The sequence below is a fragment of the Peribacillus sp. NPDC046944 genome, assembly GCF_050272735.1.
GTDB lineage: Bacteria > Bacillota > Bacilli > Bacillales > DSM-1321 > Peribacillus.
Window position 1 is genome coordinate 277,503 of record NZ_JBNNML010000002.1, and the last position, 115,343, is coordinate 392,845.

General features: G+C 42.9%; 104 protein-coding genes, 1 pseudogene and 3 riboswitches (1 of these 108 only partly in view). Of the genes and pseudogenes, 73 read left to right on the top strand and 32 right to left on the bottom strand.

The features are described from left to right. Positions 1 to 166: 166 nt before the first annotated feature. The 3 genes from ACQKIC_RS04335 to ACQKIC_RS04345 all read right to left on the bottom strand — a co-directional run bounded on the left by ACQKIC_RS04335 (position 167) and on the right by ACQKIC_RS04345 (position 3,163). Complete coding sequence (locus tag ACQKIC_RS04335) at positions 167 to 1,798, bottom strand: ATP-binding protein (RefSeq protein ID WP_402989307.1); 1,632 nt, start codon at positions 1,796 to 1,798, stop codon at positions 167 to 169. A 107-nt stretch (positions 1,799 to 1,905) separates the two neighbouring features. Further along, positions 1,906 to 2,565: a TVP38/TMEM64 family protein gene (locus ACQKIC_RS04340; RefSeq protein ID WP_403124368.1), complete on the bottom strand. Its 660-nt coding sequence runs from the start codon at positions 2,563 to 2,565 to the stop codon at positions 1,906 to 1,908. 112 nt (positions 2,566 to 2,677) lie between these two features. Then, entirely contained in the window at positions 2,678 to 3,163 is a 486-nt protein-coding gene (locus tag ACQKIC_RS04345; protein ID WP_402872143.1) for a QueT transporter family protein, read from the bottom strand. 6 nt (positions 3,164 to 3,169) lie between these two features. Next, a riboswitch (PreQ1 riboswitch) is annotated at positions 3,170 to 3,214 on the bottom strand. Between the two features lie 163 nt (positions 3,215 to 3,377). Between ACQKIC_RS04345 and ACQKIC_RS04350 the strand changes: the two genes are divergently transcribed. Continuing rightward, positions 3,378 to 3,887 (top strand): YbaK/EbsC family protein, encoded by a 510-nt coding sequence (locus ACQKIC_RS04350; protein WP_402958553.1) that lies wholly within the window; start codon positions 3,378 to 3,380, stop codon positions 3,885 to 3,887. A 101-nt stretch (positions 3,888 to 3,988) separates the two neighbouring features. Next, positions 3,989 to 4,801: a hypothetical protein gene (locus ACQKIC_RS04355; protein ID WP_427591643.1), complete on the top strand. Its 813-nt coding sequence runs from the start codon at positions 3,989 to 3,991 to the stop codon at positions 4,799 to 4,801. A gap of 158 nt (positions 4,802 to 4,959) precedes the next feature. Here the strand turns inward: ACQKIC_RS04355 and ACQKIC_RS04360 are convergent, their stop codons facing one another. After that, complete coding sequence (locus ACQKIC_RS04360) at positions 4,960 to 5,256, bottom strand: DUF3892 domain-containing protein (protein ID WP_402872134.1); 297 nt, start codon at positions 5,254 to 5,256, stop codon at positions 4,960 to 4,962. A gap of 274 nt (positions 5,257 to 5,530) precedes the next feature. Here ACQKIC_RS04360 and adhP point away from each other — a divergent pair, with 274 nt between their 5' ends. Then, complete coding sequence (adhP, locus tag ACQKIC_RS04365; protein ID WP_402958646.1) at positions 5,531 to 6,544, top strand: alcohol dehydrogenase AdhP; 1,014 nt, start codon at positions 5,531 to 5,533, stop codon at positions 6,542 to 6,544. A gap of 52 nt (positions 6,545 to 6,596) precedes the next feature. Here the strand turns inward: adhP and ACQKIC_RS04370 are convergent, their stop codons facing one another. The 3 genes from ACQKIC_RS04370 to ACQKIC_RS04380 are packed head-to-tail and all read right to left on the bottom strand — an operon-like array spanning position 6,597 to position 10,784. Next, entirely contained in the window at positions 6,597 to 8,027 is a 1,431-nt protein-coding gene (locus ACQKIC_RS04370; protein WP_402958551.1) for a sigma-54-dependent transcriptional regulator, read from the bottom strand. Between the two features lies 1 nt (position 8,028). Then, a complete protein-coding gene (locus tag ACQKIC_RS04375) occupies positions 8,029 to 9,624 on the bottom strand; it encodes an ATP-binding protein (RefSeq protein ID WP_427591642.1) in 1,596 nt (531 codons plus the stop codon). A gap of 11 nt (positions 9,625 to 9,635) precedes the next feature. Further along, a complete protein-coding gene (locus tag ACQKIC_RS04380) occupies positions 9,636 to 10,784 on the bottom strand; it encodes an iron-containing alcohol dehydrogenase (protein WP_427591641.1) in 1,149 nt (382 codons plus the stop codon). Positions 10,785 to 11,038: 254 nt separating this feature from the next. Between ACQKIC_RS04380 and ACQKIC_RS04385 the strand changes: the two genes are divergently transcribed. From ACQKIC_RS04385 to ACQKIC_RS04470, 18 genes are all read left to right on the top strand, one after another. Beyond that, positions 11,039 to 12,445, top strand: a complete 1,407-nt coding sequence (locus tag ACQKIC_RS04385) for a M28 family peptidase (RefSeq protein ID WP_402872122.1) — start codon at positions 11,039 to 11,041, stop codon at positions 12,443 to 12,445. 366 nt (positions 12,446 to 12,811) lie between these two features. Then, positions 12,812 to 13,099: a YwqI/YxiC family protein gene (locus ACQKIC_RS04390; RefSeq protein ID WP_403124382.1), complete on the top strand. Its 288-nt coding sequence runs from the start codon at positions 12,812 to 12,814 to the stop codon at positions 13,097 to 13,099. Then, positions 13,096 to 14,619, top strand: coding sequence for a T7SS effector LXG polymorphic toxin (locus ACQKIC_RS04395; RefSeq protein WP_427591640.1), 1,524 nt, complete (start codon positions 13,096 to 13,098; stop codon positions 14,617 to 14,619). Before ACQKIC_RS04390 ends, ACQKIC_RS04395 begins: the two co-directional genes overlap by 4 nt. 12 nt (positions 14,620 to 14,631) lie before the next feature. Next, a complete protein-coding gene (locus ACQKIC_RS04400) occupies positions 14,632 to 15,006 on the top strand; it encodes an immunity 22 family protein (RefSeq protein WP_402958541.1) in 375 nt (124 codons plus the stop codon). Between the two features lie 666 nt (positions 15,007 to 15,672). Then, entirely contained in the window at positions 15,673 to 16,347 is a 675-nt protein-coding gene (locus ACQKIC_RS04405) for a response regulator transcription factor (protein ID WP_402958539.1), read from the top strand. Then, positions 16,347 to 17,726 carry a sensor histidine kinase gene (locus ACQKIC_RS04410; RefSeq protein WP_427591639.1) on the top strand — a complete coding sequence of 460 codons (1,380 nt, stop codon included), beginning with the start codon at positions 16,347 to 16,349 and terminating at the stop codon, positions 17,724 to 17,726. The genes ACQKIC_RS04405 and ACQKIC_RS04410 overlap by 1 nt, the downstream gene beginning before the upstream one ends. A gap of 108 nt (positions 17,727 to 17,834) precedes the next feature. Further along, positions 17,835 to 18,923, top strand: coding sequence for an ABC transporter permease (locus ACQKIC_RS04415; protein WP_402958535.1), 1,089 nt, complete (start codon positions 17,835 to 17,837; stop codon positions 18,921 to 18,923). After that, on the top strand, positions 18,920 to 19,597 hold the full coding sequence (locus ACQKIC_RS04420) for an ABC transporter ATP-binding protein (protein WP_402958533.1): 678 nt from the start codon (positions 18,920 to 18,922) through the stop codon (positions 19,595 to 19,597). Before ACQKIC_RS04415 ends, ACQKIC_RS04420 begins: the two co-directional genes overlap by 4 nt. Before the next feature lie 177 nt (positions 19,598 to 19,774). Then, positions 19,775 to 20,614 carry a YitT family protein gene (locus ACQKIC_RS04425; protein ID WP_402872314.1) on the top strand — a complete coding sequence of 280 codons (840 nt, stop codon included), beginning with the start codon at positions 19,775 to 19,777 and terminating at the stop codon, positions 20,612 to 20,614. 197 nt (positions 20,615 to 20,811) lie between these two features. Next, positions 20,812 to 20,997, top strand: coding sequence for a hypothetical protein (locus tag ACQKIC_RS04430; RefSeq protein ID WP_402989277.1), 186 nt, complete (start codon positions 20,812 to 20,814; stop codon positions 20,995 to 20,997). 390 nt (positions 20,998 to 21,387) lie between these two features. Beyond that, positions 21,388 to 22,683, top strand: a complete 1,296-nt coding sequence (locus tag ACQKIC_RS04435) for an ABC transporter substrate-binding protein (RefSeq protein ID WP_402872101.1) — start codon at positions 21,388 to 21,390, stop codon at positions 22,681 to 22,683. Between the two features lie 110 nt (positions 22,684 to 22,793). Beyond that, on the top strand, positions 22,794 to 23,654 hold the full coding sequence (locus ACQKIC_RS04440) for a carbohydrate ABC transporter permease (RefSeq protein WP_402872097.1): 861 nt from the start codon (positions 22,794 to 22,796) through the stop codon (positions 23,652 to 23,654). Next, a complete protein-coding gene (locus ACQKIC_RS04445; protein WP_402872094.1) occupies positions 23,651 to 24,472 on the top strand; it encodes a carbohydrate ABC transporter permease in 822 nt (273 codons plus the stop codon). The genes ACQKIC_RS04440 and ACQKIC_RS04445 overlap by 4 nt, the downstream gene beginning before the upstream one ends. A gap of 54 nt (positions 24,473 to 24,526) precedes the next feature. After that, positions 24,527 to 25,570 (top strand): LacI family DNA-binding transcriptional regulator, encoded by a 1,044-nt coding sequence (locus ACQKIC_RS04450; protein WP_407407080.1) that lies wholly within the window; start codon positions 24,527 to 24,529, stop codon positions 25,568 to 25,570. A gap of 189 nt (positions 25,571 to 25,759) precedes the next feature. Next, positions 25,760 to 26,482: a ThuA domain-containing protein gene (locus tag ACQKIC_RS04455; protein WP_427591638.1), complete on the top strand. Its 723-nt coding sequence runs from the start codon at positions 25,760 to 25,762 to the stop codon at positions 26,480 to 26,482. 18 nt (positions 26,483 to 26,500) lie between these two features. Further along, complete coding sequence (locus ACQKIC_RS04460; protein ID WP_427591637.1) at positions 26,501 to 27,523, top strand: Gfo/Idh/MocA family protein; 1,023 nt, start codon at positions 26,501 to 26,503, stop codon at positions 27,521 to 27,523. 18 nt (positions 27,524 to 27,541) lie between these two features. Then, complete coding sequence (locus ACQKIC_RS04465; RefSeq protein WP_402872084.1) at positions 27,542 to 28,582, top strand: Gfo/Idh/MocA family protein; 1,041 nt, start codon at positions 27,542 to 27,544, stop codon at positions 28,580 to 28,582. A 21-nt stretch (positions 28,583 to 28,603) separates the two neighbouring features. Beyond that, positions 28,604 to 29,572 (top strand): sugar phosphate isomerase/epimerase family protein, encoded by a 969-nt coding sequence (locus ACQKIC_RS04470; protein ID WP_402989263.1) that lies wholly within the window; start codon positions 28,604 to 28,606, stop codon positions 29,570 to 29,572. Between the two features lie 200 nt (positions 29,573 to 29,772). Here the strand turns inward: ACQKIC_RS04470 and rluF are convergent, their stop codons facing one another. From rluF to brnQ, 4 genes are all read right to left on the bottom strand, one after another. Further along, the gene (gene rluF, locus ACQKIC_RS04475; RefSeq protein ID WP_402872080.1) at positions 29,773 to 30,480 is read right to left on the bottom strand and encodes a 23S rRNA pseudouridine(2604) synthase RluF; all 708 of its coding nucleotides are present in this window, start codon (positions 30,478 to 30,480) and stop codon (positions 29,773 to 29,775) included. Between the two features lie 87 nt (positions 30,481 to 30,567). Beyond that, complete coding sequence (locus ACQKIC_RS04480) at positions 30,568 to 31,461, bottom strand: DMT family transporter (RefSeq protein WP_427591636.1); 894 nt, start codon at positions 31,459 to 31,461, stop codon at positions 30,568 to 30,570. A gap of 202 nt (positions 31,462 to 31,663) precedes the next feature. Then, positions 31,664 to 32,596: an aldo/keto reductase gene (locus ACQKIC_RS04485; protein WP_427591635.1), complete on the bottom strand. Its 933-nt coding sequence runs from the start codon at positions 32,594 to 32,596 to the stop codon at positions 31,664 to 31,666. A 113-nt stretch (positions 32,597 to 32,709) separates the two neighbouring features. Continuing rightward, positions 32,710 to 34,035, bottom strand: a complete 1,326-nt coding sequence (brnQ, locus tag ACQKIC_RS04490; RefSeq protein ID WP_427591634.1) for a branched-chain amino acid transport system II carrier protein — start codon at positions 34,033 to 34,035, stop codon at positions 32,710 to 32,712. A 462-nt stretch (positions 34,036 to 34,497) separates the two neighbouring features. On the opposite strand from brnQ, the gene ACQKIC_RS04495 reads away from it, so the two are divergent. The 5 genes from ACQKIC_RS04495 (at position 34,498) to ACQKIC_RS04515 (ending at position 41,823) form a co-directional block, all read left to right on the top strand. Then, positions 34,498 to 34,671 (top strand): hypothetical protein, encoded by a 174-nt coding sequence (locus tag ACQKIC_RS04495; RefSeq protein WP_402872063.1) that lies wholly within the window; start codon positions 34,498 to 34,500, stop codon positions 34,669 to 34,671. Between the two features lie 400 nt (positions 34,672 to 35,071). Then, complete coding sequence (locus tag ACQKIC_RS04500; RefSeq protein ID WP_427591633.1) at positions 35,072 to 37,813, top strand: GTP-binding protein; 2,742 nt, start codon at positions 35,072 to 35,074, stop codon at positions 37,811 to 37,813. Positions 37,814 to 37,902: 89 nt separating this feature from the next. Further along, positions 37,903 to 38,009: riboswitch (SAM riboswitch) on the top strand. 113 nt (positions 38,010 to 38,122) lie between these two features. Then, positions 38,123 to 39,238: a sugar ABC transporter substrate-binding protein gene (locus ACQKIC_RS04505; RefSeq protein WP_402958517.1), complete on the top strand. Its 1,116-nt coding sequence runs from the start codon at positions 38,123 to 38,125 to the stop codon at positions 39,236 to 39,238. A gap of 67 nt (positions 39,239 to 39,305) precedes the next feature. Continuing rightward, positions 39,306 to 40,808 carry a sugar ABC transporter ATP-binding protein gene (locus ACQKIC_RS04510; RefSeq protein WP_427591632.1) on the top strand — a complete coding sequence of 501 codons (1,503 nt, stop codon included), beginning with the start codon at positions 39,306 to 39,308 and terminating at the stop codon, positions 40,806 to 40,808. 1 nt (position 40,809) lies between these two features. After that, positions 40,810 to 41,823 carry an ABC transporter permease gene (locus ACQKIC_RS04515; protein ID WP_402872050.1) on the top strand — a complete coding sequence of 338 codons (1,014 nt, stop codon included), beginning with the start codon at positions 40,810 to 40,812 and terminating at the stop codon, positions 41,821 to 41,823. A 60-nt stretch (positions 41,824 to 41,883) separates the two neighbouring features. Here ACQKIC_RS04515 and ACQKIC_RS04520 read toward each other — a convergent pair whose 3' ends face one another. Both ACQKIC_RS04520 and ACQKIC_RS04525 read right to left on the bottom strand, forming a co-directional pair. Beyond that, entirely contained in the window at positions 41,884 to 42,264 is a 381-nt protein-coding gene (locus ACQKIC_RS04520) for a hypothetical protein (RefSeq protein ID WP_427591631.1), read from the bottom strand. Positions 42,265 to 42,330: 66 nt separating this feature from the next. Further along, on the bottom strand, positions 42,331 to 42,687 hold the full coding sequence (locus ACQKIC_RS04525) for a hydrolase (protein WP_402872044.1): 357 nt from the start codon (positions 42,685 to 42,687) through the stop codon (positions 42,331 to 42,333). Between the two features lie 190 nt (positions 42,688 to 42,877). Between ACQKIC_RS04525 and ACQKIC_RS04530 the strand changes: the two genes are divergently transcribed. The 7 genes from ACQKIC_RS04530 to qoxD all read left to right on the top strand — a co-directional run bounded on the left by ACQKIC_RS04530 (position 42,878) and on the right by qoxD (position 50,038). Beyond that, a complete protein-coding gene (locus ACQKIC_RS04530) occupies positions 42,878 to 43,657 on the top strand; it encodes a hypothetical protein (RefSeq protein ID WP_403079989.1) in 780 nt (259 codons plus the stop codon). Between the two features lie 239 nt (positions 43,658 to 43,896). After that, a complete protein-coding gene (locus tag ACQKIC_RS04535; RefSeq protein WP_427591630.1) occupies positions 43,897 to 45,108 on the top strand; it encodes a S1C family serine protease in 1,212 nt (403 codons plus the stop codon). A gap of 207 nt (positions 45,109 to 45,315) precedes the next feature. Further along, positions 45,316 to 45,615 carry a hypothetical protein gene (locus ACQKIC_RS04540; protein ID WP_402872035.1) on the top strand — a complete coding sequence of 100 codons (300 nt, stop codon included), beginning with the start codon at positions 45,316 to 45,318 and terminating at the stop codon, positions 45,613 to 45,615. A 597-nt stretch (positions 45,616 to 46,212) separates the two neighbouring features. Continuing rightward, on the top strand, positions 46,213 to 47,142 hold the full coding sequence (gene qoxA / locus ACQKIC_RS04545; RefSeq protein ID WP_427591629.1) for a cytochrome aa3 quinol oxidase subunit II: 930 nt from the start codon (positions 46,213 to 46,215) through the stop codon (positions 47,140 to 47,142). A 69-nt stretch (positions 47,143 to 47,211) separates the two neighbouring features. After that, positions 47,212 to 49,158 (top strand): cytochrome aa3 quinol oxidase subunit I, encoded by a 1,947-nt coding sequence (qoxB, locus tag ACQKIC_RS04550; RefSeq protein ID WP_402872029.1) that lies wholly within the window; start codon positions 47,212 to 47,214, stop codon positions 49,156 to 49,158. Then, positions 49,158 to 49,754, top strand: coding sequence for a cytochrome aa3 quinol oxidase subunit III (gene qoxC / locus ACQKIC_RS04555; protein WP_402989229.1), 597 nt, complete (start codon positions 49,158 to 49,160; stop codon positions 49,752 to 49,754). The genes qoxB and qoxC overlap by 1 nt, the downstream gene beginning before the upstream one ends. Further along, the gene (qoxD, locus tag ACQKIC_RS04560) at positions 49,754 to 50,038 is read left to right on the top strand and encodes a cytochrome aa3 quinol oxidase subunit IV (RefSeq protein ID WP_402989226.1); all 285 of its coding nucleotides are present in this window, start codon (positions 49,754 to 49,756) and stop codon (positions 50,036 to 50,038) included. The genes qoxC and qoxD overlap by 1 nt, the downstream gene beginning before the upstream one ends. A gap of 156 nt (positions 50,039 to 50,194) precedes the next feature. Here qoxD and ACQKIC_RS04565 read toward each other — a convergent pair whose 3' ends face one another. Together ACQKIC_RS04565 and ACQKIC_RS04570 are read right to left on the bottom strand one after the other, a co-directional pair. Then, a complete protein-coding gene (locus ACQKIC_RS04565; RefSeq protein WP_402872021.1) occupies positions 50,195 to 50,329 on the bottom strand; it encodes a BA3454 family stress response protein in 135 nt (44 codons plus the stop codon). 279 nt (positions 50,330 to 50,608) lie between these two features. Beyond that, positions 50,609 to 51,466, bottom strand: a complete 858-nt coding sequence (locus tag ACQKIC_RS04570) for an EamA family transporter (protein ID WP_402872020.1) — start codon at positions 51,464 to 51,466, stop codon at positions 50,609 to 50,611. 267 nt (positions 51,467 to 51,733) lie between these two features. On the opposite strand from ACQKIC_RS04570, the gene queF reads away from it, so the two are divergent. The 7 genes from queF (at position 51,734) to ACQKIC_RS04605 (ending at position 59,220) form a co-directional block, all read left to right on the top strand. Next, positions 51,734 to 52,231, top strand: a complete 498-nt coding sequence (gene queF / locus ACQKIC_RS04575) for a preQ(1) synthase (protein WP_402872017.1) — start codon at positions 51,734 to 51,736, stop codon at positions 52,229 to 52,231. 244 nt (positions 52,232 to 52,475) lie between these two features. Further along, a complete protein-coding gene (locus tag ACQKIC_RS04580) occupies positions 52,476 to 53,822 on the top strand; it encodes an aspartate kinase (RefSeq protein ID WP_402872014.1) in 1,347 nt (448 codons plus the stop codon). A 123-nt stretch (positions 53,823 to 53,945) separates the two neighbouring features. Further along, a complete protein-coding gene (locus ACQKIC_RS04585) occupies positions 53,946 to 55,133 on the top strand; it encodes a sensor histidine kinase (RefSeq protein WP_427591628.1) in 1,188 nt (395 codons plus the stop codon). Beyond that, the gene (locus ACQKIC_RS04590) at positions 55,133 to 55,792 is read left to right on the top strand and encodes a response regulator (RefSeq protein WP_402872008.1); all 660 of its coding nucleotides are present in this window, start codon (positions 55,133 to 55,135) and stop codon (positions 55,790 to 55,792) included. The genes ACQKIC_RS04585 and ACQKIC_RS04590 overlap by 1 nt, the downstream gene beginning before the upstream one ends. 141 nt (positions 55,793 to 55,933) lie before the next feature. Next, entirely contained in the window at positions 55,934 to 56,869 is a 936-nt protein-coding gene (locus ACQKIC_RS04595; RefSeq protein ID WP_403124419.1) for an ABC transporter ATP-binding protein, read from the top strand. A gap of 12 nt (positions 56,870 to 56,881) precedes the next feature. Then, a complete protein-coding gene (locus ACQKIC_RS04600; protein WP_427591627.1) occupies positions 56,882 to 58,075 on the top strand; it encodes an ABC transporter permease in 1,194 nt (397 codons plus the stop codon). After that, positions 58,072 to 59,220 (top strand): ABC transporter permease, encoded by a 1,149-nt coding sequence (locus ACQKIC_RS04605; protein WP_427591626.1) that lies wholly within the window; start codon positions 58,072 to 58,074, stop codon positions 59,218 to 59,220. Before ACQKIC_RS04600 ends, ACQKIC_RS04605 begins: the two co-directional genes overlap by 4 nt. 34 nt (positions 59,221 to 59,254) lie before the next feature. Here the strand turns inward: ACQKIC_RS04605 and ACQKIC_RS04610 are convergent, their stop codons facing one another. Both ACQKIC_RS04610 and ACQKIC_RS04615 read right to left on the bottom strand, forming a co-directional pair. After that, positions 59,255 to 60,421 (bottom strand): ABC transporter permease, encoded by a 1,167-nt coding sequence (locus ACQKIC_RS04610; protein WP_427591625.1) that lies wholly within the window; start codon positions 60,419 to 60,421, stop codon positions 59,255 to 59,257. Beyond that, positions 60,411 to 61,163, bottom strand: a complete 753-nt coding sequence (locus ACQKIC_RS04615) for an ATP-binding cassette domain-containing protein (RefSeq protein ID WP_402958498.1) — start codon at positions 61,161 to 61,163, stop codon at positions 60,411 to 60,413. The genes ACQKIC_RS04610 and ACQKIC_RS04615 overlap by 11 nt, the downstream gene beginning before the upstream one ends. Positions 61,164 to 61,325: 162 nt before the next feature. Here ACQKIC_RS04615 and ACQKIC_RS04620 point away from each other — a divergent pair, with 162 nt between their 5' ends. From ACQKIC_RS04620 to ACQKIC_RS04635, 4 genes are read left to right on the top strand one after another with little or no spacing between them, the layout of a single operon-like run. Next, on the top strand, positions 61,326 to 62,024 hold the full coding sequence (locus tag ACQKIC_RS04620) for a LytR/AlgR family response regulator transcription factor (protein ID WP_402871991.1): 699 nt from the start codon (positions 61,326 to 61,328) through the stop codon (positions 62,022 to 62,024). Between the two features lie 12 nt (positions 62,025 to 62,036). Beyond that, the gene (locus ACQKIC_RS04625; RefSeq protein WP_402958496.1) at positions 62,037 to 63,008 is read left to right on the top strand and encodes a sensor histidine kinase; all 972 of its coding nucleotides are present in this window, start codon (positions 62,037 to 62,039) and stop codon (positions 63,006 to 63,008) included. A 28-nt stretch (positions 63,009 to 63,036) separates the two neighbouring features. Beyond that, entirely contained in the window at positions 63,037 to 63,465 is a 429-nt protein-coding gene (fosB, locus tag ACQKIC_RS04630) for a metallothiol transferase FosB (RefSeq protein WP_402958644.1), read from the top strand. A 9-nt stretch (positions 63,466 to 63,474) separates the two neighbouring features. Next, positions 63,475 to 63,630, top strand: coding sequence for a hypothetical protein (locus tag ACQKIC_RS04635; protein WP_427668534.1), 156 nt, complete (start codon positions 63,475 to 63,477; stop codon positions 63,628 to 63,630). Here ACQKIC_RS04635 and ACQKIC_RS04640 read toward each other — a convergent pair. Then, positions 63,614 to 64,327 carry a nitroreductase family protein gene (locus ACQKIC_RS04640; protein WP_427668536.1) on the bottom strand — a complete coding sequence of 238 codons (714 nt, stop codon included), beginning with the start codon at positions 64,325 to 64,327 and terminating at the stop codon, positions 63,614 to 63,616. The two genes, ACQKIC_RS04635 and ACQKIC_RS04640, sit on opposite strands and share 17 nt — an antisense overlap. Before the next feature lie 302 nt (positions 64,328 to 64,629). Here ACQKIC_RS04640 and ACQKIC_RS04645 point away from each other — a divergent pair, with 302 nt between their 5' ends. Both ACQKIC_RS04645 and ACQKIC_RS04650 read left to right on the top strand, forming a co-directional pair. After that, positions 64,630 to 66,378, top strand: a complete 1,749-nt coding sequence (locus ACQKIC_RS04645; protein ID WP_427591624.1) for an ABC transporter ATP-binding protein — start codon at positions 64,630 to 64,632, stop codon at positions 66,376 to 66,378. Beyond that, positions 66,353 to 68,134 carry an ABC transporter ATP-binding protein gene (locus ACQKIC_RS04650; protein ID WP_427591623.1) on the top strand — a complete coding sequence of 594 codons (1,782 nt, stop codon included), beginning with the start codon at positions 66,353 to 66,355 and terminating at the stop codon, positions 68,132 to 68,134. Before ACQKIC_RS04645 ends, ACQKIC_RS04650 begins: the two co-directional genes overlap by 26 nt. 56 nt (positions 68,135 to 68,190) lie before the next feature. Here ACQKIC_RS04650 and ACQKIC_RS04655 read toward each other — a convergent pair whose 3' ends face one another. After that, complete coding sequence (locus ACQKIC_RS04655) at positions 68,191 to 68,919, bottom strand: MerR family transcriptional regulator (protein WP_427591622.1); 729 nt, start codon at positions 68,917 to 68,919, stop codon at positions 68,191 to 68,193. Between the two features lie 342 nt (positions 68,920 to 69,261). Between ACQKIC_RS04655 and ACQKIC_RS04660 the strand changes: the two genes are divergently transcribed. The 8 genes from ACQKIC_RS04660 (at position 69,262) to ACQKIC_RS04695 (ending at position 77,685) form a co-directional block, all read left to right on the top strand. Beyond that, a complete protein-coding gene (locus tag ACQKIC_RS04660) occupies positions 69,262 to 71,310 on the top strand; it encodes a carbon starvation CstA family protein (protein WP_402871971.1) in 2,049 nt (682 codons plus the stop codon). A 19-nt stretch (positions 71,311 to 71,329) separates the two neighbouring features. Further along, positions 71,330 to 71,533 (top strand): YbdD/YjiX family protein, encoded by a 204-nt coding sequence (locus ACQKIC_RS04665; RefSeq protein WP_402871969.1) that lies wholly within the window; start codon positions 71,330 to 71,332, stop codon positions 71,531 to 71,533. Between the two features lie 253 nt (positions 71,534 to 71,786). Beyond that, positions 71,787 to 73,001 (top strand): ammonium transporter, encoded by a 1,215-nt coding sequence (locus tag ACQKIC_RS04670; RefSeq protein ID WP_402871966.1) that lies wholly within the window; start codon positions 71,787 to 71,789, stop codon positions 72,999 to 73,001. 14 nt (positions 73,002 to 73,015) lie between these two features. Next, positions 73,016 to 73,375 (top strand): P-II family nitrogen regulator, encoded by a 360-nt coding sequence (locus ACQKIC_RS04675; RefSeq protein WP_402871963.1) that lies wholly within the window; start codon positions 73,016 to 73,018, stop codon positions 73,373 to 73,375. A 24-nt stretch (positions 73,376 to 73,399) separates the two neighbouring features. Then, positions 73,400 to 73,576, top strand: coding sequence for a hypothetical protein (locus tag ACQKIC_RS04680; protein ID WP_402871960.1), 177 nt, complete (start codon positions 73,400 to 73,402; stop codon positions 73,574 to 73,576). A gap of 335 nt (positions 73,577 to 73,911) precedes the next feature. After that, a complete protein-coding gene (locus ACQKIC_RS04685) occupies positions 73,912 to 74,562 on the top strand; it encodes a LytTR family DNA-binding domain-containing protein (protein ID WP_402871957.1) in 651 nt (216 codons plus the stop codon). A gap of 130 nt (positions 74,563 to 74,692) precedes the next feature. Next, complete coding sequence (locus ACQKIC_RS04690; protein ID WP_402871954.1) at positions 74,693 to 76,219, top strand: acetyl-CoA hydrolase/transferase family protein; 1,527 nt, start codon at positions 74,693 to 74,695, stop codon at positions 76,217 to 76,219. 359 nt (positions 76,220 to 76,578) lie between these two features. Next, a complete protein-coding gene (locus ACQKIC_RS04695; RefSeq protein WP_402871952.1) occupies positions 76,579 to 77,685 on the top strand; it encodes an AI-2E family transporter in 1,107 nt (368 codons plus the stop codon). 56 nt (positions 77,686 to 77,741) lie between these two features. On the opposite strand, the gene ACQKIC_RS04700 is transcribed toward ACQKIC_RS04695, so the two are convergent. The 5 genes from ACQKIC_RS04700 to ACQKIC_RS04720 form a co-directional block, all read right to left on the bottom strand. Next, positions 77,742 to 79,160: an NAD-dependent succinate-semialdehyde dehydrogenase gene (locus ACQKIC_RS04700; protein WP_427591621.1), complete on the bottom strand. Its 1,419-nt coding sequence runs from the start codon at positions 79,158 to 79,160 to the stop codon at positions 77,742 to 77,744. A 284-nt stretch (positions 79,161 to 79,444) separates the two neighbouring features. Then, positions 79,445 to 80,713, bottom strand: coding sequence for a dicarboxylate/amino acid:cation symporter (locus ACQKIC_RS04705; protein WP_402871946.1), 1,269 nt, complete (start codon positions 80,711 to 80,713; stop codon positions 79,445 to 79,447). Positions 80,714 to 80,899: 186 nt separating this feature from the next. Continuing rightward, a complete protein-coding gene (locus tag ACQKIC_RS04710) occupies positions 80,900 to 81,820 on the bottom strand; it encodes a ketopantoate reductase family protein (protein ID WP_427651306.1) in 921 nt (306 codons plus the stop codon). A gap of 129 nt (positions 81,821 to 81,949) precedes the next feature. Beyond that, positions 81,950 to 82,501, bottom strand: a complete 552-nt coding sequence (locus ACQKIC_RS04715; protein ID WP_427591620.1) for a 3D domain-containing protein — start codon at positions 82,499 to 82,501, stop codon at positions 81,950 to 81,952. 429 nt (positions 82,502 to 82,930) lie between these two features. Continuing rightward, the gene (locus ACQKIC_RS04720) at positions 82,931 to 83,998 is read right to left on the bottom strand and encodes a M20 family metallopeptidase (RefSeq protein WP_402871937.1); all 1,068 of its coding nucleotides are present in this window, start codon (positions 83,996 to 83,998) and stop codon (positions 82,931 to 82,933) included. 163 nt (positions 83,999 to 84,161) lie between these two features. On the opposite strand from ACQKIC_RS04720, the gene ACQKIC_RS04725 reads away from it, so the two are divergent. Next, positions 84,162 to 84,668 carry a general stress protein gene (locus ACQKIC_RS04725; RefSeq protein ID WP_402871935.1) on the top strand — a complete coding sequence of 169 codons (507 nt, stop codon included), beginning with the start codon at positions 84,162 to 84,164 and terminating at the stop codon, positions 84,666 to 84,668. Positions 84,669 to 84,720: 52 nt separating this feature from the next. Here ACQKIC_RS04725 and ACQKIC_RS04730 read toward each other — a convergent pair whose 3' ends face one another. Continuing rightward, positions 84,721 to 86,712 carry a methyl-accepting chemotaxis protein gene (locus ACQKIC_RS04730; protein WP_427591619.1) on the bottom strand — a complete coding sequence of 664 codons (1,992 nt, stop codon included), beginning with the start codon at positions 86,710 to 86,712 and terminating at the stop codon, positions 84,721 to 84,723. A gap of 202 nt (positions 86,713 to 86,914) precedes the next feature. On the opposite strand from ACQKIC_RS04730, the gene ACQKIC_RS04735 reads away from it, so the two are divergent. Further along, on the top strand, positions 86,915 to 87,586 hold the full coding sequence (locus ACQKIC_RS04735) for an aspartate/glutamate racemase family protein (RefSeq protein ID WP_427591618.1): 672 nt from the start codon (positions 86,915 to 86,917) through the stop codon (positions 87,584 to 87,586). Positions 87,587 to 87,617: 31 nt separating this feature from the next. Here ACQKIC_RS04735 and ACQKIC_RS04740 read toward each other — a convergent pair whose 3' ends face one another. Continuing rightward, positions 87,618 to 89,078: a PH domain-containing protein gene (locus tag ACQKIC_RS04740; protein ID WP_427591617.1), complete on the bottom strand. Its 1,461-nt coding sequence runs from the start codon at positions 89,076 to 89,078 to the stop codon at positions 87,618 to 87,620. A gap of 1 nt (position 89,079) precedes the next feature. After that, positions 89,080 to 89,574, bottom strand: coding sequence for a PH domain-containing protein (locus ACQKIC_RS04745; RefSeq protein WP_402871923.1), 495 nt, complete (start codon positions 89,572 to 89,574; stop codon positions 89,080 to 89,082). Positions 89,575 to 89,786: 212 nt separating this feature from the next. Here ACQKIC_RS04745 and dacB point away from each other — a divergent pair, with 212 nt between their 5' ends. Continuing rightward, positions 89,787 to 91,232 carry a D-alanyl-D-alanine carboxypeptidase/D-alanyl-D-alanine endopeptidase gene (gene dacB / locus ACQKIC_RS04750; protein ID WP_427668562.1) on the top strand — a complete coding sequence of 482 codons (1,446 nt, stop codon included), beginning with the start codon at positions 89,787 to 89,789 and terminating at the stop codon, positions 91,230 to 91,232. On the opposite strand, the gene ACQKIC_RS04755 is transcribed toward dacB, so the two are convergent. After that, positions 91,215 to 91,895 carry an HAD hydrolase-like protein gene (locus tag ACQKIC_RS04755; protein WP_427591615.1) on the bottom strand — a complete coding sequence of 227 codons (681 nt, stop codon included), beginning with the start codon at positions 91,893 to 91,895 and terminating at the stop codon, positions 91,215 to 91,217. The two genes, dacB and ACQKIC_RS04755, sit on opposite strands and share 18 nt — an antisense overlap. An 88-nt stretch (positions 91,896 to 91,983) precedes the next feature. On the opposite strand from ACQKIC_RS04755, the gene ACQKIC_RS04760 reads away from it, so the two are divergent. From ACQKIC_RS04760 to ACQKIC_RS04775, 4 genes are all read left to right on the top strand, one after another. Then, on the top strand, positions 91,984 to 92,589 hold the full coding sequence (locus ACQKIC_RS04760) for a uridine kinase family protein (RefSeq protein ID WP_402871917.1): 606 nt from the start codon (positions 91,984 to 91,986) through the stop codon (positions 92,587 to 92,589). A gap of 208 nt (positions 92,590 to 92,797) precedes the next feature. Continuing rightward, positions 92,798 to 93,439 (top strand): 5,6-dimethylbenzimidazole synthase, encoded by a 642-nt coding sequence (gene bluB / locus ACQKIC_RS04765; protein ID WP_402871915.1) that lies wholly within the window; start codon positions 92,798 to 92,800, stop codon positions 93,437 to 93,439. A gap of 37 nt (positions 93,440 to 93,476) precedes the next feature. Then, positions 93,477 to 94,910, top strand: a complete 1,434-nt coding sequence (locus tag ACQKIC_RS04770) for an NAD(P)H-hydrate dehydratase (protein WP_427591614.1) — start codon at positions 93,477 to 93,479, stop codon at positions 94,908 to 94,910. Between the two features lie 400 nt (positions 94,911 to 95,310). Further along, positions 95,311 to 96,636, top strand: coding sequence for an aspartate aminotransferase family protein (locus ACQKIC_RS04775; RefSeq protein ID WP_427591613.1), 1,326 nt, complete (start codon positions 95,311 to 95,313; stop codon positions 96,634 to 96,636). A 179-nt stretch (positions 96,637 to 96,815) separates the two neighbouring features. Here the strand turns inward: ACQKIC_RS04775 and ACQKIC_RS04780 are convergent, their stop codons facing one another. After that, entirely contained in the window at positions 96,816 to 98,858 is a 2,043-nt protein-coding gene (locus ACQKIC_RS04780; RefSeq protein ID WP_427591612.1) for a molybdopterin oxidoreductase family protein, read from the bottom strand. Positions 98,859 to 99,033: 175 nt separating this feature from the next. On the opposite strand from ACQKIC_RS04780, the gene putP reads away from it, so the two are divergent. From putP to megL, 4 genes are all read left to right on the top strand, one after another. Beyond that, entirely contained in the window at positions 99,034 to 100,506 is a 1,473-nt protein-coding gene (gene putP, locus ACQKIC_RS04785) for a sodium/proline symporter PutP (protein WP_427591611.1), read from the top strand. Positions 100,507 to 100,660: 154 nt separating this feature from the next. Further along, on the top strand, positions 100,661 to 101,935 hold the full coding sequence (locus ACQKIC_RS04790) for an ATP-binding protein (protein WP_402871898.1): 1,275 nt from the start codon (positions 100,661 to 100,663) through the stop codon (positions 101,933 to 101,935). A gap of 51 nt (positions 101,936 to 101,986) precedes the next feature. Beyond that, positions 101,987 to 103,123 (top strand): DEAD/DEAH box helicase, encoded by a 1,137-nt coding sequence (locus ACQKIC_RS04795; protein WP_402871896.1) that lies wholly within the window; start codon positions 101,987 to 101,989, stop codon positions 103,121 to 103,123. Positions 103,124 to 103,390: 267 nt separating this feature from the next. Further along, entirely contained in the window at positions 103,391 to 104,566 is a 1,176-nt protein-coding gene (megL, locus tag ACQKIC_RS04800) for a methionine gamma-lyase (RefSeq protein WP_427591610.1), read from the top strand. A gap of 26 nt (positions 104,567 to 104,592) precedes the next feature. Here the strand turns inward: megL and ACQKIC_RS04805 are convergent, their stop codons facing one another. Together ACQKIC_RS04805 and ACQKIC_RS04810 are read right to left on the bottom strand one after the other, a co-directional pair. Then, complete coding sequence (locus ACQKIC_RS04805; protein ID WP_427591609.1) at positions 104,593 to 105,321, bottom strand: tryptophan-rich sensory protein; 729 nt, start codon at positions 105,319 to 105,321, stop codon at positions 104,593 to 104,595. 210 nt (positions 105,322 to 105,531) lie between these two features. Next, a complete protein-coding gene (locus ACQKIC_RS04810; RefSeq protein WP_427591608.1) occupies positions 105,532 to 106,134 on the bottom strand; it encodes a GNAT family N-acetyltransferase in 603 nt (200 codons plus the stop codon). 287 nt (positions 106,135 to 106,421) lie between these two features. Next, a riboswitch (FMN riboswitch) is annotated at positions 106,422 to 106,552 on the top strand. A gap of 148 nt (positions 106,553 to 106,700) precedes the next feature. On the opposite strand from ACQKIC_RS04810, the gene ribE reads away from it, so the two are divergent. The 3 genes and pseudogenes from ribE to ribH all read left to right on the top strand — a co-directional run bounded on the left by ribE (position 106,701) and on the right by ribH (position 108,494). After that, positions 106,701 to 107,339: a riboflavin synthase gene (gene ribE, locus ACQKIC_RS04815; protein WP_402989155.1), complete on the top strand. Its 639-nt coding sequence runs from the start codon at positions 106,701 to 106,703 to the stop codon at positions 107,337 to 107,339. Between the two features lie 18 nt (positions 107,340 to 107,357). Beyond that, positions 107,358 to 107,960, top strand: a pseudogene (gene ribB, locus ACQKIC_RS04820) (3,4-dihydroxy-2-butanone-4-phosphate synthase); the annotation flags it as partial. Between the two features lie 63 nt (positions 107,961 to 108,023). Next, on the top strand, positions 108,024 to 108,494 hold the full coding sequence (ribH, locus tag ACQKIC_RS04825; RefSeq protein ID WP_402871881.1) for a 6,7-dimethyl-8-ribityllumazine synthase: 471 nt from the start codon (positions 108,024 to 108,026) through the stop codon (positions 108,492 to 108,494). Between the two features lie 54 nt (positions 108,495 to 108,548). Here the strand turns inward: ribH and ACQKIC_RS04830 are convergent, their stop codons facing one another. Beyond that, the gene (locus tag ACQKIC_RS04830) at positions 108,549 to 110,054 is read right to left on the bottom strand and encodes a methyl-accepting chemotaxis protein (protein WP_403124513.1); all 1,506 of its coding nucleotides are present in this window, start codon (positions 110,052 to 110,054) and stop codon (positions 108,549 to 108,551) included. Positions 110,055 to 110,278: 224 nt separating this feature from the next. Here ACQKIC_RS04830 and ACQKIC_RS04835 point away from each other — a divergent pair, with 224 nt between their 5' ends. The 5 genes from ACQKIC_RS04835 to ACQKIC_RS04855 form a co-directional block, all read left to right on the top strand. Continuing rightward, positions 110,279 to 111,448 (top strand): DHH family phosphoesterase, encoded by a 1,170-nt coding sequence (locus tag ACQKIC_RS04835; protein WP_402871875.1) that lies wholly within the window; start codon positions 110,279 to 110,281, stop codon positions 111,446 to 111,448. Positions 111,449 to 111,639: 191 nt separating this feature from the next. Next, on the top strand, positions 111,640 to 112,428 hold the full coding sequence (locus tag ACQKIC_RS04840; protein WP_402871873.1) for an ABC transporter ATP-binding protein: 789 nt from the start codon (positions 111,640 to 111,642) through the stop codon (positions 112,426 to 112,428). Between the two features lie 2 nt (positions 112,429 to 112,430). Further along, positions 112,431 to 113,363, top strand: coding sequence for an ABC transporter substrate-binding protein (locus ACQKIC_RS04845; RefSeq protein WP_402958456.1), 933 nt, complete (start codon positions 112,431 to 112,433; stop codon positions 113,361 to 113,363). A gap of 41 nt (positions 113,364 to 113,404) precedes the next feature. Next, positions 113,405 to 114,373, top strand: a complete 969-nt coding sequence (locus ACQKIC_RS04850; protein WP_427668538.1) for a FecCD family ABC transporter permease — start codon at positions 113,405 to 113,407, stop codon at positions 114,371 to 114,373. Between the two features lie 19 nt (positions 114,374 to 114,392). After that, positions 114,393 to 115,343, top strand: the 5' portion of a protein-coding gene (locus ACQKIC_RS04855) for a FecCD family ABC transporter permease (RefSeq protein WP_402872311.1). The gene runs 24 nt beyond the window's last position; only the first 951 of its 975 coding nucleotides appear in the window; it begins with the start codon at positions 114,393 to 114,395; its stop codon lies off the right edge, out of view.

Here is a 115,343-nt window from a genome sequence, read left to right on the forward strand (position 1 = left end):
TACCATGGTACTCTGACCTTACCATATTACAGGAAATGTAGGGGGGAGTACGTTGAAAAAGATAAAAAAGGCGAGAAGGTGATTTTGGCCGGTTCAATCGTGTGTATGGGGACGTTTACTTATATCCCGAACACAACAAAATAGGACAAGTAAACAAGTACTTATCCTATTTATATATCGGCAATTCAATTTTAACTTCGGTACCATGGTTTAGTTTGCTACTAAAGTGTACTTTTCCTTGGTGCGCTTCGATAATTCGGCAACTTACGGTCAGTCCAAGCCCAGTCCCTTTTTCTTTAGATGAAAAAAAGGGCTCCCCGAGATGTTTCATGCGATCTTTCTCGATTCCACAGCCATTATCCTTGATTGTAACGGAAATGGAATGGTTAATATGCTCAATTTCTATCGAAATATGGGATGCTGTTGCTTCCAGAGCATTTTTGACCATGTTGATGAATACTTGTTTCAGCTGGTTTGCTTCGCATAAAATAAGCGGTATATCGTTTTTTACCTCGATAGAAATTTGAGCGGAAGAAGAATCGGCTTCTACAAGAAGCAAGGCTCTGACTTCATCGATCAATTCTACGATCTGATTTTGACTGAACATGATTTCCTGAGGCTTTGCTAGGACAAGCAATTCGCTAACGATTAAGTTGATTCGGTCTAATTCGCTAAGCATGATGGTGTAATATTGATCATGGGGTTGGTCGTTTTTTTTCAGGAGTTGAACGAACCCTTTTAAGGACGTTAAAGGGTTGCGCACTTCATGAGCAACACTTGCTGCAAGTTCACCGATGATCGAAAGTTTCTCGGATTTTCGTAAGCGTCTTTCTGTTTCACGAATTTGTGTTACGTCTTTTGCATACGTAATGATACCGGCTAATTCTTTGCCCACTAACATGGGAACAAAAGTACAAGAAAGTAAAATGGAATTCCCGTATTTGGTAACAAGCGCTATATCTTTTCCTTTTTTAATCCCCTTCTGATTTTCCACGACATATTGACAGGATGATTGGATGAGCTCTTTAGCTTCTGCGGAAAAATCCAAATCAATAAAAGGGTCCCCTTGAACTTCACCTTTACGGAATCCAGTGACGGTTTCAAATCTTGGATTGACGTTTGTGATGGTTCCTTTCAAATCAAGCATTAACATGGGGGAAGGGTTGTGATCAAACAAAGACTTATAACGCTGTTCACTAGCAAGCAATTGACTTTCCGCGGCAATTCTTTCTGAAATATCCCTACCTATGACTACTAACCCTTTTCGTGAACCATCTTCATGAAATAATGGGACTTTGATGGTATCGAAGGTCTTAAAATGACCGTTTGGCAGTGGAATATTCTCCTCACAACGCGTAATCTTCTTCATTGCCCATGTTTCTTGATCGGAATCTTCACAGTAAATCAATGAATCTCTGTAGAATTGGGAGTACTCGGCAAGCTCGCTATCTTTTTTTCCTTTATAGTCCACATTCTCCAATTGGAATAACTGAAGTCCAAACGTATTCGATTCTAGCCATCTACCTTCTCCATCCTTAAAATTCACAAAGTCTACCATTGAGTTAATAAGGGTACTTCGAAGTTGTTCTTCTTCTTTTAGTTGTTTGAACTCTTCTCTTTTAGATAAGTAGAGAAATAAAATCAAACCGATTAATAGGACAAAGATGAACCCTTCTGCTCGCTGGAGTTGAAGGAACGCCTCTTTAGTATTCAAGGAATTCATTAAATAGTAATTGAAAACAAGTAATGTGGTCATTCCAGAAAGAATGTAGATTACTAATATGATACGTCTCGGCATATGGGTCTCCCTGAATTCTCCGACATTTCAAAGCTGAAATACATACACATTTTAACAAACTATTGGCTGAAAATATACGATTCCACACAAAAAAACAGGCAGCAAGGTTACCTGTTTTTCTTAAAGAGTGATAGGTTCTTTTTTTTCTTGAAGCGCTTGTAGATAAGGAAAAAGGTTAAGAGCAGGAAACCGAGTACAATCAATGTATATTGATTCATCTCTACGGAAAGAAGTCCATATGGAATTAAAGAGAGAAAGAAGAAGTAGATGAGATTGCCTAATGCTGTTGCCATTAAGAAATCTTTGAAGGTGACGGAACTAACTCCAGCTGCAAGGTTTATTAAACTTGTCGGTATGAAAGGGAAAATTCTACCGGTAAAGACATACATAAACCCATGATCCTTGACGGAATCCTGCCAGTCGGTACCCATCTTTCTTAAAATCAATGACTGGAACCAGTGCCTGGCAGCATAGAAAATGGTTCCTGACGCGACCACGCTTGTTAACCAACTCCATAGATACCCGAATGCAAAGCCAAAGATCGTTACATTAATTGTTAAAAGTAAAATCAGGGGGATGACAGTAAAGGAGTTCTGAATGATCATCAAAACGAACGTCACTACAAAGGTAAGAAGGAGATTTTCTGTCAATATGGCTATCACGGATTCCAAGTCGCTATTCCAAATCATCGTGAATAATTCTGAATTTAGCCCGATGAATGTTACTACAATCAGAAGGACGAGTAACATCAGTATTTTTTTCTGCAAAAAGTCACCACCATTTATCAATTTTTTTGAGTATGGTTGAAAAAAAGAGCCGCTGCATGTAGCAGACAGCTCTTTGGATATAGAATGTTCTTTTACTTTATGCACAGTGAGTTCAAAGCAACTTTCCAAATTGAATTCTTTTATTCATCATATAAATGATGGGTGCCCCGATCAGTAGGACGAGGAATTCCCCGGCTGCTGTTGTTGCCCAACTTATTAAGAATGGCAATCCTAAGACTAGATTCAATTCTATGGCTATTAGGAACATCGTAACCGTGAATATGATGATGGTCATGGCCATTCGACCCTTAATGCCCGTTATGAAACGGGAAGAAAAGATGACAAGCAATAAGGCTATCAGAGATTGCCCGACCCCAAAAATCAAGTCATATGCCCCTAACTGTGAAAAGAAAAGGTTCGATATGAACACACCGACGACTATGCCGGATATATATTTCTTATTAAATACAATAAGATGATTCAACATTTCGGGAATGCGGAATTGAAGCACCCCAAACATAATCGGCTGAAGCACGAATGAGACAGCGATATAGATGGCAGCCAATAGACCATTTATCGCGAGCGTACGAATATTCATATTTTTCTCTCCCTAGTTTTTTATCGTGGGATGGTTACGAACCACGTTAGGCTTTTGCCCGAAGTTTAATAGTATCGTATTTTGGCCTCTTTCGTCAATTTCAAGATTTTATGCGAAATATTGAATATTTAGAATAAAGGAAAGAGATTTTGCTTTACTATAGTGAAGAATGGTACGATTCATAAAAAGAGTTAAAGGAAAGGGATGAAAGTAAATGTCAATCGAGAGTGTTAGGGCCCACTTTAAACAATGGAACAGGGAACATGATGTGATGGAATTCAAAACATCTAGTGCCACAGTAAACCAAGCTGCGGAGACAATCGGGGTTATACCCGCGCGCATTGCCAAAACGTTGTCATTTAGGGGAGAAGGAGACCAAGCAATTTTGGTCGTGGCCGCTGGAGATGCGAAAGTCGATAATAAGAAATTCCGGAAAATGTTTGGGTTCAAGGCAAGGATGTTATCTCCAGAAGAAGTTCTTGAACAGACCGGACATGCAATCGGGGGTGTCTGCCCATTTGGATTGGCAAATGAACTGGATGTTTACTTGGATGTTTCGATGAAACGGTTTGAGACAGTTTTCCCGGCTTGCGGGAGCGCGAACTCAGCCATTGAACTTTCACTCGGGGATTTATTTCAATTCTCAAAAGCAAAGGACTGGGTAGATGTTTGCAAGGACTGGGAACAAGAAGTGAATGAAGATATGCAGAAACATATCATTTGAATGAAGGAATAAAGTCCACTTCATGTGGACTTATTTCTGATAGTGGGGAGTTATTAGGTTCTAATGAATTAGGATAGAATGCTAATGATGGAGGGTCATGGATGTCCAATGTAGAGTACAAAAACAACAATAGTAGTTATCACAGTCTTAAAAATCTATATGAGGAAAATATCACGGTCAGAAGCATAGCCCAAGAGTTTGAGTTTTGTGGAAAAGATGAATCGGCCATTGATATCAAAAATGTAATGGAGGAAAAACACTTTGATACATTGGCCGTGAAAGACCAGGGGGAAATCGTTGGTTATATCGATAGACATGAACTTGGCGAAGGGAACATTTCGGATTATATGAAGCTCTTTTCCCCAAGGGAACTTGTATCGGATTCAACGCCCTTGATCCAATTGTTAGGCATTTTTAAGAAGAAAACGAGGGTATTCGTGTTAGAGAATAATTCAATCAAAAAGTTAATCACGCATGCCGACCTCCAAAAACCACCAATCAGGATGCTGATTTTTGGCTATATCACTTTATTGGAAATGAGACTTAGTGATATTATCATGCATCGATTCGGGGGTGAAAGCTGGTATCCGATGATTAGTGAGGATCGTCTACATAAGGCAAGTGAATTATATGAAAGGAGAATGGAGAAAAATGAGGAGATTAATTTAATTGAATGTCTACAAATTAGCGATAAATTCGACATTATTCATAAAGATAAAGAGTTGAGAACATTTTTTCAAATCCCATCCAAAAGTAAGGGGAAGAAAGATGCCAATGCCATCAGGAAGTTACGGGATAAGATTTCGCATGCTAATGAACTTGGGATGGATATGTCTTGGATTGAAATCATAGAAGTGGTCGAAATCTGTGGCCGCTTGCTGGAAATATCTGAGTTCTATCATTATGAATGGTAAACAGATAGAAGGATTGGAGAAAAAGGGAGAGTGCTGGTTGCTCCATTTTCAATATCCCGGAAAACCTTGAGGAAGTCGTTAGGAGAACCTGTTAGTATGCGGTTCTTTTTTTGTTGCGGAAAAAAGCTGCCTGAATGGAAGGCAGCTTTTCTCGGTCTTTAAAATTCAGGCAGTTCATCCAGATTATTTTCTTTAATGCCATCAGGCTCACTCCGCAAAATGTCCCGACCATATTTATGAAAGACATCTACGTTTGCGAGTGCACCAGCCTTGGCTTCTGAAAGAGCGGTGGGATAGTCCAGTTCCCTTCCGGTATTTGTCTTGATGGCGATGATATTATCCTCTTCATTCTTCCGTACGGCGACAATTTCTTCTTTGTCGTTCCCACCTTGTTGGTTTGCTTGTGGCGTTCCTTGTTGTTTGTAGGATTCATAGGCTTCTTCAAATGTGTCCATTGTACACCTCCTCTTTATAGGGTGAACCATTTTTCCAGCAATATACGAACTGGTTTTCGTCATCATTGAGCCGGATTTCTGTCATAATGGGCCGAATTTTCGGCTAGGATTTACGTTTGAACCTAACTTGATTGGACTTTTCTGTTTGGCATGGCACTTGCATTATAAATAAGTGGAAGTGAGAAAAACACGGACCTAAGGGAGGAATAGAATCATGAATGTAAATCAGGGGACAAGTACGGTGGAATCGAAAACATTGAAGGATGTTAAAACAATGAAGGCAGCGGTCGTCAATGAATTTAAACAAGAGCTTGAAATAAAGGATGTACCGATTCCGGATTTAGAGTATGGTGAGATTCTAGTTAAAATTAAGGCATGTGGCGTATGTCACACGGATTTACATGCAGCACATGGCGACTGGCCGGTGAAGCCAAAGCTCCCGCTTATTCCTGGACATGAAGGAGTAGGGATTATCGAGAAGGTAGCAGAGGGCGTCACAACATTGAAAGTCGGTGACCGAGTAGGGATTCCATGGCTTTATTCAGCATGTGGAGACTGTGAATACTGTTTGACGGGCCGTGAAACGCTCTGCTTGGATCAACTCAATGCAGGATATTCGGTGGACGGAGGATATGCGGAATATTGTAAGGCACCGGCAAAATATGTTGTCAAGGTTCCGGAAGGGCTAGATTTTGCCGAGGTCTCCCCAATTTTCTGTGCAGGTGTGACGACGTATAAAGCGCTTAAGGTTTCAGAAGCAAAACCAGGGGACTGGGTCGCAATCTATGGTATTGGCGGACTTGGGCATGTTGCGCTTCAATATGCGAAGGCGATGGGATTCAATGTCATTGCCGTCGATATTCAAGATGATAAGCTTGAGCTGGCAAAAGAACTAGGAGCGGATTATACAGTGAATGGGTTGAAGAATGATCCCGTTCAAGCAATTAAGGATAAAGTTGGTGGCGTACAAGCAGCTATTTCTGTTGCCGTAACGAAAAAAGCATTTGAACAGGCTTACAGTTCAGTCAAAAGAGGCGGAACACTCGTCGTGGTCGGATTGCCGAATGATGAACTTCCTATCCCTATTTTTGATACGGTATTAAATGGGGTAACTGTGCGAGGTTCAATCGTTGGTACAAGAAAAGATTTACAAGAATCTCTTCAATTTGCGGCAGATGGAAAAGTACGGACGAATATTGAAACAAGACCGCTTGATGAAATCAATGATGTGTTTAAAATGATGGAAAAGGGTGAAATTAACGGTCGTATCGTTTTAACAATGGAATAGAAAAAAATGAAAGGGTGTCCTATTAATGGGGGCACCCTTGTTCATATAAGAGTCAGGTATGTTTTTTTTCATTTAGTATATAACGTAATTTCCTCATTGAAATCTGTAGGCGCTTGGCGGCTTCATTCCGGTTTCCATACGTTTTTTGAAGGGTTTGCAGGACGAGCTCTTTTTCGATGGTAGATTCGAACTGTTTGATTTCCAAGAGTATGTTTTCAAGCGTCAGCTCATCTTTTTCATTAAAATCGGCTACAAGTTTCTTCCGCCATTCTTCGAGAGGGTTTTCAGGAGAGTGAAGATCCATTGTAGCTTGTTTCTTGGGTGAAATGACCTGATGGGTAGGGAGAACGATATCGTCCGCAGTGATATCCTGTCCATGATCTGCGAGGGTTAAGGTTCTCATCACGGTATTAGATAGCTCACGTATATTTCCGGGCCAGTCGTATAGCTGTAATTTTTCGATAGCCTCTTGTGAAAAGGATACATCTGCCTGACCATTCCTTTCGACCAGATGCTCGACAAGGAGAGGGATATCCTCTTTTCTATGACGTAATGCTGGTATTTCAAGAGTGACAACATTCAGGCGGTAAAATAGATCCTCCCGAAATTTATTGTTTTCTACTGCTTGCTGAAGATTTTCATTAGTGGCAGCTACCAATCGTGCGTTGGTCCGTAATGTCCCACTGCTTCCGACCCGCATAAATTCCCTAGTTTCCAAGACCCGCAGAAGCTTGACTTGGATGGCTGGACTGGCATCAGCAATTTCATCAAGGAAAAGGGTTCCATTTCCGGCTATTTCAAAAAAGCCTTTTCGTTGTTGGGTTGCACCGGTGAATGCGCCTTTTTCATGGCCGAATAATTCACTTTCAAGCAGGGATTCTGAAATGGCTCCACAATTAATCGCGATAAAGGGCTCGTGGTTACGCGGGCTTGCTGAGTGAATGAAGCGGGAGAGCACCTCTTTACCCGTTCCCGTTTCCCCTTCTATTAAGACATTAACCGATTTTTGAGCGACTTTGAACGCCATTTCTGTCAGTTCTTTCATTATGACACTTTCACCGACGATGAGACCGGAGTCCCTGGCCAGTTTCTGAAAGAAATGCTGATTCACATCCGTGTTTTCATTCAGGAGGTTTTCAATCTGCTTTTCTAATATCTCAATATCGGCAAAGGGTTTTTCCATATAATCACTTGCGCCAAGTTTCATTGCGCGGACGGCGGTCTTGACTGTGCTGTAACCAGTCATGATGAGTGCCTTGCAACGAGGTTGTTTTTGTTTGAGATGTTGTAAAAGGGAAAGGCCGTCACAATCGGGAAGCTTCAAATCAATCATCGCAGCATCATAATGCTCCTGATTAAAATCGATTGCATAAAAGTCCTTTCCACTATGTATGACGTGTACGTTGTATCCTTTCATCGTAAAAAGCCGGGATAAAAAGGTACCCACCTCTTTTTCATCGTCCACTACAAGTAAATGAATCATGTTATTCACTCCTCTCATCTTCTGTCGGTAGGGGGATCTTCAGTGAAAATATACTTCCTTGGCCTGGCGTACTCCATACGTCAATTTTGCCGCCATGATCTTTCGCGATGCCAAGACTAACAGACAACCCCAGTCCAGTCCCCTTGTCGCGGTCTTTTGTCGTATGAAAAGGGTGGAAAATAAGAGGGAGGCGCTCGGCTTCAATTCCTGTCCCATTATCAGCCACCTGGACGATCATATATTCCTCTTCTAAAAAGGTCTGGATGGTGATTGTTTTTGGGGCTGATTCATCAAGATCACTCAAGGCATCCTTGGCATTCAATAACAAGTTGATGATAATCTGTTCAATCTGCTGTTGGCTGCCCTTGATGTACGGCAGGTCTTCCTGTAGGGAAAGGTGAATGAATATTTGTTTCTTCTCGAGTTGGAACTTCAGCAAGTTCAAAACTTGGTGGATGGCTTCGTTCATAGAATAATAGTGGAACTTGTATTCATCCTGCCGTGAAAAGGTAAGCAGACTTTTTACGATTTGCCTGCATCGGTCGCCGCAATTTTGGATATCGGTTAGCAGGTTGTAATCATGGTGTTCCGGAAGTGTGCTTCTCAATAAAAGCTGAGAGTTACCAATGATGGCGGTTAATGGACTATTCAATTCATGGGCTATTCCCGCTGCCATTTCACCGATGGCCCCTAGCTTGTCGGCATGAAGTAATTGAGCTTCCATTTTTCTTCTTTCGGTAACATTTTTATAATAAGCGATAACACCGTATACTTGCTGTTCCTTGTTTTGAATGGGGTAGGCGTGCATTTCCATTATGGCTCCTTGCTGAAGAAGGAGTTCCTGAAAACCTGGCTTATCAAGTGAGAAGGTTTCTTGAATGAGAGCTTGAGAGGCCTTTTTCAAAGGTTCTAATTCAAAAAAATCCTTGGCTGCATCATTGGATTTGTAGACCCCACCCTCCCGGTCAAAGACGACAATCATATCTTCTACCGCCTTAAAGGTATCCTCCCATTCCTGCTTAGAATGAAGTACTTCCATATAGAGCAGAGCATTTTCGAAAGTTAGCGCTAGCTGATTGGATAGTTGCTTTAGAAAATCTAACTCCTCTTTGAGCCATGCTGTGTTATTCTTCCTGCCGAAGGTTAAAATCCCGATTTCTTCATTTTTTCCGTACACAGGAATCAAGAGGAGCGTTTCTATCTGAAGGGACAGAAGTTGTTCTTTTTCTGGAAAAGCAGGGAGGATCTCGACGTTTATCTGGATCGGTTCCTTTATCGAATGTAATTGGTCTTTGGATTCAATGTTAAGCTCGCATGGTCCATTAGGGCATATATGGAGTAGAGTCGGATCTTCTTCATATAAAATAATGAAATGACAGTCATCAAATGAGATCAGTCGTTTTAGTTTATCGACTACATTTCGAAGAATAAGATGAATATCCAAGTCTCCGTTCATGTTCTTGGTAATATCATTCATGATTTCAAGTTGTAGATTCTTCTTTTTTAACTCATCGACGGTCTTCTTTAGTTCAGTGTAGTATGTTTTTTTCGAAGACCGTACACCGGTCATTAAATCTATCATTTCATTTTTGTTCATGGTTGCACCTCCTATAGGGCTGTAAGGAGCAATTGTTTAATCTGTTCTATGGACATATCACGAGGATTTGTAATCATGCAGGCATCATCAATAGCGGTCATGCCTATTAGTTCAATCATATCCGTAGTAATGCCGACATCCCCTAAACTTAGAGGCACGCCTATATCTTGGGATAACTCCCGAACGAAGGCAACAGCGGCGGCGCCTGATTGTTGCTCTGTTAAGGTCCGTGTGTCGATTCCCATGATTTCCGCAATATCGCTGAATCGCCTAGGGGAAGCAATTCGGTTGAAATCCATGACATGGGGGAGAAGGATTGCATTGATTTCCCCATGTGGAAGCAGGTACTTTCCGCCGATGGCATGGGAAATCGCATGGGCGGCTCCTAAAATGGCGTTGGAAAAGGCAAGTCCGGCTTGCAGGCTAGCCATGGCCATCGCCTCTTTTGCTTCTTCATTATTTTTAGATGCAACAGAAGGGCGTATGTAACGGGAGACGATGGAGAGGGCGTTCTGTGCTTGAACATCAGTAAGTGGTGTTGCTGCGATAGAAACATAGGCTTCAATGGCGTGAGTCAAAACGTCCATACCCGTTGCCGCAGTCAAGTCTGGATCCAAAGTTGTCAACGTAGCCGGATCGATGATGGCAATATCGGGTACGAGCGACTTTGAGATGATCGTCATTTTCTTCTCGCGGAACGAATCGACAATCACCGAAAATTGGGAGACTTCCGAGCCGGATCCAGCCGTGGTCATGATCATCACCATGGGTGGAAGAGGCGAATGGACTTTATCGACCCCTTCATAATCACTGGTGACTCCGCCGTTTGATGCCAATAAAGCGACCCCTTTGGCGACATCCAGCGCACTTCCTCCGCCAACCCCTATGATGGCATCACACTCATGATTATGAAACGTCAAACAGCCGGCTTCTATTTCACGGTCTTTAGGATTTGTCGTTGCATCGATAAAGGAAGCGTAGGCAAGTCCTGCATCTTGACAGGATTTTACGACGATATCCAGCCAGCCGGCATTGGCTACACCAGGGTCACTTACAATCAGCACCTTTTTGGCCCCTAAACGTAGGCATGCCTCTCCCGCTTGCTCTATCGAACCTTTTCCAAAAATCACTTCAGGCATCACGAATTTAGTAATGGACATTCTCGCCCCTTCTTCCCTGATTAAAGTCGTATTCTCTTTGTACTACTTTCCAGAAAAAAAGCTAAATTCCTGTACGTTCGAAAGAATTTTTATATAGGATGACAAAAAAATAAATCGTATCCCAGCGTAAACGCTTATAAAAGGTATTATAGACTAGCGGGGAAATGGGATAATTAGGATGAATATACCTATTTTAAATATTCTGAATAATTTACAATGGATTATAAGAATCTATTGAAATTAGGAGGAAATCTATGAAAAAACCATTTCTATCTCTTACATTAGCTACTACGTTAGCGTTGGGAGGCGTTAGTAGTACCACTGCATTGGCGGCACCTGCTCATTCATCTCCGAGTGAAAAAGCCCCCTCCACAGATAAGCAAATTGTTAAGAGAATCAATGTCGACAAAATCTACAAGAATATTGAATACCTCTCTCAAACACCTCGCGTGGCTGGGACAGAATCGGAGTATAAAGCGGTCCAGTTCATCAAAAAGCAGTTTAAGTCATATGGCTACAAAGCGGATATTGAAGAGTTTCAATTCTTATCCTACACAGATCCTGACAAGGTGGAACTGGCTTTCGACGGATATGATGGGGAAGTTCAACCAAAACATTTAACCTATTCCGTAAATGGGGACGTTTCAGGTGATGTGGTATACGCTGGATTAGGAACGTTGGAGGAGCTTGAACAAGCCAATGTTGCCGGAAAGATTGCTCTCATACAACGAGGAAGCCTTTCTTTTGCTGAGAAAGTAGTGAATGCAGCTCAAAAAGGGGCTGTGGGAGTCATCATTTACAATAATGCAGAGGGAGATTTAAACGGGACACTCGGAGGAGTCAATGACCAATATGCACCGTCTGTCACAATTACGAAAACGGCAGGTGAAGCAGTCGTAGCAAAATTGGAAAATGGAGAAAAGGTGAAGGCCTCCTTGAAAATCGAGGGTGCTTCTTCGGGAGAAAAAACGTCCTATAATGTAGTGGCAACGAAAAAAGCAACCAAGAATATAAAGGCGAAGAAGAGTGACATCATATATGTAACCGGACATCATGATTCAGTAGCTGGGGCACCAGGTGCAAATGATGATGCATCAGGGACTTCTGTCACGCTTGAGCTTGCCCGTGTTCTGAAGGATCTGCCTACAGACACGGAAATTCGCTTCATCACCTTTGGAGCAGAGGAAAATGGATTGCTAGGTTCGCAGGATTATGTGGACAATCTATCAGAAGATGAAATCAACAGAAGTATTGCAAACTTCAATCTGGATATGGTCGGTAGTAAGGATGCTGGGGACTTGATTCTCTTGACGAACGATGGAGAACCGAATCTAGTAACGGATCTTGCACAGGCTTCTAGCAAGAGACTGAACGGTGTAGCTACCCCTTATGGAGAGGGAGGTCGAAGTGACCATGTATCCTTCTCTGAAGCAGGTATCCCTGCTGCCTTGTTCATACACAATCCATCAGAGCCTTGGTATCATTCCCCAGATGATACGATTGATAAAATCTCAAAAGAAAAGCTTCAAGATGTAGCACGAATTGCGGGGACAGCGGTCTATGACCAAGCAAAAGTGCAAGAGAAAAAACCGAAACCGAAACATAAAAAAGGTAAGAAACAAAGAATGCCTCATTTACACTTCAAACAGGATATTAGATAAACAATGAAAGCCAAGAGGATGCAGATTGCATCCTTTTTTTGATTTATTTTAAAAAAAGGAGGTAAAAAGACTTAATGCTATATCGAGATTGTTGTGAGGAAATTCCTGTTGAACTATCAAAGTAGCGTATTTATCCCTATTTATCTCTCGGACTTTAATCCTTATAATAAAAAATATGTAAAATATGACATTTGTTTATTCGAGGAATTATTTATGAGGTGATTCTTTTGGGATATGTACAAGGACGGAGTGACGCTCACTCTACGTTTTTCTTTAGTGAAATGGATAGTATGAATGGGAGGAATACCCGATTAGAACAGAAGGATACATATAGAATTATCCGAATTCAAGAAGTTGGTGTTGTAAATGACGACGATTAAACTGAATCATTCCGCCGTGACCAAGCAAGTCGGCCAGGTGAAAACGGCCGTGGATGGGACGACAATCGGAGCACTGCCGGTCGATCAGCTCGGCAATAACGATCTGAGCTTCACATCGAAATGGGAGGAAAGGGAAACCAATCTGGAAAAGACCTTCAATCAATATCTGACGATCGTCAAAAAGAATCTGGAAGACACCCGGGCCAACGTGGATTTACTGAAAGAGCAGGATGAAGCCATCACCCATACTGCACAGGGGTATCAGCCATTATGACGATATTCGAAGCTAAGCCTTTGAAGTCGGCCGTCAAGTCACGGGCCAAGCAATATGAGGACCTCAAGGGACAGGTCGAAACGCTTAAAAAGGAATTCCAGGGAATCGTCGACCTTGATGAAGAATTGGCCGGAGCCGGGGCGACGGCCATCAAGAACTTTTACCGGGCGCAGGTCACCGTGGCGAATGCCTGGATCGAATTATTCTCCACACAAATCAGTTTCCTAAAAGGCATTCCGGCCATATTGGAAGAAGCGGACCTATCCGGTGAGACCGTGGTCGAGGTGCCCTTTTTAGAGGGAGAAGTGGCCCATGGTCTTACCAATGCCAAGTCGATGGTGAACCAGCAGTCTACCGATCTCCAAAAGATTTTCCAAAACATTGAAGATATCCTTCAGCTTAGCGTATTCAAACAAGATGATTTCCATGAGAAAATGGAGAGTGCTGAAAAAGAAAAGAATACGACCATCAAGAAAGTGAAGGATGTAGACAGTAAACTGGTCGAGGAATATGAAGTGAGCGAGGACCAGGAAAAAGTGGCCATTGGACTTGTGCAGGCTCTCATTGAAGCCACCAGTCAGGACGGTACCATTTCCCCGATGAACTTCAACCAAAGCGCCTTTCAAGTGAGTGCAGCCTATCAAGTGAAGGATGAAGTGGCCGAGAACATGAAAGGCTACCGGGAGTTTAAGAAACAAGAGGCCGAAGCCCGGAAGCTCGAAAAGGAAATGGAAGCAATCTATGCAGGGCTGGCCAAACAGAATATTAAAAGCAATCGAAGCGATGATTCAATAATGGATTCAAATACTGGGGACTATGCTTTAACATTTGAAGGGAAAAGGAAGGTACTTGGTGGTAACGGTTCAGGAACTCCGGATGGCCTAGCCCCATATGCCATAGCGGCAACTGATTTCCTTCTAGGCGATATAGCTACTATGATTGGTCCCGGTTCCACTACAAATGAAAGAATAACAGCTGCAGCGTTCACTTTCATTAAACCCATAAAAGTCTTAGATAAGGGTCATGATGTGCTAAAAGGTGTTAAGATTAAGGATGCTGGTAAGGGTATAGATAATGCTAAAGATATAAACAAATTAACTGTTGATGATATACCAACTGCAAAGAGTGGGAATTTTAATAAATTCTTCAATTCCCTTACAAGTAATGAACTAGACGAACTTTGGAAAGATAAAAAGATTAGAAAGAAAATTGAACGTCAGCTTAGAGAACCTGGAGGTTTACATGAATGGCACTTAGTTTCAAGAGCTCCGCAATTTAAGTGTTGGAATATTGGTGCTGAAGAGATTAAAGACTTAAGAACAGCTATATCCGATGTCAAATTTGTCAATCCAAAGGGTGTTCACGGAGGATTAGGCTCAACTAAAGCACATAATGAATTGTTAGCAATAATAGATACTTCTAGCGACTATAATACATTTGTTAGACGGCTTAATAATTGGGCTAATTATAGATTAGAGGGTGGAGTTTCGTCTTTACCACAAGGTCTAAGATTAAAGTAGGAGGGTACTATAATGGAAAAACAAGGATGGGTTTCAATTTGGTTAGGGAATATTAACGATGAGGACCCAATAGGAGAGTATGTTGATTTAACGTATGATGAGGATGGCGAGTCTGTCCCTTCCCAATTCTTTATCGATTTTAATATTGATATGGATGAAACTGATGAGGATACAATAGAAAAAGCAGTCTATAAGAATAGTAGTAGTGATATATCAGCATTATTAGATGGGTGTTCGTATGAAGAAATTGTCATCCCAAAAATCCAGAAAAGTATAAACCTAAAGAAATCATATAATGCAGTAATTTTAATATATAATTTTGAATATAACAATGAAATTAGTTCAACTGGTGCTTTTGATTTTATTGCTACTACTAATTATGAATAAGAGAACTCTTAAAGGTTCTAATTAGTAAGTCTCCAGGCAAAGAGATTGATATACCTGAGATAATGTAATTTATGTGAAACCTTGATTGGCAAAGTTTGAAGAGATACCTAGTGACGAATGAACTATTTATTACTTACAGAATAGAGATAACCCTTGCAATCCCAAATTTGATGTTTTTACAAATTATATAGTACGTACAACACCTTTTAAACGTATGCCCAATTTACTCTTAATTTTGTTAAGTAAATAACCATAATATCATCAGTTACCACCATTTTATTCTCCAAAGCTATACCTAAGGGACAACTGATTTAGAGGATAATTTTCTAACTAAATATGATGAGGGATGTTTGGTTATCCGCAGACTTTTTAGTTTATCTTACTTGTGGACATTGAATAAATACGAAGGTAAGTAAAACATATTTGGAAGGAATAATTTTAATAGGCAAAACATAAAACCTAGACGAATAAGTGGTCTAGGTTTATATGTGTTTAATATACACTTCAAGGTTTTTAGCTTCAGAAGGATATATCACTTCTTTATAGGTTTTGATGAAGGGATAAAAACCCTCTACCTGTTTTATTTTAAATAGGCTTGGGTTGTTTTAAGAGCTCGAATATTGCTATTGTAGGGATATTCATATTAAGAAGCGGAGATGTGTTTCTTTGATACATATATTAATTGCAGATGATGATCGGCATATTCGAGAGTTACTGAAATTTCACTTAGAAAAAGAAGGATACATGGTGTTCGAAGCGAAGGATGGGAATGTGGCTTCCTTATTATTAGAGAAAGAACGGATTCATCTGGCTGTTGTGGATATCATGATGCCTTATAAAAACGGACTGGATCTTTGTAAGGAGATACGCGATCAATATGATTTACCGGTTATTTTACTTACGGCTAAGGATCAGCTCATTGATAAAGAAAAGGGATACTATGCCGGGACGGATGATTATCTCGTTAAACCCTTCGAGCCACAAGAGCTTTTATTTAGAATAAAAGCGCTTTTGCGACGGTACCGTATGGTGAATGCTGAGTTAATAACATTAAATCAAACCATCATCGACCGAAGAAGTTATGAAGTCCGAATTCAGGGAAATACATTGCTTCTTCCGCTTAAGGAGTTTGAACTGCTTGCTCAATTAGGGAGTTTTCCCGATCAGGTTTTTACGCGGGAGCAACTTATCGAACTTGTGTGGGGAGCAGATTTTGAAGGGGATGACCGGACGGTGGATGTTCATATCAAACGGTTACGTGAACGATTCACAGGACGTACGGATGATTTTGTCATCACGACTGTCAGGGGATTGGGATACAAGCTGGGGGTCAAAAAATAGTGAAAACACTCTATTTTCGAATCGTTGTCCAAACGATCTTAATCATGGTGCTTGCTAGCGTCATTGCTTTTTTACTTTCTAATGTGTATTACCATCAAGTTCTTAAACCCTACAATGGAGAGAAAATCAGCAAGGTCGCAAGGGAGATCGTTTCTTTGTATGAGGAAAATCCTGATCAGGATATTGATGCTTATTTAAACCATGTATCAGGATTGCATTACCAGCTGTACTTAATCAATGAACAGGGTAAGGCTACTTCTTATGGCAAATCGTTTCATCAAACGGATTTGGATGGGGATACGGTTTCTGATGTCTTGAACGGGAAAGTCTATGAAGGGATTGAAACCTATAATAACGGGCTGTTCATTACCGGTTTTTTTGAAGATGCATTAGAAAATAGTATTGGGGTTCCGCTGAACGTGGATGGCGAAAAATACGCCTTGTTCGTTAGGCCTGATATTGAAAAGCAGTTTGGGGAAATTCGCTTTTTCCTGGCCGTTTTGCTCGTTCTTATGATCTTACTTAGTTTCTTTTTCATTATTTTTAACACACGTTTTCTAGTTAAGCCCATTACCAAATTAACGGAAGCGACAAAAAGGATTGCTGATGGGGATTATAGTGGTGAATTGAACGTTACCCGTGGTGATGAAATTGGGGATTTGGCGAAACATTTTTCGAAAATGACTCAGAGCATCCAACGATTGGAAGACATGAGACAGGAATTCGTTTCCAATGTTTCACATGAAATTCAATCTCCGCTCGCCTCGATCCAGGGCTTCTCCCAAACCCTGCAATCGGAAGAGTTAACGAAGGAAAAACGAAAGGAGTACTTGTCCATTATTGAAAAGGAGAGTCGGCGTATGTCGGCAATGAGTAAGCAGCTTCTGATTCTCGCTTCATTGGATAAAGGAGACGATCCCCTACAGCGTACAAGCTTTGATTTAGCTCAGCAAATAAGGCAAGTGCTGTTCATGCTGGAATGGAGTTGGCGGGAAAAAGACATGGTGATTGAAATGGATCTACCATCCACCATGATTTCTGCAGACGAGAAGCTGTTAATTCAAGTATGGACAAACCTGATAACGAATAGCATTAAGTACTCTGAAAGTGGGGGTTCAATCATTATACGCATCAAAAAAATTGGCCGGATGGTCGAAGTGATCATTAAAGACACCGGTATGGGGATAGCTGATGAAGAGCTTCCTCATATTTTTGAACGGTTTTATAAAGTTGATAAAATGCGTAATCGCAGTGAGAACGGGAGCGGCATAGGTCTTTCCATTACGAAAAAGACGGTGGAACTTCACGGTGGAACGATTGCGGTTCAGAGTGAACTTGGGGAAGGGTCTACTTTTTATGTTCGTTTGCCGCTTATGTAATCAATTGTTCATCTTCCATTCATAATGATTCATTACAATCGATGTATACCACATGAACATAAGGGATTGGATGTTCAAACGGTAACAAAAGAATTGGGAGATGAAAAAATGTTTTTAGCAATACGTGAGCTGAAACATTCAAAGGTGCGTTACTTACTGATCGGGTTGATCATGGTTTTGGTCGCATGGCTGGTCTTTATCATTTCTGGATTGGCTAATGGACTTTCAGCTGAAAATGCTTCATCGATACAAGGCATGGATGCTGACTATTTCATGATGGAGTCTAACGTGGAGCATAAACTAAACCGATCTACTATTCCGCTGGATACATTAAGTGAGGTTCGTTCTTCAACGGGTGTTGAAGGAGCGGAGGCCCTGGGTCAAATGATGTTGACCTTCAATAAAGAAGGTACATCGAAAAAGACGGATGTCACGATTTTTGCAACGGATGCCAATGGGTTCCTTGCACCCAAAATCGTGGAAGGGAAAAGCTATGATAATAAGAAGAAAGGCGATATAGTAGCCAATGATTCTTTAAAAGAGGACGGCTATAAGGTAGGGGATACGGTAGTAGATGAATTATCCGGTAACAAATTCACTATCGTAGGATTCACCGAAAATCAATCCTACAGCCATACACCTGTTGTATACATGAACGTTAAGGGATGGCAGGGGATTAATCCTCGGTTGAAAAACACGGACGCAATTAGCACAATTGCGGTTCAAATGGATCAAGTAGGTCCGTTGAAGTCTGTGTCTGATGTGGATCTCATTACGAAGGATGAGATGCTTCAAAGTATCCCGGGATTTAAAGAAGAACAAGGTACATTGGCGATGATGATAGCCTTTCTGTTTGTGATTGCTGCATTTGTTCTTGCTGTGTTCTTCTATGTCATCACTTTACAGAAGACGAATCAATTTGGAGTCATGAAAGCACTCGGAGCAAGTACTGGCTACCTTGCAAAAAGTATCGTGGGCCAAGTGTTCATGCTTGCGGTGGTATGTATAGCAAGTAGTGTTGCACTAACATACGGGGTCACTTTCATCATGCCAGAAGGAATGCCTTTTGAATTAAGTACTTCTTTGGTCATTCAATATTCGATTCTTTTATTGATTGTTTCGGTATTGGGTTCCTTGTTATCACTATATCGAGTGTCAAAAATTGATGCCATTGAAGCCATTGGGAGGGTAGCATGATGAATCATAAACTATCATTCGATCACGTCAGCAAAATTTACGGTGAAGGTGAGAATATCGTGAGGGCTCTTGACGATGTTACCTTTCAAGTGAAAGCTGGGGAATTTGTGGCCGTTGTTGGTCCATCAGGTTCGGGGAAAAGTACTTTCCTCTCTATAGCAGGTGCTTTACTTTCCCCAAGTAAAGGTAGTTTGCTTTTAAATAATGAGGATATAACATCATTTTCTCCGAAGAAATTAACACGTGTCCGTCTAGAGAAAATTGGCTTTGTTTTTCAATCATCCAATCTTGTTCCGTACCTTACCGTACGTGACCAGCTTCTGCTTATTTCAGAACTGATTGGGCAACGTGACAAGAAAGCTGTGAAAAAAGCTGATGAATTACTTAGTCATCTCGGACTTAGTCATCGGTGCAATCATTTGCCAGAAGAGCTTTCAGGCGGTGAACGTCAACGGGTAGCAATTGCGCGGTCGTTGATGAATAATCCAGACATCATTTTAGCAGATGAACCCACTGCAAGCCTTGATTCAAAGCGGGGGCGAGAGGTAGTGGAAATGCTTGCGACCGAGGTGAAGTTAAGAAACAAGGCAGCCATCATGGTGACGCATGATGAGAGAATGTTAGATTTGTGTGACCGTGTCGTCAACATTACGGATGGCAAGATTCTTCTATAAAAGAGGTAGTATGCAGGCTACTGTATTCCGGTTTAGCGGGAGTACAGTGGCCTTTTACCATTCCTGATTTAAGAGATGAATTATTTTAACAGATTAAGAAAATCAATGAAGGAATCAAGAAATTACGTGTTACTATATAGCAAGGAAATTGTTTATATAAAGGCGGGTAAGTTACATATGAAAAAGACTTCTTTAGATGTTCTCATTATAATAATAGGTGCGTTCATTTTTGCGTTGGCAATCAATCTTTTCGTTATTCCCAATGATCTCGGTGAAGGTGGAGTAACGGGGATTACCATCATTTTATTCTATTTATTCCAGTGGTCACCGGGCCTGGTAAGTTTCATTATGAATGCATTCCTTCTGATTGTCGGATATAAATTTTTATCGAGGATTACAACCATTTATACGATTATTGCCGTCACCTTCCATTCTCTTTTTCTACATTTAACGGAGAATTGGAACGTTTCTTCGGATGAAATCGTAATCAATGCCATATTTGGCGGTGTGTTTGCTGGTGTAGGAATTGGTTTGATCATTCGGGTGGGCGGTACGACGGCAGGTTCTACCATTCTTGCTCGGATCACAAATAAATATTTAGGCTGGAGCATAAGTTATGGGTTATTGTTCTTTGATATAATCGTGGCCGTCTCATCCTATTTCATTATCGGTGCGGAAGGTCTCATGCTAACCATCCTTATGCTATATATTGGAACGAAAGTAATGGAGTTCATCATTGAGGGTGTAAACCCGAAAAAGGCAATCACCATCATCTCGAAAGAAGCAGATCTCATTGCGAAACAAGTAACGGTTAAAATGGATAGAGGGGTCACAGTTTTTGATGGACATGGCTACTATACGAAAGATGCGAAGGAAATTCTATATATTGTCATTAGTAAACAAGAGGTCGTCAAGTTAAAGAGAATTGTTCAGTCTACCGATAGCCAAGCTTTTATCGCGATACATGATGTAAGGGATGTATTTGGTGAGGGGTTCGTGGATATTTCGAAGTCATAAAATCATTTTGGGAGCCGGATTGGGCTCCTTTTTTTATATGGATAAACGGACTTTATTTCAAGGGGCCTAGGCAGGTCTTTTTTTATTTCCCTGAAAATGACAAAAAAATCTGTGAATTTTGAATAAATTGTTATATTATGTAAGTAAGAATCCAACCATCATGAGGAATACAGCCATTATATATGGAGGTGTTTAGCATGATTCTTTTAAAAGTGGATGACAGAAAGTTTGGGAAGAGCAATATTAAGTACAGCATAGTGGATAAGGAAACGGATGAATTACTTATTAGTGGTGTGTTCGAGGAATTTGGACAAGCAAGTGATAAATATTACGAATTGAAGGAAGAGTATGGGTCTTCCAACGTGAAAATGGTTTTGAAGTGAATGGAAGGGAAGCCTTTTGGTTTCCCATTTCTCTAATGAAATACAGCTTGCATTCTGAATGGTTGAAAAAGATGAAGAAATACCCAGAATGGATATCCGTTCAAATTATATAATCAGGAGAAGGAATAATTCTTGGGTATTCAATCATATAATTTAGAAGAAGAAACGTAATATATTCGTAGACTTATACATTTAATTGTAAGTAATGTCATTAAGTGGTAATATAAAGAAAAAGAAATGTAACCGATTACAATTAGGTTTGTAAGGTGGTGGTTTATCTTTCAATAGAATAGTGAAATGACAGTTTATAAGATATCTACTTTTCATACTTTATGCAAACGTTTTCTTAAAAGGTATAGGAATTTACGGAAAAAGGGAGAGTTGATAGGCATGAAGCGTAAAAAATGGTATGGGGGAATCTTTTCTATTTTATTGATATTTAGTGTGGTCTTGGCAGGTTGCTCTTCTTCTACTGGCGGGGACAGTGATTCCGATAATAAAGATAAAGTGACGCTGGATATTTTCCAATTTAAAGTAGAGTTTAAGCCGCAATTTGAGACTCTGGCCAAGCAGTATGAAAAAGAGAACCCAAATGTGAAAATCAAAGTATCGACAGTTGGCGGCGGGAATGATTATAAATCAGCCATTACCGCAAAATTTGCTTCCGGTGAGGAACCAGCGGTGTTTAATATTGGCGGACCGATCGATGTGGAACAATATAAAGATAGATTATCAGATTTGAAGGATACGAAAGCTGCAGAGGCAGCACTGGATGGGACGTTGGATGGCGTTGAAGAGGACGGGCAGATTCTTGGGCTTCCATTCAATCAGGAAGGGTATGGCCTGATTTATAACAAAAGGGTCTTTAAAGAAGCCGGAATCAAGGCGGAAGAACTTACAAGCTATACAGCTCTAGAGGATGCAGTGAAGAAGCTGGATTCACAGAAAGGCAAATTGAAGCTTGATGCAGTATTCGCGTATCCGGTCAAAGAGAAATGGGTAACGGGAAACCATTTATCCAATGTCTTTTTAGCACCGGAGTTTGATGGAAACGTGTTGACGGCAAGCAAGGCGGAAACCGTCAAGTTCTCGGATGGAGACAAGTTCAAACAACTGGTCGATATTCAAAATAAATATTCTGTTCAGCCAACGGCAAGCCTTGATTACTCCCAACAAGTAGAAGAGTTATTCTCCCTTGAAAAGGTTGCAATCATCCAGCAAGGGAACTGGGTGTATAACACAGTGTATGACATGGATCCCGAATTAGCTGAAAATGGCATAGGCATCATCCCTATTCCGAATGGGGACACGGCAGCCATGCCGGTCGGGGTACCGAACTATTGGGCAGTAAATAAGAAATCGGATGAGAAAGTTCAGGAAGAAGCGAGGAAATTCCTAGACTGGATGTATACATCCGATGCAGGTAAAAAAGCTGTATTAGAAGATTTTAAATTCATTCCAGCCTATGAAGGGTATGACGTTGAAAAAATTGCCGATCCGTTATCAAAAGAAATTTATAAGTATTCACAAGAGGGAAATACCATTGGATGGGTGTTCAATGGATATCCAGTCGGGTGGAACGATGATCTGGGTGCAAGTGTCCAAAAATATGTAACCGGTAAAATGACATGGGATGAACTCGTCAAACAAAACATTGAAAACTGGGAGAAAATCCACAGTAAATAGGCATTCCGTTAAATAGGGAAACAACCAATCGAGCCTAACTTGTGTCGATTGGTTGTTTGTTCTATAAATATATCCGCTACTTACACACTATATTAGGAGGTCGGTTTCAAATGCGAAATCGAGATGCTGCATATTGGCTGTTCTTGACACCTGTTCTAGCCGCGCTCATTTTGGTCGTGATCGTGCCGCTCATTTACGGGTTTTATTATTCATTTACGAATTGGAACGGTTTGGGTACGCCCGATTTCACGGGTCTCAAAAATTATATAAACCTATTCTCGGACAAGGGCTTCCTGGATACATTTTGGTTCACCATCAAATTTTCTGTAACAGCGATTGTGGTCATAAACGTTCTTGGTTTGAGCTTGGCACTTATCGTGACTTCAAAACTGAAATCGAGCAACCTTCTTCGGACCATTTTCTTTATGCCGAACTTAATCGGTGGATTGATTCTTGGTTTCATTTGGCAGTTCATCTTCATCAAAGTCTTTGGTGCCATTGGCGATGTAACCGGCATAGAGGCATTTAATGGTTGGCTTTCCACAACCGAGACTGGATTTTGGGGATTGATCATTTTAACGTCCTGGCAGATGGCGGGATATATCATGATCATTTATATCGCTTATTTACAGGCAGTTCCTGAAGACCTGATTGAAGCGGCTAAAATCGATGGGGCCAATAGCTTCCAACGTTTTCGCCATATAACTTTTCCGCTTGTGGCACCAGCCTTCACGGTTAGTTTGTTCCTGACGCTTTCACACTCTTTCAAAATATATGATCAAAACCTTTCTTTGACGAACGGTGCGCCATACAATTCAACAGAAATGGTCGCAATGAACATTGTTAAATCCGCGTTTACCGAAAATGATATGGCTTATGCACAGGCCAAGGCCGTGATCTTTTTCGTGATTGTGGCAGCCGTTTCCTTGACACAGGTATATATCAATAAGAAAAGGGAGGTTGAGCTATGATGAGAAAGAATTGGAAGCTTTGGCTGGTCGGATTGATCGGGTTTGTATTGGCCTTGTTATGGCTCACCCCTTTTTATTTAATGATCGTAAATGCTTTTAAAATGAAACGCGAGATTTTCTCTGACACATTGGGCTTGCCGGATACCTGGACACTAGAAAATTTCACTCAGGCCTTCGAACAATTGGATTTTCTTCGGACTTTATTCAATTCCATCTTTATATCGGTTGTCAGTGTCGTGATAATTATTATCTTTTCAGCAATGGCCGCATACGCGCTATCACGAAATAAAAGTAAATTTAGTTCTTTGCTGTTCTTCGTGTTTGTGGCAGCCATGCTTATTCCATTCCAATCGGTGATGATCCCGCTTGTAGCCCAATTTGGTCAGATGGGTATGTTGAATCGCACCGGATTGATCATCATGTACTTAGGGTTTGGATGCAGTCTCTCCATATTCCTATATCATGGTACTTTAAAAGGGATCCCCATCACGCTGGATGAAGCGGCTAAAATCGATGGAGCCAACCGTTTTCAAGTATTCTGGTATATCATTTTTCCATTATTGAAACCGATGTCAATCACGGTCGGGATCTTGAATGTCATCTGGATTTGGAATGATTACCTTTTGCCATCGCTTGTTATCGGGGGTGCGGGATCTGAGACCATTCCACTTAAATTATTCTTCTTTTTCGGTCAATATACGAAACAATGGCATCTTGCCTTGGCAGGACTTACCTTGTCAATCATTCCAGTTATCATTGCGTACTTTTTTGCCCAAAGACAAATTATTAAAGGAATTGCTGACGGTGCGGTTAAATAACTATTTAGATATAGGGAATAATAAGCCCTGTGCGATGAACGGGAGTAGATGAAAATGTCTGTAACGATCAAAGACGTTGCCAAGAAAGCGAATGTCGCTCCATCCACGGTATCGCGTGTTATTCATAACAGTCCTACCATTAGTGAAAAGACAAAGCGTAAAGTACGGAAGGTATTGAAGGAAATGGGCTATCATATGAATGAAAATGCCCGGAATTTGGTTACAAAATCCACGAAGACCATTGGAATCGTAATGAAAAATTCGGCTAGGGAATCCCTGTACAATCCATTCTTTCCAGAAGTGATCCGAGGCATTGGCGACTTTTGTAATAAAGAGGGGTATAGCCTTTCGCTAACGACTGGGGAAACCGAGGATGCCATTTTTGAAGATGTCGTTAAAATGGTTCAAGGTAGACGCGTGGATGGCATGATTGTTTTGTATTCGAAGCAGGATGATAAAGTGGTGCCCTATCTAGTGAAACAAAGCTTCCCATTTGTCTTGGTAGGGAAGCCAAGGACGGATATGAGTGGCATCACTTTCATTGATAACGACAATGTTCAAGCGGCTAAGGAATTATCGGAGTTCGTCATCAATCTTGGTCATCAACGAATTGCCTTTTTAGGGGGCAGTCCTGAATTCGAAGTGATCCAGGCGCGTTTAAGCGGATTCCGACAAGCAATGGAACAGGCAAGGTTAAGCGTGCCAAAGGAAAGTATTAAACTGATTCCATTGAATCGCGCCGATGGCATAAAAGCCATCGAGGAACTGCTGAATTTACCTGAATCACCAACGGCATTTATAGTCATGGACCTATTATTGGGTGTGCTGTTATTGGGCGTGTTAGCGGAAAAGAAGTTGAAAGTTCCGGAACAAATAAGTGTCGTCTGCTTTAATCACTCGGAGTTTATCGAATTCTTAAGTACACCACTAACCACGGTCGATATTCATACGTACCAACTGGGCTATGAAGCAGCAAAGTGCGTATTTGATTTAATAGCCGATCCTAAAATGATGGAAAAGAGTATCCGGGTTCCTACCAAAATCGTACAGCGTGAGTCACATTCCGCTATTGAAAAAGAAATTACAGAGAAATTGTAGAATTGTTTTAGCAATTAAAGCTTGATTTTTCCTAACATAAATTTACAATATAGATTACCAATGTATTTAATCTTATTATTCAAAATTATTTTTTTATTGTTTCTAACGCAAACGTTTGCGTAACAAAATAAGAGGTATTAGTTAAACATGCAGGGGAAGTCGCCGAAAAAACATATGGAGGAGATTCTGATGAAGGTTTTGGTATGGAACGAGTATCGCCATGAACAAACGAAGCCAGAGGTAGCAGAGATTTATCCAAATGGGATCCATGGCGCGATTGCCGAGTTCTTACAAGAAGATCAGATTGAGGTTAACACGGCTACGCTTGACGAAAAAGAGCATGGTCTGACGGAAGAGGTACTGAAGGAAACGGATGTACTCCTCTGGTGGGGGCATATTGCACATGATGAAGTGCAGGATGAAATCGTCCAACGTGTTCATAAGCGGGTGCTCGAAGGGATGGGCCTTATCGTCCTCCATTCAGGACACTTTTCGAAAATCTTCAAACAATTAATGGGAACGACCTGCGATCTGAAATGGCGCGTAGCGGATGAAAGGGAACGGCTCTGGGTCGTGGATCCCGCTCACCCCATTGTTGAAGGAATCGGTGAATATATTGAGCTTGAGAAGGAAGAAATGTACGGGGAGCATTTCGATATACCCGCACCAGATCAATTGCTCTTAATGAGCTGGTTTGAAGGCGGCGAAGTTTTCCGAAGCGGATGCACGTACCAGCGTGGAAAAGGAAGGATATTCTATTTCCGGCCTGGCCATGAAACGTATCCGACCTACTATAACCCAGAGATACAGCAGGTGATAAAGAATGCGGTCAAGTGGGTCAAGCCACGTTCTCACAACAATGTGGTTTATGGAAAAGCGGTACCATTGGAGAATATCTCATCCAAGAGATGAAGTGAAGGAGAGAGCAGAATGGTCAAAGTACAAGTGGGAGTCATTGGTTGTGGGAGCATTGCGAAAAATAGGCATTTTCCGGAATATGAAGCGCATCAGGAAACCGATATTGTAGCCGTTTGTGATATTGCGCAAGACAGGGCGAATGCAGCGGCACAAAGGTATGACGCAAAAGCATATACTGATTATATAGAACTCTTAAAGAATAAGGATATTGACGTGGTTAGTGTATGTACACCGAATTACCTGCATGCCCCCATCACGATCGCTGCTCTTGAAGCTGGAAAGCATGTTCTTTGTGAAAAGCCCATGGCGACCTCTTTAGAAGATGCGGAAAAAATGAATGAAGCAGCTATAAAAAGCGGCAAGATATTAATGATTGGTCATAATCAGCGGTTTGTCCCTTCACATCAAAAAGCCAAAAAGCTAATTGAGAGTGGGGAATTAGGAAAGATTTACAGCTTCAGGACAGCTTTTGGACATTCAGGGCCTGAAACTTGGAGTGTCGATGGGGAGAACAGCTGGTTTTTTAAAAAAGATCAAGCGGTCATCGGGGCGATGGGGGACTTAGGTGTTCATAAAGCCGATTTACTGCGATATGTGTTAGGCGAGGAATTTGTGGAAGTCGGAGCTTTTGTGGAAACGAGTGCAAAGCAACAGGCGGATGTTGATGATAGCGCTGCCTGCATCCTGCGAACGGGAAGCGGTATTATTGGTACCCTGACGGCAAGCTGGTCGTACGCAAAAGAAGACAACGCAACGGTCATTTATGCGGAAAAAGCCGTATTGCGTCTAGAAGACGACCCTAAATATTCACTGATTATCCATCATAAGAATGGGAAGACCGAAACCTTCGAATTAGGGGGCATCCAGACAAATGACTCTGGCGGACAGCATGATACTGGAGTAATCAGCCACTTTATAAAAAGTGTGGTAAACAATGAAGAGCCTCTTGTCACAGGAATTGAAGGATTACAATCACTAAAAGTCATTCTCGGCGCAATGGAATCAAATGCATCCAGACAAATCGTCCGCTTATAAAGGGGTTTAATAGTCATCATGTACAAATTGAAAATGGGTATTATCGGTGCTGGGGGGATTGCCCAAAAAAGGCATATCCCAGCCTTCCAAACATTACAGGATAAAGTGGTTTTATATGCAATTCAGGATATTGATGAATTGAAGGCGAGAGATGTCGCCAGGCAACATCATATTGAAAAAGTTTTTACCAATTATGAAGATATGTTTGCCGAAGTGGATGCGGTCACGATAGCCACACCGAACAAGTTTCATGCCGAGATTTCCATCGCGGCATTGCAGGCTGGTGTACATGTTTTATGTGAAAAGCCGATGGCCATCACGACTGAGGAATGTAAGGCAATAACCGATGCGGCAAACTTATCTGGAAAAGTGCTCTCCATTGCGTATCATTACAGGTTCATGAAGGAAGCCCAGGCTGCCAAAAAAATGATTCGAGCAGGTGAAATTGGAGAGCCATACGTGGCACGAGTTCAGGCCATTCGACGAAGGAAAGTCCCCGGTTGGGGCGTATTTACGAGCAAGGAATTGCAAGGCGGAGGCAGTGTGATCGATTATGGCTGTCACTTGCTTGACTTGGCTTTATGGCTGATGGATGACCCAGAACCAATCGAAATTGTAGGTTCGACATATAATTATGTCAGTAAGGGTGTCGATCAAGTTAATCTATGGGGCAACTTCGATGCTTCCGTTTTTGAAGTGGATGATCATGCAACGGCTTATATCAAATTTGCAAATGGAGCTTCTTTGTTATTTGAAACGTCATGGGCCGCGAATATCCGTGAAGAAGCGACAGTCTTGAGTTTATCCGGAACACAGGGCGGTCTAGATGTGTTCCCGCTCATATTGAATCAGGCGAAACACGGGATGCTTTTGAATAGTGAAGCGGTTTGGATGCCAGGTGAGGACACACCGGATCTTCAACAGGCGGCGAACTTTATCGATAGTTGCCTTGGTTTTGCCGAACCACTGGTAAAACCGGCGGAAGCCATGAAAGTATCGAAAATCATTGAAGCTATTTACCAAAGTTCCGCAAGCGGAAAAGTCATGAGCATCAATTAATGCAAAGGTGAGGTGAGGCGAGTGAAACTAGGCGTTTTTACAGTACTATTCGGACAAAAAACATTTGAGGAAATGCTTGATTATGTGGCAGCCTCTGGATTGAAAACAGTGGAAATCGGTACAGGCGGGTACCCAGGTAATGCCCATTGTCCACTGGATGAGCTATTGGAGAGTGAAGAAAAGCGGCAGGACTACATGGAAGCCATCCAATCAAGGGGGCTAGCCATCAGTGCGTTCAGCTGTCACGGCAACCCTATTTCCCCAGATGAAAGCTGGGCTAGGGAAAGTGATGAAAATCTAGTAAAGTCCATTAAGTTAGCTGCCTTGATGAATGTACCTGTCGTCAATACCTTTTCCGGTACCGCAGGTGATCACGAAGGTGCTAAATATCCGAATTGGCCGGTTGCTCCATGGCCGAACGAATATGCGGACGTCTTGAAATGGCAATGGGAAGAAAAACTGATTCCTTATTGGAAAAAAATCGCTGCGCTTGCTGATGAACATCATATTAAAATTGGACTCGAACTGCATGGAGGTTTTCTCGTCCACACACCATACACCTTGTTGAAGCTACGGGAAGCCACATCGAACGCAATCGGTGCCAACCTTGACCCAAGCCATCTCTGGTGGCAGGGAATCGAACCTGTCGGCGCCATTAAAATTCTTGGAAAAGCTGGAGCCATTTATCATTTCCATGCTAAAGACACCTATCTGGACCAAGATAATATCAATATGTACGGTCTCACCGACATGCAACCGTACGGCAACATCCAGACACGTGCCTGGAACTTCCGCTCAGTTGGTTGCGGCCATAGCCTTCAAGAATGGTCCGACATGATGAGTGCCCTTCGTACTTATGGGTATGATTACGTCGTCAGCATCGAACACGAAGATCCGCTCATGTCGATCGAAGAAGGTTTCCAACGAGCCGTGACGAACTTGAAAACCGTCCTGATCAACGAAAGTCCAACCGATCTATGGTGGGTATAACCGATAATGAGCAGCCTAATGGTTGCTTTTTATTTTGGAGTCGAATTGGACTTTGACCGAAAAAAAGCTGGATTAGACCGATATATCTTCAACTAGACCGATAAAATGTTGAAATTGACTGATATATTACGCAGTTTGACCGATAAAAGGAATGCAGCTGCTAAAAAAGATGCTCCCAAATCTGGGGGCATCCTCTTCACTCATCTTTTTCTTGGTGTGTAATTCAATTCTGCAAATAGTTCGTTTAATTCTTCTTTTGTCAGGTCGCGCCATTGACCGAGGGGTAACCTGTCCAAGTGGATGTTCATGATGCGAACGCGCTGCAGTTCACGGACTTCATAACCCAGTGCCGTACACATGCGGCGGATTTGCCGGTTCAACCCTTGCATTAAGGTAATGTTGAATGTATGGCGTGAAAGCGGCTTGACTTCACATGGAAGTGTTTTCGTATCCAAAATTTCTACGCCTGATGACATCTCTTGTAGGAAGGAATCCGTAAGTGGCTTATCAACAGTGACAATATACTCTTTCTCATGCTTGTTCTCTGCCCGGAGGATTTCATTTACGATATCTCCGTCATTTGTAAGCAGAATCAAACCGCTTGAGTCTTTATCAAGACGACCAACATGGAAAATGCGTAGCGGATGATTAACAAAATCAACAATGTTTCCTTTGATATGTTTTTCAGTCGTGCTTGTGATGCCTGTGGGTTTATTCAGTGCAATATATACATACTGCTGCTCTACTTTTATCGGTTTGCCATCGACACAAACATCATCGCCCGGTTCAGCTTGGCTGCCAAGTTCGGCCACAGCTCCGTTTATGGTCACTCGACCTTCAGCAATCCATTTATCGGCGCCTCGTCTCGAAGTAATCCCTGATTCACTAATATATTTATTGATTCTCAACTAAAGCACACCTTTACATTCAGATTTTCTTCTATAAAGATAACGTAAATCATGCTAGATAAACAAGGGGAAAGCTAAAATGTCTACTTAAGCAGAAGCCACAGCTTTTTTATCCTTCTTCTTTTTAGTGGCTAAGTAGACACCGGAGAAGACAAGAAGGCCGCCAAGAATCTGGACTATTGTGATGTTTTGCCCCAACATCAAGCTTAGAATCGCAGTGAAGACGACAATGAGATTAAGGTAAACGCCAGCTTGGCTTGCATCAATATGACGCAGTGAAATGTTCCAGAAAATGAAGGAACCAACGGATGGAAAGATTCCAATATATAAAATGCCTACCATCGCTTGAGTACTTACATCAAGGTTCAGCCCCGAACTAAAGGCGAACGGAGCAGCCAGAATCAGTCCAAGTAAAACGGATACGGCGGTGGCTGATATGGCCGGGATATTTTTTATCTTTTTGGCGATGAGTGAATAGAAGGTCCAGACAAGTATCGCCAGAATCATCAACAGATCTCCTTTATTGAAGGTAAGATGGAAAATGGTCTGAAGATGTCCATTCGTTAAGACCAATAATACTCCGAATAAGGATAGAATAAGGCCAATCACATGTAGGAATGAAATGTTCTCTTTTAATAGTAAGACGGAAAACAGGACGATGACCGCAGGGGTAATCGAATTAACGAGAGCGGCATTCATGGAAGTCGTATAGGTCAAAGCCCAATACAGGAAAAAATTATAGCCGATGATGCCGAGCAAGCCCATCAGTAATAGTACTTTCCATGCTTTCCATACACTTTTCCAATCGGGTTTTTCAATCCAATGAGCAAGAGGAAATAATAAGATAACAGCAATTAGCCAGCGTGAAAACGTGAGTTGAATCGGCGAAAGTTCAGCAACGACGTATTTGCCGAAAATATAATTACCTGCCCAGAATAAATTAGCCAAGATAAGAAATAAAAGAATATAAGATTTTTTCATGGGGTAGGCCTCTTTCTTTAGTGATTGAATATTCAATAAATATACCAATGTAGAAAAAGGGAAGCAATATAAATAGTGAATATTACGTTGAGGGATTATTCTTGTCCAGGAAGGGATGCTATTCATTCATTGCGGGAGACCATGAATATGAAATAAAGAAAAAAGCTGTTCAATCGAAATTGAACAGCTTCTCTCTTATCTTTTAAGCGAAAATCGCGCTGATTTCAGCAATATCATCGATGGTTAATTCAACGTCCAATGCTTTTAAATTACGCAAGACTTGCTCAGGCTTTTTGGACCCGGGTATCAAGACATCTATGGAATGACGTGTTAAATACCAGGCAAGGGCGACGTCCGCAACCTCTGCGTTTTTTCGGTTGGCGATTTCACGAAGCTCCTCGACTTTTTGCAAGTTGCTGGAATAGGCTTGTCCTTGGAAAAGGGGATCTTTAGCTCGCAGGTCGTCAAACTTCGATTCTTCATTATATTTGCCACCAAGCAGGCCGGATGCAAGCGGAAAATAAGGGACAAAGGAAATTTGATTTTCAGCTGTATATGGAAGCAAGTCTTGCTCGGCTCCCCGTTTAAACAGGTTATATTCGGATTGTAAGACGTCGACATAGCCGTCTTTATTGGCTTCTTTTAATTGCTCGAACGAAAAATTCGAGACGCCAATCGCCTTGATTTTTCCGGCATCTTTCAATTCTTTTAAAGCCCCGACAGCCTCATCCTTTGGTGTAGCTTCATCAGGGAAATGAATGTAAAATAAATCAATATAATCAGTCTGGAGCCGCTTTAAACTGGATTCTACAGACTCTCTAAGGAAAGCGGGAGAGTTGTCAATGACCATTTTACCATCCACGAATTTATGGGCACCTTTCGTAGCGAGTACCACTTCCTCGCGTTTACCGGTATCCTTCAGCACTTCGCCAATCAGTTCCTCCGAGCGTCCGGGCCCGTAAATGTAGGCTGTATCCCAAAAGTTGATGCCCTCTTCAAGAGCTGTCCGCAGGACCTCTCTTCCGGTATCTTCATTCAGGTTAGGGAATAGGTTATGTCCACCAATTGCATTCGTACCGAGACCAATCTGATTCACATACAAATTCGTTTTACCAATACGTGTTTGCTTTGACATTTATTGATCATCTCCTCTATCCTTATCATACCAAATATAGGGTGTGCATTTCCAAAAATAAGCAATAGAAGGCGAGAAAAAAGCAGATGAATCAACGGACTCATCTGCTCCACTTATTTGGTTTCCATGTCTTCGGTGGGTGATGCTTTCCCTGCTTGGCTTAGAATAATGCCAATGACCGTGCCAACCAAGGCTGGTAGGACCCATTCCATTCCATGTTCAGAAAACGGAAGGGCTTCGGTGAATGTTTCCACGAGTCCTAATGGTACATCAAAAGCGCTCAGTCCATCGATCAGGGCAAAGATACCGGTGAAAATCATAGCGGTCCGGTATACTTTTTTTGGATTCTTAAAGTGACGGCTGAAGAACGTCAAAGCGACCAGGACGATTGTTAAAGGGTAGGCCATCACTAGGAAAGGTACGGATACTTTTAAGATTTGATTCAATCCTAGATTGGATAGAGTGAACCCGATTAGCGTGATGAGCAGGACGACCGTTTTGTAGCTGGCCTTAGGAATGAGATTGGAAAAATAATGTCCACAGGCTGTTGTTAATCCTACTACGGATGCGATACAGGCCAATAGGAAGATGATCCCCAAAAGGGTTTTCCCGCCTGTCCCAAGTAATAGGGTAGAAGCGGCGGTCAAGATATCGGTTCCATTTTCATAAGAACCGTTCGCAGCCATGCGTGCTCCCATGAAACCTAAGGATGTATACACAAGAGATAGGAAGATTGCTGTGACCATTCCAGCCTTTATGGTGTACTTAGTCAGCTGCTTACGGTCCGATACCCCTCTCTTTTGGATGGAGGTCAGGATGACAATCCCGAAGGCCAGGGCGGCTAAAGCATCCATCGTGTTATAACCTTCAATGAACCCTTTTGAAAAAGCACCTGTTACGTACGCCTCTGTTGGTGCCTGGAAGGGTGCATCCAGTTTTATAAAGCCAACGATACAAAGGATGACAATAGACCCTAATAGAGTGGGCGTGCTCCAACGGCTCATGATGGTCTCCATTTTTTCAGGATTCATCGATATGGCATAAACGATCAAGAAGAATGCAATCGTGAATAGGAATAAAAAGAGCGATTGGCCTATCGTGTCGCCAAGATAGGGTTTGAATCCCATTTCATAGGCGACGTTAGCATTTCTGGGTATGGCAAGGAAAGGTCCGATGCTTAAATAGATGACGATCATGAAAATCTTGCTGAAAGTTGGGTGCACACGCGACCCAATCGTTTCTGCCCCGCCTTTGACGAGGGAAACGGCGACCAGAACTAGAATCGGGAGTCCGACGCCTGTGACGATAAATCCTGCGATGGCCGGCCAGAAGGAAGTCCCTGATGAGGCTCCCAAAAATGGAGGAAAAATCAGGTTGCCCGCCCCGAAGAACATGGAGAAAAGCATAAGCCCGATAAATAATACGTCTGTTTTTTTCATGATGATGTCTCCTTTTTACGATCTAGTGAAAAACTCGCCGAATGGACTAACGGGATCATGTGAAAGTATTACTAAGAAAATAAAAAAACGCCCCTACTTAGAGGGACGAGTTGTGTGCTCGCTTTACCACCCATATCCGCGCTTTTTTAAAAGCCACGGCAATCAGTCAACGTACGGTCCATACGGAGCCAATATTATTAAGCTTTGCATGTTGGTTTTTTTGATTCCCATCAAAACCTAGGTTTCATCGTACGGAGCTATTATAATCTAAAGATAATTTAGCAAATTCAGTATACTAAGTCAATAGGATGAAGTCTTCTTTAGGACAGGATATTAGTCCTAGAGAATCTGCTATGGTTTAAAACGGTTTATGATCAATCGAAAGAATCGTAAAAACTCCCTATTATCTTTCTACCTTCATCTATATTATAATAGAAGTAGAACACTAAAGGAGACAATATGATGTCTGAAAATAAAAAGTTGAGCCTGGCGGATGCTGTCAAGCAGAAATTGGCGCAAAAGCAAGCTGAAACAAGTAAAGATAAACTTGAAACCGGTGTTGTGAAAAAAACAAAACCGCTTAAAAGCCAATTAACTAAAAAGCCCAATAATCAACGTAAGCGCACAGGGGTATAATCCCAATTTGTCAAAGGACAATTACTGTTCAATGCTTATCAGAGAGCAGTATCCTTCATGATCAAAGGTGCTGCTTTTTTTATATTATTTTATTTTTACCATTTTAAGGTAGTGTGTGAACGGGGATTCTGGTAATTTAATGGTATAGGAGAAATCCCTCGCATTGCTTCATATCCTGGTGAAATCCATGAAAGCATATTTTAAGGGAGAGAGTCGATTTGTTAAAAACATTACAAGCCCGGCGGTTTCTGTTTTAAACTTGTAAGAGTTATGACATGTTGTTACCATATTGTTTTGTTAAAATAATAATTTGGAGCTTTGACAGATCATTTTCTTATCTAAAGGAACCTATTGATTTGATCCTTTACTTGAAAATATGAAATATATCGGGGGAATTACGATGGAAGAACAGCTGATTGGCAAAAAGTTCTATGAAACGATGATTGATGACATAAATAAGCATCCGATTCAAGCCTTGGGAGAAATGTTTCTCGTGGAACAAAAAAAGGAAAGATCGGATTTAACCACAATCAGGTTTGCCCAGGGGGAAGTGTACTTCCTGCATCATGACTTTGAGGCGGCCATATTTAAATGGGAGAATATAGAGGGCAATCTTGCTGAATGGGCTAAGAAGAATATTGCTGATGCCTACTTTGAGCTAGAGATGTATTCGACGGCAGAAGATATTTATAAAGCCATTAATACGAGCGAACCTGTATTAAAGACGGAAGTCCTTCTGCAAATGTTTTCACTATACATAGTAGAAACAAGAAATGATCTGGCATCCAAAGTGGTGAAGGAAGCAGTCGATTTCCAACCGGATTATCCAAATGTCACGGAAATTGCGCGCTCCTTCTTTGAAGCGCAAAAGGATTGGAATAGCGCGATAGTTTTAGCGGCCAACGAAAGTATCCGTACGGAGTCAATGACTTGGTTCGATGTTTTGAAAACATACATCCAGCAGGGCGTTGCACAATCGACGGCTCCAGATTATTTCGCGAACGTGCTTAGATCCTTATATAATCTTGACCAAGATCGTTTTGAGAAAATGACGGTAGCCCTTTGGAAGAACTATAAATATACGGATTCTTACTTTGAATGGCTTAAGGTCATCAATAAATTGATCGATGAAATCGAATTGAACAACGGGGATGTTTGGGATGAGCTTTCCGTCTATTATCGCGATGCCTATGCAGGATTACTAGAAGGTACGCATTTAGTCAAAGAGTTAAGTCCTGTCGTACCAAGACTGTTGGAAAATTGGTTGAAAATCTCTGAAGGGGAGATTTCGTTATTTGCAGCGGCATCTGTCCTTTCCTGGAATGAGATTTTCCCAGATACAGTGAGCGCACTTGTTGTTCAAGATGCAGAAAGTCTGTTAGCGAAATCCCCTAGATTGGGAGGCGGTCTCGAAGCAGGCGAAAAACTGATTCACTCCATCATTCAATGGGCAGAGAGCAATGATCTATCAGTCGGCAATAAGCTGAAATGGATGGTTGAGGGAATTAAGGATATGAGCAATTTCAATCTGCTTCTTGTTGGAAGTGCAGGAAATGGCAAGACATCCTTCATTCAATCGATAGCGGGTGAAAGCATTGCAGCGGAAGACCATTCATCTCTTGTGAGCGTTAAAGATGGCGATGACCTGGAAATCTATGAAATTACCGATACAGATCGTAAAATGGTCGAAGAGTTAACGGAGTTGGATGAAACGCGTCGTCAACGCGGAACGATTGTCGATGTGACACTCATCAGTGATTATTTGAGAAATAATCGCCTGCGTCTACTGGATACTCCAGGATTTAATGGAGAGAAAAGCGTAGACCCTGACTTCCAAAATTACTTACTGGAGAGCGATGGAGTGATGTTCGTTCTGGATGCACGGGCACCTTTCACGGGCAGTGAACGTGATTTGCTATTGGAAATGCAACAAATGGCCCCTAAACTTCCTATTCATTTCTTGCTGAATAAAATGGATACCATCTATAGTGATCAAGTGGCAGTCAGGATGGAAGATGAAACATGGGATAAGGTGAATGCTTATTTCCCGAACGCGAAGGTATTTGCTTTCTCCAAGCTTTATGACAGCAAACAGCAACTGCAGGATCTAGCCGTCTTCCTTCACGCAAACTATCAAGATAGCAATTGGAAGGAAATGAGGGCGGAGAAGCTCCTTGCCTTCACGCGTAAAACTTTATCCTATCTATTAGAAAAACGGGCAGCGAATGAACGGAAATGCGAGCATTCGATTTCTTGGAATGAACAGATGGAAGTGAAGTTGAATGGCGCTACGAATCAGTTGACTGATTTGGAAAAAGAAAAAACCGAAAACATTACAAGATCTTATCGCTTATTAAAAGAAGAAGTGAAAAAACAGCTTTCCACACGAATTCCTGAATTACTGCGTGATTGCTCTAAAACATTATCTGAGAATAGTGACTTTAGCCAAGTGCATATACAGTTGAATCAGGAAATGAACGATCGGATCCAGGCATTTATATCCGATAAAATCATGCCGCAGTATTTCCGCTCGCTTCAAGACTGGATTGCTACATCTGAGTTAGAATTCACGCAAAGCCAACAGTTCATGGATGAGATGAGCGCAGGCTTCAATGAGCTATATAAAGAAGAACGTATTGTACTGGCCGGGGACTTCCGGGTCTTGGATGACTGGCGCCGTGATGCGGACCGGATGACAAGCAGCATCCGAATAGAAAATGTAAACATATTACTAAGAAGGACCCCATCTCAGTTGATTCTTAAGGGAGCCGGGAAGCTATTTGGTGCGATTCCGCAAAATAAAGCGAATATGTACAATCGATATAAGAAGTTCTTGGAAAATGAAGACTTCCAGGATGTTGCCGATATGATCAGTGACAGATTCCTTACTCAGTTTGGATTGTTCGAAAAATCCTTGGAACGTGACATATCCCTGTTCTACCGCAGTCCATTTGCCATCCTTGAAAAAAATATCGAACAGACGAAAGCCGAAATCAAAGAACAGCAGGCTACATTGGAACATATGAGACAAAATCCTGAAGTCTACCGTGATCCGATTACCCTGTTCGAAGTGAAACTACGCCAATTCGAACGCCTTGAAAAAATCGAGAAAAGACGCCTGGCGAAACTGCAAGGAAAATAAAACATTTAAAAAATTCTAAAAACTATTGACTTAATGACTATATCCCTATAAAGTGGTACTTATCATAACGAAACGTAACACATTATATTCTCTTATCAAGAGTGGCGGAGGGACTGGCCCTACGATGCCCAGCAACCGTTCCAATTAGGAATTGGTGCTAAATCCTGCAAAACAGAAATGTTTTGACAGATAAGAGAGGGATAAGTCTGCAAACCAGCTGATTAAACCTCTCTATTTTAGAGAGGTTTTTATTTTGTGTTTATGCCGAGCTAACAGATAAGAATAATGTAAAAAATAGGGGGAATTAAAATGGGAAGATCAATTTTAAAAGGAGCTTTCGTTTCAGTCATCGCTTCGGCGTTGCTTTTGACGGGGTGTTCTTCGGGACAAAGTACAGGGGAAGCGAAAAAAGAGGAAAAGGTATCTTTTGAAAATGTTCCAGAGCGATTTGCGAAAGGCGAGGGAGCTAAAATTAAAGTCATTCGTAAAATTGGCGGCGATGATCACACGGCCCAATACTTAGCAGGGGCGCAAGAAGAAGGAGAAGCACTTGGCTTCCAAGTAGATACTTTTACGGCCAATGGCGATACGGCTAAATTCCATGACGCCATCGCTCAGGCTCTGGAGGAAGACTATGATGGCTATATCATTTCCCATGGTGATGATGCAGCGACAGTGAATGACGTACAAAAGTTGGTTGATGCAGGGAAAAGCGTAGTCACATTCGATTCCATCGGCGATTTAACGAAAATTGATGGGGTAACAGTAACCTCACAAGATGACGAAGCATTGGCAACTCTTGCTTTTGACAAATTGATTGAAGAGCAAAAAGGCGAAGCGAACATTGCATACCTTTGGGTAGATGGTTTCCCTCCTATGGTGAGAAGAAATGCCGTGTATCAAGAAAAGCTGAAAGAAAATCCTGGCATTCATGAAATTGAAAGATTCGGAGTGGCATCTTCAGATACTTCGGTCCAGACGCAAAACGCGGTATCGGCGATGTTGAACAAGTATCCAAAAGGTAAAATAGACGCAATTTTCGCAACATGGGATGCATTCGCTATCGGAGCAGCGCGTGCGATAAAAGAAGCGGGGCGCGATGAAGTGAAAATCTATGGTATTGACGTGTCCAATGCCGACCTTCAGGAGATTCAAACAAAAGGAAGCTCATGGTCGTATACCGCAGCGGTTGATCCGAAGTTGATTGGTGCAGTGAATATGAGACTGCTAGCGAAAAAACTAGCGGGGGAAGAAACGCCGCAAACCTATGATTTAGAAGCATCATTGATATCTCAAAAACAGCTTCAATCATCGAAGGACGCTGTCAACATGACCAATCTATCCGGCATTGTTCAAGGCTGGGGAGTATCAACGGAATTTGAAGAAGACTGGATGAAAGTATTGAAAGAACATTATAAGAAGTAACGATCAGAATCAGTAGACACTCTCTTTCAAGTTGAAGAGAGTGTCTGTTTAATGGGAGGGATTGGACATGGGCATTCAACTAGAAATGAAACAGATATCGATTGAGTTTCCAGGTGTAAAAGCGCTTAGTGAAGTTAATTTTTCAGTACAGTCGGGAACAGCACATGCATTGGTCGGCGCAAATGGAGCAGGGAAATCGACGCTAATGAAAGTCTTATCAGGAGCTCATGTCCATTATACCGGCGACATTTTCCTAAATGGCCAGGTACAGGATATCCGTTCGCCAAAGTCGGCACAGGAAGCTGGCATTCAAATTGTGTATCAGGAAGTGGATACGGCCCTCATTCCTTATTTAACGGTTGCGGAGAACGTGATGCTGAATGAATCCGTACAGAACATGGGGAGAAAACAAATCATCAAGTGGAAGGAATTACATAGAAAAGCGACGAAAATCTTGGAAGAAATGAACATCCATGTGTCTTCGAAAAAACTGGTAAGGGACCTTACGTTGGCCGAAAAGCAGATGGTCTTGATAGCTAGGGCCGTTTCAACCGCATGTAAATTCTTGATTCTCGATGAGCCGACTGCTCCGTTAAGCCATACGGAAACAACGGAACTATTCCGGATTGTGAATGAGCTGAAGCAACGTGGTGTAGGCATTATTTTCATTTCTCACCGTCTACCCGAGATATTTGAAGTGTGTGAGGACATTACAATCATGAGAAATGGGAAGAGTGTGAGGCGCAGTAGAATCAGTGATATCACACAAAACGAAGTGATTGAGCAAATGCTTGGAAAGTCAATGGAAGAACAGTTTCCCGTCGTGAATGCCGAGATAGGTGCGGTGATGTTTGAAGTGAACCGACTGTCGGATGCCGATAAAGTCAAAGATGTCAGTCTTCATGTGAGGGCCGGTGAGATAGTCGGTTTAGCGGGTCTTGTTGGGGCAGGAAAAACGGAGCTTTGTAAAACGCTTTTCGGCCATACGGCCATTATAACGGGGGAAGTTGTGTTGAATGGAAGGAAGCTTATTCTGAAAACGCCCCATCATGCTGTGAAGAGCGGCTTGGCACTAGTCCCCGAAGAACGGAGGAAAGAAGGCGTTCTCGTACAGGAGTCTGTTACTACGAACCTGACTGCTGCAAGTGTCGGGAAATTCAGTAAGGCATTCAGCTTCGTCGATCGCCAGGCAGAAAAGATAAAGGCGAAAGACCTGATAGCCACTCTTGGGATCAAAACGCCTTCAGAGGAAGCGAAGGTCGAAAACCTATCAGGGGGCAATCAGCAAAAGATCGCCATCGGAAAGTGGTTATTGGCTGATGCGGATGTATACATATTCGATGAGCCGACAAAAGGCGTCGACGTCGGGGCCAAGAAGGATATTTTTGAACTGATCGCAAAGTTAGCCCAAAAGGGGAAAGCGATTATTTATGCATCATCCGAATTGGCCGAAATCATAGGAATCACAAACAGGACCTATGTTTTATATGACGGAAGGATGGTCAAGGAGCTAGAGACAAGCAAGACAAATGAAGAAGAACTACTATTCTACTCAACAGGGGGCAAATAGGATGAGTACACCAATTCCGGTTCTTACAGAGAAACCAACAACGCCAGCCAGGAAAAAAGTTGATCTGTTCGAATTCTTTTATAAATATGGAACGATTCTGACGATCATCATCTTGATTGCCGTTTTTGCTATTGCAAATCCATCGTTCATTCAAACGAATAATCTTATTAACATTTTACGTTCCATCTCCATCGTGACGATCATCGCCATCGGGATCACGATTTCCTTGACGGTTGACGGCTTCGATTTGTCAGTTGGCTCCGTTGCCTCATTAGCCAATGCCATCGTCATCTCGATGTTTGTCTGGTTTTCCCAGGATACGTTGATTGCGATAATAGCGGCCATTGGTGCTTCGCTTGTGGTGGGCGCATTGAATTCATTCATGATTGTAAAGTTAAGGATCCCGGACATGCTGATGACATTGGCGACCATGTTCATCATTCAAGGGCTTGCCCTTACTTATACAAAAGGGGCCACGGTTTCACAAAACATGGTGATGCCTGATGGAACATTCGCTACAGGTTTAATCAGCCCATTTTTCGCCAAAATCGGACAAGTGCCTTGGATTATCCTGATCATGGGCGTCATTGTCGTTGCGACTCATATCTTTTTGACCTACACGAAGCATGGCCGTTATATGTACATCATTGGCGGAAATAAGGAGGCGGCTAGACTTTCGGGAATCTCAGTCAATAAATATAAAGTAGTGGCCTATCTTCTGTCGGCGCTGTTCGCTGCTATCGGCGGGATCGTCCTTGCTTCCCGCGTCATGACATCAGAAATCAATTCAGGTTCTCCCTATTTAATGGATGCGGTGGCGGCGGCCTTCATTGGTTCTTCTGTTCTAGGAGCAGGTAAACCGAATGCTTTCGGAACGTTCATCGGGGCCGTTTTGATTGGTATCCTGCAAAATGGGCTAATCATGATGTCGGTCCCATATTATGCAATGGACATCGTGAAAGGCGCAGTTCTCGCCCTTGCCTTGGCTGTGACCTATTATAAACAAAAACACTGAAACATTAAGGACCAGCAGTCGCCATGATTGCTGGTCTTTTGTTTCAGTGTAGCGGATTTTTCATTTGGGCTTGGATAACTTCATTTCATACTGCATATAAATCGTACCGGCCTGTTCTTGTGTAATCTCGAATTTGTTACTCGCCTTTTCCGTGATGGCGTCTTGGGTATTCTGTCCTCCAGTGTTGTATAGTGACTTCATGTAAAGATAAATTTCTTTTTCTTTATCTGAACCGATTGCATCGTTTTCCCCGGGTGCCTGTGAATATCCTTCCGCCACTTGGCTGACCCCTTGCTCGAGGCCGCTTTCTTCAGAGGACTCTTCCGTTGTTGGGCTTGCTTCACTTTCCTCCACGGTTTTTTTACTGGATGGATTTTGCATGCAGCCATACAGTAGACAAAGAGAGCAAGCCAATAGGACAAACTTCATCGCTCTTATCATCCCTACCTCCTTATATGAAAAAAGAAACAGAATCTTCATATATAAGATCCTGTTCTAATGGGGTGCTTATTTAAACTTCTGGATTTCACTGTCTCCCTCGAATTTGTTATCCTCCAATATGCCAATCTCCTCAATGTGATTCCGGGCGGCCTCGTCACCTAACCTGTATATGATCCGGTATAGTTTTTTCATGGCCGCATCATATTTATCATTGGCCCGGTCATGATGGTAGAGAAGATAAGGTACGTGAGAACGGGCAAAAGCTTCAAGATCATCTTTCAGATGATCGTCCAAACATTGCTTTAACTCGGCTAATTCGTCATCATTCGCTTGTATGGTGAAGCTTGGGTTTTCATCTAGTTTCTGTGCCAGAATATCTCCACTCACTAAATCCACATGATACGTCTGCTTTTCTTGACTCATTTATACCACCCCTTCAAGTGTTTAATTATGATGTACCACTATTTGTAAAAAAGTAACCCTAAAAATGAATATCCCATAAAAAAGTCGCTTTCATACATAGATGTCAGATATTTCTTATGAAATAGGGTAAGATAGATTTAGAGATTGATAGGACAACTTAGGACATTTAACAAGGATGGGGAGTGCTACTATGAAGAAATTATCCGTATGTATTTTATTGATGGTATTTATCGTTTCAGGTTGTGCAACGAGGATGTATGACTCAAACATGGAATTGGGGAAAAGCCAACTAAAGGAAGAGAATTATTTAGAAGCACATGAAGCATTTGAGTTGGCTTATGAAGATGATCCCACTGCGGAAGCGAAAGAGCTGATGGAGCTATCAGGCCTACTTTACGATGGAATGAAAAAATATGAAGAACAGGATGTAGAAGGAGCACAGGTCTTTTTCGAAGAGGCAGCCGCATATAAGGCAAAGTTTGAAGAAGGCAAGTTGATGGTTCAAAAGGCTACGGAAATGTTGGTGAAAACGGAAGAAGCCGACGTAGAACCAGTTGAAGAGGAGACGGATTTAGAGGAAACGACGGATGACCAAACGGGGGAGGAATCAGAAGCTATCCCCGAGTCGGAAGCTGAAGATAAACCGGCAGTAGAAACAGAAACGCCGAAGGAAGCACAAGAAGAGGAAAAAGCCGCTAAGGAAGAACCAGCCGAAGAAGGACCGGTTGAAGAGGAGAAGGACCCGGACCAAGGCTTTACAAAAGCGAAAGCGGAGCAGCTGGTGAAGGATTATGTGGATGCCGAAAATAATCCGCATCTACAAATCCAATATGATCACGATGATGAAAAGGGAGACTATATTTTTCAAGTCTTTGAAGTCGTCAATGATAGTAACGAAGGTGGACATACTGCCACGTATGGCTGGTATGGCGTGAATAAGCAGAAAAAAGAAGTGTATGAAGTGATGTAAGGAGGGGCGCCTTTAATAGAGGCGTCTTTTTTTGTTTGTAAGCAGTTTATCGGTCAAAGTCGTAAATATATCGGTCAATTTGGATGATTTATCGGTCAAAACCAGACCTTTATCGGTCCAATCCACAAATATATCGGTCCATCTAAGAAATTTATATTTTTTCAAGGTTTCTTAAGAATTTTTTAATAATTCCTGTTTATGATGGAGGCAGGTGAAAGTCATAAATAGGAGGGAAGAAGATGGAGAACTATAATGGTGAAGGACAAGTCAGGGTGAAAGAAAAACCGAAAAAAGTAAAGTCACATGTGTTTACTGGCCTTGTTTCTGGAGTGGTCGCTTCTTTAGTAACCTCTTCTGTATTTGTATTCGGGGGTGAGTTTGGGGATACCGAGAAAAAATCCGTGAATGAAACCTCTCAAACCGCAGCCGTAGAGCAAACGGTCACTCCACAGAAATTGTCGACGAGTACAGATTCCAATCAGAGGGCTGATATGGTTGAAACAGCTTCAAAATCGATTGTAGGTGTCGTCAACTTTCAAGAAACACAAAGTCGGTATCCCCTCCAGCAGCAAAGTACGGAAAATGAAACGGTGGAAAGTGGCACGGGATCAGGGGTCATTTATAAAAAAGATAATGGCAAAGCCTATATCATCACGAATAACCATGTAATCGAAGGAGCTAAGGAAGTGGAAATATCGTTATATGATGGGAAAAAGGCAACAGCAGAGGTGGTCGGTGCTGATGCCTTAACGGACTTAGCGGTGTTGACGATTGATGATTCAATTGCTCCGGAAGCCGTCAGTATTGGTGATTCTGATAGCATTCGACCAGGTGAGGAGGTATTGGCCATCGGGAATCCGCTCGGACTTGATTTTTCGCGCTCAGTAACACAAGGAATCATTAGTGCAACGGGAAGGGCGATTTCGGTTGATACTTCGGACGGCGAATGGGAGCTGGATGTGTTACAAACGGATGCGGCCATCAACCCTGGAAATAGCGGGGGTGCCTTAATCAATACGGCTGGTGAAGTGATTGGCATCAATAGCTTGAAAATATCGGAAAGTGGAGTGGAGGGCTTAGGCTTTGCGATTCCAAGTAACGAGGTCATCCCGATAGTAAAAGAGCTAATCGAAAAGGGAAAAATTACGCGACCCTATTTAGGTGTCAGTCTTACCAATACAGAGGAACTCCCACAATATTATCTACAGAAAATGCCTGAGCCTGCAAAAACCGGGGTAATGGTCAATAGTGTAGAACCAGGTTCGGCGGCTGCGGATGCAGGTCTCCAGCAACAGGATGTCATCGTGGCGATTGAGGGCGCCAAGATTGGCACGGCTGCTGAATTGAGAAAACAACTGTACAAAGATAAGAAAATAGGTGACAAGGTAACATTCAAGATCTATCGAGGGGCAAAAGAAAAGACGTTGACGATAACCTTGAAAGGTTCTTAATAGGAAAAGACTTCGGATTGAAAACTGTCCGAAGTCTTTTCTTTTAGAGTAGAATTTTTAGTATAGCTAATAATATAACCATGAGGGAACATATCTATATTCCCTTCCAAATTTGTCAAGGAAAACAACGTGTTTATAATGTAAAATAGTAGAAATATTGACAAAAATGTGAAAATTGTTAAAATAGAAAGAAAAGGAGCTGACAGGATGGAAGCTAATCAGAAAATCATGGATGCATTGAAATGGGTATCAGGCACAGGATGTACAATCGGAATTATATTGTTTTTAATCAGTTTTTCTGTAAGCGGTTACAACGGAGGGTATGTGCTATCAACAATAGGGATAACCATAGCGTTAAGTGCAGCGAGTATTTTCTTGGTTGGTATATTATTTGTCTTGGCAGAAGAAATGACGGCGAACACCAAAAAAGGGGAAAGAATTATACCGGAAACAACGAAGCTTATAAAATTCAAGTCCAAAACAAAAAGAAGAAAGGTGTCAATTTGACACCTTTCTTCTTTTTTATTAGGAGAGTAGAGCGTTTCTTCAATAGAAGAAACGCTTATTTACTTTAAAAAAACCGTATGCAGGTAATGATAAAAAAGTATGATTTTTTAGTTTCCACAATGGCTAAGGGAAAAACACTTACAATAATTTATATCAGTATAAAATAAGTAAGTGAAGAAAAAGGATGTTTATACCAGATTAGACATATTATCCTACTCATATTGTGAAATATTTAACATTAGAGGTGATTTTGAGGCATATTTCCCCATGATGTATAATGTTACAATTGTTTATTTCACTATATTAATATAAAATAAAATAGACATAGGTAGGGACAATCCTGTACTTTGGGAAACTGTCTCGTTTTTCATTATAAGGATTTATTATAGGGCATAAGAAAAAAATAATACAATATAACTGCTCATTTACCACATATTTACGGTTTTTAAATGAACTTTTTATGACATTCTTCATTTCATATTGTCTTTTTTTCCACTTGGAACTAAGATATGAGAATAAGAGGTTTAAAGATTGGTAAATGTTTTCTCCGAATAATTACCAATGTCAAATATATTATACTAAGAGAGGGGTAGCACGATGAAAATAAAGTGGGCTTTTTTAACCATCCTTTTTACTGTTGCCACAGTGTTAACAGGCTGCGAACCATTAATGGTCTTAGATCCAAAAGGGCCTCAAGCTGAAACGCAAGCTAAGGACATAATGTTATCTATTGGATTAATGTCGATTATCGTTCTAGTCGTTTTTGGAATTTTAATCTATATGTTAGTCAAGTACAGAGCTTCTAAACAAAGTAAGGATTACGAACCGCCTCATATTGAAGGAAGTAAACTTGTAGAGACAATTTGTGTTGGTGTTCCAATTTTAATTGTAGGTTTCCTTTCTATTGTTTCTACTCAAAGTAACTATAAAGTAGAGGCAACACCTGAAGGATATGAAGATAAAGAGCCTTTGGTTGTTTACGCTTCAACATCTAACTGGAAATGGCATTTTAGTTATCCAGAAGAAAATATTGAAACGGTTAACTATTTATACATTCCAACAGACCGTCCGCTTGAATTCAAACTTTACTCTTATGGACCAATCACAAGTTTCTGGATTCCACAACTTGGTGGTCAAAAATACGCAATGAGCGACATGGTTAACACTCTGCACCTAGCAGCTGACGAACCAGGTGAATACATGGGTAGAAACGCAAACTTTAGTGGTAAAGGATTCGCTGAGAACACGTTCAACGTTACAGCAATGCCTGAAGCCGAGTTTGATGAATGGGTAGATGAAGTGCATCAAACTGCTAAACCTCTTACAGAAGATAAATTCGATGAGTTATTAGAACCAGGTCATCTTGGTACATCCACTTACACTGGAACTCATCTAGAATTCAGTCCTGCTCCTGAGGGTGAAAATGGTGGACATGATCATGGATCAGACGAAGGTTCACACGAAGAGCACGAAGAGCACGAAGAACACGAAGAACACGAAGAACACGAAGAACATAGCAATCATTAAGATGTGGGGTTAGTTATACAACTAACCTTACAGGGTAAACAATAAATTTCCAAAAGGAGTCACGATAGTATGGAATTCTTTGATCGATTTGCCGTACCTCATCCAAGTCTTGCGATTTACGCATCGATGGTTGCCATTGGTCTTACTACGCTTGCCATAATTGCTGGTTTGACCTATTTCAAAAAATGGGGTTATCTTTGGCGTGAATGGTTAACAACGGTTGACCATAAACGTATCGGTATCATGTATATAATTGCGGCTTTAGCCATGCTTTTCCGCGGTGGCGCAGATGCTATCATGATGCGTGCACAACTTGCCGTACCAGATAACACTCTTTTAGATGCACAGCATTATAATGAAATTTTCACGACACATGGTGTCGTAATGATTATATTCATGGCAATGCCATTTATCATGGCGTTCATGAACATCGTTGTTCCGCTTCAAATCGGTGCACGTGACGTAGCATTCCCACGTCTAAATGCATTAAGTTTCTGGTTATTCTTTATGGGTGCGATGTTAATAAACATTTCATTCGTAGTCGGTGGTTCTCCTGATGCAGGTTGGACTTCTTATTTCCCACTGGCAGGTAATGACTTCAGTGAGTCGGTAGGCTCGAATTATTACATGTTCGCTCTTCAGATTTCAGGTCTTGGTACATTGATGACGGGTATTAACTTCATCACTACAATCCTGAAAATGAGAGCACCTGGTATTACATTGATGAAAATGCCAATGTTTACTTGGTCAGCTTTAATCACTAACTTAATCATTGTTTTCGCTTTCCCTGTATTAACAGTGTTGCTTATCATGGGAACAATGGATAGATTATTCGGAACCCACTTCTTTACAACAACTGGTGGCGGTATGGATATGCTTTGGGCCAACTTCTTCTGGGTTTGGGGACATCCTGAGGTTTATATCTTAATCTTGCCGGCATTCGGTATTTATAGTGAGGTTATCTCAACCTTTGCCAAACGTAACCTATATGGTTATAAATCAATGGTAGCTTCAATGGTTCTTATCTCGCTTCTTTCATTCTTAGTATGGGTGCATCACTTCTTTACTATGGGTCAAGGAGCACTTACAAACAGTATCTTCTCTATCACAACGATGGCGATTGCTGTTCCAACCGGAGTTAAGATATTCAACTGGTTGTTCACGCTTTGGAAAGGTAAGATTACATTTACCACTCCAATGATTTATTCAGTACTATTCTTACCGATCTTTACTATCGGTGGTGTTACTGGGGTAATGCTTGGTATGTCAGCAGCCGATTACCAGTACCATAATACAATGTTCTTGGTAGCCCATTTCCATATGGTTATTATTCCTGGTGTTGTATTCGCGATGCTAGCTGGTCTGCATTTCTACTGGCCAAAAATGTTCGGTTTCATGTTGAATGAAAAGCTTGGTAAGATTTCAGCTTGGATCATTACAATGAGTACATTAGTTGCCTTTATGCCAATGTTCTTCAGTGGATTAGATGGTCAAGCACGTCGTATGTACACATATTCCGAATCAACTGGATTCGGGTTGATGAATATGATTTCCTTCATTGGAGCAGCTGGACTTGCTGTAGGTTTTGTAGTAATCGTCTATAACGTGTACTACAGTGTACGTTACTCTCCAAGAAACATCGGTTCAGATCCATGGGATGCTCGTTCTCTTGAATGGTCTACTCATAACCCTGCACCGGAATATAACTTTGCCGTATTACCACAGGTTAATTCAATCGAACCTGTTTGGGATGCTAAGAAAAAGGGACATGACTTATTCCCAGGCAAGTATGAAAAAATTCATATGCCTAATAATAGCGGAATGCCGATCATCATGAGTGCGATATTCTTTGTTTGGGGCTTCTCATTCATATTTGCACTTTGGATTCCTGCTATCGTTGCTACAATCGCGATCTTTGTTTGTATGGCGCTTCGGTCATTCGAGGAAGATCATGGTCACTACATTTCAGTTGAAGAAATTGAAGAGACAGAATCAAAATTGCGAGGTGCTAAATAATGAAAATTGATAACTCGCTGCCACTTGAATATAGTACTGAAGAGAATAGTCTGAAGATATTTGGTTTCTGGATTTTCCTTGGTGCTGAAATTATGCTTTTCGCTACACTTTTTGCTGGATATTTCGTATTACAGGGCCGTACTGCTGGAGGCCCTGGAGTGGAGATTTTTGAAATCACTCCAGTTCTAGCTGAAACAATCTTACTTTTAACAAGTAGTTTTGTTATCGGTCTTGGTATTCACGCCATGCGTCTTGGCAGACAGAAAGCGATGATAACTTTCTTTGCTATCACGCTTCTGCTAGGCCTAGGATTCTTATGCGTAGAAGTTTACGAGTTTATCCACTATGTTCATATTGGGGCAGGATTACAAACTAGTGCTTTCACAGCCATGCTGATGACAACATTAGGAACTCATGGAGCTCACGTAACCGCTGGTCTATTCTGGGGAACGTTCATTATCCTTCAGGTTAAAAAGCGCGGATTGACTCCAGCGACAGCTAATAAATCGTTTATCTTCTCTCTTTACTGGCATTTCTTGGATGTAGTTTGGATCTTTATCTTTAGCTTCATCTATCTGAAAGGAATGATCTCATAATGTCTGAATTGTTCCCACGAAAACAAGTAATGGGTTTTGTATTCTCAATGATTCTTACTGCAGTGGCTCTTGCCGTTTACTTCTTTGATATGTCATTCCCAGTTGGTATGACGGTACTTCTTGTTACTGCATTTATACAAGCAGGTCTTCAACTTGTTGTATTCATGCATGCTGGTGAAACGAAAGATGGAAAAGCAATTTACGTAAACGTTTATTACGGTATGTTCATTGCATTATTCACGGTCTTCGGTACTTTACTAGCTATGACTTGGGGTTACTTGTAAGAGAATCTATCAAAAGAGGGCGTCCTTCAAAAGGCGCTCTTTTTTGTTGGAGGAAATTTCATATGGTAGGGTAAGGGGATCCATTCGATTGGATTTTGGAAGTTGCATAAAAAAAGGCAATAAAAAAAGCAGGTATCTAAGGCGATGCCTGCTTTTTTATTCCTTCCATTGTTTCTCGACTTGATGAAGTGCCATTTGGAAAATTTCCTGCTCATTAGCACCTGGTTTTGCAAGAACATTCGTTTGATATGACTTTCCATTGTAATCCACTTTCACAGTAACTTTAACCATTTTCCATCTTCCTTTCTTTATCATGGTACCTTCGAAGTACACACTTACTATATACCCATTCTTACCGGGCAATCAAACATTTAGCCTATGCTGCTCTCTAAAATATTTAATATTCATAATTATCTGATAAATCAAACGAGATGTCAACACTTTTTGGGGTCAGACCCTATTTCCCAGAATTCATTCAAGTGAAATATGCTTGGTACAACAGGGTTCATGACAGTTGGTTAAGGGGTCAGACCCCATTTCCCAAGGTGGCTCGGGAATGGGATTTGAATTTTAGATTTTGGTTAGGATGATTCCGATCAGGGCTGCGAAGACGCCGGCGATTTGGTAGGTTTTTAGTTTTTCTTTGAATAGGTAGCAACCAGCGAATACGACGATCAGGCAGTTGAGGCTGACGACTGGAAAGATGATGCTTGCTATGCCGGTATTCAGGGCGAAGAAATAGCAGCCGTATCCGATCACGCTCAAGAGGCCTACACAGGAACCAATCTTGATTTCTTTAGATTTAATTTTCTCATGTTTAATGCCCATCGCGACCATGAGGTAAACCGTTCCTCCTCCGTACATGGATACCAGAATATCAAGGGAGCTCAGGTGAAGGCGTGTCGTTGTCGTCATCAGGATGCCGAGGACGCCAAAGGAGAAGATGGCAAATAAGGTATGCATCATCCAAGGGACATACTGATGATTCCCTTTGGCATTTGGCGTGTACTGGATGATCAAGGTGGCGAGCAACATACAGATGACGCCGCTCCATTGTAACTGAGAAATGTGCTCATGAAAAATGAGCGCTGCACAGAGAATCGGGAAAATGGTATTCGCCGCGATTAAAGGGGAAGTCAGGCTTGCCGGGCCTTTTTCAAAGGCACTTGCCATTTGGATATTCCCATTAGCATTGAGGACCCCGATTGCCGCACCTAGCAGGATGGAGACCCAATTCAGGTTCAGCCCATCGACGAGCACACCATACATAATGGATAGAATGAAAGCAACAAAATAAAAGAAGAACTGGATATGTATTTTGGAATGGCCCTTTGTTCCACTCCATTTGAAAATGCTGTTATTGATGCCGAAACAAAAACTGGTGATGAGGGCTGCAAAAATCCACATGGCTGTAATCTCTTCCTTCATTTAGGATAAACTCTTTATATATTCTAGCTTAAGATAAGAAAGTTTCAAAGTTTGATATTGACAGAATTGAGTTTATCTACTATATTTACACATGATAAAATCAAATGAATTCCCGATAAACGGGAGAGGTTCATAGCATCACCCTCTTAAAAAAACTATGGCTTGATATTTTGCGAATCAACCATATCTTTAAGGAGATATGGTTTTTATTTGTGTAGAGGCCCCATTATGAACCTCCCTGGATACGTGGAAGAGGAGGACGTTTATATGTCTGGAAGAAAAGAAGAAGAATTAAAGGATATCACCCTACTAGGAAACCAGGGTACACAATATTCCTTTGATTATGCACCGGAAATTTTGGAGTCCTTTGATAATAAGCATCCGAACAGGGATTACTTCGTCAAGTTCAATTGCCCGGAGTTTACGAGTTTATGTCCGATTACGGGGCAGCCTGATTTTGCGACCATCTATATCAGCTACATTCCGAGTGTGAAAATGGTCGAAAGCAAGTCGTTGAAATTGTATTTGTTCTCTTTCCGCAATCATGGAGATTTTCACGAAGACTGCATGAATATCATCATGAATGATTTAATCGAATTGATGGATCCGAAGTATATTGAGGTCTGGGGCAAGTTCACTCCACGGGGTGGCATTTCCATTGATCCTTATACGAACTATGGAAAACCAGGGACGAAGTTTGAAGAAATGGCGAGTTACCGGTTGATGAACCATGACTTGTATCCAGAAACTGTGGATAATCGGTAAGTGAAATGTGGGCTTTAATGATTTAGCTTCTCGATTTTTCGGGAAGCTTTTTTATGTGTAGAACTTAAATTGGGCGGATAGGATAAGGCAATTTAACCATCATGAAAATTTCATTCGAATTGTCTTTATCAAAAATACATATGTCCTCATATAATGGAATTAATCCTTGATTGTTTCGTAAAAAAGCGTAATAATAGGGAGAGTTGATTTTGACAGAATATTTCTAAAAATAGGGGTTGTCGGGATGAAAGTAGCAAAGTTTGGCGGGAGCTCACTCGCGTCGGGAGAACAATTGAAGAAGGTATTCGAAATTGTGGTTTCAGATCCAGAGAGAAAAGTCATCGTTGTTTCAGCACCAGGGAAACGCAATTCTGATGATATAAAGGTGACGGATTTACTGATTGCCGCTGCGGAACGCCAGTTGCATGGGGATGATGGTGGGCTTTTAATAGAAGATGTCGTTTCTCGATATGCGAGTATTGCTGAGGAGTTAGACATTCCAGGAGAGGTCATTGCGGAGATACGTGACAATTTATATAGCCTGCTGCATGCAGACCAGAGTAAACCGAAGCGTTATTTGGATGCCTTGAAGGCGAGCGGAGAAGATAATAATGCGAAGCTGGTTTCAGCCTATTTTCGGAGTCGTGGGGTAGAGGCTCAGTATATGGACCCGATGAAAGCCGGCTTGATTGTGACGGATGAGGGCGGATATACACAGGTGCTTCCTGAATCATATGAGCGTTTATATGCACTTCGTGAGGAGCCGGGTATCGTGGTATTCCCCGGATTCTTCGGATATACAATGGATGGGGATGTTTTAACCTTTTCAAGGAGCGGATCGGATATTACGGGTTCGATTCTTGCAAATGGCGTCAAGGCAGACTTATATGAGAACTTTACGGACGTGGATGCCGTGTACGCAGTGAATCCACATGTGGTGTCCAATCCGAAGGGAATACGTGAATTGACGTATCGGGAAATGCGAGAACTGTCTTATGCCGGTTTTTCGGTCTTTCACGATGAAGCGTTAATCCCTGCATTCCGTGCTGGTATTCCAGTACATATACAGAACACGAACAATCCGAGTGCACAGGGGACAAGGATTGTGAGTACCCGTGATAATATGAATGGGCCCGTCATAGGGATTGCGAGTGACAAAGGGTTTTGCAGTATTTACATTAATAAATACTTGATGAACCGTGAAGTTGGATTCGGTCGTAAATTGCTTCATATTCTTGAAGATTACGGTGTATCTTATGAACATGCCCCATCTGGCATTGATGATGTCACGATCATCCTCCGTCAAGATCAAATGAGTGAAGAGGCCGAGGCGAAAATTGTTTCGCGCATTAAGCAGGAGCTTCATGCCGATCAAGTCATTGTTGAACATAATCTGGCCTTGATCATGGTCGTCGGTGAAGGCATGCGTCATAATGTGGGAACAACGGCTAGGGCATCGAAAGCGTTGGCCGATGCTAAGGTCAACATTGAAATGATTAACCAAGGTTCTTCCGAAGTGAGCATGATGTTCGGTGTGAAGGGTCATAGCGAAGAGACGGCCATCCAGGCGCTATATCATGAGTTCTTTTAAGAATAAGAGAATATGAGACCCTCCTGAACAGGGGGGTTTTTCGTTTTCGGAAAAATAAGCTCTTTATTTTCTACCATAATTTAGGCATGATGGTAGAAGAGAGAAGGAAAGAGGGCGGACGGTATGGGGTGGTTAGTCAATCTACGGATTGCCATGTTCTTGATGATCAGCTTTATGTATTACTGGAGGATTCCGGATTCCAATCCATATGTAAAAGGCCTGCTCATCTTGATCGCTATTGGTTTTATCCTGAATCATTATTTGCTTTTTTATAAGGATTCAATTCAACATGATCTCCGAATCGTCTATTTCGATGGCATCCTCAGTTTTGTATATGGATTTTTGTTCCCCCAGACTACCCTTTATATGATTCTAGTCGGTGTCGTTGCGATTACTGTGTTTATCCTTGTCTCGGAGTCTAAGAAACATAGAATATTTGGCTTGTTTTTTGTATTCCTATGGGGGTTGGTTATGATTTCGACCTATTTACAAACAGGTACGCTAGATATCATGGATAACCTCATGAGTTTCTCATTTGTCGCCTTTACGTCTGTAGTCGGCAATTTGATCCGGAAACTCACTGAGGCCAGTGATGTGGTGAATGAGCAATACTTACAATTGAATGAGGCGCATGAAGAGCTGTCTGTGGCCCATAAACGGTTGCAGGAATATTCCCTTCAGGCAGAGGAAACGGCAAAAATCAGAGAGAGAAACCGGATTGCAAGGGAGATACATGATACGGTGGGACATAAGATGACAGCCTTATTCGTGCAGATGGAGCTAGCTTATGAACTGATTGACCATGACTTGGAAAAGGCGAAGGGTACGATGAATATTTGCAAGGATTTGGCCCAGGGTGCCTTGGAGGAGGTTCGCTATTCCGTTCAGGCATTGAATGAAGACGAGACGGCTTTCCTGACAAGTGTGAATAGGTTGCTGAATGAATTTCACCAATCGACAGGCCTGAAATCGACTCTTGAACTTTCGGGGGATTCAAGCCTTATTCCCCATACCCTTCAGCCAACACTCATCCGTGTGATTCAGGAGAGTCTAACCAATGCAAAACGTCATGGAAATGCAACGGTTAGTTCAATCAGGCTGGTCTGCATTCCGGAAATGGTGAGGGTTGAGATCCAGGATAACGGCAAGGGTGCAAGCCTTATCCTTCCAGGGTTCGGGTTGAAGACGATGCAAGACCGGATTAATGAAATGGGTGGGGTGTTGTCATATAGAAGCAAGGAAGCCCAAGGGTTCCATATGACCGCAGAGTTCCCGTTAAACGAGAAAAAATGGGCGATAGGAGGAACGTGATGATAAGGGTAATGGTGGTTGATGATCAGCCGCTCATCCGTGACGGTTTGGCGGCTTTGTTGAATTTGCGTCCAGAACTGGAAGTGGTTGGCGTGGCAAGTAACGGCATGGAGGCTTATGAACGGTCAGTGGAAATGAAACCGGATATTGTGTTGATGGATATCCGGATGCCACAGACGAATGGTGTGGCAGGGACAAAGTTGATTACATCAAAACTTCCCCATACAAAGGTGCTGATGCTTACAACGTTTCAAGATAGTGCCCTCATTTTCTCAGCATTGGAGGAAGGGGCGAGCGGGTATTTGCTGAAGGACATGTCAGCGGACATGATTGCAAATGCCATCAGGACCGTTCAATCAGGTGGGGTGGTGCTGCCCCCGGAAATCACCATACACATGCTTCGAGAGTTAAGGAGCGAAAAAGAAAGGAAAGCGAGTGAATCGCCTGCTGTCCTTGGTGATTTAACAAACAGGGAATATGATGTCCTTCGGGATCTTGGCCATGGAAAAAGTAACAAGGAAATCGCAGCCACTTTGTGCATCACGGAGGGCACCGTGAAAAACCATGTTTCCAATATCATTTCCAAACTTGAATTACGTGACCGCACCCAGGCTGCCGTTTTTGCCGTACGATATGGGGTTACTACGTTTACAGAGTGAAACTTCCATATCATCCAAGATAGATGACTTTCGGCATAGACGAAGGTCATTTTTTTTATGGAATTCTTCCTTGAGGCAGATGGTTTTTTTTTACTTTGGTCATAGAATTAGGGGGAAGCGTCATACGAGGGGGAATGTATCGTGTTAAAGGTGAAAGAGGTCAGGAAATCATACGGGAAGCATGTGGCCGTACAGGATGTTTCCTTTTCGGTGGATAAAGGGGAATCCTTCGGTTTGTTGGGACCAAATGGAGCAGGTAAGTCAACGACGATTGCCATGATTTGCGGGTTGTTGCCTTATGACTCGGGAGACATCCTTATCGATGGTCTTTCGGTGAAAAAACAGCCAAGGGACGTTAAAAAGAAAATTGGAATCGTTCCACAGGAAATTGCTCTGTACCCGACGATGAGCGCACAGGATAATTTACTGTTCTGGGGAAGGATGCAGGGACTGACGAGGGCACAAGGGAAACAAAGGGCAGGGGTTGTGCTTGAAATCATCGGGTTGTTGGATAGGGCCAAAGATAAAGTCGAAACCTTCTCGGGCGGGATGAAAAGGAGGCTGAATATCGGAGCCGCTTTAATGCATGAGCCTGAGCTACTGATCATGGATGAGCCAACGGTCGGAATCGATCCGCAATCGCGCAACCATATTCTAGAAACGGTGAAGCGGTTGAATAGGGAAGGGATGACGGTGATTTATACCAGTCACTATATGGAGGAAGTCGAGCACCTTTGCGACCGGATCGCAATCGTCGATGAAGGGAAAATCATTGCGCTCGGCAAGAAAGAAGCCTTATGTGACACGTTGACGGAGGGAATATTCATCAAACTACAGGTCGATTCCCTCAATGGTATGTGGCTTAAGGAATTGGAAGGGTTGGAGAATGTGGATAGAGTCGTGATTAATGAAGAAACACACACACTAGAAGTCATGGTGACCAATCACCCGAATATCGTCTCTGATATTATAGCTTCTGCTGTGAAGTCCACTGTTAAAGTGCTGTCCTTTGAAAGGAAGGAACCGAATTTAGAGAGTCTTTTCCTACAATTGACGGGGAAATCGCTACGGGATTAGGAGGGGTGGAGAATGAAGAGCTTTCTGATTGCATGGAAGGATTTTAAGATACGGGCCATGGACAGGCGAGGTTTCATGACCATGCTGATTATGCCCTTAATCTTGACGTTGATTTTAGGAATGGCTTTGAAGGATATCTTTGGTGGAGATGAAGGGTTTCAGGAAACATCGGTCGGGCTGTACGTGGATAAAAAAGATCCGATGGCCGATGCATTGAAGCAAGATGTCTTAGAAAAGACGGAGTTCCTTACACTTAAAACGGTAGACAGTGAAGAGAAGCTTAAAGAAATGGTGAAAAAGGATGAAGTTGAAGTTGGAATCCTTATCCCGGCTGAATGGGGTGCAAACCTTGATGAGGCCGTTCTTTACTCGAATCAAGATACTCAACTAAAAGCGGCGGTCGTCGAGTCGATCGTCTCTTCTTTTACCGAGCGGGTACAGACGATTTCAAAGACATCTGAGGCTGTCATGAAAAATGCGACGCAGACACAAGCAGTCGCTACGGGCGAAGGCGCTGGCAAGGAAACTGCAGAGCAAGTATCCATGGAGTTGACGGAAAGTGGAAAGGTGGACATGGAAGTCGGGAATCAATCGGTCGGCGAAACATCCATTTCGTCGATGCAGTATTATGCGGCCGCGATGCTGGTCATGTTTTTGCTTTTTAATGTGACTCTGGGAGCCAAATCCATGATCCAGGAACGTCATACAGACACGCTGGCAAGATTGAACAGTGCCCCGATGAATCAATATTCAATCCTTATCGGGAAGTTCTTGGGCACCCTCTATTTCGCATTCATTCAATTATTGCTCTTTTACGTAGCCACTTCTCTCTTCTTCAACGTCAATTGGGGAGAAAGTCGAGGGCAGGTGGTGGCGTTCGGTTTCATGTATTCCGTCGCCGTCGCGGGTCTGTCCATGTTGTTGGCCGCCTTCATCAGGAAAGAGAAGACAGCCGACTTGATCAGCGGGATCGGCATCCAACTGTTTGCAATCGTCGGGGGTTCGATGCTGCCAATCTATGCGTTTCCTGAGCGGCTTAAAACAATTGCAGCACTAACGCCGAATAATTGGGCACTGACCGGTTTCTTGGACATCATGTCCGGCGTGGGCTGGAGTGGACTGTTGTTGCCGTTTTTGGTTTTGGGGCTAATAGGGCTTGTATCCATGCTGATTGGTGCTTGGCGCTTAAGGGGGAGATATGCTTGAGAAAAATCTGGAACATCTGCCGCTTTGAAATACAGCGGGTCTTTAAGGAACGGCAGAGCTATCTTATCATGTTTGCCATGCCTCTTATTTTTACACTTTTATTCGGTACCTTAATGGGAGCGGATGATCGAGATCCGCTAGCGGTTACATTCGTGGATGAAGATAAGTCCTTGTTATCGAAATCGCTATTTGAAGAATTGCATGAGAAGAATGTCCTGTTCACCTTGGAAAAGGGTTCTAACCAGGATGCGCTCACGGATCTTGATAATAAAAAGATTGTCGGAGTCATTCATGTCGGTAAGGGATTCGAAGCCAAAATGTTGGAGGAGGACCTTCCCAATGTCCGGTTTGAACATATTCCCGAGTTCACCACGCCCCAAACGATCACCGGGTATCTTTCAAATAAGCTTTCGAAACTGAATATCGAAATGGCCGGTTCCCTCGTTTGGAGTGAACAGAGCGGCGAAGACTGGAAAAAGCTATATGGAAAGCTGAGAAAGGAATCGGCTACGGAAGAATCAGGTCTGAAACAGGTTACCCTCGGTGGAGGCCAGGTTAATGAGCAGGGAGGTTTTTCGAGCAGCGCTTCCGGGTTTTCCATCATGTTTTTGATGATTACGATGATGAGTGTCACGGGTACGATTTTAGAGGCGAGAAGTAACGGCGTATGGTACCGTTTACTGTCCACTCCGGCATCACGTTTTGAAATAGCTTTCGGTTACCTACTTTCCTTCTTCATGATTGGCTGGATTCAATTTGGAATCTTGATGCTGGCGACTTCTATCTTTTTTGATGTTAGCTGGGGAAATCCCATCTATTTGGTGCTTCTCGTTTCTGCCATGTTGTTCGCGATTGTAGGCCTGGGCCTGATGATTTCGGGCTTTGTAAAAACGGTCGAGCAACAGTCTGCAATCGGAAACCTCGTCGTCATTTCCACCTGCATGATTGCCGGTGTGTATTGGCCACTGGAAATCGAGCCCGCCTTTATGCAGAAGATGGCGGAGTTCCTGCCTCAGAGGTGGGCCATGAAGGGGTTGACGGATATTGCGGGCAATGGGCCCCTCCCTATTGAATCAATCGCTATCTTACTTTTATTTGGTCTCGTGTTTTTATTACTGGGCATATGGAGGATCCGATTTGAATAAGAAAGACGCGCTGGCAGCTCAGCGCGTCTTTTACTTAATTCAATACCCATTTGTCTTTCAAGAATAATAGTCTTGATACAGTGAAAAAGATGGCAATGGAGACGATAAGGCTACCTGCTGTCAGTACGATATTCTGGTAGTCGATAACGCCGTAAAGCAGTTCCTTAAAAAGGGCGAATATATTGAAGAATGGAATCAAGAAATGCTTGGTCGTCAATTCGTGCAGGCCAGTGCCTCCTAGGAATAGGACAGGCAGGACACCGAGCATCGTAATCGGCGATAGGTAGTTCTGCGACTCTTTCACGGTTTTGGATATGATGCTAGCTGACATTTGCAGGGCGCCAATGAATAGAGAAAATAAAATGGTGATCAATAGGGCGGTCGGAAGAATCAACCATAGGTCACTACCGAAATGAAAGCCCTTTTTCAATTCTTCCGTTAAAAACATGAGTTCCAAGGTGACGACAAGGATCGAGACGATTCCCGCCAGGGCCCCGATGGAGGAAATCGTCAGCCATTTGGCTAGCAGAATCTTTCCACGGCTAACGGGTGTCATAAGTAAAGCTTCCATCGTTTTCCGGTCTTTTTCCCCGGCAAATAAGTCAGAGGCAAGCGGATAAGCGCCTGTACTGATCGCCATCGTGATGATCATGGGCAGAAAGAGTGAAAGTATGCTCAAGGAGGCACCATTATCGCTATCTAGCCCGGCCTCTTTGAAGTCGACCTTTAGCGGGCTGATCATGTTAGTATCCACATTGATCGATTGTAGGCGCTCCTGGATGATTTGTTTTTCAAAGAGAGTTAAAGCTGACTCGACCTGGGAAAGGACGAAGGAGCTATCTTGGCTATAGGAGTCACCTGAAAGGCTGAATGTGACTTGTTCCCCCTGTTTGATTTGCTCCATGAACTTGTCACTAACTTGTAGGGCGGCAGCGGCTTTTCCGTCTTGGACAGCATCTGTCGGGTTCTGAAACGATTGGACATCAATTTGGGGGAAGTCCTTCAGAAGTGATTTGGCGTCCGTCGTGAATGATGGATCTACAGCAAGGGTATGGGTCTCCTCCTCATCCGTGGACATCATGCTCTCATAAAATAACGTCAGTCCCGTCAATAAAAGGATGGGAAGAAATACACTTAATAATAGCGTCCGGCGATCCCGTAAAGCTTCCTTCAATTCTTTTATATACATATTAAGAAACATGAGACTGATTCCCCCTTACAAGTTTGGACATGAATATATAATTCAGATCACGACTGTTCTCTTCTTTATATAGAGATTCCAACTGGCCTTTATACACCATTTCCCCTTTGTGCATCATGGCCACAGAGTCGCATAGCAGGGTGACTTCCTCCATGATGTGGCTTGAGAATATGATGGTTTTGCCTTGATTCTTTAGCTGAAGAACAAGCTGGCGGAATACATTCGATGAAGTGATATCGAGTCCTGTCGTCGGCTCGTCAAACAGGATGATTTCTGGGTCATGGATGAGCGTCCGCGATATGGCCACTTTTTGGCGCATGCCTTTCGAGAATCCGCCGACTTTACGATCGAGATAATCCTTCATCCCGAACATGACGGCCAGTTCTTCTATCCTCACCTTAGTTTCGTGCTTGCTCAAACCGTACAGAGTGGCGAAATAGGCGAGATTTTCACGCGTGGTTAAGCGGTCGTACAGGCCGGTTTCCCCTCCGAACAGGACACCAATCTTTTTCTTGATCTCGTTGGGATGATCCAATGTATCGAATCCGGCCACTTTGATAGACCCTTCTGTCGGTGTCAGGAGTGTGGCAATCGAACGTAACAGCGTGGTCTTTCCGGCACCATTTTCCCCTAGTAATCCGACAATCTGGCCTTTTCCGATGGTAAGGGAAACGTGTTTAAGGGCGGTGATGAATGTTTTTTTATCTTGGAATGTTTTTGTGACTTCATGTATTTCAATCATTTTTCTAACCTCCTACATCTCTTTTGGTTAACTCAATCATACAAATAAAGGAGAGGGGAATCTGTAGTTATGTCGCGAAAGTGCCGTTTTATGTCGCGAAAGTATCGATTTTCCATATTTTGATGGTAAAATAAAGGTAATTTCAGAGAAGGAGAGTTGTAGATGAAGGTAGGCCTTGTGGATGACCGGAAGATTGATTTGGATAAGTTGAATGGGATCGTGGCCCAAATGCCTGGCATCGAATTGGTTTTTTCTACGGATTCCGCTGAATATGCGTATGAGCAGATCAAACAGGAAACGATAGATTTGCTGATTGCGGATATCGAAATGCCTAACTTGTCCGGATATGAAATGGCCGACATCATCCATTCCCATGCATTGAACATAGCGGTCATTTTCGTGACAGGTACGAGCGGGTACGCCGTCCATGCCTTTGAGCTCAATGTGCATGACTATATTATGAAGCCCTATTCGAGAGACAGGCTCATCAAATCAATCGAACGGTTCCGGGAAAAGTCAAGAACCGCTGAAGTGGCGGGAAGGCTGTTTATAAAACAGAAAAATGATATTCATATTTTGCAGAAGAAGGACATTATTTTCATTGAACGTTCAGGGCGTTCAACGACCATACATACTAAAAACGGTCCTATCAAAACCTATCAAACATTGAATGAATTGGAGGGAGAACTGCGGGAAAGGGACTTTATCCGTTCACACCGTTCTTTCATCATTAATATTCATTTTGTGAAGAACTTTTCACTGTACGCCAAAAACTCGTATGTCGTCAGCTTTGACGGGATCCAGGAACAGGCGATGATCACGAAGGAAAGGGTGGACTTCCTGCAAGTCCAATACTTTTAAGGTGTGAAAACTATGTATGCATTCATTATAGCCATATTGGGGGTATGGCATCTCTACGAAATAATTAGACTATCACCTTGGCAGATCTCTCCTTCGCTAGTCATCCTTCTGATTTGTCTGATTGGCATGGGACTTTACCTCAAGTTCCGCCCCTTATATAAAAAAGCTTCCCTAGGAATCTATATGGAAGGAACTCTATGGGGCATGCAGCTTATCGTCATTCTTCTCTATTTTTCCATGCCACCCTCCCTTTCGTACTTAGGATTAGCTGCGACTTTTATAGGAATCGAAACGGTCCGCCTCCATATGTCTGGAATGGGGGATCGTCTAGAAAGAGAGCAAAAAGGAATGGAAAAGGAGCGACTGCAGGTCAATGAAACGTTCCGGGTGGTCCGCAGTCAGCGCCATGATTTCCTGAAACATGTATCAGCGTTGCAGTTTATGATGGAGCAGGACGAGATGGCTGCCGCGAAAGAATATATGAATGAGTTGGTGGATGGCTTTGAAGAAACGAATCTTTCCATTAAAGGAGAAAAGGGGGTCGTCGCCGGGATCCTGCATCAAATGTTCCGCAAGGCCAAGGAAGAACGGATCCAGATGACCTATCACTTCGATGTGCCGCTCTCGTCCCTCCCTTTTTATGATCAGGACCTTGTCGCCCTGATTGGGAACGTGCTTGCCAATGCGGTGGAAGCGGCAAAAGGATGGCAGGAAGAAAAAGGGGGCAGTGCTCAAGTCACGCTTCAGTTTTACAAACGGAGTGGGGTCTATATTCTGACTTGCACCAATCATTGCCTGGCGATTCCTCCCTCCATCTTGGATACGATGTTTGAGAAATACGGACAAACGACGAAGGATGGTGAACACGAAGGAATGGGAACGAAAATCATCTCCGATATCGTAAGGAAACATCAAGGCCATTTGGACTTTACGTATAAGAACGAGGAATTCATATTGAAAATCAAGGTCCCGGCCATCGTGTAAGAGGTTATTTGTGCGAAAAGGGAGGAGGATGGTCATCCATATTCAAGGATTGAATCACTTATTATTTTCCGTTTCGGATTTAGAGAAGTCCATTGAATTCTATCAGGCCGTTTTTGGGGCGAAATTGTTAGTGAGAGGGAACCAAACGGCATACTTCGACCTGAATGGGATATGGCTGGCTCTCAATCTGGAAAAGGATATTCCGAGAAATGAAATAAAAGAATCGTATACGCATGTCGCATTTTCCATTACCGAAAAGGATTTTGATGGCATCCAGGACCGGCTTGAGCGTTTACAGGTGAATATTCTTAACGGCAGAAAGAGAAATAAGCGTGATAATAAATCCATCTATTTTACTGACTTGGATGGCCATAAGTTCGAATTCCATACGGGAACGCTAGAGGAAAGACTAGATTATTATAAACAGGAAAAGCCGCATATGAGGTTTTTCCAATAGATTGATATAATGCAGGGATTGACCGATAAATGGGGCGACTTGACTGATAAAAAGTCCAGTTTGACCGATAAAGGACTTAATTTGACCGATAAAAGACAAAAACGGGTTGAAAAAGGAGCCTCCAATAAGCTTGGAGGCTCCTCCCGATTCAATCCATTATGGTGAGCAGTTCATCTATTGGTGTACGCGGACGGGGCGTAGGAATCATGTCCGGGTATCCGACGTGCAGGCTTCCGACGATCTTCTCCCCGGGTTTTACGCCTAAAGCTTCGCGGAATTCTTGGCTGTGAATCATGCCGTACGTTTCCCAAATCATGCCGATTCCTTGTTCCCAGGCAAGTAAACTGAAATTCTGGATCAAGGCGCTCGTGGCTGCATAATCCTCTTCGCGGGTCATGAGATTCGGATTTTCCTCCATGATAACCGCAACGAACATCGGAACGCCGTTCAGTTTATTGTACCCACGCTGACCGGCTTCTTTCTTCTTTGACGGATCCTTTTCTTTACCTGCCATAAAGGCCCGTGTCGCTTCTGCTAGCTTCACGCGGCTGTCACCGTGAACAACGACGAATCGCCACGGTTGGGTCATTTTATGATTGGGTGCCCACGTGGAAGTTTCCAAAAGTGATTGAATGGTTTCGAGGGGAACGGGTTGGTCCTTGAATCGTTTGATGCTCCGTCGTTCTTTTATGATTTGTTCTAGTTTCATATTTGTATTTCTCCTTATTCTTAATGATCTATGTATAGGAATTGTTTTTTTGAAAAAAAAGGACCCCGGATGCCTAATATGCTTTAAATTGAATAAACTGACTTGAATAAAGAGGGGGCAATATTCTAGTGACTTGCATTCGCAACTAAGCATATAATTTTTACTAGGCACAGAGAGACCGGGGCGACATTGTATCTATGTACAATATCAAATGGGTACGATAAGAAATTATCGTAGTACTTAACAAAATTCAGAGATCGATAATGAAATTGAAAATCATTATCAATTAGAATTTTCTCTTATTTCCTGTTTTTTGTCAAGAGGATCTCGAAAAAAATTAAAAAACTTTTTCCAATGCTAACCAAGCTTGCTAATTCTTTTATTAAATCTGTATAAAAATGTATAATGAAAAGATAAAAATGTTACCTACATATGAAGATTGAAGGGTGTCGTAGATGAAAAAACTGTTTTCGTTCCTTAAACCATATCGTCTCTTCATCGCTCTTGCTTTATTTTTAATGTTAGTCGAGCTCGGTGTTGAGCTATTACAGCCACTCTTCATTGCAAAGATCATTGATGATGGCATTTTGCAAAAAGACCTCTCCGTCGTGATAAAGTGGGGAGCGATCATGGTCGGCCTGTCGATATTTTCGTTCCTTGGCGGAATCGTGAATTCCTTTACAGCTTCTCATGTGAGCCAAAGTTTTGGACATGAAGTAAGGAAAAATCTCTTCGGCAAAATCCAGGCCTTTTCTTTTGCCAATTTAAACAACATCCCGACCTCTTCCTTGATCACCCGGATGACGAATGATGTGACGCAGCTTCAGAATACGGTGTTTATGGGATTGCGTATCATGGCAAGGGCGCCGCTGATTGTCCTTGGGGGCACAATCATGGCGATAACGGTCAATCTGAAGTTATCCCTTGTACTAGTCATTTCGATTCCCGTCCTCGTGCTGTTCCTGGGATGGGTCATGAAACGTGCGGCAAAGCTGTTTCGACTAGTCCAAAAAAGGCTGGATAACGTCAATAGTGTCATGCGGGAGAATTTGATCGGGATGAGGTTGATCAAAGCATTTCTTCGTAAGGATCATGAAATCGGCCGTTTTGACGGGGCAAACGATGAATTGAAAATGAAGACCGTCCAATCGCTTCGCTTGATTGAAACGACGATGCCCGTGCTGATGCTGGTCATGAACGTGGCGATCCTTGTAGTCCTATGGTTTGGGAGCGGCTTTATCTCGACGGGAGATATCCAGGTCGGGGAAGTCGTGGCGATCGTCAATTATGCCACAAGAATCGCAGGCTCCTTATCGGTCTTTTCTTGGTTGATCATGGTCTTGTCCCGGGCAAAAGCGTCAGCGGACCGCGTGACCGAAATTTTCGAGACGCCCATTGATCTCGATGATGGTAGGGTGGAAAGCAGGGGGGACCTTATCAAAGAGGGGCATATCGAGTTCCAGGATGTGTCATTCCGCTATCCTGGCGGAGATGAACAGGTATTGAAACACTTGGATTTCACCGTCGAAGCGGGACAAACTCTCGCGATTATCGGTGCGACTGGGTCGGGGAAAACCTCCCTATTTCAGCTCATTCCACGTTTATTCGAAGTGGAGAGTGGAACGATCACGATAGATGGGCAGGATGTGAGGGACATTCCTCTGGACTCACTCCGAAAAAGGATTGGCTACGTGCCGCAGGAAGCGATGCTATTTTCCGGGTCCATCCAGACCAATATCGCCTGGGGGAAAGAAGACGCGTCACTGGAGGAAATCATGATAGCTGCCCAACATGCCCAAATCCATGAAACGGTAATGAGACTGCCAAAGCAATATGAAACGCGGTTAGGACAAAAAGGAGTGAATCTCTCAGGCGGGCAAAAGCAACGGCTATCGGTTGCGAGGGCATTGGTCCGCAGGCCGAAGATCCTCCTTTTGGATGACAGCACAAGCGCCTTGGATCTAAATACGGAAAGTAGGCTGCTTACGGCATTGGAATCCTATACGTGCACGACGCTCATCATTACGCAAAAAATAAGTACAGCGATGAAAGCCGATAAAATCTTATTGCTTGAAGATGGCGAGGTACTCGCGGAAGGCAAGCATGATGAGTTGAGTAAAACGAATGCCCTTTATCGGAAAATCGTTGCATCACAATATGGGGAGGAGGAGATTTCCTATGAAACGAAAAACGTCTCCCGCTAAAAAGCCGTCCAATTCTGCAGGCACGGTCAAACGGATCCTCCCTTATTTAACGACGAATAGAAGTATGCTCGTCATGGTCCTGTTCATGGTCCTGGTCAGTTCAGTGTTAGGACTGCTTGGTCCATTTCTTGTCGGAATGGCCATCGACGATTATATCGTCACGAAGGACAGCGATGGTTTGATCAATCTGCTGTTTGGGCTCCTTGCGGTTTATGTGTTCTATTCACTGTCCATGTGGCTACAAAACTATTGGATGATCGGGATTGCCCAGGATACGGTTTATCTGATGCGCAACCAGCTGTTCAAGAAGCTCCAGCAGCTGCCGATTCCCTTTTTTGACCGTCGCCAGCATGGGGAACTGATGAGCCGGGTCACGAATGATATTGAAAATGTCAGCTCTACATTGAACAGTTCGGTCATTCAAATCTTTTCAAGCGTCCTGACTCTTGTCGGGACACTGGCTGTCATGCTGTATTTGAGTCCATTACTGACGATTCTAACCCTTTTCATTGTCCCGCTTATGTTCTTTGGGTTGAAATGGATTACGAACCGGACAGGCAGGCTTTTCAAGGAACAGCAGAAAAACCTGGGTGAATTGAATGGATTCATTGAAGAAACAATTTCCGGACAGCGCATCGTGAAGGCCTTTTCACAGGAAGAAAAAGTGATTCGTGATTTTATCACTCGCAGTGAGAACTTGAAAAAAGCCGGTTATTGGTCTCAATCCTATTCGGGATTGATACCGAAGCTGATGAATTTATTGAATAACTTAAGCTTCATCGTGATTGCTGCTGTCGGTGGCTATTTGGCCTTGGAAGGAATGGGTGGGGTCACCATTGGCGTGATTGTCATCTTCACCGAGTATTCCAGGCAATTCACGCGTCCGCTCAATGACTTGGCTAACCAGTTCAATACCCTGCTTTCGGCTGTCGCTGGTGCTGAGCGGGTATTCTCGATCCTGGATGAAGAGGAAGAGGGCGTGGATGAGAAAGAAGTGGGTGAACTACGGGACATCCGTGGAGAGGTTGATTTCGAAGGGGTGTCCTTTTCATATGATGATGACGATCAAACAATCAACGATATTAGTTTCCATGCTGAAAAAGGAGAGACCATTGCATTAGTCGGTCCGACCGGTGCGGGTAAAACGACGATTATTAATCTGCTCGCCCGGTTTTATGAACCGAACAGTGGCAGGATCCTGGTCGATGGACAAGATATCCAACAGGTAACGAGGGCGAGCCTCCGTAAACATATGGGATTCGTTTTACAGGATTCCTTTCTATTTCAAGGAACAATTCGTGAAAATATCCGTTATGGCCGTTTGGAAGCCATGGATATGGAGGTAGTGGAAGCGGCCAAACTTGCCAATGCACATACCTTTATCATGAAACTGCCCAATCAATATGATACGGTTTTGACCCAAGATGGCAGTGGAGTCAGCCAGGGGCAACGACAGCTCCTTTCAATTGCGAGGGCGATTTTAGCCGATCCGATTCTTTTGATTTTGGATGAGGCGACAAGCAGTATTGATACGATCACCGAAATCAAAATACAGGAGGCGTTACATCGATTGATGAAGGGGCGAACAAGTTTCGTCATTGCGCATCGACTGAATACGATTCAGCAAAGCGATCAAATCCTGGTATTGGATGAGGGGAGAATCATCGAAAAAGGGTCCCATTCGGAGTTATTGAAGCAAAAAGGTTTCTATGCTGAACTTCATCGCGGTTCCTTAAATGGAAATCACACGGGATGAAAAAAATGTGTGCCTCTTGGCGCACATTTTTTTTAGTTGGTCCAAAAAACTGGAACTTATCGGGTACATTCCGTTACCGAGGCAATTGCCTCATCCAAGAAGGTCAGCACATCTTCGTTTATCGGATACAAACCTGCGGAAGCGGATCCTTCCTTGGACTTTCGAATTTCCCAGAATTTCTCCTCAAGCTCTTTGTTTCCCTGAAATACCAACTCGGACAGCAGGAGGGAATCTTCGGCAATGAGCCGTCCTTCTTCCGATAAGGGGGAAACGCCCTTTTCAATGGACCATTCAATTCTCTTCATGAGATTGATCCATTGCCTCGTGCTGATATCATTTTGTTCCATTTTGGGTAGTTTATTGATGGTTTTCTGTTCTTCCTCGTTGAAGTGTGACCCTCGATTATGCTCTTTTCTTTTGAATAATGGAAGCAGTAACTCCCAATTGAATTCTCCTTCGATTTCGATACTGTTTAATAAAGTCTGGATGTTCTTTAATGTATTTTCCTCTTCTTTTATATCGGATTGTATTTGTTGTTGGTGCTGGAGAAGTAATTCTTTGAAGGATTCTTTATTCAATACGGTTTTGATATCGTCCAATGAAAAAGAAAGGGCTTTAAGCAGGCAGATTTTCTCAAGTCGCTTCAGGTCATTGGCCGAGTAATATCTGCGGCCATTGGCGTGCCTGTATTCAGGCGTTAATAATTGAATCTGGTCATAGTAACGGATGGTTCTTATCGTCACATTCGCTCGCTTAGACAATTGTCCAACGGTCAAAAATTCCATTGTCATACCTCCCATTCGTTCATCAGCTCAGGTGATGGCTAAACTTTCCTTTTTATTATAGCGGAATAGGCGATAGGAATTAAATAGGCAGTATGGAAATTAACGTTGAAAAGGTAGTCTGGATGTATTGGGGAGGAAGTCTGGGTAGTCTGAAAAAATCGTAACGGTACATGCCGTGCTATAATTTCGGCTAGTGAAGAAAACCTATTGCTTATTAACCATTAAATGACATATAATTCAGAATATATACAAAATTAACGTTGTTTAGTCATTTTAAGGAGGCTGTGGAAAACGTTCAGGCACAATGAATTGGTAAATATAATGGGGTAGGAGATGAAAAAAATGAAAGCGCTTAAATCAGTTGTTCTTTGGGGAATCATCTCTGCGTTGGGAGCTGTGAGCTTCGGTGTTGTCGCCTTAAATCGCGGGGAAAGCATTAATGCTATGTGGATTGTTACGGCTGCTCTCTGTGTCTATTCGATTGCTTATCGCTTTTATAGTAAATTTATCGCACAGAAAGTATTCGAGCTTGATGATAAACGTAAGACTCCAGCTGAATTGAATAATGATGGTAAGGACTATGTACCGACGAATAAATGGGTACTGTTTGGTCATCATTTTGCAGCGATTGCTGGGGCAGGGCCACTTGTAGGGCCTATCTTAGCGGCACAGATGGGGTATCTGCCGGGTACACTATGGCTCGTGGTGGGTGTCGTTTTGGCCGGTGCCGTACAGGATTTCGTCATTCTCTTCGGATCGATGCGCCGAAATGGTAAATCGCTTGGTGAAATGATAAAAGAAGAAATCGGTCCCGTCACAGGTTTCATTGCCATGCTAGGGATTTTTGGCATCATGGTCATTTTATTGGCCGTGCTTGCGCTAGTAGTCGTGAAGGCCTTGGTAGGAAGCCCTTGGGGGATGTTCACGATTGCTTCGACCATACCGATTGCCGTCCTTATGGGTGTTTACATGCGGTATATCAGGCCTGGACGAGTCGGGGAAGGATCCATCATCGGGATTATCCTGTTGATGCTTGCTTTGTACTTCGGACGTTTTGTAGCGGAAAGTGCAACATTGGCTCCCATGTTTACATACTCAGGTGAAACGATTGCCATCCTCTTGATTGTGTATGGTTTTGTTGCTTCTGTGCTACCGGTTTGGATGCTTTTGGCTCCGCGGGATTATCTAAGTACCTTCTTGAAAATCGGTACGATCATCGCTCTTGCGCTAGGCATCTTCATCGTCATGCCTAATCTTGAAATGCCTGCGGTCACGCAGTTCATTGATGGAACGGGGCCGGTTTTCTCGGGTAACCTATTCCCATTCTTATTCATCACGATTGCATGTGGGGCGGTGTCTGGATTCCATGCGCTCGTTTCATCGGGTACGACGCCTAAGATGATCGAACGTGAATCCCATGCGCGTCCGATCGGATATGGAGCCATGCTGACTGAGTCATTCGTGGCCATCATGGCGATGGTAGCGGCCTGCGTATTAACACCGGGTATTTACTTTGCCATTAATAGTCCGGGTGCTGTCATTGGGACGGAGCCGGCTCAGGTTGCGACGACGATATCTGATTGGGGATTTGTCTTGACGCCTGATATGATTACGGACCTTGCCGATGATGTCGGGGAGGAAACGATATTATCCCGTACTGGAGGAGCTCCCACGTTTGCGATTGGGATGGCGCATATTTTCTCACAAGTAGTCGGGGGTGCTTCCTTGATGGCGTTTTGGTATCATTTCGCGATACTATTCGAGGCATTGTTCATCTTGACGACGATTGATGCCGGTACCCGGGTGGGCCGTTTCATGATTCAAGATATTATCGGTACTTTTTATAAACCATTTGCGCAAACGAATAAATGGGTGCCGAACATCATCGCGACAGCCATTTGTGTTCTAGGGTGGGGATACTTCCTGTACCAGGGGGTCATTGATCCGCTTGGAGGAATCAATACACTATGGCCATTGTTCGGGATTGCGAATCAAATGCTATCCGCGATTGCGTTACTGCTTGGTACGACCGTCTTGTTCAAGATGGGCAAGAAAGCGTACACATGGGTCACACTTTTACCGACGACCTTTATATTAATTGCGACGATGACAGCGGGTTGGCAAAAGCTATTCCACGAAAACCCTGCAATTGGCTTTTTGGCGCATAAGGACAAATTCAAGGCTGCCTATGATGCAGGAGAGGTCCTTGCTCCGGCGGCGAATTTAGCGGAAATGAAACGAGTCATCTTCAATGATTATTTAGATGCAGCCCTTTGTGCCTTCTTTATGATCGTGGTCATCACTGTTTTGATTTCCGCGGTACGATTATGGATCAAGATCATCAAAAATGAAAAAATTGACATGCATGAATCTCCTTATATATCAAGGTGATAATGGAGGGAAGGAAACCATGTTAAAAAAAATTACCCGGATTCTTAGCTACCGAAAGCAATTCATTAGTCTACTTGTCGGAGTTCCTAGTTATGAAACGTATGTAGCCCATATGAAGCTGGAACATCCTGATAAAACGATTAAGACAAGGAAAGAGTTCTTCTGCGAAGCGCAGGACGAAAGGTATAACGCTAAGGATGGGAAGGTATCACGCTGTTGCTAGTCATATAGTTAGGAGGGGCCCTTATTATTAGGGCCCTTTTTTGCGCGGATTTTTATAAGAAGAGTATGAAACCATGTGAGGAAAGGACTAAAAAACTATTTCGTACCGTTCGTTTTCCGGTGCTTATTACATAGAATTTTCAAAAAAAGTAAATAAAATGGTTGAATTTTTTGAAAATTAAGTATATGATAAATTACATCACATAACAATGTTATATAACATAACATATTAAAAATTTAAGGGGGAAAAACAAATGCAGATGGCAGATTCGGTATTCATGTTTTTAGCGACAATGATGGTTTGGCTTATGACTCCAGGAATTGCCCTATTTTATGGAGGGATGGTAAAAAGCAAGAATGTCCTCAATACGGCAATGCATAGTTATATGCCACTCGCTGTCATTTCTATTCTTTGGGTGCTGGTTGGGTATTCATTATCCTTCTCACCAGGAAATACTCTCCTAGGCGGTCTGGATTGGGTAGGTTTAAAGGATGTCGGCTTCGCTCCTGGCCCATACAGCGACACAATTCCTCATAGTTTATTCATGCTATTCCAAATGACATTCGCAGTATTGACCGTTTCCATTATCGCAGGCGGGATCGCTGAACGAATGAAATTTTCCGCTTTCTTAATTTTCACCATTCTTTGGTCTTTATTCGTATACGCACCCGTTGCTCACTGGGTATGGGGAGGCGGCTGGTTAGCTGAACTTGGTACGCTTGATTTCGCCGGCGGTAACGTCGTTCATATCTCTTCAGGTGTTGCTGGTTTAGTGTTGGCTATCATGTTGGGGAAAAGGAAGGAATCAGGAAACAGTGCCCCGCATAATCTACCTTTAACATTCCTTGGTGGATCGTTGATCTGGTTTGGCTGGTACGGTTTTAATGTCGGCAGTGCCTTGACGATCGATGCAGTGGCGATGAATGTTTTCGTGAATACGGCTGTTGCAGCTGCGGCTGGTATCATTGGCTGGTTAATCGTTGAGTACATGACAAATAAGAAGGCAACCTTGCTTGGTGCAGTATCGGGTGCCATTTCTGGATTGGTGGCCATTACACCAGCCTGTGGGTTCGTGACGACAGCATCTTCCATCCTGATTGGGGTCATTGGCGGAGCGGTTTGTTACTGGGGTGTATTCTTCCTTAAAAACAAATTGGGCTATGATGATGCACTTGATGCTTTCGGCTTACATGGCATTGGAGGCACTTGGGGTGGAATCGCGACGGGATTATTCGCGACTACTTCGGTGAATGAAGGGGGAGCCAACGGTTTGTTCTACGGAGACTTCAACCTACTTTGGAAACAAGTTGTAGCGATTATCGCCACATATATCTTCGTGGCTGTAGTCACGTATATCATCGCAAAAGTCATTAGCTTGTTCGTTCCATTACGTGTCAGCGAAGAAGATGAAACAACGGGGCTCGATCTTACACTCCACGGTGAAAAGGCCTATCACGAATCAATTTAAAGGAGGGAATTCATATGTCTCAGGTATTGACGAAAATCGAAATCATTACGCGGCCAATCAAGTTTGAACAGTTCAAAGAGGAGTTGGCGAAGATTGGTGTCAGTGGTATCACGGTGTCAGATGCGAAAGGTACTGGGCTACAGAAGAGTTATGTCGAAACATATCGAGGCCGAAATCGGGAAATATCCTTACATGACCGAATGAAAATAGAGATTGTAGTATGTGAAGTCCCCGTACAAGATGTAGTGGATGTTGCCAGGAAATTCTTAAGCACTGGAAAACCTGGAGACGGAAAGATCTTCATCTATGAATTAGCCAATGTGGTGAATATCCGGACAGGAAAAGAAGGGCACGATGCATTAAAGAACGACTGAGGAAAACATTAAAGGAGGGGACAGATGGGCAAGTTGATTGAGATTGTTTCCAGGAAAAAGCAAAAGATCGTGACTGAACTGATATCCGAAAACATTTACCAACCTACCGACAGGTCTTATTTATTAGAATTACCATTGAAGAATTTAGAATCAATCTTACTTCTCCGAACCAATTCCCCGTCTAAAAAAGCAGATGTCTAAGTTAGGAAGCCGTTTCTTCTATAAAAAGAGGAACGGTTTTCCTGTGTTTTAGAGATAGTGGCAAACCTTTTCGGCAACGTATTTGAATAGTTTATATCCTGGAAGTGAATTTTATAATAGAAGGACGGATTTTTTATTGGTTCCACCATAGAAATTGGTGGGAGTACCCACTATAATGAAATGGGACAGGTAATTTAAATCCTGTTTTCTGGCTTTTTTCGACGATTTTCGCTTATTTACTTCCATTTTTCATTAATATGGGAAAAATCAGAAGAAAGTCCTTTTCTTTAGAGTGAAAATAATCAATCAATATGTTCTTTATGGGGTGGGGAAAAATGGATCAATTTACGGTTAAATCCGTTTTAAATATCATTAGTGAGTTTGTTCCAAAAAACGCTTCGATTGCAGTGGCTGATTCTGAGCAGTTTATCTATTATCAACCAAGCAAGCAAATCGATGTCGGGATTAAACCTGGAGATTTAATAAGTGAAGGTACGGCCGCTTTCAAGGCATTGCAGAGCCGGAAGAAAATTGCCGTTCAAGTTGAAAGTGATGTATTTGGCGTCCCGTATTATGGTTTGAGCGTTCCCATCCTGGAAGGTGAAAATCCAATGGGCGCCGTGACAGCCATCCTTCCCTCCAAGCCGTTCGTGTTGCCGACTTCCTTTTTAACCGTCAAGACGGAAGACAGATGGATTCCGCTTCCTTATGAGGAAATCATGTTTTTAGAAGCGCAAAATAGGAAGACAAGGATCCAGTCTGAACGCGTGAGTGGTTTCCATAAATTGAATTTAAGTGAATTGGAGTTCGTTTTACCAAGTGAAATGTTTATTCGGGTGCACCGTTCCTATATTGTCAACATTCATTTCATTGAGGAAATCTTGCCTGACTTTCACTCTACATTCTTGCTTGTGATGAAGGATCATTCGAAAATTCAAGTTAGCCAAACGTACGCAAGCCAGTTCCGAAGAGCACTTGGTTTTTAGAGTTTCTGTTTCGTGTAATAAAAATGCTGTTTTATGCTCCTTTTAAGGCTTTTCATTCATAAAAGAATGTGACAATTACACGTACTTGATAAAATTAGGTGTAAGAAAAGCGAAAATGGGGGTCTTTTGTATGAACGAAAGCGTTTTCAAAAAAATCCGCAATGAGCAACTTAAGGGGAAAGTTGTCACTGCAGAAGAAGCTGCTTCATGGATTAAAGATGGTATGAAACTAGGTATGAGTGGATTTACTCGTGCTGGTGATGCGAAAGTTATTCCAATGGCTCTAGTTGAAAGAGCGAAAACTGAAAAATTCAAAGTTGACGTATATACAGGTGCATCATTAGGACCTGAAGTCGACCAACATATGGCGGAAGCCGGACTCATAAATAAACGTTTACCATTCCAAGCGGATAAAGGTATTCGTAATAAAATCAATGCTGATGAAATCACTTATGTCGACCAACATCTATCTCATACGGCTGAATTAGTTCGTCAAGGGATTGTTGGACCAATCGACTTTGCTATCATCGAAGCAGTGGCTATCACAGAAGACGGATTAATCATTCCGACAACTTCTGTAGGTAACTCAGCTATCTTCGTACAAGAAGCGAAGAATGTCATCATCGAATTAAACGTGTCTCATCCAGAAGGATTAGAAGGCATGCATGATATATATTTACCAGCTCAACAAGGTGAGCGCCAACCGATTCCATTGACGAGTGCAAGTGATCGTATTGGTTCGATCGGTATTCCTGTTGATCCTGAAAAAGTGAAAGGGATTGTTGTGGCAACAGTTACGGATGCACCTTCTACAATCGTGCCTCCTGATGAAGAGACTGCTGTCATGGCCAATCACCTTACTAACTTCCTTCGCGAAGAAATCAAGGCTGGTCGTTTAACTGAATCGCTTGCACCACTTCAATCAGGTGTAGGTTCCGTTGCAAACGCCGTATTGAATGGTTTAATTGATTCTGAATTCAAAGATTTAGAAGTATACTCTGAAGTGTTACAAGATGCAGTATTCGATCTTATCGATGCTGGAAAAGTTAAATTCGCTTCAGGTTGCTCCATTACTTTGGCTGAAGAAAAAGGTAAGCAAGTATATGGCGAACTTGATAAATATCGTGATAAACTCGTTCTTCGTCCACAAGAAATTTCTAACCATCCGGAAGTCATCCGTCGTCTTGGATTGATTTCTATCAACACTGCGTTAGAATGTGACATTTACGGAAACGTAAATTCAACACATGTTTCTGGTACAAGAATGATGAATGGTATCGGTGGTTCTGGAGACTATGCTCGTAATGCACGCTTGGGTATCTTCGTAACGAAGTCCTATGCAAAAGGCGGCAAAATCTCAAGTATCGTTCCTTTCGTATCTCACGTTGACCACACTGAGCATGATGTGGATGTTATCGTTACAGAACAAGGTTACGCTGATTTACGCGGTCTAGCACCAAAAGAACGTGTACATGCAATCATTGAAAACTGTGCACATCCGGATTACCGTCAACAACTTCGTGATTATTTCAACGAAGCTGTCGCTCTAACTGGTGGACACCAAACACCGCATGTTCTTGAAAAAGCATTCTCTTGGTATACAAACCTTGCCAAGAACGGTACAATGCTTGAAGCTACTCTTCAAGATCAAAAATAAGATGATGGACCCCGCTCATTGCAGCGGGGTTTTTTTGTTTGCTGAGATGGGGTTTGACCAATAAAGTGCTGGATTTGACCGATAAATAGGTTGAATAGACCGATAAAAGCCATGTTTGACCGATATATTGATCGTTTTGACCGATAAAAGGGTTTCCCGCTCTAAAAGACTGCCTTGAGAAGGATGATTTTTTACCAATGTAAATCCTGGGATTCATTGAAATAAATTTTATACAGAATTTTACGTTGTGGTAATGGAAGTATGGTAAACTTCTATCAATGATAGGTAGCATTATAAAATTTTACATACATAATGGATTATCACTTTAGAAAAAGAAGAGTTATATAGGAGGAGATAACTTGTTCAAGGCTAAACTGCATTTTTGGACATTAGAGCTATTGCTATTGTCCGTGTTATTTTATGTAGGGACGAAGATTTCGTTTCTTTTTGAACCAATCGTGATTTTCACTTCAACTTTGTTCTTTCCGATACTCATTTCCGGTTTTCTTTATTTCTTGTTCAATCCGACGGTCGATTTGCTCGTGAAAAGGAGAGTGCCGAGGGGATTGGCGATTTTACTGCTGTATGTAATATTCCTTGGTTTAGTAAGTTTATTGGTCGGTCTTGTCGGCCCGTCCCTTTCACGTCAGGTCACGGATTTGATCAATAACCTTCCTGATTATTTTAATCAATCCAGAACGTTCATCGAAGATTTATCCAAATCAAGATGGTTCATGTGGACGATGGAACAGGATTATGTGTCTTTGAAAGAAGTGGGAGATTCCCTTCAAAGATACTTGACGGACCTACCGGGCAATATTACTAAAAGTCTGTCTTCTGTATTCAGCGTTGTCACGAATATAACGTTGGTAGTCGTAACGGTTCCATTCATCCTGTTTTATATGTTGAAGGATGGCGATAAGCTACCAAGCTCCATCATGAAATTTGTACCGGTCCGTTATCACAAACCGGCATTATCCGTTCTTAAGGAAACGGGAGAGACCCTTACGACATACATACAGGGGCAAATGCTAGTCTGCTTGTTTGTTGGAATTGGGACGTTCGTGGGGTATTTAATCATTGATTTGCCTTATGCCTTCCTGTTTGCATTGATAGGTGCCGTTACCAATATCATTCCCTATGTCGGCCCATTTATTGGAGCCGCTCCTGCAGTGATCGTGGCCTTGATTCATTCGCCGACACAGGCGCTTTTGGTCATAGTGGTCATCACGATTGTTCAGCAGTTGGACGGTAATGTCATTTCACCGCTGGTCATCGGGAAAAAGCTAAATACGCATCCGTTAACCATCATCATCCTTTTATTGGTTGCGGGAAACATCGCAGGCATCATTGGGATGATCCTGGCTGTACCGACTTATTCCGTCATTAAAACGATTGTATTGAATATCGTTAAGTTCATCAGGATCAGGAAAGAGGAAAAACTCGGGGAAGATTTAATTGAATGAAAAAACGGGATCGACTCTTTGAGAGTTGGTCCCGTTTTTTTTGTACCAATATTTGATTATAGGCCTAGTGAAATATATTTGACCTCTAAAAACTCTTCAATCCCATGATGTCCGCCTTCGCGGCCAAGCCCACTTTGCTTGAATCCGCCGAATGGTGCCTGTGGAACGGAAGGGAGGCCATCGTTCAAGCCGACGATCCCGAATTCCAGGGCTTCGGTGACTTTAATGCCCCTTGAGATGTTCTCGGTGAAGACGTATGCTGCCAGCCCGAAAATCGAGTCGTTTGCACGTTGTACCGCTTCTTCATCTGTCTTGAAGGAAGCAATCGGTGCTAGTGGTCCGAATGTTTCTTCATTCATGCAAAGCATGCTATCGCTGACGTTGGAAAGGATGGTCGGTTCAAGGAAGAGTCCGCCAATCGATTTCCCACCAGCTTCGAGTTTGGCTCCGCTATTGATGGCTTCGTCAATTTGCTTTTGTACCTTTTCGACTGCACTTTGGTCAATAAGAGGTCCGATGTCGACGCCTTCTTCCAAACCGTTGCCCACTTTCAGTTCGTTCACTTTGGCAACAAGCTTCTCGATGAAGACGTCCTGGATGGATTCATGAACATAAATGCGGTTTGAACACACGCATGTTTGTCCGGCGTTCCGGAATTTCGAACTAATGATGCCCTCAACGGCTTTATCGAGGTCGGCATCTTCCAGAACGATGGCGGGAGCGTGGCCACCCAGCTCAAGCGATATCTTCTTCACGGTTTCGGCAGAGCCCTTCATTAAAGTTTTCCCGACTTCCGTTGAACCAGTGAAGGTCAATTTGCGAATCCGGGTATCTTGAAGCCAAGATTCGCCGATTTCCGATGATTTACCTGTCACTACATTGATGACACCTTTTGGAATGCCTGCTTCTTCAGCCAATTCGGCCATTTTCAAAGCTGTAATCGGCGTCAGATTCGCCGGTTTAATGACAACGGTACAGCCGACGGCAAGTGCGGGTGCCACTTTTCGCGTAATCATCGCCGCCGGGAAATTCCATGGGGTAATGACGGCTACGACCCCGACTGGTTGTTTGGTTACAAAAAGTCGCTTATTCGTAGTGGAAGCAGGTATCGTTTCCCCATACACCCGTTTTCCTTCTTCGGCAAACCAGGATAAAAATCCATTCGCATAGTTCATTTCCCCAAGGGCTTCTTTCAATGGTTTACCTTGTTCCTCTGTCATGATTCTAGCCAGTTCTTCTTTATTGTCGTCGATCAATTTATGCCATTTCCAGATCAAATCCGCACGTTCATAAACCGAGAGGGCAGCCCAATCAGTAAAGGCCGCATAAGCTGCATCGGCAGCTTTGGCTGCTTCCGTGGCTCCTCCTTTTGGGACAGTGGCGACAATTTCATCGGTTGCCGGGTTTTTCACTTCGATTTTTTCAAGTCCGTGATCGGACCATTCCCCATTAATGTATAATCCGTAATCTTTCATGATAAAACCTCCCGTTTTGTATCATTTTGTTCTTTATTTAGAGTGAATGTCTATAAGCTAATATCATCTGCTATATAAAAGTATAAACACTTTTCGGGAAATCTTAAATGAATATGATTGATAAGTTTTAAGAAATGATGGTGGGTTCAGTCAATAGGGACAATAAAACGGAGTGAAGAAGTGTTTCAAGGGACAGTAAGGAAGTAAGAATGCATATGGAAAAGAGGATAGATGCGGGCAGAGAGTTCTGCTTCCCATCTATCCTCTTTCTTAGTGTCCGTTCTTCATCGATCTGTGGAGGCGGCTACTTCATCCAAATTGTTGTAGTTTGAATGAGTTGGATCAAATTCGCCTTCTGTTTTAGAAATGACAACTGTAGCAACACTGTTTCCGATCAGGTTCGTGATGGCACGAGCTTCCGACATGAAGCGGTCGACTCCTAAAAGAAGTGCCATGCCTTCAACAGGAATCATCGGGAAAGCAGCCAATGTTGCCGCAAGGGTGATGAAACCGGACCCTGTTACACCTGCAGCCCCTTTAGATGTTAGCATCAGGATTCCAAGAAGGGTTATTTCCTGCCAGATGCTTAAATCCACGCCATAAGCTTGGGCGATGAAAATGGCTGCCATCGACAGGTAAATCGATGTGCCATCAAGGTTAAAGGAATAACCGGTCGGTACGACCAGCCCGACCACGGATTTTGAACATCCGTAATTCTCAAGTTTCTTCATCACACTTGGCAATGCGGATTCCGAAGAAGAAGTTCCCAATACCAATAGAAGTTCCTCTTTTAAATAAGCGATGAATTTGAAAATGTTGAAGCCATAGAATTTTGCGATGCCCCCAAGGACGATGATGATGAATAACGCCATGGTAATATATACGCTAGCCATTAATTGTCCTAAAGAACTTAGAGAACCAAGCCCGAACTTACCGATGGTATAGGCCATGGCCCCAAATGCCGCCAGCGGTGAAAACTTCATGATGATCCCAACGATGCCGAAGAAAATATCCGCTATATGTTGTAAGAAGGAGACGACAGGTTGTACTTTTGGTCCGATCATTGCCATGGAGATACCGAACAAGACGGCAAAGAACAGAATAGGAAGCAAGTCTCCACCGGCCATTGCAGCGACAGCATTGTCCGGGATGATATTGGAGATAAAGGCTATGGCACCGTGTTCTGTTTCCTCAGCAGCGGTTGTATATTGCGATACATCTCCGCCTTCCACTGAATCGATGTTAAATCCTTTACCCGGTCCTAACAGGTTGACCACGATAAGACCAATCGCAAGGGCAACGGTGGAAACGATTTCGAAGTAAAGGAGGGCTTTCCCACCGATACGACCCACTTTCTTCATGTCACCCATGCCGCCAATGCCGATAACGACGGTTAAGAATATGATGGGTGCGATGACCATTTTTATCATTTTAATAAACAAATCAGCTAAGATTTTCAGCTGTTCACCGAAAGCAGGGAATAAGAAACCGACTGTAATACCGAGAATGATACCTATGATGACTTGGACAGTTAGATTTTTTAATAGTTTCATACTGTATTCTCCTTTGTTATATGATAGCGCTTTCTTTAATTAACTATAGTGTAACAGAAGGAAGAGTCAGAATATTCTTTTGGTGATATTGTTCTTTTTGGTCTTTTTGGTCTTGGAAAGTGAGAGAGAGGGAGAAGAGAGGAGGAACAAGAAAGCACCAGTTTTAAAACTGGTGCCTAAGAAAAATCATTGTTCAAAAGGCTTGATGAGTGCGTAGAGGGTTTCAATCACAGGAAGTTGGATATGGGCATTTTTGGCGAGCCTTAGGGCACCCCCTTGTAAATGCTCGACTTCAAGGGATTGATTTTTCCGACGGTCCTGATGCATGGAGGAGGTAGCTTCGTCGGGTAAAGCCGCTATGTCCTCCAGTGCCTGAGCGACATTCCTTTCCGTCAATCCAATGCCATGAGCGTTAGCGAGCATCTGCATTTCCACAAGCGCCTTTTCCAGTACCCGGTTCGTTTCTGGATAGTTGCGTATGGTCCCTATGGGAAGATTGGATGCTGTTGTCACGCCGGAGAAAGCAGTAATGAACATATATTTAATCCATAGACGAATTAAGATGTTTTCTGTCCTGCTTGCTCCCATGATGGCTGAACTAACTGCTTGTTCAAACTCATCGCAGATCTCTTGTTGAGAGGGATGAAGCGGGCCATAAATTAAGTCATGGTTCCGGTTAGAGTGTACGACATGGCCTTTTTCGTTTAAGGTAGCGATAATGAAGGCACTTCCCCCTATGACGTTCGCTTCGCCCAGTTCATCCTGAAGTATGGAGATATGCTCGAGTCCATTTAAAAGGGGAAGAACCTTTGCCCCTTTATCGACCAGGACCTTCAAGTCAGGCAGCGCCCCTCTCAGGTGGAACCCTTTTACCGTTAGGAGGACCAAGTCAACTTGTTGTATGTCATGTACGTCCTCTGTGAATTGAAGTTCGTTAAACTCATAGTTTCCATGAGGGCTTGTTATGTTCAACCCTTGCTCTCTCAATTGTTGGGCTCGGTTTTTACGGACGACGAATTGAACCTGTTGTCCTGCTTGCTGTAGTCTACCTCCATAATAGGAACCAAGTGCACCGGCTCCGATAACGACTATCTTCAATATGTACACCTCGCTTCTGATTGATGGACCAATCATACCATTAGCTGAATTTTCAGTAAATATGAATGGTGAAATAATGACTATAAAAGAAAAAAAGGCAAAAAAAAACAGCCTGAATTGTTACAAGCTGATTACTTTTTATTGATAGACTTTCACTTTTACTGTTTTTCTGCCCCAGTTAAGAGCTTTTGTTTTAGAAGAATAGAAGACGTCGATTTTTTTTCCTTTAATCGCACTGCCTTTATCTGCTGCTACGGCATCTCCGTAACCTTCTACATGAACTTTTGTTCCTAGTGGAATGACTTTAGGATCGACAGAAATAGCTTTGACTTTAGGGTTTTTCTTCAGGTTAAGGCCAGTTGCCGTAATCCCGCTGCACCCTTTGCAGTTCGCTGTATAGGCTGTAGCATTGACTGTGATAGTTTTATATTTCTTTGATGCTTTTTTTGCTTTGGGTTTTGCCTTCGTTACAGTTTTCTTAACTTTTAAAACTTGTTTTGGTTTAATATGATCTTTTTTAAGGTTGTTCCAACTCTTTAGTTGATTGACCGTTATGTTATGTTTACTCGCGATGCCCCATAGTGTGTCACCACTTTTAACTTTATATGTAGTAGTAGCAGCTGATGAAACTCCGGAAAAACTAAATACCAGGAAGAAAGCAGTGATAATAGGAAGTAGTATTTTTTTCAATTAATATTCTCCTTTGTTTTAAAGCGTAGACTTAGAATAACAGGTCTATATGACAATAATGTTTCGGTGGCATAGTAATTGTGTTACAAAAACATTTCATTGAAAAATAAACTAGGTAAAAGGAATAATATTAATTTGAACTTTTATCACGAAATACTTCATAATTTTCTATAAAATTTGGAAGATTACTTGATTTCATAATGTATTTTGTATGAATATGGAAAAATAAGCGGAAAAAGTATGGGCTTAAAAGCCTACTTTATGGTTTTGTCATTTTAAGAGGATATGACGAGTCATTTTTGAAAGAAAAGGCTGTCAATTATATGGGAAGAAGAGAACTTTCCGTTTTAAGAGGTTAGAAGTGACGTTCATGATGGATTCTTCTATAAAAAGAAGCCGATAGATGGACATATCGGCTTCCTTCTATACTTATTTTTGTAAAATGAATTCAGAGGCAAAATCAACGAGCATTTTTTGATAGACTTCGACGGATTCGAGATTGACGCATTCCCGGTCACCATGCCAATTCTCCCCTTTTGGACCGAATTCGATGGCTGGGATGCCGTACGCTGCAAAGAAGATGGTGTCAGCGGAGCCATGTTGACCGAAGACGACCGCTTCCTGTTTCGTGTTCTTTTCGATAATCGGACGGAGTAGGGTGATGTAAGGATCGTTTTCTTCCGTATTAACGGGTTTACTATACATGTTAATATGGACGTTCTTGCCTACCACGGTTTCGATTTGCTCGACGATTTCCTCCATTGTCTGGGTTGGAAGATAACGAATATCGAGACTGAGTAAACAAGCATCCGGTACTTTATTGTACACATCTCCGCCCTTTATTTTTGCGAGATTGAGAGAGGGGGAAGCGTAAAGGGGGGTATGTTCCCGTGTGAAAGGAAGGTCCTTGATTTTTCTATAGATATCATAGGCCTTTTCGATGGCATTGACACCTTCCCATGGACGGCTTCCATGTGCGGATTTACCGGAAACTTCGATATCGAGGCGAAGGGAGCCCTTAGCCTGTAGGCCGATGCCTAACTGCGTGGGTTCTGCACAGATGACGAAATCGCCTCGATATCCATGCTTCGCTAGGTAGCCGGAGCAGTTCAAGCCCCCGATTTCCTCATCGGAAACGATTTGTAGCTGGATTTTCAACCCTAAGTCCCTATCTTTCAATTCGGCGAAGGCGCACATCATACCTGCAACCCCCGCTTTCATATCGGCCGTTCCACGGCCATATAAATTCCCTTCATGCACCTCGGGGAAGAATTGATTAGGCGTCCCGCTCACTACATCAACATGGCCATTCCATATCAATGTTTTTTCTCCACTCCCGATTTCGCTAACGAGCATTTTGTACCCGTTATTTTCAATCACATCCACAGTCAATCCCTGGCCCTTAAGCCAACCGGCACAGAAATCCACTGCTTCATTGGCCCCTTCTTTGGAGGAACTGTCAATGGAGACTAAATCTTTCAGTAAATCGATAAGCATTAAAAAAAACCCTCCTATAAGTATGCAAACTATAATTTTATATACCCTTATAAATGGGCTTGAACCATAAATCTTTTCCGGTGGAAATGTGTTTAGTGCTTTGGATTCCGGGGGTATGTAAAGAGGGAGCGACAAACAACATTCTTTAAGGAGGATGATAGATATGGATAAACGTATAATTGGAGTTTATGATACTGGATCAGAGGCCATTCAGGCAGTTGAGGCATTACAGGCTCAAGGATATACTCAAGATGATATTTCGGTGGTTGCTAAAGATAAAGAAGAACTTAGAACGGTGAAAAAAGAAACAGGAACGAAAGTAGAGGAAGGGCTTGCTACTGGAGCTGCCACTGGTGGAGTTTTAGGCGGAACAGCTGGATTCTTAGCGGGAATCGGTGCTTTGGCCATTCCAGGAATCGGACCGGTACTTGCGGCTGGACCGATTGCAGCTACATTAGCTGGTGCGGCAGTAGGAGCTGGTACAGGTGGTTTGGCCGGTACATTGATTGGCCTCGGTATCCCTGAGCGTGAAGCCACTCAATATGAATCGGATGTTAAGAATGGGAAACTGCTTGTATTGGTGGATGCCGATGCGAAAAGGGGTAACTCTTCATACACAGGTATTACGGAAACGGATGAAACGCTTACGAATAGAAGAAGACCACTTTAATTTAGAGCGTGTAAAAAGAGCAGGGCCTTTTGGCTTCTGCTCTTTCTTTTGTTTAGTAGCTGAATTTCTGGATCTCCTTGTGCATTTCCTGCGATAGGCTGTCCAATTCCCCAGCCAGGGCATTTAATTGTTCCATGGAGGCATTCGTCTCTTCGATTGAAGCGGACACTTCTTCTGTGCCGGCAGCTGCCTCCTGACTAACGGAGTTTAGTTGTTTCGCGTTGCCTGACATCACGGCAATCTGGGCAATCATTTCGTGCATGGTACTTGTTATTTCATCAAAGTTACTGAATGTGGTAGAGATGATTGATGCAATATCGCCAAAGGCCACTTCGGTGTTCGTGACGGATGTACTCTGATGATCGATTTTCTGGTTGACCTGATCAATCAAGCTAACCGTATTTGCGGTATCAGTTTGCATGGCAAAAATGATTTCTGCTATTTCCTTTAAGGAGTGTTCCGTTTGTTCGGCCAATTTTTTCACTTCATCGGCAACGACGGCGAAACCTTTTCCATGCTCGCCTGCCCTGGCTGCCTCGATGGCTGCATTCAAGGCGAGTAAATTGGTTTGCCCGGCAATCCCTGTTATGGTTTTGACGATATCGCTAATCGTATGGGATCGAACATCCAGTGACTTTACGGCTGTACTCATCTGGTTGGATATCTGGGCTGTAACATCGAATTGTTGTTTTAGGCCCTGAACGGTGATCATTCCATTTTCCGATGCCTTGAACATGTCATCGGAGGCAAGCGACATTTTTTCTGCCTGATTTTCCAGGTTGTTGATTTTGTCGGCCATGAGCTCTATGGCCGTTTCGTTATCTTGGCCGACTTCGATCTGATCAATGGCACCTGAAGCGATTTGTTCCATCGTCATGGCGACTTCGTTTGCGGCAGCCGAATTCTCTTCGGCACTGGCAACGAGCAACATGGAGGAATCGGCAACCTTATTGGAAAGGGCATGGACATTTTTAAGCATGGCACTCATATTCTCTGCTAAGGTGTTGGTGTCTTCTGCAAGCTTGCCGAGTTCGTCCCCACTGGAAATGGAAATCGTGGAGGCGAAGTCACCGCCAGCCATTTTCTTGATGGATTCTTGAAGGCGTTTAATGGGCTTTGTCAAAGAACGTGTGATGAAGATGGAAAAAATGGTAGCCAAAGTAAAAGTGACGATCATGGCCAGGATATTGTGCATGACCATAGAGCTTGCACGGTCCACCACTTCATCTCTATCCACGACTCCAGCTATTTTCCAACCAGTAGTAGGACTGGATGAGTATCCGATGATTTGCCTTTTATCCTCAAAATCCAGGATCATAGATCCTGATTCACCTTTCATTTGCTGAAAAATGGGTTGAGCCGAAAGATCCTTCATGATTTTCGATTGATCAGGGTGGGCAAGGATAGACCCTTTCTCATTCAGTAGAATGGCATATCCCGTTTTCCCGAATTTCGTCTGATTGATCGTATTCAGTAACGTTTCCATCGCGATGTCGACACCAAGAACGCCGACCAATTTATCGCCATCATAGATTGCTTTTGCTGCCGTGATGATAAGGGAATTGGTCGCAGTATCCGTATAAGGCTCGGTCCATATGACTTCATTCTTTCCTTTCAAAGCCTCTTGATACCAATCTTGTTGCCTTGGGTCAAAGTCACCAGGTAAATAGGCTTTAGGGAAGATGATCGTCTGTCCTTCCTTCTCCGTCCCCATGTACAAGCTGATGATCTCTTCATTGGTTGTTTGGGTATTGGTAAACTCAGTAAGTATGGAATCAGCGTCTGAATGGGGTGTGGTCATGGCCACATCTTTGCTTATCCTGTCTAAATTCTTTTCCTTTTCTTGGAAGAAGCGATCGGATACTTCATTCATTGATTTTACTTGACCTTCTGTCGTATTTTTCAGTTCATCTGTCGTTAGTTCAATGCTTTGATCATAGGCTACGTAGGATATGAGAAATCCGCTAATAATAATTAAAGCTAAAAAGGGTATCAGTATTTGTTTTTTAAGAGAATTGAAGTACCAGTTTTTCAGACGTTTCATAGGTTTGCTCCTTTATATCTACTTCTTATGAGTTCTTTAGATATTTCGGCTTAGTTTCCCTATCTTTTAGTTTTTTTAGAAAATTCATAATAATGACTTATATTAGGAGGTAAAGTGATTGAAACAGGAAAGAAAAGATTATCCAAGAAAGGAATTTTACTGGTAGAATAATCAGAAAGCATAATGAAGGGGGAATGGTGAGTTGAAAAAAAGATTAGGATGCCTTCATGCCCATTATTCAAATATAGAATATATAGAAAGAGCTCTTTCAATCTATGACATCGATCTCATGCATTTTGTGGACTCTTCCATAATGTATCGAATGACGTCTGTTGGGAATTACGATAAAACAGAAGCAAAGAAAAAAGTAAAAGAGCAACTGGATTGGATCGCTCAATGTGAAGTGGATGCTATCCTAATTACTTGCACGAACTATATCGTCCTTTTACAAGACCAACGTATGGTAGCATCCGTGCCCATCATTAAAATTGATGAACCTTACTTCGAATACATCTGTACGCTATCTCAACCTCAGATTCTCCTTTTTACGAACCCAGCAACAGTTAATGGTACCGTGGAGCGTCTTGAAAAGTATGCGGAAATCCATCAAAAATCCTTGGATTTGGAGATTATGATCATGGAAAATACTTTCGAATTAATCATGAAAGGATTGAAAGAAGAGTACAATGCTGAAATCATCAAGGTCTTACATCAACTCGTTCAAGATGATCAAAAGGCAATTTCTGTTGCTCAATTATCGATGGTGGATGCAGCCAAGCGATTCGAACAACAGACATCTCATGTAATGATGAATCCATTAAAAACAGTAGTGACCTCCATTGTCAGCCAATTAGACTTACAAAAAAAGAGCTGACTGGATGCAGTCAACTCTTTCTTCTGGTTGGTTATTCGACTTGAATGTTTTTCGTGCGATCAATATACCATGTGTAAAACTCGTCGGCATATTCAAGGGAAACATCTTGTAGCTTGGTATGATGTACCGGTTTGGAACGGTTAATGGTTTCAATCGATGCGAGCCCAAAGCGTTTTTGCAGTCTTGAGCGTTCGACTTTAATCTGAATGACCTTGCTTCTTTTCGTGATGAACAGGGACGTTTCCAAACTTCCTGATTTAAATTGAATGAATTCGTCATGTAATAAATAGCGGCCATTTTTGTAATCTATGATTCTCGATGTATAAATGAGTACGAAAAGAATCAAGGAAATATACCATATCGCTGGCTTGAAAATAAAAATGGCAACCGTCACAACTATCCAGAGATAGCTTGGCCTTAGCATTCGCACGATGAAAGCTTGTTTCGATAAGGGGTGCATGGAGCGTTCCACCTTGTAAGAAGGCAAAATCTCTTCGATTATGGCATGGGCACGGTCAACCGATAAAAATGGATAGAGCGTATTCGTTTCCAGTTTTTCATCTCCTGTACTTCCCGCGCTTATCAGTTTCACCTCCGCTAATCCAAGCATTCTTTTGATGAGGGATTGGGTGATTTCCACCGCCTGCACCTTTTCTTTCTGAATCGAAAAGGCAGATTCATCGAGCACCCCTTTTTTTATATACACACGTTTGGCATCGGATGAAATTTCATACTTCCCATACTTCACGAACGTCGATATAATTCCAAAACCAATAGCTAATCCTACTAAAACAATGAGAGCGATGGTTATGGTTAGCCATGAATTCAAAAATGATGCCACAGCCCCTTCGGCATTTTCCAGATTGAAAAAATCATCAAGTGTTTTATAAATCGTAGCGACAATCGGAATGATGGCCAGGAAGCTTAGTGACGTGAAGGAAGCTTTTAACACATCCCGTTTAGTCGGTGTGAAATGTATGGTTTGTTCAGCACCCGTTTCTTTCAAGCTGTCCTCTTCCAGATGATTTTCTTCTACAGCCGGGATTTCTTGTGAGGAAAATTCCGTTTCAAGTCGTTGGGCTTCTTTTAAAGAAATCGCCTCAAACAAGACAGAACCTTGGTCACCAGTCATTCCCGTTTCGAACGTTAAAGAAGTTAAGTGGAAAAACTTATGAAGGACGGTTGTCCGTCGTTGGACGTTTTGTATTTTGTGAAGCGGAACTGTCCGATAGGACTTGGAAATAAGCCCGGACTTGATCTGAATGTTTCCTTCTTTTATATGATATGTATAGGTGAACCAGTTCAAAGTCAATGAAATGACCTTCCATACGAAGTATAAGAGATAGATGAGTTGCAGCACGATCATATAAACCTTTTCCGTACCAAAATTCAATACATAAAGGAGGATAATTAAAAAGAATTCCTTCTTCAGCACATTCCACATTTCAAATGGGATTTTGAGCGGGTGTAACCGTTTGGATTGTTCCGCCATGTCATTCCACTTCCTTTATCTTGGCGTAGTGCGCAATTTTATCTCGAAGTTCATACGCCTCTTTCTCCGGAATGGCGGGTATGGTATGTGAGTCGCCCATGGTTCCGATACTAATTGTATAAAGGCCATACTTCCGTAGAAACGGCCCCTGGTTCAGCTCGACCGATTGAACTTTCGTCATCGGGATGAGTTCATGGGATTCGTACCACGCTCCATGTTTCGTTTGGATGAATTCTTCGCTTACGTCATATCGCCAATATTTTTGCAATAAAATGGGGGCGATGATGATGGACCAAATGGCGGAAAAGCATTCGATGATGGTCAGTCCGATTAAAACCCATCCAATCCACTCTTTCCAGGAAAAATAAGTATCAACGAATAATAAGATGCCGAGTATGACGAGAATAATGAGGTTGGTGATGGTTTCCGTCATCCGCCAAACCTTGATGGATTCTTTCGAAATTTTCTTTGTTGGCGCTTGAATCTTTGAATACATATGTTCACTCCTTACTGTGTCATTACTTTTATACGGATGATTCTTAGTAAAAGTTCCCTTTAGAGCTAAAAAAGTCCCTGAGGTGAGGCTTTCCTGGAATACGGAATACTGTGTATGCCTGATATGAAGGGACATGTGAATGAAATTTAAAAGTAGGTGAAATGGATTTGACCTTTATAAGGAAAGTATACATTATTTTCTTTCTGTTTTTGATGTGCTTTTTTAATGGGGAAACGATGCAGGCTGCTTATGAAGAGGAATCGATGGCTGGTGAAATCAAGCGTATCGTACATGAGTCGCCTGCTTTAACCGGGGCCTTAGCCGGAATTTCAATCCGTTCGGCAGATACAGGGGAATTGGTGTATGAGCATGATGCGGATATAAGGATGAGACCGGCATCGAACATGAAACTTCTGACAGCGGCAGCGGCACTTGAAACGTTAGGGGAGGAGCATGTCTTCCAAACGGAACTATACATAAAAGGCATTCAGGTCGCGAACGTCCTTCAGGGGGATGTCTATTTGAAGGGAAAAGGAGACCCAACCCTTCTTGAAAAGGACTTTGATGGTTTGGCGAAGGTGTTGAAGCAACATCGAATCCACTATGTTCATGGAGATCTTATCGGCGATGATACATGGTATGACGATGAACGCCATTCGCCTGATTTAATACGAAGTGATGAGCAAGAGTACTACGGGGCGGCCGTTTCAGCCTTAACCGCCGCACCCGATGAGGAGTATGATACCGGGACTGTCCTTCTGGAGATATCACCAGGGAAAAGGGCTGGAAAAAAAGCAACCGTGACGATGCAACCGGAAACGGACTATGTAACAGTCGTTAATGAAGCGATAACCGTAGCACCGGACAGAAAGCAGAAAATCAAGGTCGAACGCGATCATGAGCGAAATGTCTTGACGGTAACGGGGACTATGCCGGAACATGGCTTGCCGACAAAAGAATATATGGCGGTGATTGATCCTACCAAATATGCCCTAAGATTATTTGAACAATCGATGGAACGGCAAGGCATCAAGGTGTTAGGTACGACCAAACAAGGAAAAACACCCGCGCAAGCTAGGAAAATTGCCAGCCATGATTCGATGACCCTTTCACAATTGCTGGTTCCCTTCATGAAACTGAGCAATAACACACATGCTGAAGTTTTGGTGAAGGAAATGGGGAAGGCAGCGAAGGGGGAAGGCAGTTGGGAGAGTGGATTGAAGATAGCAGAAAGTAAGCTCGAGCTGATGGGGATGGACACGCAATCGACCATGATGCGGGATGGTTCAGGGATTAGCCAGGTCAATCTGATCTCAGCGAACGAATTGACCAAACTCCTTTATTCCGTTCGGGAAAAAACATGGTTTCCTTCCTATCTCAATGCACTGCCGGTTGCTGGGGTTAAAGAAAAGATGATAGGCGGTACATTAAGGAATCGGATGGAAAAGACGGCGGCCGTGGGAAATGTCCGCGCTAAAACGGGGACGATTTCCGCTACGAGCACTTTGTCTGGATATGTGACCACCAAAAGTGGGGAAGGCATCATCTTTTCAATTCTTTTGAACAACTTCGTGGAGGAAAAGGGAATCAGGGACATCCAAGATAAAATAGTGGTATGGCTAGCGGAACAGAAAGATCTGTTAGAAAGAGAGCGTTGATATTCGTTTAAAAACATATGCTTGTAATTCAAAAAAATCCGCGATGAGAAGATCTGCTTCCACCAATTCATTGACAGTCGCAAAACCAAATGGACAGCTGACGGCCACTAATCCATTTTCCTTTGCAGCTTCGATATCGGACTTTCGGTCGCCAACCAGGACGGCTTCTTCAATGTTATAGTTTCTCAACAACATGTGAACTAGATCCGTTTTCGAGCCTTTCAATGACCTTTCGATACTGTAAATGTCCGTAAGGTATTCATGCAGATGAAAATATGTACAGATTTCTTCCAAATACTTTTCAAGTCCGTTGCTGGCTATGAATATTGGAATATCTTGTTGTTTAAAGACTGACAAGGTCTCGATGACGTTTGGGTAAAGCTGACCTTTTCCTTCTTTGATCTCTTGATTCAAACATTCAAGAAAGAGTCGGTCGGCTTGATTCCGAATAGACTCGGCGTGATTTGGCAATAAGGTTTCCCATACGACCTTTAGTGGAACCCCCATGATTTTTTGGTATGTGGCAAGAGGGGCTTCTCCCTGCCAATTTCCTTCTGACCGAAGGACTTTGAACGTTCTTTCAAGTGATGAACCTAAAATCCTATTGGTTTGAAACAGGGTGCCGTCCATGTCGAAGATGACGGCAAAGGGAATGGAATTCATATTTTGTACCTTCTTTCAATTTTTTTGCGCGCCCAAGGAGGGTTTCTTGGGAGGGTGTAGAGAAATATATAGGAAGAGGAGGGGTTTGATGAATTTCCCAACAATTCGTGGCCAGCACACGATTTCCCAACTTATTGCTGAAATCCAGAATTCCCCTGGAAACCGAAGGCCATATTTAGTTGCCATAGATGGTCGCGGTGGTTCGGGGAAAAGTACCCTTGCTGCCTATATAAAAGCTCATTGTCAGGATGTCACAATTGTTCATATGGATGATTTCTATTTTCCTTCTTCTCAAAGGGCCCAGTTGCCTCCAGTCGGGAATTTGATTGGTGTGAACTACGATTGGTCCCGTGTCTTCAGTCAAGTTTTGGAACCGCTTACCTCAGGGAAAGAAGCGGTCTACCAACGTTATGATTGGGAATCGGATGCAATGGCTGAGTGGCATACCATCCCAGTGGGTGGGACTGTCATCATTGAAGGCACATACTCCACTCGCTATGAATTGGCTGCCTTCTATAATTTTACCATTTGGGTGGAGTGCCCCCGGGAGAAACGATTAGACCGTGGAATTGAGCGTGATGGGGAAGAGATGCGTTCCATGTGGGAAGATAACTGGATGGTCTATGAAGATCTCTATGTCGATGCACATCTTCCACGAGATAGGGTCAACCTGATTGTGGATGGAACGAGATGAATAGAGTCTCGTTCCTTTCCTTTCTCGCGGATGAAGGTCTTGTACCCCGCGTCCATTTCCCCTAGCTATCCTTCATCGATTCCGGTTTTTGTCATAGAATAGGAAGGATGAGGCTGCTTTTCATTGTAAGGGTTTACCTGTAAAATTCATATTGAATATTAATATTTAGATAAATTTCTCTAAGAGATAGAGATAATGGAGGAGAAGTATGTTTACTAATGATGAACAAGCTGGTGTATATAAAGCGATTTATAGCCGGAGGGATATCCGGAGTTTTTTACCCGATCCCATCTCAAAGGATACCTTGCATAAGATTTTGGAGGCGGGACATCATGCACCGTCTGTTGGGTTCATGCAACCATGGAGTTTCATTGTCGTTTCGGACCAGGAGATTAAAGAGCGGTTGGCCTGGGCCGCGGATAAGGAAAGAAGGGCGCTTGCGGTTCATTATGAAGGGGAAAAAGAAAACAAGTTTCTTAGTTTGAAAGTAGAAGGCTTGAAGGAAGCCCCCTATACGATTTGTGTGACCTGTGATCCGACGCGGGGTGGATCTCATGTGCTTGGACGCAACTCCATTCCTGAAACGGATATTTTATCGACGGCCTGTGCCATTCAGAATATGTGGTTAGCCGCCTGTGCGGAAGGGTTGGCGATGGGCTGGGTCAGTTTTTACAAGAAGAATGATATCCGGGACATTTTGGATATCCCTCCACACGTGGAGCCTGTCGCGCTCATGTCTGTTGGCTATACCGATCAATATCCCGATAAACCGATTCTTGAAACGGCCAATTGGGAAAAGAGACGGTCGATGGATGATTTGATTTTTAAAGATAAGTGGGGCCAAAACTAGACCTTGTAAGGATCTTGTAGAAAGCTGGTGTTTCGTTTTGTATATCTATCGAGGCGAGGAAATAAAAAGAATCGATCGAACTGCAGCGGATCATGGACTTGAAACGTTTACGCTGATGGAAAATGCGGGACGGGCTTTATTTGAAGCCATTGTCAAAAATGTGAGCAAATCGCAGCGAATCTTGATTCTTGCGGGAAAAGGGAACAATGGCGGAGATGGAGTGGTTCTCGCCCGTTATTTAAAGCAACATGGTTTCATATGTGAGCTCGCTATCCCACTAGGGGAACCTGTTTCTGAGACTGCAGAGCGCCACTACCGCTATTATCTCCACTGCGGATTTGAGGTATCGGAAATCAGTGAGGATTATGATGTGTTGATAGATGCGCTGCTTGGGGTCGGAGCGAGGTTGCCACTCCATAATGATATCGAACAGCTGATTGATTGGATGAATGAGCAAGAGGCCGTTCGGATGGCAATCGATATTCCGACAGGCGTTTTGGCCGATACCGGTGAAGTGGAAAAGGCTATAAAGGCTGACCGAACATTCACGCTCCACGGGTACAAACCATCGGCGTTTCTCGAAGGAAGTGTTGAGTATTATGGTCAGACCGAAGTGCTCGATATTGGCTTGCCACAGACATCCAATTGGCAAGTATGGACCAAAGGGGACGTTGCCGCAAGCTTCCCGAAGCGAAATAGTGCCTCGCATAAGGGGACATTCGGGACGGGACTGTTGATAGCGGGTACGGATGAAATGCCGGGAAGTGCCATGATGGCGAGCCTTGCCGCGATGCGGAGTGGAATCGGGAAACTGACTGTGGCGACAACAAGGTTCGCTTCAGCAATTATCGCGAGCCGGGTGCCGGAATGCACATTTTTACATGATGGACTGGAAAAGGTAGCGGCTGGAGCGATGCCTAAAGGGATAAGGGGAGTGGCAATCGGCCCAGGATTGGATAATGAGGAAAAAATCGAACGGGCGTTACATGAAGTAATGAAAAGGGACCTGCCGATCATTATCGATGCAGGAGCCCTTAAGAAACGCGACTATCCCATGCGTGAAGCGATGACGATCGTCACGCCCCATCCTGGTGAGTTCAGTAAAATGACGGGTCTTCCGACGAAGGAAATCCAGAAAGACCGCCTGCGCCTCGCATCTGAATATGCGATTTCGAATAAGGTGACCGTTGTACTCAAAGGAAGAAATACGGTGATGGCGTTTCCCGATGGCGATGTATGGGTGAATCTGACCGGCAATGATGGACTTGCCAAAGGAGGGACAGGTGATACCTTGACTGGGATGATCCTTGCATTTATCTCATTCTATGAAGATAAGAAAGCGGCCGTGGCCAATGCTGTATACTGTCACGGGGTAAGCGCGGAGCAATGGAGTGAAACGAGGGCGAAGAGCAGTCTGCTCGCAAGTGATGTGAGTGAAAACTTGGCCTATGTGTTGAAGGAATTCGAATAGGCACTCGCTGATGGACGACATGAAGTGAGTGCTCGATAACAATAAAATAAAAAGAAAGTACCATGAAAAGGTAGGGAATCAAAAACTAGCTGTCATCTTAGCAGCTAGTTTTTTTTTTTTTTGCTCGTGTCCCCGCCTTTTAGTGGGTCCCGGTATGCAGGTCTTCATGGCATGTAGCGATAGCCTGGCTAAAGATTTTCGAAGTTTATGGGATAAAAAAAATACAAGAATAATACAATGTTAAATGAAATATTTCAGAAAATTAACTAGATAGAGAGGTTGACTTATCTCCTGATTATTTCCTGAATGGTTATGTTAGAACACAGTACCTCGGCATGCATCTTGTTAGCAGAATACATATCTCTGTATTAAAAATATCAGTAGAGAAGGGTGTTTCTACATGGTCAAAGAAAAGACAGATATTCAGCAATTGATTGATTGGGATAAAAAGCATTTTATCCATCCGACAACAGCGATCAAACAACAGCAGCAAGATGGACCGAGTTTCATTTTTACCGAGGGTAAAGGGATATACCTTACGGACATCATGGGCAGGACGGTACTCGATGGGATGTCTTCCCTTTGGAACGTGAATATCGGGCATGGGCAGGACGAACTTGCCAAAGTGGCGAAGGAACAGATGGAGAAATTGGCGTTCACCTCTAATTTTGCCACCTTCAGTAATGAACCAGCCATTCGGTTGGCTGCCAAAATCGCTTCCATCGCACCCGGAAATCTGAATGCCGTGTTCTTCACGTCCGGAGGGTCGGAATCGAGTGATACGGCGATTAAGCTTGTGCGTCACTACTGGATCTTAAAAGGCCAGCCCAACCGGCAAAAAATCATTTCCCGTTCGAATTCCTATCACGGGGTGGCGATGGGAGCGACCAGTGCCACCGGATTGAAGCCTTTCCGCGACTTCACGAATTCCCTTGCGCCGGATTTCTGTTATGTGGATGGTTCCTCCATTGAGGAATTGCGCAAGACCATTGTACAGGAAGGACCGGAAACTATCGCTGCTTTCATAACGGAACCGATACAAGGGGCTGGTGGCGTGAATATGCCTCCTGAAGGCTACTTCAAGGAAGTCAGGGAGATTTGTGATGAGTACGGCATTTTGTTGGTGACGGACGAAGTCATTACCGGTTTTGGCAGAACGGGTGCGTATTTCGGAATAGAGCACTTCGGGGTCATACCAGACATGATGTGCTTTGCCAAAGGCGTGACGAGTGGATATGCACAATTGGGCGGTGTTGTCCTGAATGATAAGATGCATCAGGATTTCATAGCCCTTTCTAAAGGGACGCTTTTACATGGCTACACGTATAGTGGCCACCCGATGGCTTGTGCCGTTGCGTTGAAAAATATCGAAATCATTGAACGGGAAAACTTAATTGAAAACTCGAAAAAACGTGGAGTGGAATTGCTTGCAGGCTTTAAAATGCTTCAAGATAAACACCCCATAATCGGGGATGTAAGGGCACTTGGACTTATTGGTGGCATATCGATCGTCAAAGACAAACAAACGGGGGGAAGATTCGAAACCCCCTTGGCTCCACGGATCGTTTCGGAGGCCGCTAAAAATGGTTTAATCTGCCGATCTGTTACATTCGATCAAGATACGCTAGTGTTTGCACCACCTTTGATCATCACTAAAGCAGAGGTAGGAAAGTTGATCGAAATCTTGGACGATACATTTGCAGCTATCGAAAAAGAAGGTATATAAGACGTGAAGAGGATGGCATTCGAAACAACAGGATGGTTCGGATGCCACAAAAAAGGCTGCTTCCCCAGAGGGAACAGCCTTTTTTGTGGAGCGAATGAATCCAGAATTTGAGTCAATATATTACAAGAATCGAGGATATTTCCCGGGAAACGAGTGAATGCGAGAAATAAAATCGTCATTTACACTGCTTTTTCCACATCAACACGGCCGGAAAAGAAGACGGCACCATTTCCCATATCGGAGAGCCGGTCTGGCGTGAGAGCATTGATATGCTGCTTTCTGCCAGGTGTATTTGGCCATATGCCTTGGCTGACTAGGACACCGGCCAGGACATTTTCTCCTATGACGGCTTTTAATACACATTCGCCTCGTGCATTCCAGATACGGACCATATCGCCGTCTGTTATCCCTCGTTTTACTGCGTCTTCCGTATTCATATGCAGTTTTGGTTCTTTTTCCATCGATATATGTTTCTCGTTATTGGAAAAAGTCGAATTCAGGAAATTATGGTTCGGCGCCGGTATGAATAAGAACGGCAGGTCGCTGTCTTTCGCGATGGGTGTATAGGTAGGCAATGGTTCGTACCCATGCTGTTTCATCCGTTCGGAATAGAGTTCGATTTTGCCGCTCGGTGTCGGCAGTTTCCCTGGGAAGAGTGGTCGCATCTCGGCTTTCACAAACTGATGTTCAGAAAGAGCTTCATAGTTGATGTTTCCTAAATAAGGATTCTCGGGGAAGTCGAGTGCTTGACGGATCATGTCTTCCTCAGAGTCTTGAAAAGCTTGGTCCTCGAATCCCATGTTAGCAGCCAACAGCTTGAACAATTCCACATTTGATTTGGACTCTCCATATTTCTCCATGACTGGCTTTTGAATTTGTATGTAATTATGCCAGTAGGAAGTATAAAAATCCTCCGTTTCATAGGATGAAGAGGCGGGAAGGACCAGGTCGGCATACTGCGCCGTTTCAGTTAAGAATAAATCATGGACGACCGTGAATAGGTCTTCTTGCATAAGTCCTTCCTTAACCTTGTTTGCATTGGGAGCGACAAGGGCAGGATTGGAGCTGTATACAAATAAGGAACGAATCGGGTTCTCCTTATCTAAAAGGGCTTCTCCGATTTGATTCATGTTGACGACGCGAGTAGTCTTGTTTTGCAAAAGCTCAGGGCGTTGTAAGGCATCTTTGTTAAATGCCAAATAACCGGAGTTCCCTTTCATCGCCCCACCGCCTTTAACAAGCCACTGTCCGGTAAGGGCGGGAAGGCAGGCGATGGTCCTTACAGCCATTCCGCCGTTATCGTGATGTTGCAGGCCATTACCGATTCGAACGAATGATGGTTTGGTCTGTCCATACATCCGGGCTAATGTATAAAGGTCTTCGATTGGAACGCCCGTAATCGTGGAGACGGTCGCCGGGTCATATTGGCGGACATGCTCACGCAATTCGTCAGAACCGACCGTATAGGCGTCTAGGAAAGGCTGATCGACCATATTTTCGGCATATAAAATATGCATGATGCCAAGGGCAAGTGCACTATCCGTACCAGGCAGGATGGGGATGAACCAATCAGCCCACTTCCCGGTCTGGTTTTTATGGACGTCGATCACCACAACCTTAGCGCCATTTTTCCGGGCCTGCTGGGCAATTGTCACTTGGTGCATATTGGTACTCACGGCATTAATCCCCCACATGATGAAAAGCTTTGTGTCGATCGTTTCCTCCGGATCGATTCCGAACGAACCGCCCATGGTATAACTGTAGCCAACCGAACCGGCAGAGTTACAAATGGAACGCTCCAGCCTACTTGCCCCAAGTTTGTGGAAGAAGCGACGATCCATGCCTTCAGCACTGAGGTTTCCCATGTTTCCATAAAAACTGTAGGGGAGGATGCATTCCGGTCCATGCTGGTCAATCAAGGCCTTCCATTTTGACGTGATCATCCCGATCGCTTCGTCCCAACTAATGGGGGCGAATTGCCCTTTTCCTTTTGGACCGATTCGCATAAGCGGTTGCGAAAGACGATGCGGATCATATAGACGGGCTGTCATATTCCGGACCTTGTTGCAGATATTTCCCTTTGTGACCGGGTGTTTGGGATCCCCCTGGACTTTCACGATTTTTCCGTCTTTTTTGTGAAGGAGTAAACCGCATTGATCGGGGCAATCAAGAGAGCAAACCGATGGGAAGATCCCATCCTGTTGTTTGAAATAGGGTTGCATGACTTTGTCCTCCTTGTTTTTTGGAACGCTTTTTTGAATAGTCTATTAATTGTATATTTTAATATATTGGGTATTAGAAAGAACTACTTAACTTATGTTTTTTTTTCTGATAAGCTTATTTTAATAAAATGAGCCTTCTCTATCGAAAGGTTCGTAAGTAATGGAGGAAGAATTTTTGGAATATGGAGCAATCGTTTCAATTGTCATATACATGGCAGGTATGCTGTTAATCGGGTACCTTGCTTATCGAAGGACCGCTAACCTGACGGATTACATGCTCGGAGGAAGAAACTTGGGTCCGGCTGTAACCGCTTTAAGTGCCGGTGCTTCCGACATGAGCGGATGGTTGCTGATGGGCCTTCCTGGAGCCATGTACTTGAATGGCTTAAGTGCCGGGTGGATCGTCATCGGTCTGTCAGTAGGCGCTTATCTAAACTGGTTATTCGTGGCGCCAAGGCTTCGTACATATACGGAGATCGCGAATAATTCTATTACTATACCAGACTATTTGGGGAATCGGTTTAAAGATAGCTCCCGAATTTTAAAAGTGGTATCGGCTTTAGTCATTTTAATCTTTTTTACTTTCTACACCTCTTCCGGTATGGTAGCAGGCGGGGAGCTTTTCCGGACGGCCTTTAACCTGGATTACCGATATGGAATCTGGCTGACGGCAAGTGTCGTCATTCTTTACACGTTATTCGGTGGTTTCCTTGCCGTGAGTTGGACGGATTTTGTTCAAGGAACCATCATGTTCATTGCCTTAATTCTAGTACCTGTCGTCACCATTGTAAATATAGGAGGCTGGACTCCAACATTTACGGAAATAAAATCAATTGATCCGACCCTTTTGCATGCGTTTGAAGGAATGTCGACGATTGGGATCATTTCGTTGCTGGCATGGGGACTTGGTTATTTTGGCCAACCGCATATCATCGTCCGATTCATGGCGATATCTTCCGTGAAAGAATTGAAAAGTGCCCGTCGCATCGGTATGGGCTGGATGGTGTTCGCCATTGTAGGTGCCATGTTCACAGGATTGGTCGGGATTTCTTACTTTAGCAAGGCGAATGCGCCTTTGGGGGAAGCGAATGCAGAATCAGTATTCATCCTCCTTTCTAAAGAGTTGTTCCCGTCTCTAATTACGGGATTCTTGCTGGCGGCGATTCTATCCGCAGTCATGAGCACGATCGCTTCTCAATTATTGGTGTCGGCAAGTGCGTTGACGGATGACTTCTATAAACAGTTCGTTCGTCCAAATGCTTCCGATAAGGAATTAGTGCTGGTTGGACGGTTGGGCGTATTGGCGATATCCGTGATTGCCCTTGTTTTGGCGTTCAACCCGAGCGGGACCATTTTAAAATTGGTTGGGTATGCTTGGGCAGGTTTCGGCTCGGCATTCGGACCGGTCATATTACTGAGCCTTTTCTGGAGAAGAATGACAAAATGGGGAGCCCTGGCTGGAATGATCATCGGTACGGTAACCGTGATCGTATGGGAATCCATCGACAAGTTCGCGGAAGTCTACGAAATCATACCTGGCTTTATCGCAGGTACGCTTGCCGTCGTGATTTTCAGTCTGTTATCGGCGAAACCTTCTAAAGAAATAGACGAAGATTTTGATCAGGCTGTTAAAAACCTAACTAAATAGAATGCGCTGTTCAATTGAATGGATGGCACTCTCTTTTCAATCATTAGCAAAAACATGGTACAATAGCTGTAAAGTCCTTATGTGTAGTGCATGAGGACTTTTTTTTGAGTGAGTTGGGAATAATAAGCCAAAAAATAAATATAAAGGATACGGGATGAACCATTCACATAAAATTGCAGGTAAAGTAGCTATTATATATATGATCATTGGGGCCTTATGGATTTTTGTTACCGATTACATCTCGATGTCCCGCGCAAAAGAGAATGTTCACACCTATGCGATGTTCCAGCATTCGAAGGGGTGGATCTATATATTCATAACCGGGATCATTCTCTATGTCATCATCCGGTATTGGACAGGGAAAATGTTGCGGTCCCAACAGGAATTCAACTTGAAGGATGAGCAGTATCAATCCTTGTTTAAGCACAATCCAGATAGTGTTCTACAATTGGATCTTGAAGGCAGGATCATGTCGGTTAATCCAAAAGCCGAAAAGTTCCTCGGGGTCCGAGGTGAGGCATTAAAAGCAAAACAAGCGGGATACTTCATCGATTTGATCGAAAATGAAAAAGCATCTGATTATTTTATCAAGTCTTTGGAGGGAGAAGCTGTACACTTCGAAACGAATATCCAGAGGATGGATGACGAAAAGCGAATCATGCGTGTCACCTTTTTGCCCATCATTGTCCACAAGGAGTTACTTGGAATCTATGCCATCGTCCGGGACATTACCAAGGTCCGGCGTGAAGAGGAATTGATGGTCATGTCTGAAAAGCTCTCCGTCATCGGGCATCTCTCGGCAGCAGTGGCACATGAAATAAGAAATCCGTTAACATCATTAAAAGGGTTCGTGCAATTAATGGATATGACCAAGGAAGTCGACCCGTTGCATACTGACATCATGTTAAAGGAAATTGAACGCATCAATATCATTTCGAGCGAGTTGCTCGTCCTTGGCAAGAAACAGGATGTCACCTTCCGTAAGCTGGACCTTGGGGACTGCCTGCATCAAGTGTATACACTCATGAAAGCTGAATCGAACCTGAACAATATTGAGATGGCCATTGAAGTGAAAGGGGCAGACCCCGTTTTAGTCATGGCCGATTCGATCGAGCTTAAACAGCTATTCATCAATCTCATCAAGAATGGCATCGAGGCTGTTGGTGAGAATGGAAAAATTGACATATCCCTGCAAATCATCGATGATCATGCTATAGTCATGGTCAGTGATAATGGGATCGGGATGGAGCCGGAGCGGTTGGAGCGAATTGGTGAACCGTTTTATTCGATAAAAGAAAAGGGAACGGGAATCGGGCTTACCATCTGTCAGAAAATTGTCCATCGATTGAATGGTGAGATGCGATTTGAAAGTGAGAAACATAAAGGGACGACGGTGACAATTCGGATTCCGTTGGCTACTACCCTATAACAAATGGTACTATAAAGGATATGAAAAGTTTTTTTATTAAAGGAGAACGATATGAGCGAATTACCTGTATTACTGAACGATAGAAAGCCATTTATCCAGGAAGTCTGGAAAAAGTCAGGCTTTGCACAACTTACGCCGGTACAAACGAAAACGATTCCTGTCATTGCACAAGGAAAAGACGTCATGGCCGAATCTCCAACGGGGACGGGAAAGACACTTGCTTATTTACTGCCATTGCTTGAAAAAATAGATCCTGAAAAAAAATCCCCCCAAGCTTTAATCTTGGCTTCATCACGGGAATTGGTGATGCAGATCAATGAAGAGATTCGGATTTGGTCGGAAGGTAGCGGTATTTCTGGAGCAGCCTTCATTGGTGGCGCCAATGTGAAGCGTCAGTTGGACAAACTGAAGAAGCATCCGCAAGTGATTGCGGGAACACCAGGCCGTGTCTATGAATTGATTGCCCAAAAGAAGTTGAAGATGCATGAAGTGAAAACGATCGTACTCGATGAAGGAGATCAATTGATCATTCCCGAGCATATGCAAACAATCAACAATATTATCAAAACGACGCTTAAGGACCGCCAAATCATGGTGTTCTCGGCGACCCTTCCCGAAGAAACGGAAAAAGTGGCCCGAGGATTCATGAATGAACCGGAATTGATCAAGGTTGATAAAAGTGAAAAAATGGATTCGAAGGTCGATCATCTTTATTTTGTAGTCGAAAGACGCGAAAAGTCCAAAATCTTGGAGAAAATCACAAGATTGAAAGATGTGAAGGCATTGGCCTTTTTGAACGATATTGCCGAGCTTAGCGTGTTACATGAGAAGCTTAAGTTTAAAGGCATCGAAATGGGCGTGCTTCACGGGGAGTCGAATAAAGTCGATCGTGAAAAAGCGTTGCGTAAGCTTCGTTCTGGAAAGTCACCGATGTTGATTGCAACCGATGTGGCGGCCCGTGGACTTGATATTAAAGGACTGACAGCCGTCGTTCATATTGATATGGCTGAAAACATTGACCAATATATTCATCGGTCTGGTAGAACGGGACGTGCCGGAGCGGATGGCACGGTCATCTCGATCGTGACGGAAAGAGAAGAGCGTGAGTTGAAGAAAATGGCTCGCGAACTTGAAATCCCCTTAACGAAAGTCACTTTCTATGGTGGGAATATCGTAGAAGAAGAATAGGCATGAAGAATGGAGATGGCCATGAAGGCTGTCTCTTTTTTTATGTTCTGTAGCGTAATCCGGCTATCCTCATTTGACGTTCCTATTTGATAGATTGCAAGCTTTTTAAAGGAAAACTGGCCGCTTCACAAGCTTTGTGGATGATTATTAACAAGGGCAACAGGACTGATCCTGTACGAATGCCCAGGCGACTTACATTGAAAACGCTTCCAAAATATGTTTTTTTAACATATGATAGATATAGCTATTTGGATAGGGGGAGTTAGAATGGGAGAGAAATATAAGCGTATTGAAACAGCTGTGATTCATGAAGGATATGATTCGAAGGAGCATTTAGGAAGCTTGACCACACCTTTGTTTCAAACCTCGACATTTACGTTCGATACGGCCGAACAAGGGGAAAACCGGTTTGCTGGTTTAGAAGATGGATATATTTACTCGAGGCTGGGAAATCCGACGGTTCGGGTGCTGGAAGAGAAGATTGCGGCCTTGGAAGGCGGGGAAGCGGGACTTGCGTTCAGTTCAGGGATGGCTGCCGTGTCTGCGGTCCTTTTTGCTTTGACCAAAGCCGATGACCATATCGTTTGTTCAAAAGGGTTGTATGGATGTACTTTCGGCCTTCTTCAACTGATGGAGGAAAAATACCGGATCACCCACGATTTTTGCGATATGGAAACGGAGGACCAGCTAAGGAGCATGATCCGTCCGAATACGACCTGCATCTATGTAGAGACGCCGATTAATCCGACGATGAAAATGATCGATTTAGGATTGGTCATGAAAGTCGCCAAGGAGAATAATGTGCCTGTTGTGGTCGATAATACGTTTTCCACTCCATATTTACAGAAGCCACTGGAATTTGGATGTGATGTCGTCCTTCATAGTGCTACGAAGTATCTTTGTGGACATGGGGACGTTGTGGCGGGTCTGATTGTCGGAAAGAAGGAGTTTATCAATCAGGTGGCCATGACAACACAGAAGGATATCGGAGGGATTATTTCGCCATTTGATGCATGGTTGCTGTTGCGGGGATTGAAGACGTTGCCAGTCAGGATGGATCGTCACGCTTCTAATGCAACGGAGATCTTTCGCATGCTGAAACAGCATCAACGGGTTAAGGCCGTCTATTATCCAGGCGACGCAGAATCAGGGGATTATCGGATCATGGAAAAACAGATGAAATCCGGTGGAGGCATGATTTCCTTTGAACTGGAGGGGACAAAACAGGATGCCCAACGATTCCTCAATAACTTGAAGCTTATAAAAATCGCGGTCAGCCTAGGAGACGCTGAATCCTTGATCCAGCATCCCGCTACGATGACACACTCGTCCATCCCAAAAGAATCAAGAACGCAGATGGGCATCACCGACCAACTCATACGGCTCTCCGTCGGCCTAGAATCCTGGCATGACATCTGGTCTGACCTTGAACAGGCGTTTTAGGGGTCTGACCCCTTTTATTTCCTGAATTATTTCCTGAGGTTCCTGATCAGGACGGTTATGGATAGGATGAGGATGAGGGCGGCCAGGATATAGGATGTGGTGGTGATTGTCGGATGGGGCGTGCTGTTCCTTACGCCGATTCCGATGATGGCCCAGACGAAGACGAGTGGGTAGCACCAGTCCTTGTTTTTGATGGCAAAGATGAATGCCAGAGCCGTGGCTACGAGTAAGAGGGCGATCGTCCATGCTACATCGGAAATCCCGAAACCATTCCAGCCGATATAGGTCAGATAGTAGGAAATGTTAGCAATGGTCGCGACGCTCACCCATCCTAGATAGACGGAAAAGGGCATCAAGTCGAGAAAGGCATGCCTCACTTTTATAATGTTTGTGTAAATGACAATCAAGGTCAATAAAAGTGTAATGATGATGATGACGGATAACAGGAAATATTCGTAATGCCAAGCTAATAGCCAGGCTCCGTTAAATATACAGCTTAAGGCGAACCATGGGAAAGAGACCATATATGCGGGACTTGTTTTGTGTTTCCCCATAAACTGTCTGGCTACCCAGATGGCAAGAAGAAAATAAATCAATCCCCATATCGAGAATACATAGCCGGCTGGGGTAAAAAGAACGTCCAGTTTCCCGGAAACTTCCCCTGAGGTTTGGCCATTGAAGGGAAGGTAATTAGCCAGGAAGTTCATCGTGATGACGAACAGATAGGCAACAAGGTTGATAAGAACAATTAGCATGTGTCTTCCTCCTTTGAATGAAATTGGGACATATTATCTTATTCCTTTTAAATTGGAGAGATAACCTTTTTTAGCACATCGGAAGGAAGGATTCTTACTTGGTGGATAAAAGAAGGTATTCAAGATCTGTAAAGGGATAAAGGTACAACACGTCTAAAAAATAAGGACCTTGCTACTGTTATTGCAGCAAGGTCCTTTAAAGGTGTTTAATTAATTAGTGAAATTAGGATTTAGCGTTAACAACCGTTTCATCCTTTTTTTGGGGGTTACATATTCTTCTTTTAATATGGAATAATAGGCGCTGTCTAATAATGTACCCTTCGTCATGTGGCTTTTACGGTGAATCCCTTCACACTTCATGCCTAAGCGATCCAATACTTTCCCGGATGCGGCATTTATCACATCACATTCAGCAAATACTCGCTCCAAATCCAAAACATTGAAGGCTAATTCCAGTATTGATTTTCCCGCTTCGGTCATATAGCCTTTACCCCAGAAATTCCGGTTTAAAGTATAACCCAGTTCTCCACATTTGTTCGATTCATGCACTCTGAATTCGATAGCCCCAATCATTTTGTTGTCTTCCTTTAACACGAGTGCATATTTGCCGATAGGCTCTTCCAAAAAATAGTTCGCTATGAAGTTCTTAGTCTGGTCCAAATCTTTATGTTTGTCGTAAAGGTAACGTGTCGTTTCTTCATCAGATGTATATTCATACATATCCTCAGCATCATCAAGCGAAACCGGACGTAAGATGATACGCTCACTTTCGATATGATTGTGCTGAACCATTAAAAGGTTTGTCTTTCCCATTTGAATTCCCCATTTATTCTTGATTTTCCAATTATTATAGCATAATTCAGTACATTTAATAAGAAAATAATGGAATAAAATTCTAGCATCTCTCTTGGATCGTGTATACGAGATTCGTATGATGGCAGGGATCTATTGATATGTAAGCACCACGGCTATAGTCGCTTACATAGGATGGATTCCTCCCTTTTCTTATAGGATTTGCTTGCAACTATCGATTCATTTTAGGATAGATGTTTTACATCCGTACTTTAGAGTGTTAAAATAATGGAAGATTCAAAAAATAGTTAGTCCTTCGGGGTCGGGTGAAAATCCCAACCGGCGGTGATGAAGCAATTCTAAGCCCGCGAGCCTGATAAAGGCAGGATTTGGTGAGAATCCAAAGCCGACAGTACAGTCTGGATGGGAGAAGGACGTGTGAAATCCAAGTGTATACGTACGCCTATTTTTTCAGAATATGAAATGATGGGTTTATTAGGTATACCATTTTTTTCACTCATTTCTCCTGCTAACTCCTTAGGCCATCCTAAGGGGTTTTTTATATGTGTATAAAAGGGGGAGAAACTATGTTTACCGGAATCATTGAGGAGATCGGCACGGTTCATTCCATGAAAAAGGGAAGAAGCAGCATGGAACTGGCCATTTCCTCTAAGAAAGTACTGGAAGATGTCCATCTTGGAGACAGCATTTCCGTTAACGGGGTCTGTTTGACGGTGACTTCCTTCACACAGACTTTATTTACGGTCGATGTGATGCCGGAAACGGTGAAAGCTTCATCGATCCGGACATTGAAACCAGGTTCAGAAGTGAATCTTGAACGTGCGATGAGTGCTAATGGACGTTTCGGCGGCCATTTCGTTTCAGGTCATATCGATGGAACGGGCACCATCATGAAAAAAGAACGAAAAGAAAATGCCGTCTATTATGTGATCCAACTGGAAGAAGGGCTCAGTACATACTGTATGCCAAAAGGATCTGTTGCCATCGATGGGACAAGCTTGACGATATTCGGCATCGAGGGAAATTTGCTGACTGTATCACTCATTCCCTTGACCCATCAGGATACCATTTTGGGCAGGAAGGCGGCAGGCGATATCGTAAACATTGAAAACGACATGTTAGGGAAATATATCATACATCAAATGAAAAACAGCGAATCAAAACCAGGACTGGATTTAGCATTCTTGTCTAAGCATGGATTCTAATAAATGGAGGTGTACAGGATGTTCCATACCATTGAAGAAGCGATTGAAGATTTGAAAGCTGGGAAAGTAATCATCATTTCCGATGATGAAGACCGCGAAAATGAAGGGGATTTCGTGGTGCTTGCAGAAAAGGCGACACCCGAAGCCATCAACTTTATGGCCACGCATGGCCGTGGGTTGATTTGTACGACGATTACCGAACAGTTGGCGAAAAAGCTGAACTTGCATCCGATGGTCAATGATAACACCGATCATCATGGGACGGCCTTCACCGTAAGTATCGATCATAAAAGCACGTCTACAGGTATCAGTGCGTTCGAACGGTCCCTGACCATTCTCGAGCTCTTGAAGGAAGATTCGGTTGCCGAGGACTTTCAACGCCCGGGGCACACTTTTCCGTTGATAGCCAAGGCAGGGGGCGTGTTAAGCCGCACAGGACATACGGAAGCATCCGTCGACTTGGCCAAGTTATGTGGGGCTGCTCCAGCAGGTGTCATTTGTGAAATCATGAATGAAGATGGAAGCATGGCACGTGTATCCGACTTGGAACTAATTGCGGATAAATTCAACCTGAAATTCATTACGATTGCGGACTTGGTACAATACCGTAAGCAAAAGGAATCATCGCAAGAACAGGTATACATTCAAAATGCATGATGTTTTTAAAATGAGGAGGAAATAGACATGGGGAAAATTATCGAAGCACAATTAATCGGATCGGGACTGAAAGTGGGAATCGTGGTTGGAAGGTTCAATGAGTTCATTACAAGCAAGCTATTGGGCGGAGCATTGGATGGTCTGAAACGCCACGGTGTTGACGAGGATGACGTGGACATCGCTTGGGTGCCAGGAGCATTTGAATTGCCGCTCATTGCCAAGAAACTTGTGAACACGGGGAAATACGACGCAGTGATTGGATTAGGGACGGTCATCAGAGGTTCTACTTCGCATTATGATTATGTCTGCAATGAAGCAGCGAAAGGAATGGCCTCCGTTGCTTTGGATACCGGAGTTCCGGTCATCTTCGGATTATTGACGACGGAAAATATCGAGCAGGCCATTGAACGGGCCGGCACGAAATCGGGAAATAAAGGATATGAAGCAGCGGTCAGTGCCATAGAAATGGCGAACCTTGGAAAACTGATTGAACAATAAATTAGATAGAAAGCCGCGGAAGGGCAACCATCCGCGGCTTTCTTCTTGAACAAATTACTTCTCGCTGACTGTCAGCTTTTCCAGGCTTCTTAAAAGGTCTTCAAAACTGGAGAAGTTACTTTCCATTTGGGTAATGAGGGTATTCTGATCCACCACGCTCGCGGCGACTTCCTCAAGGGAAGCGGCATTTTCCTGTACGATGCTGGCAATATTGGTCACTTCATTCGTTGCCGTACTCGAGTTTTGCGTCAAAGCTTGAAGCATGGTTTGAAGCTTGATCGATTGTTCCATGACTTGGAGCGTGTTTCCTTCCATCTCTTTGAAAACGTGTTCGACATCTTCGGACTTTTCCTTTATCATGCCTGCAACATCCAAGCTCTGATTCACGCCATCTGTCACCTCATTAGACTTGATGGAGATATGATGTAAGATTTGCTGGATTTGATTGGTCGCCTGTCGGCTGTTTACAGCAAGCTTCCTGATCTCATCCGCAACCACGGCAAAGCTCTTCCCATGTTCCCCCGCTCGTGCCGCCTCAATGGAGGCATTCAAGGAAATTAAGTTCGTTTGGTCCGAAATGTCTTCGATTGTTGCCAGAATCGTTTGGATCTGCTTATTTTGTTGATTCAATTCTTCCATTAAGAAGGCGGTCTGTTTAGCCTTTTCCCCCACGGATATAATATCTTGGGCAAGGATGATCATCGCCTGACGTCCATCTTTGGTGCTTGATTCATTTTCTACCGTATGGACTTTCATTTTATCGGATGCAAGGGTGGCCTGTTGAACCTCTCCATCGAATGAATCGATGGAATCTTTCACCTCATTGGCGCTTAATGCCTGGGATTCAATATTCCTTGTGACTTCTATAAAGGCATTCGTGATTTCCTTGGAGATATTTCCAGTGACTTGGACATTGGCTTGCAGCTCATTGTAAAAGTCGGTCAATCCATGAACGGATTTGGTGATTTCGTCAAGCATATCCTTTGTCTTGATTTCCGTTTGTCGGCTCTTTGCAAGCTCGACCAAGGCGACATTAATCGAAGCACTACCGATTAAACTGAAAAAGACGGATAAAATGGCAGTTAAAATAAATAAAAGAACGATACCAAGTACAGTGACGCCCTTTTCAGATAAAACCAAGGAAAAAGGTTCTGACCATAAAATCAGGTAAATCAGGAACCCTGAATATAGGACGATCGACAAGATGACATGATAATAATCGTAATAAATGGACGCAAAAAGAAGCCCTAGATATAACAGGACCAATGACAAAGGGCTACTGGACTGGATGATGATCGAAGCGAATAAAAGGTTGATCGTGATGCCGATAAGATAGGGAACCCCGAGTGTCCATTTTTTTAGCTTGATCAAAATGGAGGCCACAACGACGGGGATGATGCTAAAAAGGGCAATGATTCCAATGTTTAGAGTCGGTATGCCGACTGTGAATGATAATAGGAGGCCGGCAGCAATCGTGAATAGCGTGTAGATGATGATGGCCGAGTGTCTTGAGTTATTTATTATTTCTCTTGATGCACGATCTGATCTGAACTGATACATTGTCATACCTCGATTTCTATTTAGTAACTCATCTATATTACGATGTAAATATTACAAAATAAAGAAAAAAATTGAAGGTGTCCGGTTTTTTTTTACGTTCAAAGCGGTTTTGGGTGGAACCGTGTTAAAATAGTCGGATGTGATTATGCTACAATTGTAAAGATTGCAATTGAAAATCATTTCTTAGGGAAAAGTAAATATATTAGTTTTTAGGAGGGGTTTATGTGTACTATCTTTTTACACATAATGATTTAGACGGGGTCGGCTGCGGAATCGTCGCGAAGCTTGCATTTGGGGAAGACGTGGTAGTTAGCTATAATTCAATCGGCCGCCTTAATCAGAATGTCGAAGCATTTCTTGAGCAGGCGAATATCGAGGATACATTGATTGTTACCGATCTTTCGGTAAATGAAGATAATGAAAAAATGATTACGCAATTCGTTGAGGATGGAGGACATGCACTTTTAATCGACCATCATAAGTCGGCGCTGCATTTGAATGAACATGACTGGGCATCTGTTACGGTTGAACAGGAAGACGGCAAACAAACGGCAGCCACTTCTTTATTCTATCAATATGCGGTGGATCAAAAGTGGCTGGAGCCTTCACGGATTTTCTCTGAATTCGTTGAATTGGTTCGACAATATGATACATGGGAATGGCAGGCCAATAATAATGTAACGGCCAAGCGGTTGAATGACTTATTCTTCATGATTCCGATTGAAGAATTCGAAACGAAGATTGCACATAAGCTCTCATCAGCTGAAAGCTTCGCGTTTGATGAAGTGGAACAGACTCTTTTGGGAGTGGAAGAGAGTCGTGTGGATCGGTACATAAATAGGAAAAAAAGAGAAGTGTATCAGGCTACGGTCGGTCCTCATACAGTTGGGGTGGTCCATGCCGAGTCTTACCATTCGGAATTGGGTAATGAGCTATCAAAAGAATTTTCCCATCTGGATTATATTGCGATCCTTATGGTCGGAAGCAAAAGAATCAGTTTCCGCACCATCCATGATGAGATAGATGTAGCTGAGGTTGCAGGGAAATATGATGGGGGCGGCCATCAAAAAGCCGCAGGTTGTACGATGTCCGAAAAAGCATACAGCCAATTCGTCGAGAAGACCTTCTTCTCTGAACCGATTAAGCGCGACGCTCATAAGAACCAATTGAATGTGAAGAATTCACCAGAAGGTTGCCTATATTCAACGAGAGATAAACAGGATATCTTCATTTATGAAAATGATGAAGAAGAAGAGTGGATCATTGAAGTGAATGGAAAACTGATAAAGAAATCGTTTGATACGTTCGAGGAAGCAGAAAAATACACGAAACGTAAATATGTAGCCTGGCTTGCGAACGATGAAAGATACGAAGAGTTTGTAAATAGAGGGTAAGGCAATGCAGCTGTCCAAATTTGGGCGGCTGTTATTTGCAGTTGTTATATGGAGGGAAAAAAACGAGGGTAGTACCTTAGTTCATTTCTCCTAAAAACGCTTGACAAAGATTCGATTATACTGAATAATCTTATTGTTAAGTAGTTGATAACGATTATCAATTTCAGCGTGAAAGGGGAGGTAATGATTACATGCGAATGAACGTTAGTAACGTTGAAGTTGGATACGATAAAAAAGTGATCGTTAACGGCTTGACGATTGAAATTCCCGATGGCCAAATTACTACAATCATAGGATCTAATGGGTGTGGAAAATCAACGTTATTAAAAGCTTTAACAAGAATCATTCCCTATCAAAATGGACAGGTCTTTCTTGATGGAGCAGAAATACAAAAAAAGAATACGAAAGAATTGGCGAGGGAACTGTCGATCTTGCCACAAACACAGGATAGTGCAGTAGGACTTTTAGTCGAGGAACTGGTTTCATATGGTCGTTTTCCATATCAATCAGGGTTCGGTGGCCTAAAAAAAGAAGACAAAGAAATCATTGATTGGGCCATGAAGTCTACTAATACATATGAATTTAGACACAACTCTGTAGATGAACTTTCCGGAGGTCAAAAACAGCGGGTGTGGATTGCCTTGGCACTTGCGCAAAACACGGACATCATTTTTTTGGATGAGCCTACAACCTATCTGGACATGGCCCATCAACTTGAAGTATTGGAACTTTTGCAGAACTTGAATGAAAAGGAAAATCGGACCATTGTGATGGTTCTACATGATTTGAATCATGCAGCCCGGTTTTCACATTTCATGATCGCTCTTGAGAGTGGGAATTTAATAAAAGCGGGCACACCAGAAGAAGTGATGAGTCCAGATGTACTGAAGAAAGTGTTTAAAATTGACGCGGAAATCAGTAAAGACCCCCGTACAGGTAAACCAGTTTGCATCACATACGATCTAATAAAAGGAGAATGAACATGAAAAAATGGCTTTTATTCTTAGTTGCAGCATTAATGGTTATTTTAACGGCTTGTGGAAATGATGAATCATCGACTAAAGAAACAACGCAAGGCAAGGATGATGCAAAAAAATCGGGTACGATCAGCTATAAATCGGAAAACGGTACGGTTAAAGTTCCCGCCGATCCAAAACGCGTAGTCGTTTTATCGTTATTCGTGGGAGATTTAATGGAAATGGGTATCAACGTAGTAGGTATGGATTCATGGTCAAAAGATAACCCGGATTTCGCTAAAAAATATCCGGATGCTGAAGTGGTAGCGAGCACGGATTATGAGAAAATCATTGAACTTGATCCAGATTTGATCATCGGTTCTAATGATGTGGAAGACGTTAAAAAATTACAAGAAATTGCACCAACCGTAATCTTCACATACGGTGCTTTGAATTACATCGACCAACGTATCGAAGTGGGTAAAGTAGTCAATAAAGAAGAGGAAATGACTAAGTGGGTTAAAGATTTCCAAGCACGTTCGAAAGTAGTAGGAGACAAAATCAAAGATAAAATCGGAGAAGATGCTACTATAACGGTTGCTGGTAACTCTGATAAGCAAATCTATTTATTTGGCGATAGCTGGGGACGTGGAACGGAAATCCTGTATCAAGAAATGGGATTGAACATGCCGAAGGCTGTTAAAGATGTTGCCCTTGAGCCTGGATTTTTTGGAATTTCCGAAGAAGTATTAGGTGACTATGTTGGGGATTATTTAGTTCTTAATTTAGTGAAAGAAGGACAAGATACTTCATTCATGGACTCTACTTGGTACAACAAAATACCGGCGGTTAAAGATAAAAAGGTATTTTATGCGGAAGGTTCTGCATTCTATTTCGCCGATGCCCATTCTTTCGATAAACAACTAGACTTCTTCGAAGAATCTTTTCTAGGTAAATAAGGGGAGATTCGATGAAAGTCTCCTATTCTATTATAAGCAAAATGGTTTTATCGTTCGTTGTTTTGATGGTGGTCGTGGTCTTGGCGTTAGGGTATGGTGCAGCAAATACGAGTTTTCAAGATTTATATGAAGCTGTTATCGGAAGAAGCGGTGGACCCTATTATGATGTGCTAAGAGAAATTCGTCTTCCTCGTGTCATCGCGGCATTCTTCGTGGGAGCCGCGTTGGCAGTTGCCGGGGCCATCATGCAAGGGATGACAAGGAATCCTCTTGCCGATCCGGGTCTACTCGGTCTGACTTCAGGTGCTACTTTAGCTCTTACCCTGGTATTGGCCTTCATTCCCGGAATCACCTTCTTAATGCTTATGTTCAGTTCTTTTATAGGTGCAATGATTGGTATGCTACTTGTATTTGGAATAGGTATCACGTCTAGAAACGGTTTATCTCCGCTAAAGCTCGTTTTAGCGGGAGCGGCCGTTTCTCTCTTTTTACAGGCCATTTCAAGTGGTATAGCCATTCTTTTCAATGTATCGAAAAATGTCAGTACATGGACGGCTGGAGGGTTGATCAGCACAACATGGGATGCTTTGATCATTGTCCCCTTCATCATCTTTGGTTTAGTGTTGGCAACTGTCTATAGCAAACCATTGACCGTCCTTAGCTTAAATGAAGAAGTGGCGAAAGGGCTTGGACAGAAGACGAAGAAGATCAAAGTGATTTTGATGTTCGTGGTCATCGTTTTAGCAGGAACGGCAGTAGCCCTGATAGGGAATTTGTCGTTCGTGGGCTTATTCATTCCACATATCGTCCGGAAGATCGTGGGGGCGGATTACCGTTTGATCATCCCGATGTCGATTATAATCGGCGGAACCTTTATGGTTCTAACAGATTTCATTAGTAGAATCGTAATTGCTCCATTGGAAATCCCCATTGTTGCATTGGTCTCATTAATCGGGTTCCTATTCTTCCTGGTCTTGGTAAAGAAAGGAGGTCGAACTTTCTTTGCGTAAAAAAAGTAATGTACGATGGATGTATAGCTTAACGACCCTTTTACTGATCATAAGTATCCTTGCCGGCATCAGCTTAGGACCTTCCTCAGTCGGTATCTCTCAAATCATTCCGACGATATTGGGGGATGGGACATTCAAAGAGGAATTCATTCTCTTTTCCGTTCGGTTTCCTCGCGTCCTGGTCCTAACTTTAGCAGGGATGTCGCTGGCATTATCCGGTGCCATTTTACAGACATTGACCAAAAATGATTTAGCTGATCCAGGTATTATCGGTATCAATGCTGGAGCAGGGGTTGCAATTACCTTATTTTACTTGTTCGTTGACGCCAATTTAGACTCCTATACCTATCAGTTACCGGCAGTAGGTTTCTTAGGTGGGATCATTACAGCCGGGCTGATCGTCCTCTTCACGTTGGACAGGAAAAACGGTATCCAACCGATCAAGCTCGTGCTGATGGGTGTCGGGTTTGCCTCGGCGTTATCGGGATTAATGATCATCCTGGTTTCAAGCGCTAAACAGGAGGATGTCCAATTCATCTCCAAATGGCTTGCAGGGAATATATGGGGAGCCGATTGGCCCTTTATTCTAGCGCTTCTTCCCTGGCTACTGGTGGCGATACCGTTTTTACTTTGGAAGCAAAAGGCAATGAATCTCCTCGCTCTTAATGAAACGGTGGCGAAAGGGTTGGGCGTTTCCCTGAACCGGGATAGGGCCCTTTTGCTGATCATTGCGGTAGCATTGGCGGCTTCAGCGGTTTCGGTCGTTGGGAGTATTAGTTTCATTGGATTGATTGCTCCACATATCGCCAAACAGTTGGTCGGTTCCAAGCATCAGAGCTTTTTATTCTTATCTCCCATAATTGGTGCAGCCATCTTAGTTTTCGCTGATACAATAGGCCGCATCATTTATAGTGAACAAACCATTCCAGCTGGAATCATCGTCGCTATTATCGGAGCTCCTTACTTCCTA

What these genes read in the sequence shown, in the direction of transcription:
- ACQKIC_RS04670 (WP_402871966.1), top strand. Translation starts at nt 71,787, where the DNA reads ATGCAGATGGCAGATTCGGTATTCATGTTTTTAGCGACAATGATGGTT.
- ACQKIC_RS04400 (WP_402958541.1), top strand. Translation starts at nt 14,632, where the DNA reads ATGGAAAAACAAGGATGGGTTTCAATTTGGTTAGGGAATATTAACGAT.
- ACQKIC_RS04430 (WP_402989277.1), top strand. Translation starts at nt 20,812, where the DNA reads ATGATTCTTTTAAAAGTGGATGACAGAAAGTTTGGGAAGAGCAATATT.
- ACQKIC_RS04590 (WP_402872008.1), top strand. Translation starts at nt 55,133, where the DNA reads ATGATAAGGGTAATGGTGGTTGATGATCAGCCGCTCATCCGTGACGGT.
- ACQKIC_RS04760 (WP_402871917.1), top strand. Translation starts at nt 91,984, where the DNA reads ATGAATTTCCCAACAATTCGTGGCCAGCACACGATTTCCCAACTTATT.
- ACQKIC_RS04675 (WP_402871963.1), top strand. Translation starts at nt 73,016, where the DNA reads ATGTCTCAGGTATTGACGAAAATCGAAATCATTACGCGGCCAATCAAG.
- ACQKIC_RS04620 (WP_402871991.1), top strand. Translation starts at nt 61,326, where the DNA reads ATGAAGGTAGGCCTTGTGGATGACCGGAAGATTGATTTGGATAAGTTG.
- bluB (WP_402871915.1), top strand. Translation starts at nt 92,798, where the DNA reads ATGTTTACTAATGATGAACAAGCTGGTGTATATAAAGCGATTTATAGC.
- ACQKIC_RS04390 (WP_403124382.1), top strand. Translation starts at nt 12,812, where the DNA reads ATGACGACGATTAAACTGAATCATTCCGCCGTGACCAAGCAAGTCGGC.
- qoxD (WP_402989226.1), top strand. Translation starts at nt 49,754, where the DNA reads ATGTCTGAATTGTTCCCACGAAAACAAGTAATGGGTTTTGTATTCTCA.
- ACQKIC_RS04850 (WP_427668538.1), top strand. Translation starts at nt 113,405, where the DNA reads ATGGTTTTATCGTTCGTTGTTTTGATGGTGGTCGTGGTCTTGGCGTTA.
- ACQKIC_RS04570 (WP_402872020.1), bottom strand. Translation starts at nt 51,466, where the DNA reads ATGAAGGAAGAGATTACAGCCATGTGGATTTTTGCAGCCCTCATCACC.
- ACQKIC_RS04485 (WP_427591635.1), bottom strand. Translation starts at nt 32,596, where the DNA reads ATGTCAAAGCAAACACGTATTGGTAAAACGAATTTGTATGTGAATCAG.
- ACQKIC_RS04625 (WP_402958496.1), top strand. Translation starts at nt 62,037, where the DNA reads ATGTATGCATTCATTATAGCCATATTGGGGGTATGGCATCTCTACGAA.
- ribE (WP_402989155.1), top strand. Translation starts at nt 106,701, where the DNA reads ATGTTTACCGGAATCATTGAGGAGATCGGCACGGTTCATTCCATGAAA.
- qoxA (WP_427591629.1), top strand. Translation starts at nt 46,213, where the DNA reads ATGAAAATAAAGTGGGCTTTTTTAACCATCCTTTTTACTGTTGCCACA.
- ACQKIC_RS04480 (WP_427591636.1), bottom strand. Translation starts at nt 31,461, where the DNA reads ATGAAAAAATCTTATATTCTTTTATTTCTTATCTTGGCTAATTTATTC.
- ACQKIC_RS04645 (WP_427591624.1), top strand. Translation starts at nt 64,630, where the DNA reads ATGAAAAAACTGTTTTCGTTCCTTAAACCATATCGTCTCTTCATCGCT.
- qoxB (WP_402872029.1), top strand. Translation starts at nt 47,212, where the DNA reads ATGGAATTCTTTGATCGATTTGCCGTACCTCATCCAAGTCTTGCGATT.
- ACQKIC_RS04510 (WP_427591632.1), top strand. Translation starts at nt 39,306, where the DNA reads ATGGGCATTCAACTAGAAATGAAACAGATATCGATTGAGTTTCCAGGT.
- ACQKIC_RS04725 (WP_402871935.1), top strand. Translation starts at nt 84,162, where the DNA reads ATGGATAAACGTATAATTGGAGTTTATGATACTGGATCAGAGGCCATT.
- ACQKIC_RS04445 (WP_402872094.1), top strand. Translation starts at nt 23,651, where the DNA reads ATGATGAGAAAGAATTGGAAGCTTTGGCTGGTCGGATTGATCGGGTTT.
- ACQKIC_RS04700 (WP_427591621.1), bottom strand. Translation starts at nt 79,160, where the DNA reads ATGAAAGATTACGGATTATACATTAATGGGGAATGGTCCGATCACGGA.
- ACQKIC_RS04690 (WP_402871954.1), top strand. Translation starts at nt 74,693, where the DNA reads ATGAACGAAAGCGTTTTCAAAAAAATCCGCAATGAGCAACTTAAGGGG.
- ACQKIC_RS04515 (WP_402872050.1), top strand. Translation starts at nt 40,810, where the DNA reads ATGAGTACACCAATTCCGGTTCTTACAGAGAAACCAACAACGCCAGCC.
- ACQKIC_RS04780 (WP_427591612.1), bottom strand. Translation starts at nt 98,858, where the DNA reads ATGCAACCCTATTTCAAACAACAGGATGGGATCTTCCCATCGGTTTGC.
- ACQKIC_RS04435 (WP_402872101.1), top strand. Translation starts at nt 21,388, where the DNA reads ATGAAGCGTAAAAAATGGTATGGGGGAATCTTTTCTATTTTATTGATA.
- ACQKIC_RS04375 (WP_427591642.1), bottom strand. Translation starts at nt 9,624, where the DNA reads ATGAACAAAAATGAAATGATAGATTTAATGACCGGTGTACGGTCTTCG.
- ACQKIC_RS04415 (WP_402958535.1), top strand. Translation starts at nt 17,835, where the DNA reads ATGTTTTTAGCAATACGTGAGCTGAAACATTCAAAGGTGCGTTACTTA.
- qoxC (WP_402989229.1), top strand. Translation starts at nt 49,158, where the DNA reads ATGAAAATTGATAACTCGCTGCCACTTGAATATAGTACTGAAGAGAAT.
- ACQKIC_RS04455 (WP_427591638.1), top strand. Translation starts at nt 25,760, where the DNA reads ATGAAGGTTTTGGTATGGAACGAGTATCGCCATGAACAAACGAAGCCA.
- ACQKIC_RS04500 (WP_427591633.1), top strand. Translation starts at nt 35,072, where the DNA reads ATGGAAGAACAGCTGATTGGCAAAAAGTTCTATGAAACGATGATTGAT.
- ACQKIC_RS04565 (WP_402872021.1), bottom strand. Translation starts at nt 50,329, where the DNA reads ATGGTTAAAGTTACTGTGAAAGTGGATTACAATGGAAAGTCATATCAA.
- ACQKIC_RS04810 (WP_427591608.1), bottom strand. Translation starts at nt 106,134, where the DNA reads ATGGGAAAGACAAACCTTTTAATGGTTCAGCACAATCATATCGAAAGT.
- ACQKIC_RS04655 (WP_427591622.1), bottom strand. Translation starts at nt 68,919, where the DNA reads ATGGAATTTTTGACCGTTGGACAATTGTCTAAGCGAGCGAATGTGACG.
- ACQKIC_RS04665 (WP_402871969.1), top strand. Translation starts at nt 71,330, where the DNA reads ATGTTAAAAAAAATTACCCGGATTCTTAGCTACCGAAAGCAATTCATT.
- ACQKIC_RS04705 (WP_402871946.1), bottom strand. Translation starts at nt 80,713, where the DNA reads ATGAAACTATTAAAAAATCTAACTGTCCAAGTCATCATAGGTATCATT.
- ACQKIC_RS04395 (WP_427591640.1), top strand. Translation starts at nt 13,096, where the DNA reads ATGACGATATTCGAAGCTAAGCCTTTGAAGTCGGCCGTCAAGTCACGG.
- ACQKIC_RS04640 (WP_427668536.1), bottom strand. Translation starts at nt 64,327, where the DNA reads ATGCTTAGTTGCGAATGCAAGTCACTAGAATATTGCCCCCTCTTTATT.
- ACQKIC_RS04495 (WP_402872063.1), top strand. Translation starts at nt 34,498, where the DNA reads ATGTCTGAAAATAAAAAGTTGAGCCTGGCGGATGCTGTCAAGCAGAAA.
- ACQKIC_RS04530 (WP_403079989.1), top strand. Translation starts at nt 42,878, where the DNA reads ATGAAGAAATTATCCGTATGTATTTTATTGATGGTATTTATCGTTTCA.
- ACQKIC_RS04585 (WP_427591628.1), top strand. Translation starts at nt 53,946, where the DNA reads ATGGGGTGGTTAGTCAATCTACGGATTGCCATGTTCTTGATGATCAGC.
- ACQKIC_RS04790 (WP_402871898.1), top strand. Translation starts at nt 100,661, where the DNA reads ATGAACCATTCACATAAAATTGCAGGTAAAGTAGCTATTATATATATG.
- ACQKIC_RS04580 (WP_402872014.1), top strand. Translation starts at nt 52,476, where the DNA reads ATGAAAGTAGCAAAGTTTGGCGGGAGCTCACTCGCGTCGGGAGAACAA.
- queF (WP_402872017.1), top strand. Translation starts at nt 51,734, where the DNA reads ATGTCTGGAAGAAAAGAAGAAGAATTAAAGGATATCACCCTACTAGGA.
- ACQKIC_RS04845 (WP_402958456.1), top strand. Translation starts at nt 112,431, where the DNA reads ATGAAAAAATGGCTTTTATTCTTAGTTGCAGCATTAATGGTTATTTTA.
- ACQKIC_RS04720 (WP_402871937.1), bottom strand. Translation starts at nt 83,998, where the DNA reads ATGCTTATCGATTTACTGAAAGATTTAGTCTCCATTGACAGTTCCTCC.
- adhP (WP_402958646.1), top strand. Translation starts at nt 5,531, where the DNA reads ATGAAGGCAGCGGTCGTCAATGAATTTAAACAAGAGCTTGAAATAAAG.
- ACQKIC_RS04610 (WP_427591625.1), bottom strand. Translation starts at nt 60,421, where the DNA reads ATGTTTCTTAATATGTATATAAAAGAATTGAAGGAAGCTTTACGGGAT.
- ACQKIC_RS04730 (WP_427591619.1), bottom strand. Translation starts at nt 86,712, where the DNA reads ATGAAACGTCTGAAAAACTGGTACTTCAATTCTCTTAAAAAACAAATA.
- ACQKIC_RS04635 (WP_427668534.1), top strand. Translation starts at nt 63,475, where the DNA reads ATGCAGGGATTGACCGATAAATGGGGCGACTTGACTGATAAAAAGTCC.
- ACQKIC_RS04650 (WP_427591623.1), top strand. Translation starts at nt 66,353, where the DNA reads ATGAAACGAAAAACGTCTCCCGCTAAAAAGCCGTCCAATTCTGCAGGC.
- ACQKIC_RS04775 (WP_427591613.1), top strand. Translation starts at nt 95,311, where the DNA reads ATGGTCAAAGAAAAGACAGATATTCAGCAATTGATTGATTGGGATAAA.
- dacB (WP_427668562.1), top strand. Translation starts at nt 89,787, where the DNA reads ATGTGCTTTTTTAATGGGGAAACGATGCAGGCTGCTTATGAAGAGGAA.
- ACQKIC_RS04520 (WP_427591631.1), bottom strand. Translation starts at nt 42,264, where the DNA reads ATGATAAGAGCGATGAAGTTTGTCCTATTGGCTTGCTCTCTTTGTCTA.
- ACQKIC_RS04660 (WP_402871971.1), top strand. Translation starts at nt 69,262, where the DNA reads ATGAAAGCGCTTAAATCAGTTGTTCTTTGGGGAATCATCTCTGCGTTG.
- ACQKIC_RS04525 (WP_402872044.1), bottom strand. Translation starts at nt 42,687, where the DNA reads ATGAGTCAAGAAAAGCAGACGTATCATGTGGATTTAGTGAGTGGAGAT.
- ribH (WP_402871881.1), top strand. Translation starts at nt 108,024, where the DNA reads ATGGGGAAAATTATCGAAGCACAATTAATCGGATCGGGACTGAAAGTG.
- ACQKIC_RS04685 (WP_402871957.1), top strand. Translation starts at nt 73,912, where the DNA reads ATGGATCAATTTACGGTTAAATCCGTTTTAAATATCATTAGTGAGTTT.
- ACQKIC_RS04615 (WP_402958498.1), bottom strand. Translation starts at nt 61,163, where the DNA reads ATGATTGAAATACATGAAGTCACAAAAACATTCCAAGATAAAAAAACA.
- ACQKIC_RS04360 (WP_402872134.1), bottom strand. Translation starts at nt 5,256, where the DNA reads ATGGACACATTTGAAGAAGCCTATGAATCCTACAAACAACAAGGAACG.
- ACQKIC_RS04840 (WP_402871873.1), top strand. Translation starts at nt 111,640, where the DNA reads ATGCGAATGAACGTTAGTAACGTTGAAGTTGGATACGATAAAAAAGTG.
- ACQKIC_RS04740 (WP_427591617.1), bottom strand. Translation starts at nt 89,078, where the DNA reads ATGGCGGAACAATCCAAACGGTTACACCCGCTCAAAATCCCATTTGAA.
- fosB (WP_402958644.1), top strand. Translation starts at nt 63,037, where the DNA reads ATGGTCATCCATATTCAAGGATTGAATCACTTATTATTTTCCGTTTCG.
- ACQKIC_RS04535 (WP_427591630.1), top strand. Translation starts at nt 43,897, where the DNA reads ATGGAGAACTATAATGGTGAAGGACAAGTCAGGGTGAAAGAAAAACCG.
- ACQKIC_RS04795 (WP_402871896.1), top strand. Translation starts at nt 101,987, where the DNA reads ATGAGCGAATTACCTGTATTACTGAACGATAGAAAGCCATTTATCCAG.
- ACQKIC_RS04355 (WP_427591643.1), top strand. Translation starts at nt 3,989, where the DNA reads ATGTCCAATGTAGAGTACAAAAACAACAATAGTAGTTATCACAGTCTT.
- ACQKIC_RS04345 (WP_402872143.1), bottom strand. Translation starts at nt 3,163, where the DNA reads ATGAATATTCGTACGCTCGCGATAAATGGTCTATTGGCTGCCATCTAT.
- ACQKIC_RS04465 (WP_402872084.1), top strand. Translation starts at nt 27,542, where the DNA reads ATGTACAAATTGAAAATGGGTATTATCGGTGCTGGGGGGATTGCCCAA.
- ACQKIC_RS04370 (WP_402958551.1), bottom strand. Translation starts at nt 8,027, where the DNA reads ATGATTCATTTACTTGTAGTGGACGATGAAAAAGAGGTGGGTACCTTT.
- ACQKIC_RS04350 (WP_402958553.1), top strand. Translation starts at nt 3,378, where the DNA reads ATGTCAATCGAGAGTGTTAGGGCCCACTTTAAACAATGGAACAGGGAA.
- ACQKIC_RS04440 (WP_402872097.1), top strand. Translation starts at nt 22,794, where the DNA reads ATGCGAAATCGAGATGCTGCATATTGGCTGTTCTTGACACCTGTTCTA.
- ACQKIC_RS04540 (WP_402872035.1), top strand. Translation starts at nt 45,316, where the DNA reads ATGGAAGCTAATCAGAAAATCATGGATGCATTGAAATGGGTATCAGGC.
- ACQKIC_RS04460 (WP_427591637.1), top strand. Translation starts at nt 26,501, where the DNA reads ATGGTCAAAGTACAAGTGGGAGTCATTGGTTGTGGGAGCATTGCGAAA.
- ACQKIC_RS04335 (WP_402989307.1), bottom strand. Translation starts at nt 1,798, where the DNA reads ATGCCGAGACGTATCATATTAGTAATCTACATTCTTTCTGGAATGACC.
- ACQKIC_RS04805 (WP_427591609.1), bottom strand. Translation starts at nt 105,321, where the DNA reads ATGCTAATTGTTCTTATCAACCTTGTTGCCTATCTGTTCGTCATCACG.
- megL (WP_427591610.1), top strand. Translation starts at nt 103,391, where the DNA reads ATGGGAGAGAAATATAAGCGTATTGAAACAGCTGTGATTCATGAAGGA.
- ACQKIC_RS04425 (WP_402872314.1), top strand. Translation starts at nt 19,775, where the DNA reads ATGAAAAAGACTTCTTTAGATGTTCTCATTATAATAATAGGTGCGTTC.
- ACQKIC_RS04420 (WP_402958533.1), top strand. Translation starts at nt 18,920, where the DNA reads ATGATGAATCATAAACTATCATTCGATCACGTCAGCAAAATTTACGGT.
- ACQKIC_RS04600 (WP_427591627.1), top strand. Translation starts at nt 56,882, where the DNA reads ATGAAGAGCTTTCTGATTGCATGGAAGGATTTTAAGATACGGGCCATG.
- ACQKIC_RS04830 (WP_403124513.1), bottom strand. Translation starts at nt 110,054, where the DNA reads ATGTATCAGTTCAGATCAGATCGTGCATCAAGAGAAATAATAAATAAC.
- ACQKIC_RS04745 (WP_402871923.1), bottom strand. Translation starts at nt 89,574, where the DNA reads ATGTATTCAAAGATTCAAGCGCCAACAAAGAAAATTTCGAAAGAATCC.
- ACQKIC_RS04680 (WP_402871960.1), top strand. Translation starts at nt 73,400, where the DNA reads ATGGGCAAGTTGATTGAGATTGTTTCCAGGAAAAAGCAAAAGATCGTG.
- ACQKIC_RS04505 (WP_402958517.1), top strand. Translation starts at nt 38,123, where the DNA reads ATGGGAAGATCAATTTTAAAAGGAGCTTTCGTTTCAGTCATCGCTTCG.
- brnQ (WP_427591634.1), bottom strand. Translation starts at nt 34,035, where the DNA reads ATGAAAAAAACAGACGTATTATTTATCGGGCTTATGCTTTTCTCCATG.
- ACQKIC_RS04450 (WP_407407080.1), top strand. Translation starts at nt 24,527, where the DNA reads ATGTCTGTAACGATCAAAGACGTTGCCAAGAAAGCGAATGTCGCTCCA.
- ACQKIC_RS04380 (WP_427591641.1), bottom strand. Translation starts at nt 10,784, where the DNA reads ATGTCCATTACTAAATTCGTGATGCCTGAAGTGATTTTTGGAAAAGGT.
- ACQKIC_RS04385 (WP_402872122.1), top strand. Translation starts at nt 11,039, where the DNA reads ATGAAAAAACCATTTCTATCTCTTACATTAGCTACTACGTTAGCGTTG.
- ACQKIC_RS04755 (WP_427591615.1), bottom strand. Translation starts at nt 91,895, where the DNA reads ATGAATTCCATTCCCTTTGCCGTCATCTTCGACATGGACGGCACCCTG.